Origin of the sequence: Pseudonocardia charpentierae (assembly GCF_031845345.1) — a bacterium.
Lineage (GTDB): Bacteria > Actinomycetota > Actinomycetes > Mycobacteriales > Pseudonocardiaceae > Pseudonocardia > Pseudonocardia charpentierae.
The window spans coordinates 113,779-229,121 of record NZ_JAVREJ010000005.1 but is presented as its reverse complement, the minus strand read 5'-3'; the positions used below and the strand labels follow the sequence as shown (position 1 = coordinate 229,121).

At 73.2% G+C, this 115,343-nt stretch carries 100 protein-coding genes and 2 pseudogenes (1 of these 102 running past the window's edge); 53 read left to right on the top strand and 49 right to left on the bottom strand.

All coding sequences use genetic code 11. The features are described 5' to 3' along the window. Window positions 1-51 precede the first annotated feature (51 nt). Entirely contained in the window at window positions 52-1,965 is a 1,914-nt protein-coding gene (gene asnB, locus RM445_RS10400; protein WP_311555959.1) for an asparagine synthase (glutamine-hydrolyzing), read from the top strand. Window positions 1,966-2,025: 60 nt separating this feature from the next. Further along, the gene (locus RM445_RS10395) at window positions 2,026-2,565 is read left to right on the top strand and encodes a hypothetical protein (protein WP_311555958.1); all 540 of its coding nucleotides are present in this window, start codon (window positions 2,026-2,028) and stop codon (window positions 2,563-2,565) included. Between the two features lie 13 nt (window positions 2,566-2,578). On the opposite strand, the gene RM445_RS10390 is transcribed toward RM445_RS10395, so the two are convergent. Both RM445_RS10390 and RM445_RS10385 read right to left on the bottom strand, forming a co-directional pair. Next, window positions 2,579-3,538, bottom strand: a complete 960-nt coding sequence (locus tag RM445_RS10390; RefSeq protein ID WP_311555957.1) for a carbohydrate kinase family protein — start codon at window positions 3,536-3,538, stop codon at window positions 2,579-2,581. Between the two features lie 101 nt (window positions 3,539-3,639). Beyond that, window positions 3,640-4,032, bottom strand: a complete 393-nt coding sequence (locus tag RM445_RS10385) for a HesB/IscA family protein (RefSeq protein WP_311555956.1) — start codon at window positions 4,030-4,032, stop codon at window positions 3,640-3,642. Window positions 4,033-4,282: 250 nt separating this feature from the next. On the opposite strand from RM445_RS10385, the gene RM445_RS10380 reads away from it, so the two are divergent. From RM445_RS10380 to RM445_RS10365, 4 genes are read left to right on the top strand one after another with little or no spacing between them, the layout of a single operon-like run. Continuing rightward, window positions 4,283-4,945, top strand: coding sequence for a DUF3043 domain-containing protein (locus RM445_RS10380; RefSeq protein ID WP_311555955.1), 663 nt, complete (start codon window positions 4,283-4,285; stop codon window positions 4,943-4,945). Beyond that, window positions 4,945-5,472, top strand: coding sequence for a bifunctional adenosylcobinamide kinase/adenosylcobinamide-phosphate guanylyltransferase (locus RM445_RS10375; RefSeq protein WP_311555954.1), 528 nt, complete (start codon window positions 4,945-4,947; stop codon window positions 5,470-5,472). Before RM445_RS10380 ends, RM445_RS10375 begins: the two co-directional genes overlap by 1 nt. 50 nt (window positions 5,473-5,522) lie before the next feature. Continuing rightward, window positions 5,523-6,596, top strand: coding sequence for a nicotinate-nucleotide--dimethylbenzimidazole phosphoribosyltransferase (gene cobT, locus RM445_RS10370; RefSeq protein ID WP_311555953.1), 1,074 nt, complete (start codon window positions 5,523-5,525; stop codon window positions 6,594-6,596). A gap of 1 nt (window position 6,597) precedes the next feature. After that, window positions 6,598-7,344, top strand: coding sequence for an adenosylcobinamide-GDP ribazoletransferase (locus tag RM445_RS10365; protein WP_311556026.1), 747 nt, complete (start codon window positions 6,598-6,600; stop codon window positions 7,342-7,344). Window positions 7,345-7,347: 3 nt separating this feature from the next. Here RM445_RS10365 and RM445_RS10360 read toward each other — a convergent pair whose 3' ends face one another. From RM445_RS10360 to RM445_RS10350, 3 genes are all read right to left on the bottom strand, one after another. Next, complete coding sequence (locus RM445_RS10360) at window positions 7,348-8,451, bottom strand: branched-chain amino acid aminotransferase (protein ID WP_311555952.1); 1,104 nt, start codon at window positions 8,449-8,451, stop codon at window positions 7,348-7,350. A 67-nt stretch (window positions 8,452-8,518) separates the two neighbouring features. After that, window positions 8,519-9,625: a glycine cleavage system aminomethyltransferase GcvT gene (gene gcvT / locus RM445_RS10355; RefSeq protein ID WP_311555951.1), complete on the bottom strand. Its 1,107-nt coding sequence runs from the start codon at window positions 9,623-9,625 to the stop codon at window positions 8,519-8,521. 11 nt (window positions 9,626-9,636) lie between these two features. Then, window positions 9,637-10,893, bottom strand: coding sequence for an APC family permease (locus RM445_RS10350; RefSeq protein WP_311555950.1), 1,257 nt, complete (start codon window positions 10,891-10,893; stop codon window positions 9,637-9,639). Between the two features lie 63 nt (window positions 10,894-10,956). Between RM445_RS10350 and RM445_RS10345 the strand changes: the two genes are divergently transcribed. Next, window positions 10,957-12,537, top strand: a complete 1,581-nt coding sequence (locus tag RM445_RS10345; protein ID WP_449619176.1) for a leucyl aminopeptidase — start codon at window positions 10,957-10,959, stop codon at window positions 12,535-12,537. 2 nt (window positions 12,538-12,539) lie between these two features. Here RM445_RS10345 and RM445_RS10340 read toward each other — a convergent pair whose 3' ends face one another. Next, entirely contained in the window at window positions 12,540-12,890 is a 351-nt protein-coding gene (locus RM445_RS10340; RefSeq protein WP_311555948.1) for an oxidoreductase, read from the bottom strand. A 189-nt stretch (window positions 12,891-13,079) separates the two neighbouring features. Between RM445_RS10340 and lpdA the strand changes: the two genes are divergently transcribed. The 5 genes from lpdA to lipB all read left to right on the top strand — a co-directional run bounded on the left by lpdA (window position 13,080) and on the right by lipB (window position 20,063). Next, complete coding sequence (gene lpdA / locus RM445_RS10335) at window positions 13,080-14,462, top strand: dihydrolipoyl dehydrogenase (RefSeq protein ID WP_311555947.1); 1,383 nt, start codon at window positions 13,080-13,082, stop codon at window positions 14,460-14,462. Between the two features lie 83 nt (window positions 14,463-14,545). Beyond that, window positions 14,546-16,636 carry a 2-oxoglutarate dehydrogenase, E2 component, dihydrolipoamide succinyltransferase gene (gene sucB, locus RM445_RS10330; RefSeq protein WP_311555946.1) on the top strand — a complete coding sequence of 697 codons (2,091 nt, stop codon included), beginning with the start codon at window positions 14,546-14,548 and terminating at the stop codon, window positions 16,634-16,636. Window positions 16,637-16,860: 224 nt separating this feature from the next. Further along, complete coding sequence (locus tag RM445_RS10325) at window positions 16,861-17,754, top strand: TIGR01777 family oxidoreductase (protein ID WP_311555945.1); 894 nt, start codon at window positions 16,861-16,863, stop codon at window positions 17,752-17,754. A 1-nt stretch (window position 17,755) separates the two neighbouring features. Next, window positions 17,756-18,985, top strand: coding sequence for an NAD(P)/FAD-dependent oxidoreductase (locus RM445_RS10320; protein ID WP_311555944.1), 1,230 nt, complete (start codon window positions 17,756-17,758; stop codon window positions 18,983-18,985). A 328-nt stretch (window positions 18,986-19,313) separates the two neighbouring features. After that, window positions 19,314-20,063, top strand: a complete 750-nt coding sequence (gene lipB, locus RM445_RS10315) for a lipoyl(octanoyl) transferase LipB (protein ID WP_311555943.1) — start codon at window positions 19,314-19,316, stop codon at window positions 20,061-20,063. 4 nt (window positions 20,064-20,067) lie between these two features. Here lipB and RM445_RS10310 read toward each other — a convergent pair whose 3' ends face one another. Further along, on the bottom strand, window positions 20,068-21,000 hold the full coding sequence (locus tag RM445_RS10310) for an LLM class F420-dependent oxidoreductase (RefSeq protein ID WP_311555942.1): 933 nt from the start codon (window positions 20,998-21,000) through the stop codon (window positions 20,068-20,070). Window positions 21,001-21,069: 69 nt separating this feature from the next. On the opposite strand from RM445_RS10310, the gene lipA reads away from it, so the two are divergent. Both lipA and RM445_RS10300 read left to right on the top strand, forming a co-directional pair. Beyond that, window positions 21,070-22,071, top strand: a complete 1,002-nt coding sequence (gene lipA, locus RM445_RS10305; RefSeq protein WP_311555941.1) for a lipoyl synthase — start codon at window positions 21,070-21,072, stop codon at window positions 22,069-22,071. A gap of 75 nt (window positions 22,072-22,146) precedes the next feature. Further along, on the top strand, window positions 22,147-22,881 hold the full coding sequence (locus RM445_RS10300; protein ID WP_311555940.1) for a DUF4191 domain-containing protein: 735 nt from the start codon (window positions 22,147-22,149) through the stop codon (window positions 22,879-22,881). A 6-nt stretch (window positions 22,882-22,887) separates the two neighbouring features. Here RM445_RS10300 and RM445_RS10295 read toward each other — a convergent pair whose 3' ends face one another. After that, window positions 22,888-23,358, bottom strand: a complete 471-nt coding sequence (locus RM445_RS10295; RefSeq protein WP_311555939.1) for an RDD family protein — start codon at window positions 23,356-23,358, stop codon at window positions 22,888-22,890. 131 nt (window positions 23,359-23,489) lie between these two features. Between RM445_RS10295 and glnA (RM445_RS10290) the strand changes: the two genes are divergently transcribed. Then, a complete protein-coding gene (gene glnA / locus RM445_RS10290; protein WP_311556025.1) occupies window positions 23,490-24,914 on the top strand; it encodes a type I glutamate--ammonia ligase in 1,425 nt (474 codons plus the stop codon). Window positions 24,915-24,945: 31 nt separating this feature from the next. Here glnA (RM445_RS10290) and RM445_RS10285 read toward each other — a convergent pair whose 3' ends face one another. After that, complete coding sequence (locus tag RM445_RS10285) at window positions 24,946-26,103, bottom strand: lipid II:glycine glycyltransferase FemX (RefSeq protein WP_311555938.1); 1,158 nt, start codon at window positions 26,101-26,103, stop codon at window positions 24,946-24,948. A gap of 132 nt (window positions 26,104-26,235) precedes the next feature. Between RM445_RS10285 and dacB the strand changes: the two genes are divergently transcribed. The 6 genes from dacB to RM445_RS10255 all read left to right on the top strand — a co-directional run bounded on the left by dacB (window position 26,236) and on the right by RM445_RS10255 (window position 31,204). After that, window positions 26,236-27,900, top strand: coding sequence for a D-alanyl-D-alanine carboxypeptidase/D-alanyl-D-alanine endopeptidase (gene dacB, locus RM445_RS10280; RefSeq protein WP_311555937.1), 1,665 nt, complete (start codon window positions 26,236-26,238; stop codon window positions 27,898-27,900). A gap of 115 nt (window positions 27,901-28,015) precedes the next feature. Beyond that, the gene (locus RM445_RS10275; protein WP_311555936.1) at window positions 28,016-29,014 is read left to right on the top strand and encodes a Ppx/GppA phosphatase family protein; all 999 of its coding nucleotides are present in this window, start codon (window positions 28,016-28,018) and stop codon (window positions 29,012-29,014) included. A gap of 83 nt (window positions 29,015-29,097) precedes the next feature. Further along, entirely contained in the window at window positions 29,098-29,463 is a 366-nt protein-coding gene (locus tag RM445_RS10270; protein ID WP_311555935.1) for a DUF3040 domain-containing protein, read from the top strand. A gap of 46 nt (window positions 29,464-29,509) precedes the next feature. After that, the gene (locus RM445_RS10265) at window positions 29,510-29,764 is read left to right on the top strand and encodes a hypothetical protein (protein ID WP_311555934.1); all 255 of its coding nucleotides are present in this window, start codon (window positions 29,510-29,512) and stop codon (window positions 29,762-29,764) included. Then, window positions 29,761-30,270: a mycothiol transferase gene (locus RM445_RS10260; protein WP_311555933.1), complete on the top strand. Its 510-nt coding sequence runs from the start codon at window positions 29,761-29,763 to the stop codon at window positions 30,268-30,270. Before RM445_RS10265 ends, RM445_RS10260 begins: the two co-directional genes overlap by 4 nt. 73 nt (window positions 30,271-30,343) lie before the next feature. Then, window positions 30,344-31,204 carry an MEDS domain-containing protein gene (locus RM445_RS10255; RefSeq protein ID WP_311555932.1) on the top strand — a complete coding sequence of 287 codons (861 nt, stop codon included), beginning with the start codon at window positions 30,344-30,346 and terminating at the stop codon, window positions 31,202-31,204. Window positions 31,205-31,426: 222 nt separating this feature from the next. Here RM445_RS10255 and RM445_RS10250 read toward each other — a convergent pair whose 3' ends face one another. Then, window positions 31,427-31,852, bottom strand: a complete 426-nt coding sequence (locus RM445_RS10250) for a nitroreductase family deazaflavin-dependent oxidoreductase (RefSeq protein WP_311555931.1) — start codon at window positions 31,850-31,852, stop codon at window positions 31,427-31,429. Next, window positions 31,849-32,577 carry a M50 family metallopeptidase gene (locus tag RM445_RS10245; RefSeq protein ID WP_311555930.1) on the bottom strand — a complete coding sequence of 243 codons (729 nt, stop codon included), beginning with the start codon at window positions 32,575-32,577 and terminating at the stop codon, window positions 31,849-31,851. The genes RM445_RS10250 and RM445_RS10245 overlap by 4 nt, the downstream gene beginning before the upstream one ends. Window positions 32,578-32,617: 40 nt before the next feature. Between RM445_RS10245 and RM445_RS10240 the strand changes: the two genes are divergently transcribed. Together RM445_RS10240 and lat are read left to right on the top strand one after the other, a co-directional pair. Then, window positions 32,618-33,091, top strand: coding sequence for an Lrp/AsnC family transcriptional regulator (locus tag RM445_RS10240; protein WP_311555929.1), 474 nt, complete (start codon window positions 32,618-32,620; stop codon window positions 33,089-33,091). A gap of 57 nt (window positions 33,092-33,148) precedes the next feature. Beyond that, on the top strand, window positions 33,149-34,483 hold the full coding sequence (lat, locus tag RM445_RS10235; protein ID WP_311555928.1) for an L-lysine 6-transaminase: 1,335 nt from the start codon (window positions 33,149-33,151) through the stop codon (window positions 34,481-34,483). 34 nt (window positions 34,484-34,517) lie between these two features. On the opposite strand, the gene RM445_RS10230 is transcribed toward lat, so the two are convergent. The 3 genes from RM445_RS10230 to RM445_RS10220 all read right to left on the bottom strand — a co-directional run bounded on the left by RM445_RS10230 (window position 34,518) and on the right by RM445_RS10220 (window position 39,441). Continuing rightward, window positions 34,518-35,153 carry a LysE family translocator gene (locus tag RM445_RS10230; protein WP_311555927.1) on the bottom strand — a complete coding sequence of 212 codons (636 nt, stop codon included), beginning with the start codon at window positions 35,151-35,153 and terminating at the stop codon, window positions 34,518-34,520. Window positions 35,154-35,355: 202 nt separating this feature from the next. Beyond that, the gene (locus tag RM445_RS10225; RefSeq protein ID WP_311556024.1) at window positions 35,356-38,373 is read right to left on the bottom strand and encodes a bifunctional [glutamine synthetase] adenylyltransferase/[glutamine synthetase]-adenylyl-L-tyrosine phosphorylase; all 3,018 of its coding nucleotides are present in this window, start codon (window positions 38,371-38,373) and stop codon (window positions 35,356-35,358) included. A gap of 153 nt (window positions 38,374-38,526) precedes the next feature. Next, complete coding sequence (locus tag RM445_RS10220) at window positions 38,527-39,441, bottom strand: helix-turn-helix transcriptional regulator (protein WP_311555926.1); 915 nt, start codon at window positions 39,439-39,441, stop codon at window positions 38,527-38,529. A gap of 89 nt (window positions 39,442-39,530) precedes the next feature. Between RM445_RS10220 and RM445_RS10215 the strand changes: the two genes are divergently transcribed. After that, window positions 39,531-40,268: a class I SAM-dependent methyltransferase gene (locus tag RM445_RS10215; protein WP_311555925.1), complete on the top strand. Its 738-nt coding sequence runs from the start codon at window positions 39,531-39,533 to the stop codon at window positions 40,266-40,268. Window positions 40,269-40,278: 10 nt separating this feature from the next. On the opposite strand, the gene RM445_RS10210 is transcribed toward RM445_RS10215, so the two are convergent. From RM445_RS10210 to RM445_RS10195, 4 genes are read right to left on the bottom strand one after another with little or no spacing between them, the layout of a single operon-like run. After that, window positions 40,279-41,640: a glucose-6-phosphate dehydrogenase gene (locus RM445_RS10210; protein ID WP_311555924.1), complete on the bottom strand. Its 1,362-nt coding sequence runs from the start codon at window positions 41,638-41,640 to the stop codon at window positions 40,279-40,281. A gap of 25 nt (window positions 41,641-41,665) precedes the next feature. Continuing rightward, on the bottom strand, window positions 41,666-42,511 hold the full coding sequence (locus RM445_RS10205; protein ID WP_311555923.1) for a DNA-3-methyladenine glycosylase family protein: 846 nt from the start codon (window positions 42,509-42,511) through the stop codon (window positions 41,666-41,668). A 4-nt stretch (window positions 42,512-42,515) separates the two neighbouring features. Beyond that, window positions 42,516-43,859: a type I glutamate--ammonia ligase gene (gene glnA, locus RM445_RS10200; RefSeq protein ID WP_311555922.1), complete on the bottom strand. Its 1,344-nt coding sequence runs from the start codon at window positions 43,857-43,859 to the stop codon at window positions 42,516-42,518. A gap of 57 nt (window positions 43,860-43,916) precedes the next feature. Beyond that, window positions 43,917-45,512, bottom strand: coding sequence for an alpha/beta hydrolase (locus RM445_RS10195; protein ID WP_311555921.1), 1,596 nt, complete (start codon window positions 45,510-45,512; stop codon window positions 43,917-43,919). A 252-nt stretch (window positions 45,513-45,764) separates the two neighbouring features. Between RM445_RS10195 and RM445_RS10190 the strand changes: the two genes are divergently transcribed. Then, on the top strand, window positions 45,765-47,819 hold the full coding sequence (locus RM445_RS10190; protein WP_311555920.1) for an NAD(+) synthase: 2,055 nt from the start codon (window positions 45,765-45,767) through the stop codon (window positions 47,817-47,819). A 119-nt stretch (window positions 47,820-47,938) separates the two neighbouring features. Continuing rightward, window positions 47,939-48,859 (top strand): 3-methyl-2-oxobutanoate hydroxymethyltransferase, encoded by a 921-nt coding sequence (gene panB / locus RM445_RS10185; protein ID WP_311555919.1) that lies wholly within the window; start codon window positions 47,939-47,941, stop codon window positions 48,857-48,859. Between the two features lie 225 nt (window positions 48,860-49,084). Here the strand turns inward: panB and RM445_RS10180 are convergent, their stop codons facing one another. Genes RM445_RS10180 through RM445_RS10165 form a run of 4 tightly spaced genes read right to left on the bottom strand, consistent with a single transcriptional unit; the run spans window position 49,085 to window position 53,179 of the window. Beyond that, window positions 49,085-50,182: a glutamate-cysteine ligase family protein gene (locus tag RM445_RS10180; RefSeq protein ID WP_311555918.1), complete on the bottom strand. Its 1,098-nt coding sequence runs from the start codon at window positions 50,180-50,182 to the stop codon at window positions 49,085-49,087. Next, the gene (locus tag RM445_RS10175) at window positions 50,179-51,609 is read right to left on the bottom strand and encodes an RNB domain-containing ribonuclease (protein ID WP_311555917.1); all 1,431 of its coding nucleotides are present in this window, start codon (window positions 51,607-51,609) and stop codon (window positions 50,179-50,181) included. Before RM445_RS10175 ends, RM445_RS10180 begins: the two co-directional genes overlap by 4 nt. Beyond that, a complete protein-coding gene (locus RM445_RS10170; protein ID WP_311555916.1) occupies window positions 51,600-52,316 on the bottom strand; it encodes a maleylpyruvate isomerase family mycothiol-dependent enzyme in 717 nt (238 codons plus the stop codon). The genes RM445_RS10175 and RM445_RS10170 overlap by 10 nt, the downstream gene beginning before the upstream one ends. Continuing rightward, window positions 52,313-53,179, bottom strand: coding sequence for a fumarylacetoacetate hydrolase family protein (locus RM445_RS10165; protein ID WP_311555915.1), 867 nt, complete (start codon window positions 53,177-53,179; stop codon window positions 52,313-52,315). The genes RM445_RS10170 and RM445_RS10165 overlap by 4 nt, the downstream gene beginning before the upstream one ends. 196 nt (window positions 53,180-53,375) lie before the next feature. Here RM445_RS10165 and RM445_RS10160 point away from each other — a divergent pair, with 196 nt between their 5' ends. Then, window positions 53,376-55,043, top strand: a complete 1,668-nt coding sequence (locus RM445_RS10160; protein WP_397469269.1) for a fumarate hydratase — start codon at window positions 53,376-53,378, stop codon at window positions 55,041-55,043. Between the two features lie 7 nt (window positions 55,044-55,050). Here the strand turns inward: RM445_RS10160 and RM445_RS10155 are convergent, their stop codons facing one another. From RM445_RS10155 to RM445_RS10145, 3 genes are read right to left on the bottom strand one after another with little or no spacing between them, the layout of a single operon-like run. Continuing rightward, window positions 55,051-57,765, bottom strand: coding sequence for a bifunctional acetate--CoA ligase family protein/GNAT family N-acetyltransferase (locus RM445_RS10155; protein WP_311555913.1), 2,715 nt, complete (start codon window positions 57,763-57,765; stop codon window positions 55,051-55,053). Window positions 57,766-57,782: 17 nt separating this feature from the next. Then, window positions 57,783-58,952, bottom strand: coding sequence for an acetoin utilization protein AcuC (locus RM445_RS10150; RefSeq protein ID WP_311555912.1), 1,170 nt, complete (start codon window positions 58,950-58,952; stop codon window positions 57,783-57,785). A 52-nt stretch (window positions 58,953-59,004) separates the two neighbouring features. Then, on the bottom strand, window positions 59,005-59,934 hold the full coding sequence (locus RM445_RS10145) for a sulfurtransferase (protein WP_397469268.1): 930 nt from the start codon (window positions 59,932-59,934) through the stop codon (window positions 59,005-59,007). A gap of 69 nt (window positions 59,935-60,003) precedes the next feature. Between RM445_RS10145 and RM445_RS10140 the strand changes: the two genes are divergently transcribed. Together RM445_RS10140 and galE are read left to right on the top strand one after the other, a co-directional pair. Then, window positions 60,004-60,744, top strand: coding sequence for a metal-dependent transcriptional regulator (locus tag RM445_RS10140; RefSeq protein WP_311555911.1), 741 nt, complete (start codon window positions 60,004-60,006; stop codon window positions 60,742-60,744). Window positions 60,745-60,855: 111 nt separating this feature from the next. Beyond that, on the top strand, window positions 60,856-61,818 hold the full coding sequence (galE, locus tag RM445_RS10135) for a UDP-glucose 4-epimerase GalE (protein ID WP_311555910.1): 963 nt from the start codon (window positions 60,856-60,858) through the stop codon (window positions 61,816-61,818). Window positions 61,819-61,875: 57 nt separating this feature from the next. On the opposite strand, the gene RM445_RS10130 is transcribed toward galE, so the two are convergent. After that, window positions 61,876-63,009: a DUF4192 domain-containing protein gene (locus RM445_RS10130; RefSeq protein WP_311555909.1), complete on the bottom strand. Its 1,134-nt coding sequence runs from the start codon at window positions 63,007-63,009 to the stop codon at window positions 61,876-61,878. A 235-nt stretch (window positions 63,010-63,244) separates the two neighbouring features. Here RM445_RS10130 and sthA point away from each other — a divergent pair, with 235 nt between their 5' ends. Both sthA and RM445_RS10120 read left to right on the top strand, forming a co-directional pair. Further along, window positions 63,245-64,711 carry a Si-specific NAD(P)(+) transhydrogenase gene (gene sthA / locus RM445_RS10125; RefSeq protein WP_311555908.1) on the top strand — a complete coding sequence of 489 codons (1,467 nt, stop codon included), beginning with the start codon at window positions 63,245-63,247 and terminating at the stop codon, window positions 64,709-64,711. A gap of 48 nt (window positions 64,712-64,759) precedes the next feature. After that, window positions 64,760-65,512, top strand: coding sequence for a polysaccharide lyase family 7 protein (locus tag RM445_RS10120; protein WP_311555907.1), 753 nt, complete (start codon window positions 64,760-64,762; stop codon window positions 65,510-65,512). 87 nt (window positions 65,513-65,599) lie between these two features. Here the strand turns inward: RM445_RS10120 and RM445_RS10115 are convergent, their stop codons facing one another. Further along, entirely contained in the window at window positions 65,600-65,857 is a 258-nt protein-coding gene (locus tag RM445_RS10115) for a hypothetical protein (RefSeq protein ID WP_311555906.1), read from the bottom strand. Window positions 65,858-66,028: 171 nt separating this feature from the next. Next, window positions 66,029-66,904 (bottom strand): M23 family metallopeptidase, encoded by an 876-nt coding sequence (locus RM445_RS10110; protein ID WP_311555905.1) that lies wholly within the window; start codon window positions 66,902-66,904, stop codon window positions 66,029-66,031. 417 nt (window positions 66,905-67,321) lie between these two features. Here RM445_RS10110 and RM445_RS10105 point away from each other — a divergent pair, with 417 nt between their 5' ends. Both RM445_RS10105 and RM445_RS10100 read left to right on the top strand, forming a co-directional pair. Next, complete coding sequence (locus RM445_RS10105; protein ID WP_311555904.1) at window positions 67,322-68,809, top strand: phosphatase PAP2 family protein; 1,488 nt, start codon at window positions 67,322-67,324, stop codon at window positions 68,807-68,809. A 9-nt stretch (window positions 68,810-68,818) separates the two neighbouring features. Beyond that, complete coding sequence (locus tag RM445_RS10100) at window positions 68,819-69,883, top strand: CapA family protein (protein WP_311555903.1); 1,065 nt, start codon at window positions 68,819-68,821, stop codon at window positions 69,881-69,883. Window positions 69,884-69,886: 3 nt separating this feature from the next. Here the strand turns inward: RM445_RS10100 and RM445_RS10095 are convergent, their stop codons facing one another. Together RM445_RS10095 and RM445_RS10090 are read right to left on the bottom strand one after the other, a co-directional pair. After that, window positions 69,887-70,831: an NADP-dependent oxidoreductase gene (locus RM445_RS10095; RefSeq protein WP_311555902.1), complete on the bottom strand. Its 945-nt coding sequence runs from the start codon at window positions 70,829-70,831 to the stop codon at window positions 69,887-69,889. 38 nt (window positions 70,832-70,869) lie between these two features. Beyond that, entirely contained in the window at window positions 70,870-71,238 is a 369-nt protein-coding gene (locus RM445_RS10090; protein WP_311555901.1) for a YkvA family protein, read from the bottom strand. A gap of 140 nt (window positions 71,239-71,378) precedes the next feature. Between RM445_RS10090 and RM445_RS10085 the strand changes: the two genes are divergently transcribed. Then, the gene (locus RM445_RS10085; protein ID WP_311555900.1) at window positions 71,379-71,882 is read left to right on the top strand and encodes a hypothetical protein; all 504 of its coding nucleotides are present in this window, start codon (window positions 71,379-71,381) and stop codon (window positions 71,880-71,882) included. 216 nt (window positions 71,883-72,098) lie between these two features. Next, entirely contained in the window at window positions 72,099-72,713 is a 615-nt protein-coding gene (locus RM445_RS10080) for a PadR family transcriptional regulator (protein WP_311555899.1), read from the top strand. Between the two features lie 25 nt (window positions 72,714-72,738). Here RM445_RS10080 and RM445_RS10075 read toward each other — a convergent pair whose 3' ends face one another. From RM445_RS10075 to RM445_RS10065, 3 genes are all read right to left on the bottom strand, one after another. Continuing rightward, complete coding sequence (locus tag RM445_RS10075) at window positions 72,739-73,134, bottom strand: SCO5389 family protein (RefSeq protein ID WP_311555898.1); 396 nt, start codon at window positions 73,132-73,134, stop codon at window positions 72,739-72,741. 31 nt (window positions 73,135-73,165) lie between these two features. Continuing rightward, window positions 73,166-74,116 (bottom strand): ATP-binding protein, encoded by a 951-nt coding sequence (locus RM445_RS10070; RefSeq protein WP_311555897.1) that lies wholly within the window; start codon window positions 74,114-74,116, stop codon window positions 73,166-73,168. 78 nt (window positions 74,117-74,194) lie between these two features. Continuing rightward, the gene (locus RM445_RS10065; protein ID WP_311555896.1) at window positions 74,195-75,517 is read right to left on the bottom strand and encodes an MFS transporter; all 1,323 of its coding nucleotides are present in this window, start codon (window positions 75,515-75,517) and stop codon (window positions 74,195-74,197) included. Between the two features lie 139 nt (window positions 75,518-75,656). Between RM445_RS10065 and RM445_RS10060 the strand changes: the two genes are divergently transcribed. The 4 genes from RM445_RS10060 (at window position 75,657) to RM445_RS10045 (ending at window position 80,990) form a co-directional block, all read left to right on the top strand. Then, window positions 75,657-76,607 carry a proteasome assembly chaperone family protein gene (locus tag RM445_RS10060; RefSeq protein WP_311555895.1) on the top strand — a complete coding sequence of 317 codons (951 nt, stop codon included), beginning with the start codon at window positions 75,657-75,659 and terminating at the stop codon, window positions 76,605-76,607. Between the two features lie 43 nt (window positions 76,608-76,650). Continuing rightward, window positions 76,651-77,244: a DsbA family protein gene (locus RM445_RS10055; protein WP_311555894.1), complete on the top strand. Its 594-nt coding sequence runs from the start codon at window positions 76,651-76,653 to the stop codon at window positions 77,242-77,244. 139 nt (window positions 77,245-77,383) lie between these two features. Next, the gene (locus RM445_RS10050) at window positions 77,384-79,219 is read left to right on the top strand and encodes a BCCT family transporter (RefSeq protein ID WP_311555893.1); all 1,836 of its coding nucleotides are present in this window, start codon (window positions 77,384-77,386) and stop codon (window positions 79,217-79,219) included. Between the two features lie 94 nt (window positions 79,220-79,313). Further along, window positions 79,314-80,990: a hypothetical protein gene (locus tag RM445_RS10045; protein ID WP_311555892.1), complete on the top strand. Its 1,677-nt coding sequence runs from the start codon at window positions 79,314-79,316 to the stop codon at window positions 80,988-80,990. A 157-nt stretch (window positions 80,991-81,147) separates the two neighbouring features. Here the strand turns inward: RM445_RS10045 and pgm are convergent, their stop codons facing one another. Then, window positions 81,148-82,785, bottom strand: a complete 1,638-nt coding sequence (pgm, locus tag RM445_RS10040) for a phosphoglucomutase (alpha-D-glucose-1,6-bisphosphate-dependent) (RefSeq protein WP_311555891.1) — start codon at window positions 82,783-82,785, stop codon at window positions 81,148-81,150. 205 nt (window positions 82,786-82,990) lie between these two features. On the opposite strand from pgm, the gene RM445_RS10035 reads away from it, so the two are divergent. The 4 genes and pseudogenes from RM445_RS10035 (at window position 82,991) to RM445_RS10025 (ending at window position 85,134) form a co-directional block, all read left to right on the top strand. Then, on the top strand, window positions 82,991-83,491 hold the full coding sequence (locus RM445_RS10035; protein WP_311555890.1) for an excalibur calcium-binding domain-containing protein: 501 nt from the start codon (window positions 82,991-82,993) through the stop codon (window positions 83,489-83,491). Window positions 83,492-83,674: 183 nt separating this feature from the next. Continuing rightward, the gene (locus RM445_RS10030) at window positions 83,675-84,169 is read left to right on the top strand and encodes a class F sortase (protein ID WP_311555889.1); all 495 of its coding nucleotides are present in this window, start codon (window positions 83,675-83,677) and stop codon (window positions 84,167-84,169) included. 99 nt (window positions 84,170-84,268) lie between these two features. Beyond that, window positions 84,269-84,400, top strand: a pseudogene (locus RM445_RS32355) (type IV toxin-antitoxin system AbiEi family antitoxin domain-containing protein); the annotation flags it as partial. 371 nt (window positions 84,401-84,771) lie between these two features. Beyond that, window positions 84,772-85,134, top strand: a complete 363-nt coding sequence (locus RM445_RS10025; RefSeq protein WP_311555888.1) for an endonuclease domain-containing protein — start codon at window positions 84,772-84,774, stop codon at window positions 85,132-85,134. 90 nt (window positions 85,135-85,224) lie between these two features. Here RM445_RS10025 and RM445_RS10020 read toward each other — a convergent pair whose 3' ends face one another. Further along, the gene (locus RM445_RS10020; RefSeq protein ID WP_311555887.1) at window positions 85,225-85,614 is read right to left on the bottom strand and encodes a hypothetical protein; all 390 of its coding nucleotides are present in this window, start codon (window positions 85,612-85,614) and stop codon (window positions 85,225-85,227) included. A gap of 205 nt (window positions 85,615-85,819) precedes the next feature. On the opposite strand from RM445_RS10020, the gene recC reads away from it, so the two are divergent. The 3 genes from recC to recD are packed head-to-tail and all read left to right on the top strand — an operon-like array spanning window position 85,820 to window position 94,343. Continuing rightward, window positions 85,820-89,191 carry an exodeoxyribonuclease V subunit gamma gene (gene recC / locus RM445_RS10015; RefSeq protein WP_311555886.1) on the top strand — a complete coding sequence of 1,124 codons (3,372 nt, stop codon included), beginning with the start codon at window positions 85,820-85,822 and terminating at the stop codon, window positions 89,189-89,191. Continuing rightward, window positions 89,188-92,538 carry a UvrD-helicase domain-containing protein gene (locus RM445_RS10010; protein ID WP_311555885.1) on the top strand — a complete coding sequence of 1,117 codons (3,351 nt, stop codon included), beginning with the start codon at window positions 89,188-89,190 and terminating at the stop codon, window positions 92,536-92,538. Before recC ends, RM445_RS10010 begins: the two co-directional genes overlap by 4 nt. Next, window positions 92,535-94,343 carry an exodeoxyribonuclease V subunit alpha gene (gene recD, locus RM445_RS10005; protein WP_311555884.1) on the top strand — a complete coding sequence of 603 codons (1,809 nt, stop codon included), beginning with the start codon at window positions 92,535-92,537 and terminating at the stop codon, window positions 94,341-94,343. The genes RM445_RS10010 and recD overlap by 4 nt, the downstream gene beginning before the upstream one ends. 14 nt (window positions 94,344-94,357) lie before the next feature. Here recD and RM445_RS10000 read toward each other — a convergent pair whose 3' ends face one another. Then, window positions 94,358-95,473, bottom strand: coding sequence for a DNA double-strand break repair nuclease NurA (locus RM445_RS10000; RefSeq protein WP_311555883.1), 1,116 nt, complete (start codon window positions 95,471-95,473; stop codon window positions 94,358-94,360). Between the two features lie 179 nt (window positions 95,474-95,652). Between RM445_RS10000 and RM445_RS09995 the strand changes: the two genes are divergently transcribed. Further along, window positions 95,653-96,447 (top strand): VOC family protein, encoded by a 795-nt coding sequence (locus RM445_RS09995; RefSeq protein WP_311555882.1) that lies wholly within the window; start codon window positions 95,653-95,655, stop codon window positions 96,445-96,447. A 318-nt stretch (window positions 96,448-96,765) separates the two neighbouring features. On the opposite strand, the gene RM445_RS09990 is transcribed toward RM445_RS09995, so the two are convergent. Genes RM445_RS09990 through RM445_RS09980 form a run of 3 tightly spaced genes read right to left on the bottom strand, consistent with a single transcriptional unit; the run spans window position 96,766 to window position 101,811 of the window. Next, on the bottom strand, window positions 96,766-100,149 hold the full coding sequence (locus RM445_RS09990) for an SMC family ATPase (RefSeq protein ID WP_311555881.1): 3,384 nt from the start codon (window positions 100,147-100,149) through the stop codon (window positions 96,766-96,768). Beyond that, a complete protein-coding gene (locus tag RM445_RS09985; protein WP_311555880.1) occupies window positions 100,149-101,318 on the bottom strand; it encodes a metallophosphoesterase family protein in 1,170 nt (389 codons plus the stop codon). Before RM445_RS09985 ends, RM445_RS09990 begins: the two co-directional genes overlap by 1 nt. A 37-nt stretch (window positions 101,319-101,355) precedes the next feature. Further along, window positions 101,356-101,811, bottom strand: coding sequence for a VOC family protein (locus RM445_RS09980; RefSeq protein ID WP_311555879.1), 456 nt, complete (start codon window positions 101,809-101,811; stop codon window positions 101,356-101,358). Window positions 101,812-101,911: 100 nt separating this feature from the next. Here RM445_RS09980 and RM445_RS09975 point away from each other — a divergent pair, with 100 nt between their 5' ends. Then, on the top strand, window positions 101,912-102,562 hold the full coding sequence (locus RM445_RS09975) for a TetR/AcrR family transcriptional regulator (RefSeq protein ID WP_311555878.1): 651 nt from the start codon (window positions 101,912-101,914) through the stop codon (window positions 102,560-102,562). Here RM445_RS09975 and RM445_RS09970 read toward each other — a convergent pair. Continuing rightward, on the bottom strand, window positions 102,559-102,945 hold the full coding sequence (locus RM445_RS09970) for a VOC family protein (RefSeq protein WP_311556022.1): 387 nt from the start codon (window positions 102,943-102,945) through the stop codon (window positions 102,559-102,561). The two genes, RM445_RS09975 and RM445_RS09970, sit on opposite strands and share 4 nt — an antisense overlap. Window positions 102,946-102,958: 13 nt before the next feature. Continuing rightward, complete coding sequence (locus tag RM445_RS09965; RefSeq protein ID WP_311555877.1) at window positions 102,959-103,912, bottom strand: helix-turn-helix transcriptional regulator; 954 nt, start codon at window positions 103,910-103,912, stop codon at window positions 102,959-102,961. A 61-nt stretch (window positions 103,913-103,973) separates the two neighbouring features. Here RM445_RS09965 and RM445_RS09960 point away from each other — a divergent pair, with 61 nt between their 5' ends. Together RM445_RS09960 and RM445_RS09955 are read left to right on the top strand one after the other, a co-directional pair. Beyond that, window positions 103,974-104,537, top strand: coding sequence for a DinB family protein (locus RM445_RS09960; protein ID WP_311555876.1), 564 nt, complete (start codon window positions 103,974-103,976; stop codon window positions 104,535-104,537). A 34-nt stretch (window positions 104,538-104,571) separates the two neighbouring features. Next, window positions 104,572-105,261 carry a hypothetical protein gene (locus RM445_RS09955; RefSeq protein WP_311555875.1) on the top strand — a complete coding sequence of 230 codons (690 nt, stop codon included), beginning with the start codon at window positions 104,572-104,574 and terminating at the stop codon, window positions 105,259-105,261. Here RM445_RS09955 and RM445_RS09950 read toward each other — a convergent pair. The 4 genes from RM445_RS09950 to RM445_RS09935 form a co-directional block, all read right to left on the bottom strand. Continuing rightward, entirely contained in the window at window positions 105,167-106,039 is an 873-nt protein-coding gene (locus RM445_RS09950; protein WP_397469274.1) for an LLM class F420-dependent oxidoreductase, read from the bottom strand. The genes RM445_RS09955 and RM445_RS09950 overlap by 95 nt on opposite strands. A gap of 26 nt (window positions 106,040-106,065) precedes the next feature. Beyond that, on the bottom strand, window positions 106,066-107,820 hold the full coding sequence (locus RM445_RS09945; protein ID WP_311555873.1) for an ATP-binding protein: 1,755 nt from the start codon (window positions 107,818-107,820) through the stop codon (window positions 106,066-106,068). Window positions 107,821-107,912: 92 nt separating this feature from the next. Then, entirely contained in the window at window positions 107,913-108,227 is a 315-nt protein-coding gene (locus RM445_RS09940) for a hypothetical protein (protein ID WP_311555872.1), read from the bottom strand. Between the two features lie 399 nt (window positions 108,228-108,626). After that, window positions 108,627-111,713 (bottom strand): DUF3427 domain-containing protein, encoded by a 3,087-nt coding sequence (locus RM445_RS09935; protein ID WP_311555871.1) that lies wholly within the window; start codon window positions 111,711-111,713, stop codon window positions 108,627-108,629. Between the two features lie 328 nt (window positions 111,714-112,041). Here RM445_RS09935 and RM445_RS09930 point away from each other — a divergent pair. Continuing rightward, window positions 112,042-112,423: pseudogene (locus RM445_RS09930) on the top strand (glycosyltransferase family 2 protein); the annotation flags it as partial. A gap of 31 nt (window positions 112,424-112,454) precedes the next feature. Here the strand turns inward: RM445_RS09930 and RM445_RS09925 are convergent. The 3 genes from RM445_RS09925 to RM445_RS32350 form a co-directional block, all read right to left on the bottom strand. After that, window positions 112,455-112,757: a hypothetical protein gene (locus tag RM445_RS09925; protein WP_311555870.1), complete on the bottom strand. Its 303-nt coding sequence runs from the start codon at window positions 112,755-112,757 to the stop codon at window positions 112,455-112,457. Between the two features lie 83 nt (window positions 112,758-112,840). Further along, on the bottom strand, window positions 112,841-113,533 hold the full coding sequence (locus RM445_RS09920; RefSeq protein ID WP_311555869.1) for a DUF4253 domain-containing protein: 693 nt from the start codon (window positions 113,531-113,533) through the stop codon (window positions 112,841-112,843). A 115-nt stretch (window positions 113,534-113,648) separates the two neighbouring features. Continuing rightward, window positions 113,649-113,804 (bottom strand): DUF4253 domain-containing protein, encoded by a 156-nt coding sequence (locus RM445_RS32350; protein WP_397469267.1) that lies wholly within the window; start codon window positions 113,802-113,804, stop codon window positions 113,649-113,651. A 126-nt stretch (window positions 113,805-113,930) separates the two neighbouring features. Here RM445_RS32350 and RM445_RS09915 point away from each other — a divergent pair, with 126 nt between their 5' ends. Next, window positions 113,931-114,452: a hypothetical protein gene (locus tag RM445_RS09915; RefSeq protein ID WP_311555868.1), complete on the top strand. Its 522-nt coding sequence runs from the start codon at window positions 113,931-113,933 to the stop codon at window positions 114,450-114,452. A 77-nt stretch (window positions 114,453-114,529) separates the two neighbouring features. Further along, window positions 114,530-114,952, top strand: a complete 423-nt coding sequence (locus RM445_RS09910) for a hypothetical protein (protein WP_311555867.1) — start codon at window positions 114,530-114,532, stop codon at window positions 114,950-114,952. 6 nt (window positions 114,953-114,958) lie between these two features. On the opposite strand, the gene RM445_RS09905 is transcribed toward RM445_RS09910, so the two are convergent. Next, window positions 114,959-115,343 carry the final stretch of an FAD-binding oxidoreductase gene (locus RM445_RS09905; protein ID WP_311555866.1) on the bottom strand. Its footprint extends 986 nt past the window's final position, so only the last 385 of its 1,371 coding nucleotides appear in the window; its start codon lies beyond the right edge, outside the window; it ends in the stop codon at window positions 114,959-114,961.

Genomic DNA, 115,343 nt, shown 5'->3' with positions numbered 1-115,343 from the left:
GCCGGGTGCGGCGCGCCGTGCTCTCGGACCCGCTCGGCATACTCGGTAACCGTGTGCGGGCTACTCGGACTGTTGACCTCCGGCGCTGACGCGGAACGTCGGGCGGGTCCCGTCGCGGACGCACTGCGTTGTGCCCGGCATCGCGGCCCCGACGAGAGCGGAACGTGGAACGACGCCGACGTCGTGTTCGGGTTCAACCGGCTGTCGATCATCGACGTCGAGGGCTCGCACCAGCCCCTCACGTACGCCGACGGCCGCTACACAATCGTTTTCAACGGCGAGATCTACAACTACCTCGAGCTGCGGGAAGAGCTGGCCCGCGAGCACGGGGCCACGTTCGCGACCGAGGGCGACACCGAGGCGATCGTCGCGGCCTACCACCACTGGGGCCCGGCGTCGGTGGCCCGCCTGCGCGGGATGTTCGCCTTCCTGATCTGGGACGCCCAGGAGCGGGTGCTGTTCGGCGCCCGCGACCCGTTCGGCATCAAGCCCCTGTTCTTCGCCTCCGGGCCGGGCGGCGTCGCCTTCGGGAGCGAGAAGAAGAGCGTGCTGGAGCTCGCGGGCCCGCTCGGCCTCCCCGACGGCACCACCGGCTGCCTGGACGAGCCCGCCCTGCAGCACTACCTGATCCTGCAGTACGTGCCGGAGCCGGCCACCCTGCACCGTGCCGTGCGCCGGATCGAGTCGGGCTGCACGTTCACCGTCCGTCCCGGCGGCGAGGTGGAGCAGGAGCGCTACTTCACCCCGCGGTTCACCGAGAACGGCCCCACCGGACGGGCCGCCGCCACCGCGGTCGCGGACGTGCTGCGCGACTCGGTGGCCAAGCACATGCGCGCCGACGTCACCGTGGGCGCGTTCCTGTCCGGGGGCATCGACTCGACGGCGATCGCGGCGCTGGCCAAGCAGCACAATCCGGACCTCATCACGTTCACCACGGGCTTCGAACGCGAGGGCTACTCCGAAGTGGACGTCGCCGCCGAGTCGGCCGCGGCGATCGGGGTGCGGCACGTCGTCCGCACCGTCACGCCGGACGAGATGATGGACGTGCTGCCGCTGATCGTCTGGTATCTCGACGACCCGGTGGCCGACCCGGCGCTGGTGCCGCTGTGGTTCATCGCCCGGGAGGCCCGCCGGCACGTGAAGGTGGTGCTCTCAGGGGAGGGCGCCGACGAGCTGTTCGGCGGCTACACGATCTACAAGGAGCCGCTGTCGCTGGCGCCCTTCGAGAAGGTGCCCGGCGCGTTGCGCGGCCTGCTCGGCGAGGCCTCGCGGCACCTTCCGGAGGGCATGCGGGGCAAGGACCTCCTGCGCCGCGGGGCCCTGCCGCTGGAGCAGCGCTACTACGGCAACGCCCGCATCTTCCGCGACGACCAGCTGCAGGGTGTCCTGCGGCGCTACGACCCCCGGCGCGGCCACACCGACATCACCGCGGCGCACTACGCGGAGTCGGCGCAGTGGGACCCGGTGGCGCGGATGCAGCACGTCGACCTGTTCACGTGGCTGCGTGGCGACATCCTCGTCAAGGCCGACAAGATGACCATGGCTAACTCGCTGGAGCTGCGGGTGCCGTTCCTCGACCCCGAGGTGTTCGCCGTGGCGTCGACGCTGCCGCGGTCGGAGAAGGTGGCGGAGGGCACCACGAAGCTGGCACTGCGCCACGCGCTCGACGGCATCATCCCCGCGCACGTGCTGCACCGGCGCAAGCTGGGCTTCCCGGTGCCGATCCGGCACTGGCTGCGCGCCGAGATGTACGAGTGGGCCTGCGGAATCGTCCGCGACTCGCAGGCCGACCACCTCGTCAACCTCGCCGCCGTGGGGCGGATGCTCGACGCGCACCGCGCCGGGCCGGTGGACCACAGCCGCCGGATCTGGACGCTGCTGGTCTTCCTGATCTGGCACGGGATCTTCGTCGAGGACCGGATCCGGCCCGAGGTGCCGGAGCCGGCGTATCCGGTGATGCTCTGACCCGGCGCAGCCGAGGGTAATTCGCTCGTCGCACCCGGCCGGTGCGGCGACCCTCGACCCATGGCCGGCTCGGCACCCGAGATCGACCTCACCGCGTCCGCCCGCTTGTCGGCGCGCGGCTACCGGCTCGTGCAGTGGACGGGAGTCACACCGCCGGAGCACCTCGACGACCTCGCGGTGCTCATCGGCCGCATGTCGACCGACGCTCCGACGGGCGACCTGGCCTTCGAGCCGCAGCGCTGGGACGCCGAACGGGTGCGCGAGCGCGACGCCGTGGCGGTGCGCAACGGCGTTCGCGCCGCCGTCACCGCCGCTCAGGCCACCGACGGCCGGCTCGTCGCCTACACGGAGGCGAGCACCTGCGTGGTGGCGGACGGTTTCTCGAGCCAGGGCGACACGCTGGTGGCCCTGGCGCACCGGGGCCACCGCCTGGGGCTGTGGATCAAGCTCGCGAACCTGGAGCTGCTGCTGCGCGCGCACCCGGAGGTGCGGGCGATCGACACGTTCAACGCCGACGACAACCGGTGGATGGTCGCGATCAACGAGCAGCTGGGTTTCCGGCCCCTGCGCAGGCAGACCGACTGGGAACTGGGTCTGTGACGGCCGGTCCGGTTCAGGCCGGCACGACGGGCGCGATCTCGGCGGCGGCGTCCGGGCCGTAGGCGTCGCCGAGGCGCTCGAGGGCCGACCCCCGGTCCCACGTCCAGTCCTGGGGACCGTCTGACTCGAGAACGAGGGTCGCGATCAACGCGCCGAGCTGCGCCGCACGCTCGAGTGACAGGCCGCCGTCGATGCCCGCGAGGAAGCCCGCACGGAAGCCGTCGCCGACGCCGGTGGGGTCGACCAGCCGGGTCGCGGGCACCACACCGATCTTCAGCGCGGTGCCGTCGCGGCCGACGATCTCGACACCCTTCTCGCTGTGGGTGGTGATCCGGATGTCGATGCGCTGCGCGATGTCCGCCTCGGTCCAGCCCGTCTTCTGCAGCATCAGCTCCCACTCGTAGTCGTTGCTGAGCAGGTAGCGCGCACCGTCGACGAGGCCGCGGATCTGCGGGCCCTCCATCCGGGCCAGCTGCTGCGACGGGTCGGCGGCAAAGGGGATCCCCAGCTCACGGCACTGTTCGGTGTGCCGGAGCATGCCGTCGGGGTCGTTGGCACCGATCAGGACGATGTCGAGGCCACGCGGGGCGAGAGGCGCGAGATCGATCTCCCGGGCGCGCGCCATCGCGCCGGCGTAGAACGACGCGATCTGGCGCATGTCGTCGTCCGTGGTGCACATGAAGCGGGCGGTCTGCACGTCGTCGCAGACCAGCACACCCGAGCAGTCGACCCCGTGGTCGGTCAACCAGGACCGGTACTCGGCGAAGTCGGCGCCCACCGCGCCGACGAGCAGCGGGGAGTGACCGAGCACACCCAGGGCGAAGGCGATGTTGCCGGCCACACCACCGCGCTTGATGACGAGGTGGTCGACCAGGAAGGACAGCGAGACACGGTCGATCTGGTCGGCCAGGAGCTGGTCTGCGAACCGGCCCGGGAAGTGGGTCAGATGGTCGGTCGCGATGGACCCCGTCACGGCGATAGGCACGTTAAGTCAGCCTACCGGGTGATGAACGCCAGCAGACCGCAAAGTGACCGGCCTCGGCCGAGTTGACCGACCGAGGCCGTCGGGACGTCCTAGTTGAACGAGTCGCCGCAGGCGCAGGAGCCACCGGCGTTCGGGTTGTCGATGGTGAAGCCCTGCTTCTCGATGGTGTCGACGAAGTCGATCACCGCACCTTGCAGGTACGGGGCGCTCATCCGGTCGACACCCACACGCAGGCCCTGGAAGTCGCGGAACAGGTCGCCGTCCAGCTCGCGGTCGTCGAAGAACAGCTGGTAGCGAAGGCCCGCGCAACCACCGGGCTGTACGGCGATGCGCAGGTGCATGTCGTCGCGACCCTCCTGCTCGAGCAGGGTGCGTGCCTTGACGGCGGCGGTCTCGGTGAGCTCGACGCCGTGCGTCTCTGCGGGCGCCGCAGTGGCGGGCTCAGCCAACTCTTCGACTGACACGGTGTTCTCGACGGTCATGGCTCTCCCAACTACGCGCGGTCCCCGGTCTGTTCCCGCCCGTGCCGATCGACGGCGGCGGGCCCGGGGTTGCTCACGTCCCATGATAGGCCCGGGCACCGACAGGTCGGCGGGGTAGCGCACTGGTGATGCGGCCCACCGTCGGTCGACGGCTCCGGCGGCGTGCGACCTGCGCCCGTGACCGGACGGAGACCGATTCGTCCCGTCCGGCTCGCCCGTGCGCGTGCTGGCGCCCGTTACCCTGGTGCGCGTGAGTCTGCTGCGCCGCTCCTCGTCCCCCAACGGCTCGTCCAGCGGGGATACCGCCGACACGGCGGTGGCGCCGATCGCGGCGGAATCCGTCCGGGTCGCGGGCGGCACCGCGGGCAAGGGTCGTCCGACGCCGAAGCGCCGCGAGGCCGAGGGACGCCGCCGCGGCCCCGCCCCCGCTCCCCCGAAGACGCAGCGTGAGGCCAGCAAGTTCGCGAAGGCGAACCGGCCGCCCAAGGAGCAGCAGCGCGAGCAGCGTCGTCGCGAGGCGGAGCAACGGCGCGCGGGGATGGCGCGGGGCGACGACAAGTACCTCCCGCCCCGTGACCGCGGCCCCGTGCGGGGCTACATCCGCGACGTCGTCGACTCGCGGCCGCACCTGATCGGCCTGTTCATGCCGCTGGCGCTGGTGGTGGTCGCGTCGGTGCTCGTGCCGTCGCCCGCCGTGCAGCAGTACATGAGCCTCTTCAGCCTCGCGATGCTGATGGTCATGATCGCCGAGGGCGTCTACCTCGGGCTGACCACCACGAGGAAGGCGCGCGAGCGGTTCCCGAACGAAGAGGTGGGCGCACTGGGCACCGGCTGGTACGCGTTCACCCGGGCGAGCCAGCCGCGGAAGCTGCGGATGCCCAAGCCGCGGGTCCAGCGCGGGGCGAACCCGTAGTGGCCGTCCTGGTCCTGGGCGGCACCCGGTCCGGCAAGTCCGGGTACGCCGAGGGCCTGTTGCCCGCCGACGCGCCGGTGCGGTACCTGGCCACGGCGCGGCGGTGGCCCGGCGACACCGAGTGGGACGCGCGGATCGACGCGCACCGCGTACGTCGGCCGCCCGGCTGGACGACGGTGGAGGAGCCGGACGTGCCGGCGCTGCTGCGGGCCGCGGAGCCCGGTGCGCCGCTGCTGGTCGACGACCTCGCGACCTGGTTGACCGGTGTCCTCGACGATGCGCAGGCCTGGGAGCAGCCCACGGTCCCGGCTGTGGTCGGCGAGCGGGTCGCCGCGCTGGTCGACGCGGTCGCGGCGTGCCCCGGTCGGGTGGTTCTGGTCTCGGCCGAGGTCGGGCTCGGGGTCGTGCCCCCGACGCGGGCGGGCCGGCTGTTCCGCGACGAGCTGGGCGCCCTGAACGCCGCGCTGGCAGCGGTGTCCGACGAAGTTCTGCTGCTGGTCGCCGGGTTGGCGCTGCGGCTCAAGTAGCGGCCCCGCCCGGGCGGCGCGCGTACGGCGGTCCGGGCCAGGATGGGCGCGTGCACCTGCCTCCGATCCCCTCCCCCGACGCGGAGGCCCGCCGAGCCGCGATCGCCCGGTACGACGAGCTGGCGGTGCCGGCAGGGGCGTTGGGCCGGCTCGCCGAGCTGGGATGCTGGCTCGCCGCCGCGCAGGACACCTGCCCGCCGCGGCCGGTCGCCCGGCCGCGGGTGGTGCTCGTGGCGGCCGACCACGGCGTCGCCGCCGCCAGCGTCTCGGCCTACCCGTCGTACGTCACCGCGCGCCGCGTCGTCGGCGCCCGCGAGCACACCACCCCCGTCGCGGTCCTCGCGCTCGCCGCCGGGGTGTCGCTGCGGGTCGTCGACGTGGCCGTCGACCACTCCCCGGACGCCCCGGCCCCCGACAGCCCGCTGGCCCCGGATCCCCGCTACCGCGTCGGCGCCGGCACCGGCCGCATCGACCGGACGGACGCGCTCACCGAGGAGGAGACCGAGCGCGCGCTCGCGGTGGGGCGGGCGCTGGTGGACGAGGAGGTCGACGGCGGCGCCGATCTCCTGGTCCCGGGCGCGATCGGGGTCGGCGCCACGACCCCGGCATCCGTCCTCGTCGCGGCGGTCACCGGTGCCGAGCCGGTCGCCGTCGTCGGTCGCGGGAGCGGGATCGACGACGAGACGTGGATGCGTAAGGCCGCGGCGATCCGCGACGCCCTGCGCCGCGCCCGACCGCACGCCCGCGACCCCCTCGCGCTGCTGCGCGTCGCGGGTGGCGCGGACATCGCGGTGCTCACCGGCTTCCTCGTCCAGGCCGCCGTGCGCCGGACGCCGGTGCTGCTCGACGGCCTGGTGCCCGTCACGGCCGCGCTGATCGCCGACGAGTGGGCGCCCGGCGCACGCGACTGGTGGCTGCTCGCCCAGCGGTCCCCCGAGCCGGCGCTGGCCCTCGCGGCCGAGCACCTCGAACTGACACCGGTGCTGGACCTGCAGGTACGCCTCGACGACGGGTCCGGCGCCGTGGCCGCCGTCCCGCTCCTCGCGATGGCGGCACGGCTGCTCGCGGAGACCGGCACCGCAGCCGACACCGGGATCACTCCGATCGCGCACGCGGGGGTGTGACCTGCGCGGGCTGTTCCTGGCGCTGAGCTGGCTCACCGTCCTCCCGGTCCGGGTCGACGGGACGGACGTCGAACGCGCGGCGGCGGGTGCGCTCCGCTGGGCTCCGGTCGTCGGTGCCCTGCTGGGCCTCGCCGCCGCGGGGTTGCTGGTCGGGCTCGCCGCGCTCGGCGTGCCGGCCGCAGGCCTGCTCGTCGTCGGCTTCCTGGTGCTGGCCACCCGCGGCATGCACGTCGACGGGCTGGCTGACACCGTCGACGGCCTGGGCTGCTACGGCCCGCCCGAGCGGGCGCTCGCGGTCATGCGCGACGGCGGAGTGGGCGCGTTCGCCGTCGCCGCCCTCGTGGTCGCGCTCGGGCTGCAGGCTGCGGCGGCGACCGCACTGGCCGCCCACCCCGCGACCGCGCTGCTGGCCCTGCCGCTCGCGGCGGCGACGGGACGGGCCGGGTTCGCCTGGTGCGCGCGCCGCGGCGTACCCGCCGCCCGGCCCGGCGGGCTGGGCGCGACGGTGGCGGGCTCGCAGCCGGTGTGGGTCGCTCCGGTGTGGTGGACGGCGCTGGCCGCGGCCGCCGTCGTCGTCGTCCCCGGGCGCCCGTGGCAGGGCCCGCTCGCCGTCGCCGTCGCGGCGGCGCTGGTGATCGGGCTGTCGGCGCACACCCGCCGCCGGTTCGGCGGGGTCACCGGAGACGTCCTCGGTGCCGCGAACGAGCTCGCGGTCACCGCCGCCCTGGTCGTCGTCGCCGCCGGATAGAGCTCAGGCGGGGACGAGCGTGCGCATCCAGGAATGCGTGTCGGGGGCCTTGCCGCGCTGGATGTCGGTGAGCATGGTGCGCAGCCGCAGGCCGACGGGGCCCGGCTGGCCATCGCCGATCACGACCTCGCCGCCGTGGTGGCGGACCCGGCCGATCGGGGTGACGACCGCGGCAGTGCCGCAGCCGAACACCTCGGTGATCCGGCCGGCGGCCGCGTCGTCGCGCCACTCGTCCCAGGAGATGCGGCGTTCGGTGACCTCGCAGCCCAGTTCCTTGGCCAGCACCAGCAGCGAGTCGCGGGTGATCCCGGCCAGGATGCTGCCGGTCAGCAGGGGGGTCACGACCTCGATCTGGTCGCCGGCGCCGTAGACGAAGAACAGGTTGTTCGAACCCATCTCGTCGATCCAGCGGTGCTCCTCGGCGTCGAGGTAGACCACCTGCGCGCAACCGTGCTCGGCGCCCTGGGCCTGGGGCAGCAGCGAGGCCGCGTAGTTCCCGCCGCACTTGGCGGTGCCGGTCCCGCCGAGCGCGGCGCGGGTGTAGTCGGTGCTCAGCCACACGTCGACGGGCTTGACCCCGCCCGGGAAGTACGGGCCAGCGGGCGAGGCGATCAGGCAGTAGAGGTACTCCGCCGACGGCCGCACTCCCAGCCCGACCTCGGTCGCCACCATGAACGGCCGCAGGTACATCGACTCCTCACCGTGTGCTGGCGGCACCCACTCGCGGTCGACGTCGAGCAGCTCGGCGAGCGAGGCGAGGAAGAGGTCTTCGGGCAGCGGCGCCATCGCCAGGCGCGCCGCCGAGGAACGGAACCGCGCGGCGTTCGCGTCGGGCCGGAACGACGCGATCGAGCCGTCGGGTTGCCGGTAGGCCTTGAGCCCCTCGAAGATCTCCTGGCCGTAGTGCAGCACCATCGAGGCCGGGTCCAGGGCCAGCGGGCCGTACGGCCGCACCGCCGCGTCGTGCCAGCCGCGGTCCGCGGTCCAGCGGATCGTGACCATGTGATCGCTGAAGTACTTGCCGAACCCCGGCGCCGCCACGATCTCCGCCCGCTGGGCGTGCGGCAGGGGTGCGGGGTGGGTGGTGCGGGAGAACTGCGCGCTCATGAGAAGACGGTAGCGCCTCACGCCACACGGAATCGTCGGACGTCCGAGTTAATTGACTCCGACCCGGTCAGCGCACGTGCGAGGGCACGAACGGCGGCTTCACCACCGTGCACGCCAGCGCGCGGCCGCGGACGTCCACCGACACCGTGTCGTCCAGGCCCACGTCCGACGCCGAGTCGATCAAGGCCAGGGCGATACCGGTCTTCAGGGTCGGGGAGAAGGTTCCCGAGGTCGTCACGCCCACCCGCTCCCCCGCGGCGTCGAGCACCGCCATCCCCGCACGGGGTACGCCGCGGCCCGTCGCCCGCAGGCCGCGCAGCCGCCGGGCCGGGCCGGCGTCCTTCTCCGCCACCAGCGCCGCGCGTCCCCAGAACTCCGGCTTCTTCCAGCCCACCGCCCACCCGCTGCCCGCCTGGACGGGCGTGATCTCCCGCGACAGGTCCTGGCCGTGCAGCGGGTAGCCCATCTCCGTGCGGAGCGTGTCGCGGGCCGCCAGCCCGCACGGCCTGCCCTGCAGCGGCGCGGCGGCCGCGAGCAGGGCGTCCCACACGGTGCCCGCCTCGTCCGCCGGGACGAGCAGCTCGTAGCCGTGCTCGCCGGTGTAGCCGGTGCGGCACACCCGGATGCCCGCCACGTCGGCGAACGCCATGTACGCCAGGCCGGCGAGATCCGCCGCCCCCGGCAGCACCGTGACCAGCGCCTCCGCGGCGCGGGGCCCCTGCACGGCGAGCACCGCGAGATCCTCGTGCCGATCGACCACCTCGACCCCGTCCGGCGCCGCGGCGCGCAGCATCGCGGCCACCATCGCCGCGTTCGCCGCATTCGGCACGAGCAGCAGGTCGTCCGGGCTCACGAGGTAGGCGATGAGGTCGTCGACGACGCCGCCGTCGTCCGCGCAGCAGAGCGTGTACTGGGCCTGGCCGGGAGCGATCCGGCCCAGGTCCGCGGTCAGGCAGCGATCGACGAACGCCGCGGCCCCGGGACCGGTCACCGACGCCTTGCCGAGATGGCTCACGTCGAAGATCCCGACCGCTGTACGCACCGCTGTGTGCTCGGCGACGGAGCCGCCCGGGTAGGAGATCGGCATCGACCACCCGCCGAAGCCGCCCATCGTCGCGCCGAGGGCGACGTGCCGGTCGTGCAGGGGGCCGGTGCGCAGGGTCTCGGTCGCCACGAGGGCAGACGCTACCGGTCAGCTCGCGCGCGACGCCGGACGTTCACCGTCGTCAGGACCCACAGCACCACGAGCACCACCACCGTCACCGCGAGCCCGCGGACGGGCAGCAGCAGCGCCAGCAGCACGCACAGCACCGCACCCGTCGCGAAGATCGAGGTCGGCCAGCTGCGCGCCGAAGCGGGCAGCAGCACGGCTGCCATGGCGACGAGCGCGTAGTGCACGAGCAGCGCGCACGACGCCACGGTCAGCGCACCCACCGGGCCGAGCGCCACGACGACGACCACCGCGGCCGCCCCGCCCATCAGGTCCGCCCGCCACAGGCCGCCCCGCCGTCCCGGCGTCCCCAGCACGCGCGGCAGCTCGCCGCGCTGCGCCATCATCGCCGCGGTGCGCGATCCGCCCGCGAGTACCGCGAGCAGCGCCGATCCGCACGCCACCGCCGCGCCCACCCGCACAAGGACGCCCAGCGCCGGTGCCCCGCCGGCGTCGACCAGTGCGGCCAGCGGGGCGGCGGCGGTGGCCACGTCGTCGACCCCGAGCCCGCACAGCAGCGCCGCCGCGACGGCGAGGTGCACGAGCAGCGCCACGCCCAGCGTCAGGCCGATGACCCGCCGCGGCTCGGGCAGCTCGGTCGCGAGCGGGAAGAGCCGGGAGAAGCCGACGAAGGTGAAGAACAACAGCCCCGCGGCCGTGAGCAGACCCGGTGCTCCCGCCGACGCCGGGCCGACCGGCACCACGGCCTGCGCGGCCGCGGAGACGTCGGCAGGGCTCCCACCCACGCCCGCGAGCCCGACGAGCACCGCCACGAAGAGCACGACGCCGACCCCGCCGACCAGCGCCCACGCACTCCGGAGCGTCCATGTCACGCCGGCGACCGCCAGACCCGTCACGACCACCACGAGCCCGACGGCGGCCAGCACCGGCCGGCTCGGCAGGACGTAGCTGCCGAACACCGTCGCCGCCGTGCCCGCCACCGCGGCGCGGCCCACGAGGTAGGCCAGGTTCGCCAGGCGGGTCAGGCCCGCGGGCAACAGCTCCGACCCGCCCACCGCACAGCCCTCGGGGTGGGCACGCGCGATGTCCGAGCCCGCTGCTGCGACGCACAACGCGACGATCCCGGCGACGACCACCGCCACCGGCAGCCACACCCCCGCCGCGGCCGCGGCGGGGCCCCAGACGCCGAACACGCCGGCGCCGAGCATCGCGGCGAGGCCGAGGACGACCGCGTTGGCGGTCCCCGGACGGCGCGTGACGCTCGCAGGCACAGTGTCAAGCGTCGCACCCGGACCTGCCGTGATCAGCCGCACCCCGGTGTCATTAGCATCTCGATGCGGTTTCACCGCCGGAAGGTGCCCGCGCCCGTCCATCCGTCAGGAGCCCACGTGACCGAGCTGCACCTGCTGAGCGGGACGAATGCCGCGATGGCCACCGCGGACGCGGTGGTGGTCGGCGTTCTGCCCGCCCGCGACGACGACACCGAGAACGGGCCCCGGCTCGCCCCGGGCGCGGCCGCCGTCGACGCCGCGTTCGACGGCGGACTCGCGGCGCTGCTGGCCCTCGCCGGCGCGACGGGGCGGGCGGACGAGGTCGTCCGCGTCCCGACCCGCGGCACGATCACCGCACCGCTGCTTGTCGCCGTCGGGGTCGGACCGACCGGCGACGAAGGGCCCACCGCCGAGCAGCTGCGACGGGCGTCGGGCGCCGCAGCCCGGGCGCTGGCCGGCACGGACCATGCGGTGACGACGCTGTCGTGGTCCGCCACAGATGCCCTGGCTGCCGAGGCCGTGACCGCCACCGCCGAAGGCACCCTGCTGGGCGCGTACGCGTTCACCGAGTACAAGAACGCCGGTGGGCGGCCGGCGGTGCGTCGGGTCGACCTCGCCTCCGACGCGGCCGCCGACGATGCGGAGGCCGCGCTGCGCCGGGCGACCGCGGTGGCCACGGCCGTCGCCACCGCCCGGGACCTGGTGAACACCCCACCCAACGATCTGTTCCCCGAGAGCTTCGCCGCGCGGGCCGCGGCGCTGGGCGAGGCGGCCGGGCTCGAGGTCGAGATCCTCGACGACGCGGCGCTCGCGGCAGGCGGGTACGGCGGCATCCTCGGGGTCGGCGCCGGGTCGTCGCGCAAGCCGCGGCTGCTGCGGCTGCGCTGGTCCGGCGGCCCGGCCCCGCGGGCGTCGGTGGCGCTGGTCGGCAAGGGCGTCACGTTCGACACCGGCGGCATCTCGATCAAGCCGGCCCCGCACATGGACCACATGACCTCGGACATGGCCGGTGCCGCCGCGGTGGTGGCGACGACGGTGCTCGCCGCCCGGCTCGAGCTGCCGATCACCGTCACCGCGACGGTGCCGATGGCCGAGAACATGCCGTCGTCGACCGCGTACCGACCCGGCGACGTGCTGCGGATGTACGGCGGCAAGACCGTCGAGGTGCTCAACACGGACGCGGAGGGCCGGCTGATCCTGGCCGACGCGATCGTCCGGGCACTCGAGGACGAGCCCGACTACCTGATCGACACCGCGACGCTCACCGGCGCCCAGCTCGTCGCCCTCGGCACGCGCACGGCGGCCGTGATGGGCAGCGAGGTGTTCCGCGACCGGGTCGCGGTGCTCGGCCGCGGGGTCGGCGAGGACGCGTGGGCCATGCCGTTCCCGGACCACCTCCGCGCAGAGCTCGACTCGCGGGTCGCCGACATCGCCAACGTCACCGGCCACCGCAACGGCGGGATGCTCGCAGCGGGGATCTTCCTGCGCGAGTTCGTGCACGACGGCCTGCCCTGGGCGCACATCGACATCGCGGGTCCGGCGTTCCACACGAGCGGGCCCTACGGCTACACGACGAAGGGCGGCACGGGCGTGCCGGTCCGGACGCTGGCCGCGGTGCTGGCGGACATCGCCGACAACGGGTAGCGCTACGCGCCGAGATCGCGGCGGCGTTCCCGGTCGCGCAGGATCCGCTGCCGGGCGTCGTGGTCGCGCATCCGCTGGGGATAGCCGACGATCTGCACGTCGTACACCGGCATCCGCATCGACCGCGCCAGCTTCCGCGCGCCGGCCGGGCCGGCGATCCGCCTCCGCGTCCACTCGCCGTCCTTCGCGACCAACACGATCGTGTGGTCGGTGACGGCCGTCCGCGGCTCGACGAACGCCTCGACGCCCTCGTGGGCGGCCGCCCACGCGCGCAGGTGCGCTTCGTCGTCGGCCGTCGAGCGGCGCAACGTCCCCGCCCTGTTGCGCCCCCGCAGCCGCGCCCACAACCCCATGCGGCCCCTCCTCCACTCTCGCCTCTCCGCAGGGAGGCTCCCGGGGAACAACGTGCGCGATGCCCGGTTTTCTCCCGGTGAGACCGCACGCCCGTTCGCGGTCGCGGAAGTGACAGGATGGGCTGCGACGACCCGCGCGGCGGTCAGGCGCGGGCTTGGCGATTTCCGAACTCCGAGGGAGATGTCGACGTGCCGGAGCACAACGCGGACCTGGTGATCCTCGGCGGGGGCTCGGGCGGGTACGCCTGCGCTCTCCGGGCGGCGGAGCTCGGGATGTCGGTGGTGCTGGTCGAGAAGGACAAGCTGGGCGGTACCTGCCTGCACTGGGGCTGCATCCCGACGAAGGCCCTGCTGCACGCCGCCGAGGTCGCCGACGCCGCCCGCGAGGGCGACAAGATCGGCGTCAAGAGCTCGCTGGCCGGGATCGACATGGCTGGGGTGAACGCCTACAAGGACGGCGTGGTCGCCAAGCTCTACAAGGGCCTGCAGGGCCTGGTGAAGAGCCGGAAGATCAACTTTGTGGCGGGGACCGGGAAGTTCGTCGCGCCGAACGCCGTCGAGGTGGACGGCGACCGGTACGTCGGCAAGAAGGTCGTCCTCGCCACCGGCAGCTACTCCAAGACGCTCCCGGGCCTCGACGTCGGCGGCCGGATCATCACCAGCAACGAGGCCATCCGGCTCGACTCCGTGCCGCAGCGGATCGTCATCCTGGGCGGCGGCGTGATCGGCGTGGAGTTCGCGTCGGTGTTCAAGAGCTTCGGCTCCGAGGTGACCATCGTCGAGGCGCTGCCGCGGCTCGTCCCGAACGAAGACGAGTTCGCCTCGAAGGCGCTGGAGCGCGCGTTCCGCCGCCGTAAGATCGCCTTCAAGACCGGGGTGCGGTTCACCGGCGCGAAGCAGACCGAGGACAGCGTCACGGTGTCGCTGGAGTCCGGGGAGGACATCGAGGCGGACCTGCTGCTCGTCGCGGTCGGCCGGGGCCCGAACACCGCCGGGCACGGCTACGAGGAGGCCGGCGTGAACATGGAGCGCGGCTTCGTCCTCGCCGACGAGCGGCTCCGCACCAACCTCGACAACGTCTACGCCCTCGGCGACATCGTCCCCGGCCTGCAGCTCGCGCACCGCGGGTTCGCCCAGGGCATCTTCGTCGCCGAGGACATCGCCGGGTTGAACCCGCCGGTGATCGACGAGATGGGTATTCCGCGCGTCACCTACTGCGAGCCCGAGGTCGCCTCGGTCGGGCTGACCGAGGCCCAGGCCAAGGACAAGTTCGGCGAGGTGCAGACGCTGACCTACGACCTCGCCGGCAACGGCAAGTCGCAGATCCTGCAGACCCAGGGTGCGATCAAGCTCGTCAAGCAGGGCGCGAAGGGCACCGCAGGCCCGGTGGTCGGCATCCACATGGTCGGCGCCCGCGTCGGTGAGCTCATCGGGGAGGCCCAGCTGGTCTACAACTGGGACGCCGAGGCGGACGACGTGGCCGCCCTGATCCACGCCCACCCCACCCAGAACGAGGCCTTCGGGGAGGCCCATCTGGCCCTCGCCGGCAAGCCCCTGCATTCTCACAGCTGATCCGCCCCGCCTCCCCCGAACCCGCAGAGCCGCATCCCCAGAGCCGCACCGTCGCCGGCCGAGAACAGGAGCTCCGACCCGCCATGGCCTTCACCGTCCAGATGCCCGCCCTCGGCGAGAGCGTCACCGAGGGCACCGTCACCCGCTGGCTCAAGCAGGAGGGCGACCGGGTCGAGGTCGACGAGCCCCTGCTCGAGGTCTCCACCGACAAGGTCGACACCGAGATCCCGTCCCCCGCCGCAGGGGTTCTGCAGCGGATCGTCGCCGGTGAGGACGAGACCGTCGAGGTCGGCGGCGACCTGGCCGTGATCGGCGACGGCGACGGCGACTCCGGCGGCGGAGCCGACTCCGAGGCCGACTCCGACACCGAGACCGACGACACCGGGACCGACGACACCGGGACCGACGACACCGGGACCGACGACACCGGGACCGACGACACCGAGACCGACGACACCGAGACCGACGACACCGAGACCGACGACACCGGGACCGACGACACCGCGGAGGCCGCGGAAGCGCCGGCCGAGGACGAAGCCGACGCCGAGCCGGGCGGCGGGGACGACGCTCCCCAGTACCCGAACCAGGCCGCCGAGCCCGCGGACGACGCGAAGTCGGACACCGCACAGGACTCGGGCGCGTCCGGGAAGTCGGGCGGCTCGGGCAAGTCCGGCGGGTCGGGAACGCCGGTCACGATGCCCGAGCTGGGCGAGAGCGTCACCGAGGGCACCGTGACCCGGTGGCTCAAGCAGGTCGGCGACACCGTCGAGGTCGACGAGCCCCTGCTCGAGGTCTCCACCGACAAGGTCGACACGGAGATCCCCTCGCCGGTCGCGGGCACCCTGCTGTCGATCACCGCGGACGAAGACGAGACCGTGCAGGTCGGCGCCGAGCTCGCGGTGGTCGGCGATCCCGACCAGGCCGGCGGGGAGCAGTCGGGTGGGGACCAGAGCAGCAGCTCGAACGGGTCAGGGAAGGCACCGACCGACGACGCCCCGGCCGCGGAGCGCGACGCCGAGACACCCGACGACCAGGAGCCCGTGGCCGAGCAGCCCGCTCCCCGCGGTTCGGGCGACGGCGAGGCGACGGCCGAGGCGGAGGAGAGCGCGGAGCGCGACGAGGAGCCGGAGAACCAGCCGAAGCGTCCCTCCGGCGCCGCCGGCTCGGACGAGGGCTCCGCGGACGACGGCGACAGCCGGTCGAGCGCTCCCTACGTGACCCCGCTCGTGCGCAAGCTCGCCTCCGAGAACGACGTCGACCTGTCCACCGTCTCGGGCTCGGGCGTCGGTGGCCGGATCCGCAAGCAGGACGTGCTCGCCGCCGCAGAGAAGGCCGCAGCGCGCAAGCAGGAGCAGGACAAGGAGAAGGAGCAGGCCGCCCGCCCGGCGCCCGCAGCGGCGTCCGACGCCCCGGTCCGCCGTTCGGCGCCCACCCCGGCGAAGGGCGCCCCCGAGCCGGGCAGCACGGTCAAGATGCCGCGGCTGCGCCAGGTGATCGCGCAGCGGATGAGCGAGTCGCTGCGGGTGTCGGCACAGCTGACCACCGTGCAGGAGGTCGACGTCACCCGCATCGCCCGGCTGCGTGCGCGGGCGAAGGCCGAGTTCGAGCGGCGCGAGGGCGTCAAGCTGACCTACCTGCCGTTCTTCGCCAAGGCGACGGTCGAGGCGCTCAAGCAGTACCCGCAGATCAACGCCTCGATCGACCAGGACGGCAAGGAGGTGACCTACCACGGGGCCGTGCACCTGGCCATCGCGGTCGACACCCCGCGCGGGCTGCTCGTGCCGGTGATCCCGAACGCGGACGAGCTGAACATCGCCGGGCTGGCCAAGCACATCGCGGACCTGGCCGCGCGGACCCGCGACAACAAGGTGGGCCCGACGGAGCTGTCCGGCGGCACGTTCACGATCACCAACATCGGCAGCTCGGGCGCGCTGTTCGACACGCCGATCATCAACCAGCCCCAGGTCGCGATCCTCGGTACCGGCGCGATCACCAAGGAGGCCAAGGTGGTGGCCGGCCCGGACGGTGAAGACGTCATCGCGATCCGCTCGGTGTGCTTCCTGCCGCTGACCTACGACCACCGGCTCGTCGACGGCGCGGACGCTGGCCGGTTCGTCACGGCCATCCGTGAGCGGCTGGAAGAGGGCGCGTTCGAGGCCGACCTGGGCCTGTAGGGCGCCTCGTTCGGGGTGCGTGCACGCGAGCTGATCGTCCGGACGGTGACCCGGCCGGACGATCAGCTCACCTGATCGTCCGGCCCGAAAACCGGTGTCACGCGGTCCAATACGCCCCCGACGATCAACTCAGCTGATCGTCGGGCCCGTCCCGTAGGGCGGCCCACGCGGCGGTGCGGGCGCGTCGACTCGCGCGCCCGCACCGGAGCCGACAGGATCGCCGCGTGCGCGTCGTCGTGGCCGGTTCGTCCGGCTTGATCGGAACCGCCCTGGTCGCCCACCTCCGCGCGGGCGGGCACGAGGTGTTGCGCCTGGTCCGGAGGGATCCCGCCGGACCGGACGAGCGTGGCTGGGACCCGCCTGCGGGCCGGATCGACGCGGGCACGTTCGACGGCGTCGACGCGGTGGTCAACCTGGGCGGTGTCGGCATCGCGGACCGGCCGTGGAGCGGCGCCCGCCGCCAGGCCATCCGCGACAGTCGCGTGGTGCCGACCGAGGTGCTGGCCGGGGCGGTCGCCGAGCACGGCGTGCCGGCCTTCCTGAGCGGTTCGGCCACGGGTTACTACGGCAACGCCGGCGGTGTGGCCGTCGACGAGTCGCACCCGTCGGGCTCGGGCTTCCTCGCCGAGATCACGCGGGAGTGGGAGGCGGCGACGCAGCGGGCCCGCGACTCCGGTGCACGGGTCGTGGCCCTGCGTACCGGGCTGGTGATCTCGCCGTCGGGTGGGCTGCTCGGGCCGCTCAAGTTGCTCTTCGGGTTCGCGCTGGGCGGCCGGATCGGCCCCGGGACCCAGTACATGCCGTGGGTCTCGCTCGACGACGAGATCGGTGCCATCGGGTTCCTGGTGGAAACGGCCTCGGTCGACGGGCCGGTGAACCTCGTCGGGCCGACGCCGGTCACGAACGCCGAGTTCACCGCCACGCTGGCGAAGGCGCTGCACCGGCCTTCCGCTTTCGCCGTCCCCGCCGCACTGATCAAGACGGTGGCGGGGTCGATGGGCGAGGAGATGCTGCTCTACGGGCAGCGGGTGGTGCCGGCGAAGCTGGAGGCGGCGGGCTACCGGTTCCGGCACCGGACGCTCGACGAGGCGCTGGCGGCGGCGCTGGACCGGGCCTGAGGTGGCCGCACACGACGTCGTCGTGGTCGGCGCCGGGCTCGCCGGGCTGCGAGCGGCGCAGCTGCTGTCGCGACGAGGCCTCGACGTGGTAGTGCTGGAGGCCGCGGACCGCCCGGGTGGCCGGGTGGCCACGGACGTCGTCGACGGCTTCCGCTGCGACCGCGGCTTTCAGGTGCTGAACACCTCCTACCCCGCCCTGCGTGCCGCGGCCGATCTCGACGCCCTGGACCTGCGGGCCTTTACCCCGGCCGCCGCCGTCCGCGACGCCGACGGCCTGCACGTGTACGGGGACCCGCGGCGGCGGCCCGCGCTGACGCCCCGGATGGCGCTCGACCCTCTTGTTCCGCTGCGCGACAAGGCAGCCCTCGGGGCCTGGACGGCCCGGATCCTGGCCGCGGGACCGCGCCGAGTCGTGGCGCATGGCGGCCGGTCCGCGGCCGCCGACCTCGCCGCCGCCGGTGTGCGGGGCCCGGTGGTCGACCGCGTGCTGCGGCCCTTCCTGTCCGGGGTGCTCGGGGAGGGCGAGCTCGCGACGTCCGCGGCGTACGTCCGGCTGGTGTGGCGGGCGTTCGCGATCGGCACGATCGCGGTGCCGGCCGCGGGCATGGGCGCGATCCCGGCGCAGCTCGCCGCCGGGTTGCCGGACGGAGTGCTGCGGCTCGGGCGTCGCGTCGAAGCCGTCCGTGCCGGGGTCGTCCGGGTGGACGGCGACGAGCTCTCCACACGGGCGGTCGTGGTGGCGACGGACCCGGTGACGGCGTCGTCGCTGCTCCCGGGGGTGGCCGTACCCCGGATGTACGCGCTGACCACGCTCTATTACGTGGCGCCCGCCCCGCCCGCGCACGAGCCGACGCTGCACCTCGACGGCACGGGTGGCCCGCTGGCCAACACGGTGGTGCTGACCGAGGCCGCGCCCGGCTACTCCCCCGACCACAGGGCGCTGGTGTCGTCGTCGTTCCTCGGGGTGGCCGACCGCGTGCCCGAGCCCGTTGTCCGCCGCGAGCTGGGCCGGCTGTACGGCGTGCTGACCGACGGGTGGGAGCACCTGCACACGGCGGAGATCCCCCGCGCCCTGCCCGCCCTCCCGGCGGCGAGCCCGCTACGCCGCGACGTCGCGCTGGGCGATGGCCTGTTCGTGGCGGGCGACCACCGCGACACCCCGTCGCAGCAGGGCGCCCTGGTGAGCGGCCGGCGCGCGGCCCAGGCCGTCTTCGCCCACCTCGGCGTCTGAGCCGTACACGACCGCAGAACTCGCGTGCACGAACGCAAGACTCGCGCACACCCCGCCGCGAGTCTTGCGCCGGTGTACGCGAGTCTTGCGCTGCGGTACGCGAGTCTTGCGTTCCGGTACGGCGGGTTCCGGGGCTGATCAGGGCGCCCGACCTGCAGCCGACCGGCCCCACCGTCGACCGGGCGACGTTCTCCAAGTGGGGCCCGGAACTGGCGGACCGGGTGGGCGCGTCGACGCTCCTGCTCGCCACTGGTGGAGATCGTGACGAGCGCGGACGTCCTGGCCTGACGCACGTGTTCCGCGGGCCGTCACGGCGTAGCGTGATCGCATGGGGTACGACCGCACGGGATCCTGCCGCGCCACCATCGAGCCGTTGCACGTCGAGCAGCTCGGGCTCGTCGACTACCGCACCGCCTGGGACGCGCAGCGCGCCCACGCCGCCGCCCGGCGCGACGGCACCGGCCCGGACGTGCTCATGCTACTGGAGCACCCGCCGGTCTACACCGCGGGAAAGCGGACTCGCCCGGCGGACCGGCCCACGGACGGCACCCCCGTCGTCGACGTCGACCGCGGCGGCCTGATCACCTGGCACGGCCCCGGCCAGCTCGTCGGCTACCCCCTCGTGGCGCTCGCGACCCCGTTGGACGTCCTGGACTACGTGCGTCGCCTCGAGGAGGCGCTGATCGCCGTGGTCACCGGGATGGGCCTGCCGGGCGCCGGTCGGGTGGACGGGCGCACCGGCGTCTGGTTGCCCGCGGACGCCCGTGGACCCGAGCGCAAGGTCGCCGCCATCGGCGTCCGGGTCCAGGGCGGCGTGACGATGCACGGCTTCGCGCTCAACTGCGATCCCGACCTGACCTGGTTCGACCGGATCGTGCCCTGCGGGATCACCGACGCCGGGGTGACGTCGCTGGCCGTCGAGCTGGGCCGGCACGTGGGCGTCGACGAGATGCGCGACGCGACCGCCGCAGCGATCGCGGCGGCCCTCGACGGCGGGTTGCCGGTCGGGGAGCACGTCGTCGCCCGCGCACCGGCCCCGGCCGGCCTCGACCTCCAGCTCCACCCCGCCCTGCAGTAGCCGCCTACGTCAGCTGCGGCGCCACCTCGGCGGCGATCAGCTCGAGGTGGTCGAGGTCGGCCAGGTCGAGGATCTGTAGGTAGAAGCGGCTGAGTCCGGTCCGCTCGCGCCACGTACCGAGCTGGTCGACGACCTGCGCCACGGTGCCCGTGAGGTCGAACGGGTTGAGCTCGTCGACCTTCTTGCCGAGCGCCTCCGCCCGGCGTGCGACCTCGGCGTCGTCGCGACCCACGCACGTCATCTGGGCCACCGAGCGGGCCAAGGTCGCCGGGTCGCGGCCGGCCTCGGCACAGGCGCGGTCGACGCGGGCGAACTGCGCAGCGACCTCGTCGACGGTCGCGAACGGCACGTTGAACTCGGTGGCGAACCGGGCGGCGAGCTCCGGGGTGCGCCGCTTCCCCTTGCCCCCGACGATCACCGGCGGGTGCGGCTGCTGCACCGGCTTCGGCAGCGCGGGCGAGTCGACGACCGTGTAGTGGGTGCCGGTGAACGAGTACCGCTCCCCCGGCGGCGTCGTCCAGAGGCCGGTGAGGATCTCCAGCTGCTCGGCCAGCCGGTCGAAGCGCTCGCTCACGGCCGGGAACGGGATCCCGTACGCCTGGTGCTCGGCCTCGAACCACCCCGTGCCCAGCCCCAGCTCGACCCGTCCGCCCGACATCTGGTCGACCTGCGCCACGGCCACCGCGAGCGGGCCGGGCAGGCGGAAGGTCGCCGACGTGACCAGCGTGCCGAGCCGGATCCGGGACGTCTCCCGGGCCAGCCCGGCGAGCGTCACGTACGAGTCGGTCGGGCCGGGTTCGCCCGGAACTCCCATCGCGAGGAAGTGGTCGGACCGGAAGAAGGCGTCGAAGTCGCACTCCTCGGTCGCCTGCGCCACACGCAGCAGGTCGTCGTAGGTCGCCCCCTGCTGGGGCTCGGTGAAGATCCTGAGGTCCACGGGGCGAGGCTACCGATTCACGATCACACGGACCGCCGGAAACCGACATCACCGCGTAACCTTGTTGCTGTGACGATCGCCCCGGACGGACGAAAGCTGCTTCGCCTCGAGGTGCGCAACAGCGAGACACCCATCGAGCGCAAGCCCGAGTGGATCCGCACCCGCGCCCACACCGGTCCGCAGTACTCCGAGCTCAAGGGGCTCGTGCGCTCGGGCGGCCTGCACACGGTGTGCGAGGAGGCCGGCTGCCCCAACATCTACGAGTGCTGGGAAGACCGCGAGGCCACCTTCCTCATCGGGGGGGACCAGTGCACGCGGCGGTGCGACTTCTGCCAGATCGACACCGGGAAGCCTGCTGATCTGGACCTGGACGAGCCCCGTCGCGTCGCGGAGTCCGTGCAGACGATGGGCCTGCGCTACTCCACGATCACCGGCGTCGCCCGCGACGACCTCCCCGACGGCGGCGCCTGGCTCTACGCCGAGACCGTGCGGCTGATCCACGAGCTCAACCCGGGCACCGGCGTCGAGCTGCTGATCCCGGACTTCAACTCCGACGACGCCCAGCTCGGCGAGGTGTTCGACGCCCGTCCCGAGGTGCTCGCGCACAACCTGGAGACGGTGCCGCGGATCTTCAAGCGCATCCGGCCCGCGTTCCGCTACTCCCGCTCGCTGGAGGTGCTCACGAAGGCCCGTGCGGCGGGGCTCGTCACCAAGAGCAACCTGATCCTGGGCATGGGCGAGACGCCGGACGAGGTCACCGCCGCGCTGCACGACCTGTACGACGCGGGCTGCGAGATCATCACGATCACCCAGTACCTGCGGCCGTCGCTGCGCCACCACCCGGTGGAGCGCTGGGTCAAGCCGCAGGAGTTCGTCGACCACTCGACCACGGCGGAGAAAATCGGGTTCGCCGGGGTGATGGCCGGCCCGCTGGTGCGCTCGTCGTACCGGGCGGGGCGGCTCTACGCCCAGACGGTGGCGCACCGCGGCGAGGAGCTCTCGCCCGCGCTCGCTCACCTCGCGGCCGAGGGTGCCGCCCGGCAGGAGGCGCGCTCGCTGCTCGCCCGGTAGCGGAGCCGACAGCCTCTTCCCGAGCGGACGCGCGACCGGCGTTCCCGGCTTGGCACGGGCCCGTATCCTGGCGGTATGCCCGCCAAGCCCAAGCTCGACAAGGCCGCGAAGAAGGAAGCCCGCCGGGAGAAGCGCGCCGCGTCGAAGGCGCGTCGCCGGCAGATCTGGGAGGCCTTCAAGCTCCAGCGGCGCGAGGACAAGAAGCTCGTCCCGCTGATGGTCGGGGTCTTCCTGCTCGCCGTCCTCGTGGTGTTCGGCATCGGGTTGATCTTCGACGTGCACTGGCTGGTGCTGCCGATCGGCATCGCGCTGGGTGTGCTCGCCGCAGTGAGCATCTTCGGCAGGCGTGTCCAGCGGTCCGTGTACTCCAAGGCCGAGGGCCAGCCGGGCGCCGCGGGCTGGGCGCTGGAGAACATGAAGGGCTCGTGGCGGGTCACCCCGGGCGTCGCGGGCACCACGCACCTCGACGCGGTACACCGCGTCATCGGCCGTCCCGGCGTCATCCTCGTCGCCGAAGGCGCTCCCCACCGCGTCAAGAGCCTGCTCGCCCAGGAGAAGAAGCGCCATGCACGGGTGGTGGGCAAGGCCCCGATCTACGACATCATCGTCGGCAACGACGAGGGCCAGATCCCGCTCGGCAAGCTGCAGCGCCACCTCATGAAGCTGCCCCGCAACATCTCCACCGGAGAGATGGACACGCTCGACGGCCGTCTCGCCGCGCTCGGCTCACGGGCGGCGGCGCTGCCCAAGGGTCCGCTCCCGGCCGGCGCGAAGATGCGGAGCGTCCAGCGCACCGTCCGCCGACGCTGACCGGGCTCAGCCCCGGGTCCGCACCACGATCGTCGAGGCCGCCCGGTCGTGCCAGCCGCGACCGTCGCCGTCGCGGGCCAGTGCGGGCAGGACGAGGGCGAGCAGCGCCGTCCGCAGCACCGCACGCGGGACACCGACCAGCGTCGACCGCAGCGACGCCACCCGCAGGCCCAGCGCGGCCATACCCGGCGTGATCCCGAACGCCGCCACCGCGACGGCCGTGAGCACGAACCACACGGCCATCACCAGCCAGGAGAAGTTCGGCGACGCCAGCGCGTCCGGGCCGGAGAAGATCCCGGCGATGAGGTAGCAGAGCAGCCAGTCGATCGTCAGTGCCCCGAGCCTGCGGCCGAATCCGGCGGCCGATCCGGTGCCCGTCGCCGGTAGGTCGAACCGCTCTCCGGGGTATCCGCCCCCGCCTCCACCGCCGCCCGGGGACGCAGCAGATCCGATCTCCGATTCGCTCCAACGGGCCACGCTTACAGGGTAGAGGCCTGGACTGTGCCGTGATCCCCGTTAACCTGCAGGAAACTGGCGAGTGACGTTCGGGCAACCTGTCGCCCATAGCGTGCCCGTCGACCAGTATCCAGTCGAAGGAGTCCGTGAGCGTGTTCAACAACTCCGAAGAGGTACTCAAGTACATCTCGGACGAGAAGGTCGAGTACGTCGACATCAGGTTCTGCGACCTGCCCGGCGTGATGCAGCACCTCACCGTCCCCGCGGCCGCGTTCGACCAGAGCTTCATCGACAGCGGCATCGCGTTCGACGGCTCGTCGGTCCGCGGTTTCCAGGCCATCAACGAGTCGGACATGGCGCTGTTCCCGGACGCGGCCACCGCGCGTCTCGACCCGTTCCGCAAGCACAAGACGCTCAACATGAACTTCTTCGTGCACGACCCGATCACCGGCGAGCCCTACAGCCGTGACCCGCGGAACGTCGCGCGCAAGGCCGAGCAGTACCTGGCGTCCAGCGGCATCGCCGACACCTGCTACTTCGGCGCCGAGGCGGAGTTCTACATCTTCGACTCCGTGCGCTTCAAGTACGACTCGTACGAGAGCTTCCACCACATCGACTCGGTCGAGGGCTGGTGGAACACCGGCCGCGAGGAGGTCGGCGGCAACCTCGGCTACAAGGTGCCGTTCAAGGGCGGGTACTTCCCCGTGCCGCCGGTCGACCACTACGCCGACCTGCGCGACGACATGGCCACCAACCTGACCAACGCCGGCTTCGAGCTCGAGCGCGGTCACCACGAGGTGGGCACCGCCGGTCAGGCCGAGATCAACTACAGGTTCAACACGCTGCTGCACTCGGCCGACGACATCATGCTGTTCAAGTACATCGTCAAGAACACCGCATGGCACGCCGGCAAGACCGTCACCTTCATGCCGAAGCCGCTGTTCGGCGACAACGGCTCGGGTATGCACGCCCACCAGTCGCTGTGGAAGGACGGGCAGCCGCTGTTCCACGACGAGGCCGGCTACGGCGGCCTGTCGGACATGGCGCGCTACTACATCGGCGGCCTGCTGCACCACGCCCCGAGCCTGCTGGCCTTCACCAACCCGACGGTGAACTCCTACCACCGCCTGGTTCCGGGCTTCGAGGCCCCGGTGAACCTGGTCTACTCGGCCCGCAACCGCTCGGCCTGCATCCGGATCCCGCTGTCGGGCAACAACCCGAAGGCCAAGCGCCTGGAGTTCCGCTGCCCCGACTCATCGGGCAACCCGTACCTGGCCTTCTCGGCGATGATGATGGCCGGCATGGACGGCATCAAGAACAAGATCGAGCCGCCCGCCCCGATCGACAAGGACCTCTACGAGCTGCCGCCCGAGGAGGCCAAGGACATCCCCCAGGTGCCGGCCAGTCTGGAAGCGGTCATCAACCGCCTCGAGGACGACCACGACTACCTGCTCGAGGGCGGCGTGTTCACGCCGGACCTCATCGAGACGTGGATCGACCTCAAGCGTACGAACGAGATCGACCCGCTGCGTCTGCGTCCGCACCCGTACGAGTTCGCGCTGTACTACGACGTGTGATCGGTCCGCCGCCTGACCCGCCGACCCGGGTTCAGGCGGCGGTACCCGGTCGACGCAGGCCCGGTATCCCGCCCACGAGGGTGCGGAGGCCGGGCCTGCGTGCTTCTACCGGTGCCGATCGGCGCCCGGAGACCCGGTGCACGACACCGCGCCACCGTTCCGCCCTGGGCAGGACGAACCGGAGCCCGCGGCCGACGAGCCCGTCGGGCAGCAGGTCGTAGGTCCCGGGGTAGATCACAGGCTCGCCCCCGAACCCGAGCTTGAAGAACGCGACGCCGTGCCGCACCGCGCGGTTCCCGGCGAGGGCGGCGCGTGCCACGTCGAGCGGGATGCCCTCGAAGTCGTAGTAGCGGTAGCCGGCCGTCCGGGCCCAGCTGATCCCGGTCCAGTGCACCAGCTCGTTCGCGCCGGGCGGCGAACCCTCGACCCCGCGCCATCCGCCGATCTTGTAGAGGACACGGTCGCCGAACGCGATGAGCAGAGCAGCCGACAACGGCGTGCCCTCGTGCTCGGCGATCAACAGGCGGGCGTGCCCGGAGTCGCCGAAGGCCGCCCAGAGACGCCGGTAGTACTCGGCGGAGTACGGGGCGAACCCTTGGCGTCGCGCCGTCGCCTCGATGCTGTCCTGCAGGATCGAGAGGTCGTCTCCCGTGCCGGTGCGGACCGTGACCCCTCCCCGGCGCGCCTGGCGGATGCGGCGGCGCGTGGTCGCGTGCAGCGCCCGGAACAGCGCATCCTCGTCCGGGGCCACACCGACGTCCACGACGACGCTCGCCACCGGCGCCGTGTGCAGTCCGCTCGCCACCAGCCCGCGCGACTCCAGCAGTTCGGGCAGGTCCCTGCGGTCGACCGGCGGCTGGACCTTCAGCAGGAGGATCCGCTTCCGCCTCGCGTGGTCGCGCAGCGCATCGAGCACGGCGTCGAGGACCGCGGGATCACGCGAGACCAGAAGGGGGCCACGGGGGACGTAGGCGATCCCGCCGACCAGCGGGAGGCTGCGGGCCAGGAGCTGGCAGCCACCGATGATCCGCCCGCCGTTCCGCACGACGATCCGCGTCGCCCGCCACCCGCCGTCCGCCTTGACGTGTCCCCACCCGCTCGTCTGCAGATGATGCCCGCCCGGCACTGTGGCCACCCAGTCGTCCCACGCCGGGTGAGTCGCTTCCTCATGGACCTCGATGTCACCCATTCATTCCATGCTAGGCCGAGTCGGCCAGGTTCGTACCTTTTGTCCTATTTAGACAGATCCACTTCGTTGGTGCTGATGGCGTAACGTGCGGCCGCCAGCCCGCGACCCCATGATCAAGCTTTCGGACGAACGGTGCGGTCGGACGCGAACTGGCAGGAGGCGGACACGGTGAGTGGCGAGCAGGAGAGCTGGACACGGCGGGCGTTTCTCGTCACCACGGCCACGGTGACGGGAGCAACCGCCCTGGCCGCGTGCACCACGCAGCCCCCCTCGCCGCCGGGGCCGACCCCGCCGCCCACTCCGCCCGGAGCGCCTGCCGCCCCGCCGGCTGCGCTGCCGGACGCGGCGCTGACCGTGATGCAGGGTCCCCGCTATGCATTCAGCCGCTGGTACGTCCACGTGTCGGACCGCGCGACGGGCGCGCCGCTGCAGGAGCTCAACGCCGACCAGCTCGTGTTGCCGGCGTCGACGACCAAGCTCTGGTCCACGGCCGCGGCCCTCGACACGTTCGGGCCCGACTTCCGGTTCGAGACACCGGTGTACCGACGCGGCTCCGTCGAGGGCGACGAACTGCGCGGCGACCTCGTGCTCGTCGCCCGCGGCGACCTCACGATGGGGGGCCGCGACACGCCGCAGGGCACGATCGCCTTCACCCCGCTCGACCACGCGGAGTCCAACGCCCTGCCCGGCGCGACCCTGACCCCGCAGGATCCGCTCGCCGGCCTCGACGACCTCGCCCGGCAGGTCGCGGCCGCGGGCATCCGCCGGGTTACCGGGACGGTCGTCGTCGACGCCCGCATGTTCGACCAGACCCCGAAGGACGACTACATCCTCAGTCCGATCATGGTCAACGACAACCTGGTCGACCTGACGATCACCCCGGGTCCGCCCGGCGGCCCCGCGACCGTGGTGTCCCGGCCGGTCACCGCCGCGTACCAGGTGCGGACCGCGGTCCGCACCGTCGCCGCCGACCAACCGGCGACCGTGTCGGTCACCACGCCCGAGCCGGGCGTGATCGCTGTCGGCGGGGACATCCCGGCGGCCGGCCCGCTGCTCCGGACCTACCAGGTCGCCGACCCCCCAGCGTTCGCCCGCACCTTGTTCGTCGAGGCGCTCGGCCGGGCGGGCGTCACGGTCGCGGCGCCCGCGGCGGGGCCGAACTCCGCCGACACGCTTCCGCCGGTGGGCTCCTACGCCGACGGCGACAGGGTCGCGCTGCACCGGTCGCTGCCCTTCGCCGAGAACATCAAGCTGATCAACAAGGTCAGCATGAACCTCCAGGCGGACACACTGGCCATGCTGATCGCGGCGAAGAACGGTCGACGCACGCTCGACGAGGGCATGGCACTTCTCCAGCCGTTCATCCGCAAGGCCGGCATCGACCCGTCGACCCTCTCGCTCAGCGACGGCCGCGGCAACGAGTACACCGACCTCTTCACGCCACGTACCGTCGCCACCCTGCTGCGCTACATGGCCACCCGCCCCGACTTCCCGACGTACCAGGCCTCGCTGCCGATCTTCGGTGTCGACGGCACCGAGACGAACGTCGTCCCGGCGGGCAGCCCCTCCGCCGGCAAGGTCGCCGCGAAGAGCGGCACGACCGTCGCCGGGGATGCGATGAACCAGCGCGCGTTGGTGATGACCCGGGGCAACGCGGGCTACATGACGTCGAAGAGCGGCCGCGAGACCGTCGTGGCGGCGTACGTCATGCACACGCCGATCGGGGCCGTCGACGAGGTGTTCGGCATCGCCCAGGACGTCGGCGCGGTGGTCGCCGCGCTGTGGGAGGCGACGTGACCGTCGGCCGCACCGCGGAGCCGGACAGCGCGGCGCGGCCGAGCCGTTCGCCCACGGTTCAGGCGCCGTTCGCCTGCGCTGCGTAGCGTCGGCCCTCAAGCCGAAGGGGGCGCTGATGACCGGATCGCGGCGTCTCGGGGTGCTGGACGTGGGTTCCAACACCGTGCATCTGCTCGTCGTCGACGCCCACCGCGGTGCCCGGCCCACGCCCATGGCGTCGGAGAAGACCGAGCTCCGCCTGGCCGAGCGGATCGACGCGTCCGGCCGCCTGACCGACGACGGCGGCGACGCCCTGGTCGCCTCGGTCCGCCGAGCGGCCTCCGCCGCGGCCGCTGCAGGCTGCGTCGAGGTGCTGGCCTTCGCGACGTCGGCGTTGCGCGACGCGACGAACTGCGCCGCCGTGACCGACCGGGTCCGGGCGGCGACCGGGGTCGCGCTGCAGCTCATGCCGGGCGACGACGAGGCTCGCTACACCTTCCTCGCCGCGCGGCGCTGGTGCGGCTGGTCGGCGGGGCGACTGCTGGTGCTCGACATCGGCGGCGGCTCGCTGGAGCTGGCCGTCGGCGCCGACGAGCACCCCGACATCGCGGTGTCGGTCCCGCTGGGCGCCGGCCGGACGACCCGCGAGTGGTTCCGCGACGACCCGCCCCGCCGCCCGGAGATCGCGGCACTGGAGGCCCACGCCGCCGCAGTGCTCGCTCCGGTGGCGCGGACGCTGCGTCGTGCCGGCGCACCCGATCGCACCGTCGGCACGTCCAAGACGTTCCGCTCCCTGGCCCGGCTGATCGGGGACCGGCCTCTTCTCGTCGCCGCCGAGCTGGGCCAGCTCCTCGCCTTCATCACCCGGATGTCGTCGCACGACCTCGCCGAGCTCAAGGGCGTCAGCCCGGGCCGCGCCCACCAGCTCGTCGCCGGGGCGGTCGTCGCTCGGGCGGCGATGCAGGCACTGCGCGTGTCCCACGTGGAGATCTGCCCGTGGGCGCTGCGCGAAGGCGTCATCTTCCGGCGCCTGGACACCCTCGACGGCCGCGAACCCGCCGGACGGGACCATGACGACGACCTGACCGACGCCGGTTGCCCACCGGCCGATTTCCCGTTCACCGCGATCGGCTGAAGGCCGTCGCCCACTCGCGGCCTGGCTGACGACATCTCCCCTGGTGAAGGGTGAAGCATGCCCCTATCGGGTATCACCCTGCCGTGATTCCCGACGACGCCGCGGGCCGCCCTCTCAGCCCGACCGAGCTGGCCACGATCGCCGATCTCGAACGGCAGCTCCTGGTCGACACGCCGATCCCGGATCGGGCCCGCGGCACCGGGAGCTCGCGGCGGCGCGGGTGGCGCCGGTCGGCGAACACCACACCGCTCGCCGCGCTCGTGGTCGCGGGAGTGCTGCTCGTGGTCGTCGCAGGGCTGGCGGGCGCCGGGCTGCTCGGAGCACTCGCCGTGCTGGTGAGCGTCGTCGTCACAGCCTTCGCCTGGCCGCTACTCCCCCGCGGTCTCGGTGGCCCGGTGCGGCCCCGCCGGCTGCCGCGGCGGTTCGTCCGGCTCGGGCGGCCGCGCTGATCCGCTTCCGCTGGCAGCGGTTCGGTCCACATGGCACGGTGGCGCCGTGGCGTGGACGATCGTCGAGATCGAGACAGCAGCTCCCGGATGGCGTACGAGCGGCACCGGCGGCGACGACGGCGCACCCGTGGCGGTGTGGGCGCTGGTCGAGAACGAGGTGGGCGAGCGGTTCGTGCTGGGGCTCGACCCCACCGCCGAGGGCGTAACCGGTCCGGGCGGGCGGCTGATGGACGTGAACCGGTTGATCGCCGAGATCGACGACGGCGAGGGTGGCTACACCTACCGGGCTCCCCTGTCATGAACGCGCTCGGCGTGCTGCGCGACCTCTTCGGCAGGGTGAAGACCGATGTGCACGGCGCAGTCGACGGACTCGACGACGCGGCGTTGGCGCACCGCGTCGGCGGCGACGCGAACTCGATCGCCTGGCTCGTTTGGCACCTGACGCGGGTGCAGGACGACCACGTGGCGGAGGTCGCGGGCACCGAGCAGGTGTGGACGGCGCAGGGCTGGGCCGGACGGTTCGCGCTGCCCTTCGACGTGGAGGCCACCGGCTACGGTCAGGGCGGCGACGAGGTCGGCGCGGTGCGTGTGGGCGCGGACCTCCTGCTGGGCTACTACGACGCCGTCCACGAGCAGACGCTGCAGTACCTGGACCGGATCGGCGAAGACGACCTGGACACGATCGTCGACCGGCGGTGGGATCCGCCGGTCACCCTCGGCGTGCGGCTCATCAGCGTCGCGGACGACGACATCCAGCACGCAGGGCAGGCGGCATTCGTCCGGGGAGTCGTCGAGAGCGGCGGATGAGCTCCGGCGACGGACGGCGGCTTAGCCCGTACGGCCCGCGCGCGCACTGTGATCGTTTGCGTACGATCCCTTCGTGGGCGACACAGGCGGGGGCCACGTCCGGTCGCACGTCCACCTGTGTCAGGTCTTCGACGGATTCCCGGAGTTCCGCACCGCAGCGATCGCGTTCCTGACCGACGGTCTCGCCCGCGGGAACCGTGTCCGTTACCTCGCCGACGGGGATCCGGACGTGCTGCACGCCGAGATCGCGCCGCTGGAGCGCCTGCCGGCCGCACAGCGCACCGGCGCCGTCGAGGTCGTGTCGACCGGCCGGAGTTATGCAGGCCCGACCGCGTGCGTCGACGCGCAGACGCAGGTCGAGGTCTACACGCGCGACACCCGCACGGCGTTGGCCGACGGTTTTACGGGCCTCCGGGTGGCCGCCGACGTCACGATGCTCGTCCGCACAGCCGCGCAACTCGACGCCTTCGCGCGTTACGAACACCAGGTCGACCGGTTCACGGCGCGTGCCCCGTTCTCCGCGATGTGCGGCTACCGACGGTCGGAGCTGGGCGACGAGGCCGTGGCGCAGCTTGCCTGCCTGCATCCCGGGGGGAGCGCGGCGCATGCGCCGTTCCGGATGCACGCCACCCCCGGTGCGGACGTCGCGCTGTCCGGCGAACTCGACCTCACCACCGTCGATCTGTTCGCCGCCACCGTGGACCGCGTCGGCCTGGCCGAGGGGGCGGAGGAGGTCGTGGTCGACGCGACGGGCCTCGACTTCGCCGACCACCGGAACCTGCTCGTGCTCGAGCGGATGGCCGACCGGTACGGACGGTCCGTGGTGCTGCGCACCTCGCGGCGGTGGCCGGCCCGGCTCGTCGCGGCGCTCGGCCTGAACCGGGTGCGGGTGGAGCACCACGCCGCGTCACCCCTCGCTGTGCACGCTTCGTGATCGAAGCACCACTCCCGGCCACGAATGTGACTGTCGATCAGGCGCTGAGCGTTGACAACGACAACTCCGAGTTGCTTAGCTCTTAGCAGGTGTTCCGCATCACATCCCGGCCAGTCCTGGTCCCGGATGTGGTTCAGCGTGCTCGGCCGTTCTGGGAGTGGACGGGGCCGAGATCGATGGGTCCGGTCGGGTGGACACGCGCCCCCGACCGGACCCGCCCGCCTATGCCACCCGCTGCAGTGCGATCACGGGGATCACCCGACTGGTCTTCTCCTGGTACTCCGCGAAGCCCGGGGCCGCCGCCATGATCTCGACCCACTTCTCGTCGCGAGCGCTGTCGACCAGCTCCTGCGCCTCGACCGCGACCTTGTCGGTGCCCACCTCGACCTCGACGCGCGAACGGGCCTTGATGTTGTGGTACCAGTCGGGGTTCTTCGGCGCCCCCGCGGCGGACGCGACGATCACCATCCGGTCGCCGTCGGGGAAGTAGACCAGCGGCGTCACGCGTTCGGTACCCGACCGCGCCCCGACGTGGTGCAGGAGAAGCATCGTGGCGCCCTCGAACGGACCGCCGACCTTGCCCCCGTTCGCCCGGAACTCCGCGATGATCTGCTTGTTCCAGTCGTTCACGCCGTCCAGTTCAGTCACGCGATTCCTCTCACCAACACCCATGCGCCCGTGATCACGGCCACCACCGCAGCGAACCAGAACAGGGCCGCCCACATTCCGCCGGGCACGCCGGTGAGCCGCGCGAGCGCGTCGGCGTCCGACTCGTCGCCGAAGCGCGGAACCCCGCGCCGACGGCCACGTTGCAGCTCGCGCACCGATCGCAGCGCGCCGAACAGCAGGAACCACGCCATGGCCGCCGCGAAGGCTCCCTGCAGCGTGGCGTCGCCCCACCAGGCCACGGCCCCGACGACGCCACCGGTGACGAGCACCGACACCACCCCGTACGCGTTGCGCACCTGCAGGAGCGTCGCGACCAGCAGGACGACGACCAGCCACAGCGACGCCGCCGCCCGATCCGTGGCGACGAGCAGGGCACCGACCATCCCCAGGACGGCGGGCGCCGGGTAGCCGGCGAGGAAGGTCAGCACCAGCCCGAAGCCGCCGGCGCGTCCCCGCGACGTCGTCACGCCCGACGTGTCGGCGTGCAACCGGATGCCCGTCAGGCCGCGCCCGGCGAGTACCGCGACGAGCGCGTGCCCACCTTCGTGCGCGATCGTCACCACGCCGCGGGCCACCCGCCACGACGCGGTCCACCCCACCACGAGGAGCGCGAGAACCGCGGCGGCGAGTACCTCGGGGCGGTCGCGGCCGGTGGCGAGCGCAGAGTTCAACACGGCGTCCAGCACGTCGTCGAGTCCGGTCACGGGTCCAGTCTGCCCATGCGGGCATGGCTACCCTCCACGCGTGACCCACGAGCTCGACGACGACACCGACCGGCTGCTGGTCCGCCTGCTGGCCGGCGACGGTCGGGCGACGCTCGCGACACTCGCGGCGGAGGCGGGCCTGTCGGTGTCGGCGGTGCAGGCGCGGGTGCGGCGGCTCGAGTCACGGGGGGTCATCACGGGATATGCGGCGGCGGTCGATCACGAGGCGCTGGGGCTGCCGCTGGCGGCCTTCGTCGCGATCACCCCCCTCGACCCGGCCCAGCCCGACGACGCACCCCAGCGCCTGAGCGGGCTCGACGCGATCGAGGCCTGCTACTCGGTCGCCGGGGCGGAGCACTACCTGCTGCTCGTCCGGGCCGCCTCGCCGCGCGCACTGGAGGGCGTGCTGCAGGAGATCCGCGCGCGGGCGAACGTCGCCACCCGGACGACCATCGTGCTGCAGACGTTCTTCGAGCGGCGGCCTCCGGCGGGCGGATCACTCAAGTCGCCCTGACCGGATTTTCTCCGGCGAATGCTCAAATCTGCCGGATTATTGTTGTACGATCCGCCGATGACCGTCACTGTCGAGCGCGCCGCCGCCGCGGCGGACGTCCACGCCCGCCTGGCCCGGCACCTGCTCGTCGACGGGTTCGATCTCGTATTGGACCTCGACCGGTCGCACGGCTCGTGGCTGGTCGACGCCCGCGACGGTCGTGAGTACCTCGACCTGTTCACGTTCTTCGCCTCGTCCGCGCTGGGCATGAACCATCCTGCGCTCTCAGGTGACCCGGTCTTCCGCGCCGAGCTGCTGGCGGCCGCGCTCAGCAAGCCGAGCAACTCCGACGTCTACACGGTCGCGATGGCCCGGTTCGTCGACACGTTCGCCCGCGTGCTCGGCGACCCCGCACTGCCGCACCTGTTCTTCGTCGAGGGCGGCGCACCCGCCGTCGAGAACGCCCTGAAGGTCGCCTTCGACTGGAAGTCGCGGTGGAACGAGGCGCACGGTTTCGATCCCGCGCTCGGCACCCGGGTGCTCCACCTGCGCGAGGCGTTCCACGGTCGGACCGGCTACACGATGTCGCTGACCAACACCGAGCCGGTCAAGATCGCCCGCTATCCGAAATTCGACTGGCCGCGGATCGACAACCCCTACGTCCGCGCGGGCACCTCGGCGGCGCAGCAGCGCGACCGGGAACGGGCCGCCCTCGCGCAGGCGCAGGAGGCCCTCGCCGCCCACCCGCACGACGTCGCCTGCGTGATCGTCGAGCCGATCCAGGGCGAGGGCGGCGACCACCACTTCCGGCCCGCGTTCCTGCAGGCGCTGCAGCGGCTGTGCCACGCGCACGACGCGCTGTTCGTCGTCGACGAGGTGCAGACCGGCTGCGGGCTGACCGGCACCGTCTGGGCCTACCAGCAGCTCGGGCTGACCCCGGACGTCGTCGCCTTCGGCAAGAAGACGCAGGTCTGCGGGGTGATGGCGGGCGGCCGGGTGGACGAGGTGCCCGACAACGTCTTCGCCGTCAGCTCGCGGATCAACTCGACCTGGGGCGGCGGGCTCACCGATATGGTGCGGGCGCGGCGCATCCTGGAGGTCGTGGAGGCCGACGGGCTCGTCCCGCGCGCGGCGGCCCTCGGGCGTCGGCTGCTCGCCCTGCTGCGCAACCTCGCCGAGCACCATCCCGGCGTGACCGACCCGCGCGGGCGCGGGCTGATGTGCGCGGTGAGCCTGGAGACCCGGGAGCTGCGCGACCACGTCGTCGAGCGGCTGCGGGTGGACGAACGCGTGCTCGTGCTGGGTTGCGGCACGCGCAGCCTGCGGTTCCGGCCGGCGCTGACGGTCACCGGGCAGGAGTTGGCCGCGGGTGTCGCAGCCCTGGACCGGGTGCTCACCGACCTGGAGCGGTGAGCGCACTCGGCTTGACCGTGCGGCTGCTCGCGCCTCAGTCGCGGCGGCCGGTGAGGGCCAGGGTCGTCCCGAGCCCGATCATCATCAGCCCGCCGGCACCGCCCACCCGGCGCAGGCGCGCGGGCGAGGTCGCGAACCAGTCGCGTGCCGAGCCCGCAGCGAGGCCCCAGACGCTGTCGAGCGTCGCGGCGATCACGGTGAACAGCAGCCCGAGCACGAGCATCTGCGTGGCCGGACTCCCCGCGCCGGGGTCGGTGAACTGCGGCAGCAGGGCCACGAACAGCACGAGCACCTTCGGGTTCGTCGCACCGACGAGCACGCCCTGCCAGAAGACGCGGCGGCCGGGTGGGGCACCGGCCCCACCGAGCGCGACGGCGAGGTCTCCGCGGTGCCGCCAGGTCTGTACGCCGAGGTAGACGAGGTAGGCCGCCCCGAGGAACTTGAGCACGGCGAAGAAGGCGGCCGAGGCCGCGGCGACGGCCCCGATCCCCAGCGCGACGGCGAGGACGATCAGCACGACGCCGGTCGTGTTGCCGGCGACGCTGGTGAGCGCCGCGCGGCGGCCGTGCGCGAGGGCGCGGCCGACGATGAACAGCACGCTCGGGCCGGGGACCGCGACGAGCAGGACGCCGGCGAGCCCGAAGGCGAGGAGGTGCTCGAGGGAAGGCACCGCGCCACGGTAGCCCGACGCACCGGCCGACTCACCCGGATTCGGTTCGCTGATCGTCCGGGCCCAAATCGGGCCCACCAGGGCGAAATGCGTGCCGCACGATCAACCCGGCTGATCGTCCGGGCCCAAAACGGGCTCACCAGGGCGAAATCCGTGCCGCACGATCAACCCGGCTGATCGTGCGGCAAGAACGCACACCGGCTCACCACCCGTAGAACACCCGCTCCACCACCGCGCGGGCGCGGCGGGTGGCACGGCGATAGTCGTCGAGGAACACCCCCGGGTCGCCGTCGGGCGGGTAGCCCATCGCCGTCGCCACCGCGGCCAGCTCGCGGCCCGAGCGCGGCAGCTGGTCGCCGGGCTTGCCGCGCACCAGCATGATCGCGTTGCGCGCGCGGGTGGCCATCATCCAGCCCGCGGCCAGCTCCTCGGCGTCGTCGTGGGTGATCAGGTCCGCCTCGGCCGCCTCGCGCAGGCCCTCCAGCGTCGCGGTGGTGCGCATCTCCGGGATGTCGCCCGCGTGCTGCAACTGCAGCAGCTGCACGGTCCACTCGACGTCCGCGAGCCCGCCGTGGCCAAGCTTGGTGTGCGTGGCCCGATCGGCACCGCGGGGCAGCCGCTCGGCGTCGACCCGCGCCTTGATCCGCCGGATCTCGGTGACGGAGGTGGGGCTCAGGCCGTCGTCCGGGTACCGGATCGGGTCGACGAGCTCGATGAAGCGGCGGCCGAGGTCCATGTCGCCCGCGACGGGGCGGGCCCGCAGCAGCGCCTGGGTCTCCCAGGCCTCGGACCAGCGTGCGTAGTACTCCCGGTACGACGTCAGCGTGCGGACCAGGGGGCCGGACCGCCCCTCCGGCCGCAGATCCGCGTCGATCACCAGCGCGGGATCCGGGCTCGCGCTGCCGAGCTGGCGGCGGACGGTCTCGACCACGGTCGTCGCGAACTTGGCGGCCTCGTGGTCCGAGGCACCGTCGAGAGGCTCGCAGACGAACAGGACGTCGGCGTCGCTGCCGTACCCCAGCTCGCTGCCACCCAGCCTGCCCATGGCGATCACGGTGAGCCGGGCCGGGGGCGTCGCACCGCCGAGCGCCCGCAACGCGGACGCGAGCACACCCTGCAGCACCGCGGCCCACACCGCCGACAGCCCGCTGCAGACCTGCTCGACGTCCATCTTGCCGAGGAGATCCGCGCACGCGATCCGCAGCATCTCGTGCCGCCGGGCCGAGCGGGCGGTCGTCGCGGCGGCATGCGGGTCGGGCTGGCGGCCGACGGCCGTGCGCAGCGTCGCCGCCGCATTGGCCGGGTCCCGGATCAGTTCGTCGCGCTGACCCGTGACCGGCGCGGCGAGCAGCCGCAGCACCTCGGGAGCGCGCACGAGCAAATCCGGGACCAGCGCGGACGTCCCCAGCAACCGCATGAGCCGCTCCGCTACCAGCCCCTCGTCGCGCAACAGGCGCAGGTACCAGGGAGTGGTGGCGAGGGCCTCGGAGACGCGGCGGTAGGCCAGCAACCCGCGGTCCGGATCCGGGGTGCGGGCGAGCTCGTCGAGCAGCACCGGCAGCAGCGCCTTCTGGATCGACGCCGCGCGCGACACCCCGCCGGTGAGCGCGCGGAGGTGGTGCAGCGCGCCCTCCGGCGACACCCAGCCCAGCGCCCCGAGCCGGACGGTAGCGGCCTCCGCGGAGAGGCCCGCGGCGGACACGCGCGACGCCGCGTCGAGCAGCGGCCGGTAGAACAGCTTCTCGTGCAGCCGGCGCACCCGCCGGGAGTTGCGGCGCCACTCCTCCAGCAGCACACCTACCGCGTCGTGGCGCCCGTCGGCCCGGAGCTTGGCCGAGCGGGCCAGCCAGCGCAGGGCGTCCGTGTCGTCCTCGGCGGGCAGCAGGTGGGTCCGACGCATCCGGTGCAGCTGCAGCCGGTGCTCGAGCAGGCGCAGGAAGCGGTACGACGCGGCGAGGTTGGCACCGTCGTCACGCCCGACGTAGCCGCCGCTCGCGAGCGCGGCCAGCGCGTCGAGGGTCGTCGGCGACCGCAGAGCGGGATCGGCGCGGCCGTGCACGAGCTGGAGCAGCTGCACGGCGAACTCGACGTCGCGCAGTCCGCCCCGGCCGAGCTTGAGCTCGCGGTCGGCGTGATCGGGACGAACGTGCTCCTCGACGCGGCGGCGCATCGCTTGGACGTCCGCGACGAAGTCGGGGCGGCCCGCGGCGGTCCACACCATCGGCGCGACCGCCTCGGCGTAGGCCTTGCCCAACTCGGGGTCGCCGGCCACCGGCCGGGCCTTCAGCAGTGCCTGGAACTCCCACGTCTTGGCCCACCGCTTGTAGTAGGCGACGTGCCCGTCAAGGGTGCGGACCAGCGCGCCCTGCCGGCCCTCGGGCCGCAGGTTCGCGTCGACGGGGAAGCACGCCTCCCCCGCGATGCGCATCATCCGGCTCGCCAGCCGGGTGGTGCCGGCGTCGGCGGGTTCGGCGACGAAGACGACGTCGACGTCGCTGACATAGTTCAGCTCCGCGCCGCCGGTCTTGCCCATGGCGATCACGGCGAGCCGGCCCGGGTCCGCCGCGCCGTCGGCCTCGGCCAGCGCCACCGCGAGCGCCGCGCGCAGGGCTGCGGTGGCGAGGTCCGCGAGCTGTGCCGCGACGTCCTCGAGCGGAAGGATCGGCAACGACGGCTCGCTGACGGCGGCGAGATCGGCGGCGGCCAGCGCGAGCATGTCGTCGCGGTACGCGGTCCGCAGGGCGTGGACCGCCTCGCTGTCGGTCACGGCCGCGGCGGCACCTCCTTCGGCGCCCGCGAGCGGGGCGGCGGGATCCGCGCCGACCGCCGCGAGGAGCGTGGCGGTGCGGGTGGCGACGTCGGTGCACGGGTCCGGGGCGGCGGCGGTGAGCCTGCGCCAGCGGTCCGGGTGGGTGACGAGGTGGTCGCCGAGGGCGGTGGAACCGCCGAGCAGGGCGAACAGGCGCCCGCGGAGTACGACGTCGCGGCGCAATGCGGCATCGCAGTTCTTCCACGTGCGCGCGTCCGCCCCGGCGAGGCGGTCCACCGCGCGCAGGGCGAGGTTCGGGTCGGGGCTGCGCGCCAGCGCCCACATGACGTTCTCGGCACCGGGTGCGGGCTTGTCGTCGGCCCACCAGCCCAACGTCGTGAGGATCTCCTCGGCACGCGGGCCGGTCAGCCCGAGCCGGGCGAGCGCGTTGGCGCGGCGGCCCGACGACACCCGCCCCGGCGGCGCTCCCGGGCTCCCGGCTCCCGACGCCACGTTGCGCTCCCCCGCCACCACAGCCCGATCCTGCCAGCCGGAGAGCGGGCGCCGCGACGGTCACCCGGGCACGAAGCGGAGTTCGCCCCCGGCACACGAAGTCGAGCACGGTCAGCACGCCGGTGTGGCGCCCGTCGGCCGACCGGCCCGGCGCCACGCGCCCGGCGTCACGCCGTGCGCGGTGCGGAAGCGGCGGACGAAGTAGCCCGCCTCGCGGTAGCCCACCCGGGGTGCGATCTCGGTGACCGTGAGGCCGGTGTCGGCGAGCAGCCGCCGGGCCTCCCGCATCCGCCGCTCGGTGATCCACTGCTGCACCGTGCGGCCGGTGCGCCTGCCGATCGCCGTGGTGAGGTGCCCCGGCGTGAGCCCCACAGCGCCGGCGATGTCGCGCAGCGAGATCGGCTCGTGGAAACGGTCGTCGATCAGATCGAGCACCGCGGCGAGCAGCGGCTCGACCTCCGGCGCGGCCGGGCCGCCCGACTGCAGGCGGCCGAGCCGCACGAGCAGCAGCGCGAGATGGGCACGGGCGGCGTCGGCGTAGCCGTCGCGCCGGTTGCGCAGTTCCGCGTCGAGGTCGGTGAGGTGGGCGAGCCAGGCCGCGCGGTCAGCCGGAGGGACGTGCAGGCACTGCCCGCCGCTGCGTGGGCTGCCGACGAACGGCGACAGCAGCGGATGGGTGCGCCAGGAGACCAGGGAGGCCGGGGCGGCGGGGTCGACGGCGTCGGCCGGGAAGAACACGACCCACATCCGGACCGTCTCACTGCCGGACGACCGGGCCGGCGTGACGACGACCCCGGGCGCCACGACGAACGCGTCGCCGGTGGTCAGCAGCCGGTCCCGGCCGTCCACCCGGAGGACGTGGTCGCCCTCCTCGAGGTAAAGGAGCACCAGGAAGTCGTGGGCATGGCTGCCGGACACGGGCACGGGCAGGGGGTCGTGCGGGTGCTTCCAACGGTGCACGGAGATCGCGGGCAGCCCTGCGGTCCGCGGGTAGCCGATGAGCGGGACATCGGCAGATCGTCCCATCACGGGCACGGTTCGTTCCTTGTCGCACCTCGCTGCCGCAGGCATGCTCGAATCATCACCCGAACTTCGTATCACAAGGAGGAGGCTCCGTGGCCGACGTCGAGGAGCGCGAGTACCTGCCCGCGATGGGGCGTCAGGCGTTGACACCGCTCTACGACCCGCTCACCCGGCTGTTGGGCGTGCGCGATGCGCACTGGCGCCTGGTCGCCCAGGCCGGCATCGAGCCCGGCGCCACCGTCCTGGAGATCGGCTGCGGCACCGGCAACGTGCTGCTGCTCGCGGCCCACGCCGTGCCCGGCGCGACGCTCATCGGTCTGGACCCGGACCCGGCTGTGCTGGCCGCCGCCGGTCGGAAGGCGCGGCGGGCGGGGGTGACGCTCCGGCTCGACCACGGCTACGCCGACCGGCTCCCCTACCCCGACGCCAGCGTGGACCGCGTGCTGTCGTCGTTCATGCTCCACCACCTGCCGAAGGACCAGCAGCGCGAGGCGCTGCGGGAGGTGCACCGCGTGCTCGCGCCGGGCGGCCGCCTGCACCTGCTCGACCTCGACGGCAGCGCGCCGTCGCGGGCGGGCCGGCTGCTGCGCGTCGCGCACGTCCACCGCGACGAGCCGCACGGGCACCAGCACGGGCAGGGCCACGGAAAGGGACACGGAAAGGGACACGGAAAGGGACACGGACACGGCGACCGACCGGGCCCGCACGCGCACGCCGACCCCGACACTGCACTCGCCGCGCTCCGGGAGGCCGGCCTGACCGAGGCGGCTGTGGTCGCCCACGGCGCCATGCCGATGGGCGGATACAGCTACTACCGGGCGACCCGCTGACGGCGTGCCGCTACTGCAGGTGCCACCCACCGGGGCCGGCGAGTGACGTCGCCGCCTCCGGCCCCCAGGAACCCTGCGGGTAGCCCTGCACATCCGGCCGATTCTCCAGCAGCGGAGCGAGCACGCGCCACGTCGCCCGGAGCCCGTCGCTGGAGGTGAACAGCGAGCGGTCGCCGACGAGGACGTCGCGGAGCAGGGTGGCGTACGCCGGGAGGTCCGGACCGTCGCCGTCGGCCAGCGGCAGCGGGGCCGCCCTGGTGGTGAACGCGAGGTCCGGGCCCGGCTTCTTCGTCACCACCGAGATGTCGAGCTCCCCCGAGCCTTTCAACGACAGGCTGATCGCAGTCGGCGGCACGTCGTCGACCGGGCCGGCGGCCGGCGGCTCGAGCACGAGCGTCACCCGCTGCTCGGAGACGGCGAGACGCTTGCCGGTGCGCAGCAGGAACGGCACGCCGCGCCAACGATCCGTGTCGACCCACATCCGCGCCGCGATGAACGTGTCGGTGTCGGAGTCGTCGGCGATGCCCTCGACGTCGCGGTAGCCGTCGTACTGGCCGAGGACGACCTCGTCGGGGTCCAGCGGGCGGAAGCAGGCGATCACCGACTCGCGGGCCTCGAGCAGGTCGCCGGCCCCCAGCGACGGCGGCGGCTCCATGGCGATCTCGGCGGCCACCTGGAACAGGTGCGTGACGACCATGTCCAGCGTGGCGCCGGTCGCGTCGTAGAACCCGGCACGGTCGTCGATGTCGAGGGTCTCGGGCACGTCGATCTGCACCTGCCGGACGCCGCGGTTGCACCAGACGTCGCCGATGATCGCGTTCGTGAACCGCAGGACGTGCAGGTTCTGCGTCGCCTCCTTCCCGAGGAAGTGGTCGAGGCGGTAGACCTGCTCCTCGTCGAGGACGCCGTGGACCACCTGCTCGAGGTGGTCGAAGGCCGACGGGCTCGTGCCGTAGGGCTTCTCGAACACCACCCGCCCGCCCTTCGCGAGGCCGTGGGCGTCGAGCGCCTGCACGTAGGGCTCGAACGTCGTGGGCGGCAGGGCGATGTAGTGCACGAGCAGCGCGTCTTCGCCCACCTGCTCGCGCGCCCGCGCGACGGTGGCAGGCAGGTCGCCGGGGTCGTCGACGGAGAAGCCGTTGCCGGCGAACATCAGATGGCCGTCGACCGCCGCGTAGGCCTTGTCGTCGTCCAGGACGTCACGGACGTGGTCGGCGAACCAGGCGTCGTCCTCGTCCTTGCGGCCGTTGCCGATGAGCACCCACTGCTCGGGCATCAGGTCGTTCACGGCGAGGGCGGCGAAGGCCGGCAGCACCATCCGCCGGGCGAGGTCACCGGTCGCACCGAACAGCACGAAGATCGTCGGCGGCATGCCCCGACCCTACGCGGAGCGCAGATCAGCCGCCGATCTCGTGCGTGCGCTGCTCGCGCAGGGCGCGCAGGTGCACCGCGGCCCAGGTGCGGAACGGCCGCCAGCCCTCGGAGACCTCGGCGACCGGGCGCCCGTAGCGCTCGGTGACCTCGTCGTCGAGCCGGCGTTCGTGGGTCGGCAGGCCATTCGGGGCGTTGGCGCCACGGAGGACCGCCAGCTCCGCGGCGAACGGCCCGAGACCCTTGACCTCCTGGACGGTCGCGACGGCCTCCTCGGGCTCGACGGCCCGGAGTGCTGCGCCGTCGAGCCGTCCGTCGAGCGCGGCCTCGGCGACGGCGCGCAGGTACTCGGCCTTGCGCCCGGGCAGGTCGAGGTCGAGGGTCCGCAGCGCGTCCGGGGCCGGGAACGCGCCGTCGTCGCCGTGGCGGCGGACGAGGGTGTCGCGCAGGTGGGCGGCCTGGACGATGCGCAGGCGCTGGGACAGCACCGCCCAGGCGGCCGCCTCGTACGGCGAGTGGAACCCGCAGGGACGCAGCCCGGGAAGCCGCTCCTGGGCGTCGGCGATCACGGGATCGCGGCGGCCGACGTCGGGCCAGCCGCGGGCGTCGACGTCGAGCGAGAGGAACCGGCAGGTCTGCGTCGCCGCCGCGTCGAGGTCGCCGTCGCCGGTGACGACGAACCGCGCCTCGTCCCCCTGCTGGACGACCTCGACCGCGGCGCGGCTCCAGTCGCGCTCGACGCGGAACACCGTCCGCAGGGCGTCCCCGTCCGCCGCGGCCAGCGCGGACGGGGTGAAGCCCTCCCAGAACACCCTGCTCGTGGCGAGCGACCACGGCCCGCGAACCGCGACCGTGGTCTCGTGACGGCCCACGTCTCTAGAGGACCGGCAGGTACGTCGCCAGCTCGTAGGGCGTGACGTGGCGGCGGTACGCGTCCCACTCCGCGCGCTTGTTGCGCAGGAAGAAGTCGAACACGTGCTCGCCGAGGATCTCCGCCACCAGCTCGGAGTGCTCCATCGCCACCAGCGCCTCGTGCAGGTTCTGCGGCAGCGACTCGTAGCCCATCGCGCGGCGTTCGGTCTCGGTCAGCGACCAGACGTCGTCCTCGGTCGGAGGGGCGAGCTCGTAGCCCTTCTGGACGCCCTGCAGCCCGGCACCGAGGATCACGGCGTACGCCAGGTACGGGTTGCAGGCGCTGTCCAGGCTCCGGATCTCCACCCGGCGCGTCGAGGACTTGCCCGGCGAGTACATCGGCACCCGGACCAGGGCAGAGCGGTTGGCGTGCCCCCAGCAGATGTTCGTCGGCGCCTCGCCGCCCACGATCAGCCGCTTGTAGGAGTTCGCCCACTGGTTGGTGACCGCGGCGATCTCCCTGGCGTGCCGCAGCACGCCGGCCACGAAGGCCTTCCCGGTCTCCGACAGCTCGTAGGGGTCGTCGGGGTCGTGGAAGGCGTTGCGGTCACCCTCGAACAGGGAGAAGTGGGTGTGCATCGCCGAGCCCGGGTGCTCGGTGAACGGCTTGGGCATGAACGACGCACTCACGCCCTGCGTGATCGCGACCTCCTTGACCACGTACCGGAAGGTCATGATGTTGTCGGCCATGGTCAGCGCGTCGGCGTAGCGCAGGTCGATCTCCTGCTGGCCGGGGCCGCCCTCGTGGTGGCTGAACTCGACGGAGATGCCCATCGACTCCAGCGTCTCGATGGCGTTGCGCCGGAAGTGCGGGGCGACGTCGTGGCTGGACTGGTCGAAGTAGCCGCCGCGGTCTGCCGGCTCGGGCGGCAGGCCGTCGCCCTTGAGATGGCGCAGCAGGTAGAACTCGATCTCGGGGTGGACGTAGCAGGTGAAGCCGGCCTCGCCGGCCTTGCTCAGCGCGCGCCGCAGCACGTGGCGGGGGTCGGCCCACGACGGCGACCCGTCGGGCATGGCGATGTCGCAGAACATGCGGGCGGAGTAGTGGTCGCCGGTCTCGGTCGACCAGGGCAGCACCTGGAACGTCGACGGGTCGGGCCGGGCGACCATGTCCGACTCGTAGACGCGGGCGAAGCCCTCGATCGCCGACCCGTCGAAGCCGATGCCTTCGGCGAAGGCCCCTTCGAGCTCCGCGGGCGCCACCGCCACGGACTTGAGGTAGCCGAGCACGTCGGTGAACCACAGCCGCACGAAGCGGATGTCGCGTTCCTCGAGCGTGCGCAGCACGAACTCCTGCTGGCGATCCATGGCCGCGAGCCTAGGAAGGCCGTGTTACGAACTTGTTTCGTCGAGGATCGGACCAGGTCAGGGCGCGAGTCGGCAGGCGGTCCCGCTCGCCGGGACGGTCAGGTCGACCAGGTAGGCCGACACCGCGTCGTCGACGCACGCGCTCCCGGACAGCACTGCGCCGTGCTGCTCGCCCTCGACCCGCAGCAGGGTGCCGCCCAGCGCCTTGGCGAGGTCGACGCCCGCCGCGTAGGGCGTGGCCGGGTCGCCCGTCGTCGAGACGACCACCGTCGGCGGCAGCCCCGCGACGTTCGGCGTGTGCGGGGTGCTGGTCGGCGGGACCGGCCAGAACGCGCACTTGTCGCGAGCGGCGACGACCCCGCGCCCGGCGTCGCGGTACGGCGCTGCGGCCAGCTCCCGGGCCGCGCCGTCCGCGATCGCGGCGGGATCGGTGATCCGCTGCTCGTCGACGCAGCTGATCACGTCGAACGCCTCGATCGCGTTGCCGTAGCTGCCGTCGGCGCGCCGGTCCAGGTAGAGGTCGGCGAGCAGCATCAGGATGGTGCCGTCCCCCTTGGCCAGCGCGGAGATGCCCTGGGCCAGCGCAGGCCACGCCGACGACACGTACAGCGCCTGCGTGACGCCGGTGATCGCGTCCGGGTAGGTGAGCTTGCGCGGACCGACGGCCAGCGGCCGGTCGACGAGCGGGCGGGTGATCGCCTGGAAGGCGGCGGTCGCCTTGGCCGGGTCCGCACCGAGCGGGCAGTCGCCCTGCTTGGCGCACTCGGCGGCGAAGGCGTCGAACGCCTGCTGGAACCCCGCGGCCTGGGCGACGGACCGCTCGACGGTGGTCTGGCTCGGGTCCAGCGCGCCGTCGAGCACCAGCGCGCGGACGTTCTGCGGGAAGTCCTCGGCGTAGGTCGACCCGAGCCGGGTGCCGTAGGAGTAGCCGAGGTAGGTGAGCTTCTGGTCGCCCACGGCGGCGCGCAGGACGTCGAGGTCACGGGCGGCGTCACGGGTGCCGACGTTGGCGAGGACGGCGGCGCCGACCCGGTCCGTGCAGCGCTGCGCGTACTGGCGGTTCTCCTCCTCGGTCTGCGCGACGCCGGCCGGGGAGGGGTCGACGTCGAGGTCGCCGCGCTCGACCTCCCACTCGGCGTCGGTCAGGCAGTCGATCGTGGGCGTGCTGGCGCCGACACCCCGGGGGTCGAGGCCGACGACGTCGAACCGCTTCGTCAACGGCCCCTCGGCACCCTCGCCGCTGCCGAACAGCGACGGCACGGCACTCATGCCCGACGCGCCCGGGCCTCCCGGGTTGACCACGAGCGACCCGATCTTGTCGCCGGTGGCCTTGAGCCGCAGCACGCCGAGCTGGGCGGTGGGCCTCGCCGGGTCGGCGTAGTCGAGCGGAACCTCGAGCCGGGTGCAGTCGTAGCGCTTCTCGGCGAAGGCGGCCTTGTCGTCGGGGCCGGCGAACGAGGCGCAGGGCCCCCAGGTGAGCTTCTGCGTGTAGAAGCGCGTCAGCCCGGCGGGAACCGCGTCGACGCTCGCCGGGGCGGGCGCCGCGCTCGCGTCCGCCGCCACCGGCACCGCGGGGGCGGGCGAACTGCAGGCGGTCAGGACCGTCAGCGCCGCGGCGAGGAGCACAAGAGCGGTCGGACGACTGCGGCGCACAGCGCCAGCATGCCAGCGCACCGGCGCCCGCCGTCGGGCGCGCTGCGGCACCCGTACCCGCGAGTCGGCACGTTGTGCTGCGCAAATGCATCATCCGGGGCCGCGCGACGTGTGCCGAAACGTGACCTTCGCGCTTCCGGACCAAGGCGGTGGGTACTCCCCCGATCGCCGCTTCCGCAGGACCGCGGGGCCGCCCTCGGGCAGACTCCGGTCCGCTCCGCCCACCGACCAGAAGGGACCGCGGTCTCGACCATGCCCGACAGCCCGGACTTCCGTTCGCCCTACCGGCACGGCTTCGTGCGCGTCGCCGCCGCCACCCTGCGCACCGTCATCGGCGACCCCGCCGCGAACGCGGCGTCCGTGCTCGCCACGGCACGGGAATGTGCCGACGAGGGCGTCGGGCTGGTCGTCTACCCGGAGCTGACGCTCACCGGTTACTCGATCGAGGACATCCTCCTGCAGGACACCCTGCTCGACGCGTCCGAGGCGGCACTCGCCGAGGTCGTCGCCGGCTCCGCGGACCTGCTGCCGGTGCTCGTCGTCGGCCTGCCGGTCCGCGGCCGCAACCGGATCCACAACGTCGCCGCCGTCGTGCACCGCGGCCGGCTGCTCGGCGTCGCACCCAAGTCGTACCTGCCGAACTACCGCGAGTTCTACGAGCGCCGCCAGATCGGGCCGGGCGACGACCTGCGGGGCACGATCCGCCTGGCCGGAGCGGAGGTACCGTTCGGGCCGGACCTGCTCTTCACCGCCGAGGACGTGCCGTCGTTCGTCCTGCACGTGGAGATCTGCGAGGACATGTGGGTGCCGGTGCCGCCGAGCGCCACGGCGGCGCTGGCCGGGGCGACGGTGCTCGCGAACCTCTCGGGCAGCCCGATCACCATCGGGCGGGCGGAGTCGCGCTGCCTGCTGGCGCGGTCGGCGTCGGCGCGGTGCCTGGCGGCGTACGTCTACTCCGCCGCGGGCGAGGGCGAGTCGTCAACCGACCTGGCGTGGGACGGCCAGACGATGATCTGGGAGAACGGCAAGCTGCTCGCCGACACCGAGCGGTTCCCGAAGGGCCCGCGGCACAGCGTCGCGGACGTCGACCTCGACATGCTGCGCGCCGAGCGGCTGCGGATGGGCACGTTCGACGACAACCGGCGCGCCTTCACCGAGCGCACCGACCGGTTCCGGACCGTCGAGTTCCGTCTCGACCCGCCGGGCGGCGACCTCGGACTGCGCCGCAGCCTCGAACGGTTCCCGTTCGTGCCGTCCGACCCGGCGCGACTGGAGCAGGACTGCTACGAGGGCTACAGCATCCAGGTCTCGGGCCTGGAGCAGCGGATGCGGGCGATCGGGCAGCCCAAGCTGGTCATCGGCGTCTCCGGCGGCCTCGACTCGACGCACGCGCTGATCGTCGCCGCGCGGGCGATGGACCGGGAGGACCGCCCCCGCAGCGACATCATCGGGCTGACGCTGCCCGGGTTCGCCACGGGGACGCGGACCAAGGGCAACGCGCTGCGGTTGATGCAGGCCCTCGGGATCACCTACGAGGAACTCGACATCACCGAGACCGCGCGGCTGATGCTGAAGAACCTCGGCCACCCGTTCTCGTCGGGTGAGCCGGTCTACGACGTCACGTTCGAGAACGTGCAGGCCGGGCTGCGCACCGATTACCTGTTCCGCGCGGCGAACCAGCGCGGCGGCATCGTCCTGGGCACCGGCGACCTCTCCGAGCTGGCGCTGGGCTGGTGCACCTACGGCGTGGGCGACCAGATGTCGCACTACAACGTCAACGGCGGGGTGCCCAAGACCCTGATCCAGCACCTGATCCGCTGGGTGGCCGGCACCAAGCAGTTCGACAACGAGGTCAACGAGGTCCTCCTCGACGTCCTCGACACCGAGATCACGCCCGAGCTGGTGCCGTCCGGCGAGGACGAGGAGGTGCAGAGCAGCGAGGCGAAGGTCGGCCCCTACTCGCTGCAGGACTTCACGCTGTTCCACGTGCTGCGCTACGGCTTCCGGCCGAGCAAGATCGCGTTCCTCGCGTGGCACGCCTGGCACGACCCGGAGGTCGGCGGCTGGCCGCCGGGTTTCCCGGTCGACGAGCGGCCTTCGTACACGCTCGCGGAGATCAAGCACTGGCTCGCGGTCTTCGCGCAGCGGTTCTACGAGTTCAGCCAGTTCAAGCGCTCGGCACTGCCGAACGGGCCCAAGGTCAGCCACGGCGGCTCGCTCTCGCCGCGCGGCGACTGGCGGGCCCCGTCGGATCTGCCTGCCCGGATCTGGCTGGAGGAGATCCGTACCCAGGTGCCCGACGCGTAATCGCGTCGTGACGTCCGTCCCAGGAGGCCGCGATCCGGGGGCCTCGGGTGTCACGCTTTTGCTGTCACCACCTGACGACCCGGGGACCCGACGAGGGCCTCGAGGGAGGACGGACAACGATGTCTGACGGAAGCTTCCACGCGCCCGCGACCGCTGATCGAGCACCTGCCGACGAGGTTGCGCCGCCGTACCGTTCCGGGGCTCCTGCCCCCGTGACGACCGGCAGGCCCCCGACCACGAAGACACGGCGCACCCGGATCCACCATCTGCGCGAGCTCAAGGAGCGCGGCGAGCGCTGGCCGATGCTCACCGCGTACGACGTCTACACCGCCGAGATCTTCGACGATGCCGGGATCCCGGTGCTGCTCGTCGGCGACTCGGCAGCCAACAACGTCTACGGGTACGCCAACACCCTGCCCGTGACGGTCGACGAGATGATGCCGCTGGTCAAGGCCGTGGTGCGCGGGACGAAGAACGCGCTCGTCGTCGCGGACCTGCCCTTCGGCAGCTACCAGATCGGCCCCGAGCAGGCGCTGACCACCGCCATCCGGTTCATGAAGGAGGGCGGGGCGCACGCCGTCAAGGTGGAGGGCGGGGCCCGGTTCGTGCCGCAGGTCGACGCCCTGGCCGGATCGGGGATCCCGGTGATGGCGCACCTCGGGTTCACGCCGCAGAGCGAGCACGCGCTCGGCGGGTTCCGGATCCAGGGCCGCGGCGACGCCGGTGAGCGGCTGATCGAAGACGCGCTGGCGCTGCAGGCGGCGGGGGCGTTCGCGGTCGTGCTGGAGATGGTGCCCGCGGACGTCGCCAAGCGCTTGACGGCCGAGCTCGTCATCCCGACGGTCGGCATCGGCGCCGGTCCCGACTGCGACGCGCAGGTGCTCGTCTGGTCCGACATGGCCGGCATGAATCGGGGCCGCAAGCCGCGGTTCGTCAAGCCGTACGCGGACGTGGGCTCGATCCTCTTCGACGCGGCCCGCCAGTACGCGGCCGAGGTGCGCGGCGGGGAGTACCCGGACACCGAGCACTCCTACAGCTGAGCCCGCCGTATCTCGCCGGACCCGGGCGCGGCATCGTGTCGCGCCCGGGTTCCGCGCGAGTCGGTACGTTCAGCAGTCCGAATGTGGCGTTCCACCAGTGCCCGCAACCTGACATTCGCGCTGACGAACGTGCCGACTCGCGCTGACGAACGTGCCGACTCGCGCTGACGAACGTGCCGACTCGCGCTGACGAACGTGCCGACTCGCGGGATACGGGCGGCGCGGTCAGGGGCGGCGGAGGCCGGCGACGGTGTCGCCGGCGTCGTAGCGGGCGAGCATCGCGCGGGCCGGGGACTCGTTGCGGTCGAAGCGGGCGCGCAGGGAGTCGATGCGCGCGGAGTCGGCCGGGCGGCCAGCGAGGGCCGTGGCCGCGGCGTCGAGGGCCTGCTCCGCGCCCGCTCTCAGCGCGGGGTCGCCGTAGCCGACCCGGGCCGCATGCCGGTGCAGCGCCGTGTCCGGGGTCGTCCGGCGCTGCGACAGGGTCGTGTCCAGCACGAGCCCCGTCAGCAGGCTGAGCAGCTCACCGTAGAGCGCGGCATCCAGGCAGGAGTCGAACGCCTTGAACTCCAGGCGGCCCACCTCCGGCGGCAGCCGCGCGCGCTGAGTCAGCGACGGCTCGGCAGGCACCTGCGGCACCCCGTCGGCCAGGAACGCCAGGGCGGCGGGGCGGGCTCCGGTGCGCAGAGCGGTGCGGGCCGACAGCCCACCCCACGGGCCGCCGTCGCGGAACGGCGAGGAGAACGACAGCGGCACCAGGTACGGGCTCAGCGCCGTGAGCTTGCGCGCGGCGTCGACCAGCTCGTCCGGCGTCGACCCCGCCCACGACAGGTTGAGGTCGGGCCCGTAGGTGACCATGTGCAGGTGCGCCGTGCGTTCCTCGGGCGTGACCCGCCGGTGCCTCCGCTCCCAGGCGTTGAACGCCGGCTCGACGACGTACTCCGAGTGCACCGGGTTGAACCCGATCGCCGTGACACCGAGGCCCCGCGCGGCTGCGGCCATGTCGAGCCGCTGCTGGTCGGCACGGAGGGCGGCCACGGCCGCCTCCACCGAGGGGTGGATCCGCGTCCGGATCTCCAGACCCTTCGGGACGCACCACAGCAGGGCGCCGTGCTCGTCGAAACGCTCGTAGCCCTCGACGTACCAGCGCTTGCGCTTGATGCCGGCGTCGCCGACGCGCAGGTCCGCCAGGTCGGCCGGGTCCTCGGGCAGCGCGTCGACGATGTCCTGCAGCTCGTCGAAAGTGGTGTTGGTGAAGTCGGCGAACGACCCGTCGGGACGCAGCAACGCGCACTCGTGCTCGATCCCGTACCGGAACCGCGTCACCGGCCTGCGTTGAAGGCGATGCGCCCCGTGACCGGGTCGGCCTCCTCCAGCCGCACCCGGGCCGTCTCCCCCGGCCGCCGCACGCCGGCGCAGCGGGCGATCACGGGCGGGTCGAGCACGTAGACCTCGCCGGCACCGTTGTCGGTCGCCGCACGGAGCACCACGGCGTCGAAGTCCGACCCGACGCGGTCCACCAGGAGAGCGGCCTCGGTCCGATCGACGCACGCCCGGGTGACCGCATTGGCCACGGCGTCGGATGCGGCCATCGTCTCGGGCAGGCCGGGCAGGGCGGCGCGCAGCCAGTCGGGCACCGCCGTCCCGGCCGTGAGGGCCAGGCACAGCTCCGTTCCGAACCGGTCGACCAGCCTCCGCAACGGCGCGGTGACGTGCGCGTACGGCCCGCCGATCCCCGCATGTCCCGCATCGGCGGGCGGCGGGGCGCCGGCGGCGGTGTCGAAGGCGGTGTAGCCGGCGCCCCGGAGCAACGACGTCGCGGCCCGGCGCAGGGCCAGGGCGGCGGGCGTGTCGCGGGGCAGCCCGGACAGCAGCTCGGCGGCCGTCGCGCCCGTGGGCCAGTCGATGCCCAGGCCCCGTGCCACCGCGCGCAACGCCGTCACGGAGTCGGGCTCCGCGGCGGGCAGGGTGCGCAGCACGCCGATCCCCGCGTCGAGCATGATCCGCGCCGCGGAGATGCCCGTGAGGAGCGAGATCTCGGCGTTCCAGTCCTCGACGGGAGTGCGGCGCCGGACCTGGACGGTCCACCCGCCGTCTGTCGTTCCACCCGTGTCGGCTGCGCGCACGACCTCCTGCTCCGGCAGCTCCAGCTCGATCGCCCCGCGGCGGACCGCAAGCGCGCGGCGCAGCGCCCCGACCTCGGGGAGGGCCGCGATCGCCGGGTGGATCTCCCCGGCTTCGACGGCGGCCTGCACGCTGGCGTAGTCGAGCCGGGCCCGCGACCGGACCACCGCCCGGCGCACGTCGACGGACACCGGCTCGCCCTCGCCGTCGAGATCGATCCGCCACAGCACGGCCGCGCGCGGGCCGTCCGGCAACAGGCTGGCGGCGTCTTCGGACAGCACGGGCGGATGCAGCGGAACGGCGCCGTCGGGCAGGTACACCGTCTGCCCGCGACGGCGCACCTCGGTGTCCAGCGCCGCGCCCGGCATGACGACGGCGCCGAGGTCGGCGATGGCGTAGTACACACGGAAGCCGGCGCCGGAGCGGACCACCCCGAGCGCCTGGTCGAGGTCCTTGGACCCGGGCGGGTCGATCGTCACCAGCTCGACGTCCGTGGCGTCGAGACGATCAGGGCCCGCGACGGGGCGGACGGCAGCTGCGGCAGCCGCCTCGGCGAGCACGGCGGGCGGGAATCCGTCGGGCAGGCCGAACTCGGCACGCACCGCCGTGAAGTCCGGGATCACAGCCATGACGGTAGCGCCGGCGGCCGCTTCCCCTCGGCGGTACGCAGATCGCGGCCCTTCGAGCGGCCGAGCAGCCAGGCCGCGAGCTCCGCCGCGGGCCCGCGGACCTCGAGCGGGTCGGGCCCCTCCCCCACGGTCCACGTCCGCGACTCGTCGGAGGGCGCGAGGATCAGCCGAGGGAAGTCCGGGCGCGCCCCCAACGTGCCCGCGGCGTCGGTGAGCAGCTCGCGCAGCATCGGGCGGGGCAGGTCGGCGAACGAGGCGCCGGCGTCGAGATCGATGGCGTGGATCCACACCTCGCGCGCCCGCAGCCACAGCAGGTCGGCGGCCAGGATCCGGCGCCCGCGGAACTCGACGCGCGCCGACCACGCCTCCTCCGGCATCTTCCGCACGGCGGCCGCGAGCCGGTCCGACGACGCGAGGAGGTCGGCGCGGATCTCGGCGGGAGGGCGCTTGGCGCCGGCCTCGATGTCCGCGTTGCGCTGCTCCATGCTCGCGTAAGCCGGGGTCGGGACCCCGGTGCGTGCCCAGGTGAGCAGGTTGATCAGCGCGTCCGCGTTGCGGGCGACGTGGGTGAGCAGGTGGGCTCGGGTCCAGTCGGGCAGCGACGACGGCTTGGCGAAGGCGTCGTCGCCCATCCTCGTCATCATCCCGCGCAGATGCGCGGCGCCGTCGGCCGCCCAGGGCAGCGCCTGCTCGACGGTGGGTGTCACGGTCGTGTCCCCGCAGCTGCGTCCGCAGGAAGGTCCCGAGCTCCCTCCGCCCGGCAGACGTTGCGGCAGCTGCCGATCCCGGCGATCTCGGTGACCACCTGCTCGCCGTCGGCGAGGTAGCGGCGCGGGTTGCGCGCGTGGCCGACCCCGCCGGGGGTGCCGGTGGCGATGACGTCGCCGGGCCGGAGCGTGAGGATCGTGGACAGGTAGACGACGAGGTCCAGAACGCCGAAGACGAGCTGGCCGGTGTCCGAGCGCTGGTAGGTCTCCCCGTCGATCACCGTGCTGATCTCCCAGGGGCCGTCGGCGAGCTCGTCCGGGGTGACCAGGTGCGGCCCGAGCGGTGTCGTCCGCTCGAAGGTCTTGCCCTGCAGGAACTGGGAGGTGCGCATCTGCCAGTCGCGGACGCTGACGTCGTTCATCACCGTGTAGCCAGCGATCGCGGCCTCGGCCTGCTCGCGGCTGGCGTGCCGGACCGGCTTGCCGATCACGATCGTCAGCTCGGCCTCGTAGTCGACCGACTGCGACACCGCGGGCAGGACGATGTCGTCGTAGGCGCCGATCAGTGCCGGCGCGAACTTGCCGAAGATCGTCGGGTAGGCCGGGGGCTCGTTGCCCATCTCGGCGATGTGGTCGGCGTAGTTCTGGCCGACGCACATGATCTTCTCGGGCGCCGGGACCAGCGGGGCGTAGTCCAGCCCGTCGACGGCGTGGACGGGTCCGGCGGCGGCTGCGGCGTGCGCAGCCCAGTCCGGGCGATCCAGCAGCGCGCGGAGGTCCGCGTCGCCGGTCTCGACGGCCTGGGTCCCGTCGATGCGGACGGCGCGGGTGCCGGTCGCGGTGCGGATCGTCGCGAGCCTCACCGGACACCACCCGCAAGGGTGGATGCGCAGACGGTCGGCGGCGGTGGCACGGTCACGTCCCGCAGTCTGCCTCCGTCCGGGCGGGTCGCGTCCACCGGGCACCGCTGGCCGGAAGAATCAGATGTCGGGAAGCCGGTGTGCACGGGCATCCGGTGACCCCGGTCATCACGGCGCTGACCAGCGGCTCCGTATCGTCTTGTCGGTGCCCTTCTCCCACACCGACGTGCTGCCCCTGGGCGACGACACCACCACCGAATACCGCTGCCTCGACCTCCGGCCCGGCGAGCTCGTCGACGTCCCCGCACTCGGCCGCGCGTTCCTGCAGGTCCCGCCGGAGACGCTGACCGCGCTGGTGCGCACGGCCGTCGACGACATCTCCCACATGCTCCGGCCTTCGCACCTCGCGCAACTGCGGGCGATCATCGACGACCCCGAGGCGTCGTCCAACGACCGCTTCGTCGCGACGGACCTGCTCCGCAACGCCTGCGTCTCCGCGGGCGGCGTGCTGCCGATGTGCCAGGACACGGGCACGGCCATCGTCGTCGGCAAGCGCACCGAGACCGTGCTGACCGGTGGGAGCGACGAGGAGGCGATCTCCCGGGGGATCTTCGAGGCCTACGAGCAGCTGAACCTGCGCTACTCCCAGATGGCCCCCACGTCGTTCTGGGACGAGCGCAACACCGGCTCGAACCTGCCTGCACAGGTCGAGCTGTACAGCGTGCCGGGCGACAGCCCCCGCTACGAGCTGCTGGTGATGGCGAAGGGCGGCGGCTCGGCCAACAAGACCTTCCTCTACCAGGAGACGAAGGCGCTGCTGAACCCGAAGCGGCTGGCCGCGTTCCTCGACGAGAAGCTGCGCTCGCTGGGCACCGCGGCCTGCCCGCCCTACCACCTGGCGATCGTCGTGGGCGGGATGTCGGCGGAGTTCACGCTGAAGGTCGCGAAGCTCGCCTCGGCGCGCTACCTCGACACCCTGCCGACGTCGGGCTCCGCGCTCGGGCACGCGTTCCGTGACCGCGACCTCGAGGAGCAGGTGCTGGAGCTGACGCGCGGCTTCGGCATCGGCGCGCAGTTCGGCGGCAAGTACTTCTGCCACGACGTCCGGGTGATCCGCCTGCCCCGGCACGGGGCGTCGCTCCCGGTCGGGATCGCGGTGTCGTGCTCGGCGGACCGGCAGGCCAAGGCGAAGATCACGCCTGACGGCGTGTTCCTGGAGCAGCTCGAGCGCGACCCGGCACGGTTCCTGCCCGACGTCACGGACGAGCAACTCGACGAGGCGGGCGACGCCGTCCGCATCGACCTGAACCGGCCGATGGCCGAGATCCGCGCCCAGCTCTCCGCGCTGCCGGTCAAGACCCGCGTCGCGCTGACCGGCCCTCTGGTGGTGGCCCGCGACATCGCCCACGCCAAGATCGCGGAGCGGCTGGAGGCGGGCGAGGCGATGCCGGCCTACCTGCGCGACCACCCCGTGTACTACGCGGGCCCGGCGAAGACGCCGGACGGCTACGCGTCGGGCTCGTTCGGGCCGACGACGGCCGGGCGGATGGACTCCTACGTGGAGCAGTTCCAGGCCGCGGGCGGCTCGTTGGTGATGCTGGCGAAGGGCAACCGCAGCACGCAGGTCACCACCTCGTGCGCCACCCACGGCGGCTTCTACCTCGGGTCGATCGGTGGTCCGGCGGCACGCCTGGCCCAGGACTGCATCCGCTCGGTGGAGGTGCTGGAGTACCCCGAGCTGGGCATGGAGGCGATCTGGAAGATCGAGGTAGAGGACTTCCCCGCGTTCGTCGTGGTCGACGACAAGGGCAACGACTTCTTCGCGGAGACCCTGACGCCGACGCTGCAGCTGGGCTTCCGCAGGTGAGGTCGCGTCACTGAAGCCGCCGGGGGCCCGCCCCCTCCCGCGTGGGGGGCGGGCCGAGCACGATCCGCGCGCCGGACACCGCGACGCCGTCGGGCCCCGCGAGCACCGGGTCGAGGATCAACGACCGGACCTCCGGCAGGTCTTCGGCCAGCCGGTTGAGCCGCAGCGCGATGTCCTCGAGGGCGTCCAGTGCGGCCGGGGGCTCGCCGCGGTAGCCGGACAGCAGCGGTGCGGCCCGGGGTTCGCGGATCAGCTCGGCGGCGTCGACCGTGGACAGCGGCAGCGGCCGGTAGGCGCGGTCGCCCAGCAGCTCGGTGGCCATGCCCGAGAGCCCGAAGGACAGCAGGGCGCCGAACGACGGGTCGTCGAGCAGGGCGAAGACGCACGCCGTGCCCGGCGGGGCCATCTTCTGCACGAACACCTCGTCGCGCCCGGACGCGCGGGTGAGGTCGGCGTACGCCTGCCGGGCTCCCTGGTGTGTGACGATCGTCAGCCGCACTCCCGCCCCGTCGACCCGGTGCCGCCACCGCTCACCGGTCGCCTTGACCGCCACCGGGAACCCGAGCTCGCTCGCCACGGCGACGGTCTCGGCGGCACTGCGGGCGCGCCGGAACGGCAGCATCTCGATTCCGTAGCAGCGCAGCAGCGCGACGCGCTCCTCGTCGCCGAGCACGTCGCCGGCAGCCCGGTCGCCCTCGCTCAGGTGCCGCTCGACGAGTGCCCGCGCGCTCTGCACGTCGATCCCGGCCGGCCGGATCATCTCGCCGGGTGGCGCCGTCCGCCAGCGCGCGTACCGCACGGCCCGCCCGAGCGCGGCGACGGCGCGCTCCGGCGTGGGGTAGCTGGGCACCGATCCGCGGTCCGGAACGCCGTCGGGCCCCGGGACCGCGAGCTCGGCGAGCATGCCCTGGGTGGCGAGGAAGGTGCTGACCACCGGCTTGTCCAGCCCGGCGACCGCCTCGCGGACGGCCGCGGCGTGCGCGGTGCCCGACATCGCGAGCGGCGGGACGAACACGACCACGAGCGCATCGACGTCGCGCGACCGGCCGGCTTCGCGGACGGCCGATGCGAGGTCCGCGGGGCCGACCGTGGTGCCGGCGTCGACCGGATCGCCCGCGAGCTCGAGGCCCTCGCCGTGCAGGGCGTCGACGACCAGCAGGTTCAGCGCGGTGGAGTTGCCGACCACGGCGACCCGGCCGCCCGCCGGCAGCGGTTGGTGGGCCAGCACCTGGGCGGTGTCGAACATCTGCGTGACGTTCGCGACCCGGATCACGCCCGAGTGCTCGAACAGGGCCTGCACCCGGGTCTCGTCCGCAGGCGACCCGGTGGACGCGAGCGACTCCGGGGTCGTCGCCGTCCCGGTCCACCGGCCGCTCTTCACCGCGATGATCGGCTTGGTGCGGGCGAGCCGGCGGGCCAGCCGGGCGAACTTCCGCGGGTTGCCGAACGACTCGAGGTAGAGCAGCACGACGTCCGTGGCGGCGTCGGTCTGCCAGTACTGCAGCACGTCGTTGCCCGACAGGTCGGCGCGGTTGCCCGCCGAGACGAACGTCGACAGGCCCAGCCCGCGCTCGGCGGCCGCCGCCAGCAGGGTGACCCCGAGCGCGCCGGACTGGCTGAAGAACCCGACCCGGCCCGCCGCGGGCATCATCGGTGCGAGCGTGGCGTTGAGCCGCACCTCTTGATCCGTGTTCGCGACGCCCAGCGCGTTCGGCCCGACCACGCGCATCCCGTGGGCCCGGGCCTCCTCGGCGAGCCGACGTTGGGCGCTCACGCCGTCCGGCCCGGCGTCGGCGAACCCCGCGCTGACCACGACGAGCGCCTTGACGCCCTTGGCCAGGCAGGAGTCCATGACCTCGCTCATCCCGGCCGCCGGCACGGCGACCACCGCGAGGTCGACGTCGTCGGGGATGTCGGTGACGGCCGGGTAGGCCCGCACCCCGCGCACCGAGCGGGCCTCGGGGTTGACCGGGTAGACGGGCCCGGCGAAGTTGCCGCGCAGCAGGTTCAGCAGCACGGCGTGGCCGACCTTCGTGGGGTCGGTGGAGGCGCCGATCACGGCCACCGAACGCGGGTGCAGCACGTTGTGCACGCTGCGGGCCTCGGCGCGCTGCTCGCGGGAGTCGCGGACCTCCATCGAGCGCTCGGTCGGGTCGATGTCGAACTCCAGGTGCAGCACGCCGTCGGCGAACTCGCGGCTGACCTGGTAGCCCGCGTCGCGGAACACCCGCACCATCTGGTTGTTCTGGGCCAGTACCTCGGCCTCGAAGCGCCGCACGCCGCGCTCCCGGGCCGCAGCCGTGAGGTGCTCGAGCAGGATCGAGCCGAGCCCGCGGCTCTGGTGGTCGTCGCGGACGACGAAGGCCACCTCCGCCGGGCCGACCACCTCCTTGCCGTCCGGCCCGAGCGTGCCCTCGTAGCGGCCGACGGCGATGATCTCGCTGCCGAGCAGGACGACGAGCGCCACCCGCGCGTGGTGGTCGACGACGGTGAACCGTTCCAGGTCACGCGGGGAGATGTACGGGTACGGCCCGAAGTAGCGCAGGTAGCGGGTGCGCTCGGAGAGCCGGGAGTGGAAGTCCACGACCGCGTCGGCGTCGCCGGGCAGCATCGGGCGCAGGTGCACCACCCCGCCGTCCGAGGCCACGACGTCCGCCTCCCAGTGCCGGGGGTAGGCCGGCTCCGGCGGGGCGGACGCCTCCGTTGCGAGCGCCTCGTCCATCGGCGTGCTCCTCCTGCTCAGTCGCGGGGGTCGTGCGGGTCCAGGCCGTGCAGCGGGAACACTGCGCGCCGAGTGTCGAGCACCGCGGCGTCGACCCGGTCCGCTCCTTCGGTCCAGGGCTCGTGGGCCACGTCGACCCCGTCCGACATATCCGTCGGCAGGGGTCGCCCGGTGAGGCGCGCGGCGTAGCCGGTCCACCCGGCAGGCACCGGCCTCCGCGGGTCGACGTCGCGGTCGAGCACTGTGGCGAGCAGGTGGGTCCACGACCGCGGAACGACCCGGTACAGCCCGTACCCGCCCCCGCCGAGAGCAAGCCACCTGCCCCCGGCCGTGCGCTCGGCCAGCTCGCGCAGCTCCCGGTAGATCGTGCGGTGTCCGTCGACGGAGAGCTGCAGGTGGGCCAGCGGGTCTTCGGCGTGGGTGTCCGCGCCGCACTGGGTGACCAGCAGTTGTGGCCGGAACGACTCGAGCAGCGACGGCACCACGGCGTGGAAGGCACGCAGCCAGCCGGCGTCGGCGGTTCCGGGCGGCAGCGCCACGTTCACCGCCGATCCCGCGGCGTCGCCCTCGCCGTACTCGGCAGGCCAGCCGGTGCCCGGCCAGAGGGTCAGCGGGTGCTGGTGCAGCGAGATCGTCAGCACGCGGGGGTCGTCGTAGAAGGCCGCCTGCACCCCGTCGCCGTGGTGGACGTCGACGTCGACGTAGGCGATGCGCTCGAAGCCATGGTCGAGCAGCCACGAGATGGCCAGAGAGCAGTCGTTGTAGACGCAGAAGCCCGAGGCGTGGTCCCGCATCGCGTGGTGCAGCCCGCCGGCGATGTTCACCGCCCGGTCGGCCCGGCCCTCGGCGATCTCCCGGGCGGCACGCAGCGAGCCGCCGCAGACCAGGCAGCTGGCCTCGTGCATCCCGTCGAAGATCGGGTTGTCGTCCGTGCCGAGCCCGTGCGCCGGGTCGTCGCCCTGCTGCGGTGCCGCTCGGACGGCCTCCAGGTACGCCGGCGCGTGCACCCGCTGCAGCTCGACGTCGGGTGCAGGGTCCGGCTCGAGGAGATCCACCCCCTCCAGGACGCCGAGCTCGCGGGCGAGCCGCATCGTCAGGTCGAGGCGGACCGGGTTGAGCGGGTGGTCGGGGCTGAGACGGTAGGTGAGGAACTCCGGTGTCCACACCACCGCGGCTCGCGGGCTCATGGCGAGCAACCTAGGCGATCCGCGGGCTGCCCGGGACCGGTCGAACGGCCGCTCATGGCTCGGCTCCGGTCGCGACGGGCCGGTGCGGGTCGGCGGACCACTCCGACCAGGAACCCGGGTACAGCGCAGCGGGCCGCGCAGCCGGGCGGAGTCCGGAGTACTCCAGGGCCAGGACGACTGCGGCGGCGTTGACCCCGGAGCCGCAGTAGGCACCGACCTCCGCGGAGCCGTTGTCCCGGTCCGTACGTCCGTCGACGGGAGCGACGCCCCGTGCCTCGTAGTGCCGGGCGAGCGCCGTCGGAGGCAGCCACCGCCCGTCGGGACCGAGGTGTTCGGTGGCCGGCGCGTTCCGCGCTCCGGGGATGTGCCCGGCCCGGGCGTCGACCGGCTCGGTCTCGCCGCGGTAGCGGGCGCCCGCCCGCGCGTCGAGGAGCACACCGTGGCGTGCCAGCTCCGCCGCGGCGTCCGCGCCGACGACCGGCATCCCGCCGGGGTGCACCACGACGTCGCCCGGCGCGGGCCGGCTCGGCGTCGCGGTGACCGGGAGGCCCTCGGCGGTCCACGCCCGGAACCCGCCGTCGAGCACGGCGACCCCGTCCGCGGGCAGGCCCGCCCAGCGCAGGAGCCACCAGGCCCGGGCGGCGACCGCACCGGTGTCGTCGTCGTACGCGACCACCCGGGACTCCTGCGACACCCCGGCCCGGCGCAGAACCGCCTGCAGCGCGCCGGCATCGGGAAGCGGGTGGCGCCCTCCGGGGCCGGGAGGCGCGGCGAGTTCGGTGTCGAGGTCGACGAACACGGCACCCGGCACGTGCCCGGCCTCGTGGTCCGCGCGCCCGGCCGGCCCGCCGAGGCGCCACCGGACGTCGAGCACCACCGGTGCCACACCGCCGCCCGCTGCGCTCCTCAGCAGGGCGGCCAGGTGGGCGGGCTCCAGTAACGGAGCCGTGAACTGCGGGGTCGGGGAGGTCACGCCTGTCATCCTGCCCTTCAGGGGCGACGGCGCCGGGCGGATCGTCCGGATACGATGGGGGAAACGAAGGGGCCGGTTGTGAACGAGCTCATCGATACCACCGAGATGTACCTCCGGACGATCTACGAACTCGAGGAGGAGGGCGTCGTGCCTCTGCGGGCACGGATCGCCGAGCGCCTCGGGCAGAGCGGGCCCACGGTGAGTCAGACCGTGGCCCGGATGGAGCGCGACGGGCTCGTCGTCGTCGGCGGCGACCGGCACCTCGAGCTCACGGCCGTGGGCCGCGGGCGCGCCGTGGCCGTGATGCGCAAGCACCGGCTGGCCGAGCGCCTCCTCGTCGATGTGATCGGCCTGGAGTGGGAGTACGTGCACTCCGAAGCGTGCCGCTGGGAGCACGTGATGAGCGAGGCCGTCGAGCGCAAGCTCGTCGCGCTGCTCGACAACCCGACGGTGTCGCCGTACGGCAACCCCATCCCCGGGCTGGACGAGCTGGAACGCTCGACGAACGGTGCGGACGTCGTCGAGGGTGAGGCCGCGGCCATCTCCGTCCCGGCCGCCTTTGAGGCCGGGCTGCAGCGGCTCGACGAGCTCGCCCGTCGCGGGGGCGGCCTCGTGGAGGTGCGGCGCATCGCCGAGCACGTCCAGGTGGACGCCGAGCTGATGGTCGAGCTGAAGAGCGCGGGTATCGTGCCCGGCCACGACGTCCGGGTCGGCGTGATCTCCCGGTTCGGCGAGGCCGTCCCGGTGAGCACGGACGACAGCGCGTCGACGACGGTCGCCCCGAACGTCGCGCACGCGGTGCTCGTCCGGGCCCGCTGAGGGCACATCCCCCGATCGGGAAATCGGCGTCGGCGTGAGACCGTGGGCGGGCGGCGCCGGGCCGGACGACGGCACGGGCCGAGCTGATCGACCCGTCCGAGGAGGATGTCCGTGAAGCTGCTCGTCACCGGCGGCGCCGGCTACGTCGGCAGTGTCAACGCCGCTCACCTGGTCGCTGCCGGCCACGAGGTGGTCGTGCTCGACGACCTGTCGACCGGTCACCGTGACGCGGTGCCGACCGAGGCCCGGTTCGTCGAGGCCGACCTCGCCACGGCGGCGGACGAGGTGCTCGCCGAGGGTTTCGACGGCGTGCTGCACTTCGCGGCCAAGTCCCTCGTCGGGGAGAGCGTGCAGCGGCCTGAGCTGTACTGGCGGGGCAACGTCGTAACCGCCATCGGGCTGCTCGACGCGATGCTCCACCACGGCACGCCGCGGCTGGTGTTCTCCTCCACGGCGGCGACCTACGGCGAGCCCGAGCAGGTGCCGATCCGCGAAGACGCACCGACGCGCCCGACGAACCCCTACGGGGCGAGCAAGCTCGCGATCGACCACGCGATCGGCTCGTACGCGCGGGCACACGGGCTGGCCGCCACGAGCCTGCGGTACTTCAACGTGGCCGGTGCGCACGGCCGGTTCGGCGAGCGCCACGCGGTGGAGACCCATCTCATCCCTCTCGTCCTGCAGGTGGCGTCCGGGCAGCGGGAGAGCGCCCAGATCTTCGGCGACGACTGGCCCACCCCGGACGGGACCTGCGTCCGCGACTACATCCACGTCGACGACCTCGCCGCCGCCCACCTGCTCGCGCTGGCCCACGCGGTGCCCGGCGAACACGCGATCTACAACCTCGGCAGCGGCAGCGGATTCTCGGTCCGCGAGGTGGTGGAGGCTTGCCGGACCGTGACCGGGCACCCCATCCCGGCCAACGTCGCCCCCCGCCGGGCCGGCGACCCCGCCGTGCTCGTGGCCTCCAGCGCGGCGGCGAGCGAGGCCCTCGGTTGGCGCCCGGAGAAGACGGACCTGCTGACGATCGTCTCCGACGCGTGGCGGTTCGCGCAGGGGCGTCTGCCGGTCTGACTACCGGCTCAACGCGGGGCCGGCACCGCCCGGACCCTGCTCCGGCCACCACCCGGCTCACCGACGCGACCGTCGCCTGCCGCGCCCTACCACGCGCGTCACCGGCATGGCCGGTGGCTCGGGAGCCGACAGGCACTCGCGGACCCGTTCCGGCGGGATGCCCGCCGCCCACACCGCGCGCAGGAGCCGGGTGAGCCGGTGCCCGGGCCATGCCTGCTCGGCCCGGTCCAGCGCGATGCCCGCCAGTGCACCGTCGCCGCGCAGCTGCGCGCACGCCGCGAGCAGCACGGCGGGCTCGGCGGCCTCCGGGTCGGGCGTCTCGCGGGTGAGCGCCGCCCACAGATGCTCCGCTCCGTCGACGTCCGACGCGGCGCAGCGGGCGAGTGCGGCGTCGCGCACCTCCACGTCGGACAGCGCGAGGGCGAGCGCCACCACCCGCCCGTCGTCGAGGTGCAGCCGCCCTGCTGCGGCCTCGTCGAGCGCGTGTCCCGTCGGCACCGGGTCGCCGGGCCCGTCGGTCGGGTCGTCGGCGAGCCCGAGCTTGACGCGCGGATCGGCGGGGTCGAGCGCCGCGTCGACGGCGCGGGTGAGCATCCGCGCCCGACGGCGCAGACGGCCGGGCGTCGTCGGCGCGACGAGCTTCTCCAGATCCGCACGGTCGGCGAGCGCCACGAGCCCCGCGGCGACGGCGGTGGCGGCGAACGGGGTGGTGTCGGGGTCGGGAACGGCCCCGCGGCAACCGCACGTGTCGTAGCAGGCCCAGGCCGCTCCGGCACCGGTTCCCGCCGCCCACGTCCGCGACTGCACGGTCACCCCGCAGGCCACCAGCGCCTCCTCCGCGACCGCGGCCAGGTCGTTCGACGGGAGCGCCCCGCCGAAGGGCACGCCGCCCGCCGCGACCGGATCACCGCCGACCACGACCACCGCGACCCCGGCCGGCGCCACGCGCAGGACATTCGCCGCCAGCGCCCGGCACACGGCGGGTGCGTCGTCGGCCGGGGGCAGGTCGACGCGTTGCGTCAGCTCGATCCGGCGCCCCGAGCTGCCGCCGAACGCGATGAACAGCAGTGAGTCACATGGATGGAACCCGATGAGGTAGGGCAGGGCGGCGAGCAGCTCGTCCGGGTTGCGCAGCCGGGTGACCAGCGTGGTGGGCGGGGTGGCCGGAGCAGGCGAGCCGGGAGGTGTCATGCGGCGAGGCTGACGACAGCCGGGGCCTGCCCGCCAGCTCTGCTCCGAACGGCTGTGGACAACCCGGGCGAATCACGGCGTCGATCACGGGGACGGGGCCGTCTGTGGACAACTGTGTCTCGGCCCACGCACATATCGTCGCCCAGTGTTAACGTCGCCTGGCTGCCAAGGCGTCATCGGAGTCGCAAGTCTGGGGGCTGACGTGCAGATACGCAGGCGTGAAAGGGACGACTCCGTGTACGACTACGACCTGTTGGTGATCGGGTCAGGACCGGGCGGCCAGAAGGCCGCCATCGCCGCCGCGAAGCTGGGCAAACGCGTGGCGGTCGCCGAGCGGCGCGACATGATGGGCGGGGTCTGTGTCAACACCGGCACGATCCCGTCGAAGACGCTCCGCGAAGCCGTCCTGTACCTGACCGGCTTCTCGCAACGCGACATGTACGGCGCCAGCTACCGGGTGAAGTCCGACATCACGATCGGCGACCTGCTGGCCCGCACCGCGCACGTCGTCGGGCGCGAGGTGGAGGTCATCCGCCACCAGCTGCTGCGCAACCACGTCGACATCCTCGGCGGCACGGCGCACTTCGACGATCCGCACACCGTCACCGTGCACGGTGCCGCCCGCGGTGACCACAACACCGTCACCGCCGAGAACATCGTCATCGCCACGGGCACCCGGCCGAACCGGCCCTCGCAGGTCGAGTTCGACGACGAGCGCGTGCTCGACTCGGACAGCGTGCTCCAGATCAAGCAGGTGCCCAATTCCATGGTCGTGGTCGGCGCCGGCGTGATCGGCATCGAGTACGCCTCGATGTTCGCGGCGCTCGGCACCCGCGTGACGGTGGTGGAGAAGCGCCCCTCGATGCTCGACTTCTGCGACCCCGAGGTCGTGGAGTCGCTCAAGTTCCACCTCCGCGACCAGGCGGTGACCTTCCGCTTCGGCGAGGAGGTCGAGAAGGTCGAGATCACTCCCCGCGGCACGGTCACGAGCCTGGTCAGCGGCAAGCGGATCGCCGCGGACATGGTCATGTACTCCGCGGGCCGGGGCGGTGTCACGGAGGAGCTGCAGCTGGAGAAGGCCGGCCTGTCCACCGACGACCGGGGCCGGATCAAGGTCGACGACCACTACCGGACCGAGGTCGAGCACATCTACGCGGTCGGCGACGTGATCGGCTTCCCCGCGCTCGCCGCCACGAGCATGGACCAGGGGCGGCTCGCCGCCTACCACGCCTTCGGGGAGCCCGCGCGCGAGCTGCAGAGCCTGCAGCCGATCGGCATCTACACGATCCCGGAGATCTCCTACTGCGGGAAGACCGAGCAGGAGCTCACGAAGGAGGCCGTGCCGTACGAGGTCGGGATGTCGCGTTACCGCGAGCTCGCCCGCGGCGCGATCATCGGCGACTCCTACGGCATGCTCAAACTGCTGGTCTCCACCGAGGACCGGACGTTGCTGGGCGTGCACGTGTTCGGCACGAACGCGACGGACCTCGTGCACATCGGCCAGGCGATCATGGGTTGCGGCGGCACCGTGAACTATCTGGTCGACACGGTGCTCAACTATCCGACGCTGTCCGAGGCGTACAAGGTGGCGGCGCTCGACGCCACCAACAAGATCCGCGCGGTGAACATGTTCGCCAACGGGTCGTCCGACGAGTCGCCTACGCCGGACGACCCGCCCGCGCCGACCTCGCCCATCGACTGAGGGACGCGGGTGCACCCCGACACCGCGGCCGCGAGGCCGAGGCGGGGCGTGCCCGGCGACCTCATCGACCTCACCCGTTGGTACCTCACACTGCCGATCAAGGACCCCACCGGCAGGGACAGGTCCGGGCCGTGGGACGTCCACCAACCCGGCCTGCGGCACTTCAGCTGCGCGTACTTCCGGTTGTCCTCGGTCGAGGCGGTGCCGGCGGTCGAGTACATCGCCCCGGTTGACGGCGTCACCACGTCCGGGTCGGGGGCCACCCGGTCCGAGCTGCGGGAGATGAGAAACGGCACCGTCAAGGCCTCCTGGGCCTTCGACGACGGCGAGCGGCACGTCCTGACCACCACTCTCACCTGCGACGGCACCGGCATCGCCGACGGCCGCCAGGAGGTCATCGTCGGGCAGATCCACGGGCCCGGTGGCACCCCGCCGATCATCATCTGCGTCAACCACAAGCGCGGAGGGGCGCTGGAGCTCTTCAAGCAGGGCCCGCGGCAGGGTGACCTGCTCACCGGACTGACGCCGGACACCACGTTCACGTACCGGATCGAGTCGCCCGGCGATGGCCGGTTGAGGGTCTACGCCTGCCTCGGCGACGTGGAAGAGCTCCCCGCCGTGCCTCAGTTCGACTTCCCGTCCTCGGCCTTCACCGAGACATCCGGCCTGTACTTCAAGGCGGGGGCCTACAACAAGACCGAGACCGATGCGGGTGCCTCAGGCGCCGCCGTGGTCCGCCAGTACCGCTGCGACCTGGTCTCGGGCTCGTGGTTCGACCGGTTCGGGCACGCCCGGCCGTGAGGATCAGGCGTGCCGCGGCCTGGTGCTAGTTCCCGTTCGGGAAACAGTTCGGGAGTTCGGTGCTGCCGACGGAGATCGAGTCCTTGCTCACGAACGCGGTGTTGCCGTCCGGCTTCGCGGTCTTGCCTCGTCGCCGCGATCGGTGAAGCAGAGCGCTGTGACCTGCTGGTCGGGAACCAGGCCGGTGTAGACCGCCGCGGAGTCCTTGGTCGGCCACAGGTAGCCCGTGGTGGGCTGGGTGATGATCGCCGTGGACGCCGTCTCGGCGGCCGCGGGCCCCGCGAGGGCCACGAGTCCCGCCACAGCGACTGCGGCTCCGGCAGCACCGGCAATGAGCTTGCGCATGGATTTTGTCCGTCCATCCTGGTGAGGTCGGCCCCGGTGTTCCGGCGCCTGGAACCACCGTGCCGGGGGACGGAGGCATGCGGCACCGCGCGATCGACCGGTCCGGCGGGGGACCGTGGCGTCGGGCCATCGGAGGACGACCACCGGCCGTGGCGCCCGGCCGGGGTGGAACTAGTAGCCGACCCCGTGCCCGTCGAGCCAGGGGCGCGGGTTGACGGCCGTGCCGGCCGGGGTCTGCACCTCCATGTGCAGGTGCGGCCCGGTCGAGCGGCCACGGTTGCCCACCTCGGCGATCTCCTCGCCTGCGGTCACCTTCTCGCCCACCTGCACGAGGGACCGGTTGACGTGCCCGTAGGTGGTGACGGTTCCGTCGTCGTGCCGCACCCGGACCCACAACCCGAACCCGCTCGCCGGACCTGAGGCGATCACCTCGCCGGCCACTGGGGCGTGGATGGGGGTGCCGACGGGCGCGGCGATGTCGATGCCGTTGTGGCTCTTGCCCCAGCGCGCGCCGAATCCGGAGCTGACCCGGCCGGCGACCATCTGCACTCCGCCGGTGGCGAGGTCGGCCACGCGCGCGGCCGGCCCGTCGACCGGGACCGCCGGAACGTCCGTGGGCGCGTCGGCCGCGGTGGCGCGCGCACGGAGCTGTGCCGCCTTGACCAGTTCCGACACACCGGCGACCGCCGGCCCGGCATCAGGAGCCATCGTGACCGGCAGGCTGACCAGCGGCGCGACCACCACCGGCTCGGCCGCTGCCGAGGAGTCGGTCGCGGGAGCGGTGCCGACAAGTTCCTGCACGCTGAGCTTGAGCATGTTCGCGCCGTCGGCCGCGACGGGGAGGGTCTGGGAGAAAGCGGCCTGGCCTGCTGCGGCGAGCGCACCACCGGCAAGAACGGCGGCGATCACTCGAGGCGCGACGACCGCGCTCATGGGAGCGGAGGCGGTGACGTAGCCGGCACCACCTGCTCCCGCTGCCGCCGCGACGGGCGGCAGCGGGAGCCTCAGGTGTGTGCGCCGGCCCTGGGGGGAGCGGTGCCGTGCCACTACCTTTCCTTCCGGATCCACGGGGCCCGGCCGGACGTCCCTCGGGGGTGGGTCGGACCGCATCGGGGGGTTGCGGTCCGTGTCCGGTCTGTGATCGAGCCGTGATCGATCCGGCGACAACGTTAACCGGTTGCGCGCCTCGAGGAACCTCTGGTTGCTCGGACTGAGACGGCCGGACGGAACGGCGCGGCGAACGGCAGACGCGGCGTGTCGAGCGGAAACGCCGAGGTCGTGAACCGTTCGTCGCGTCGGTGAGCCCGAGCAGTGCGGTTGCTGCAGAGGGCACCGAACCGCCTTCTGCGGGTCCACCTCGTCCGACACCGCTCGTCACGCGGGGTAACACACGTCCGGACCGGGAACCCCGTCTTCTGCGCAACCGTTCCCGGTGCGCCGTCGTCGCCCGTGGAGGAACCGACAATGTCGTCAAGCCCTGCACCCCCCGGTGCTCCACGGTCCGCTCCCCCGCCGCCGGGACCCGCGCTCCCGCCCGCCGAGGTCGGCGGCTTCGCCAGACGCAGCGCGCTGGGCTTCATGGCGGTGGTCTTCGGGGCCCTGTTGCTCGCCCTGGCGGTGCAGATCGCCGCCGAGCCGGTGCTGCGCCTCGACCGGGACGTCGCCGGCAGCCTCAACACCGTCGTCGCGCCGCGGCCGTGGCTCGTCACCGTTCTCCAGGTGCTCACCGCACCCGGCGCGGCGGTCACGGCCTGGATCATCCTCTCGACGCTGACGGTCACGCTCGTGATCCGGCGCCGGTACCGCCTCGGGGTGTACGTGGCCGTCACCGGGCTGGGCACGGCGGTGCTCAGTCCGCTGATCAAGCAGCTGGTGGACCGGCTGCGACCGATCGTGGAGATGCCCGTGGCCACCGCAGGCGGGCCCTCCTTTCCCAGTGGCCACACGCTGGCGGTCACGGTCTGGGTCGGCGTGGTGCTGCTCGTGCTGCTGCCCGTCCTCCCGCCGCAATGCCGGCGGGTGGCGGTGGCCGTCGGGGTGGCGCTCGTCGTCGTCGTCGGACTGACCCGGATCGCGCTGGGTGTCCACTTCGTCTCCGACGTGCTGGCCGGCTGGCTCGTCGGCACCGCGTGGCTGCTGGTGACCGCGACTGCGTTCCGCGCCTGGCGACGGCACGAGGGCCTGGCCGTCCCGCCGACCGTCGACGGGCTCGCCCCGGAGATCGCCCACGACCTGGACCACGTCCCCGGGCACCGGACCGAGCACCCGTGGACGACCGTGGCCCAGCTGCTCGTCAGCGCAGTGCTGCTGCTCGGGGCAGTGGTCGGGGTCGGCCTGCTGATCGTGCACGTCGCCGCGGGCACTGCCGTCGAGCGGGCGGACGTCGGGGCCGTCCAATGGCTCGCCGACCACCGGGTGCCGTGGCTGGACGCCGCCTCCGCCCCGCTCGCCGAACTCGGCAACACCAAGGTGATCATCGTCGGCGGCCTCGTCGCGGCCGCGCTCGCCTACGTCATCACCCGCCGGTGGCGCCCCTCGCTGGTCATCGCCGCGGTTCTGGTCGGTGAGGTGCTGATCTTCCTCGCCGCCACGGCGGTGGTCGGGCGGTCCCGGCCGCCGGTCGCCCATCTCGACACCGTCCTGCCGCCGACGTCGAGCTTTCCCTCCGGGCACACCGCGGCCGCAAGCTGCCTCTACGGCGCGATCGCCGCGCTCGTACTGCGCGGCACGAGCGCATGGTGGCGGTGGGTCGTCCTCGCGGTCGCGATCGTCGTGGTGGTCGGGGTCGCGTTCGCGCGCATGTACCGGGGGGCGCACCACCCGACGGACGTGCTCGCCAGCCTGGCGTTCGCGGTGCCGTGGCTCCTCGTGACGTTACGGCTGGTCGGAGACCGGGTGGAGGCACCCGCGCGCCCGGCGCGGCGCGCGGAACCTGTCGGGGGCACCCGCTAGCGTCGGTGCATGTCGGCTGGCGGCGTTCGACCGCTCCTCCACCTCGGGCGGCTCGCGCCGGTCGCGGTCGTCACCATCGCGCTGGCCCTCGTGGCGGCCTGCGGTGCGCCTGCGGCGCAGCCGCCACCCGGGCCGGCCGGTGCGTCCGACGAACCGACGTCGTCCGCCACCGCGTCGCCCGCCGCCCTCAGCGCCTCCCCCCGCGGCACGCTGGTGGTCCACGGCACCGGCGACGTCAATCTCGACCCCTCGTACATCCCGGCCTTGCGTACTCGGGGTTACGAACACGCGTGGACGGGGCTCGGAGGGCTGTTCACCGACGACGACCTGACGGTCGTCAACATGGAATGCCCCGTCTCGGACCGCGGCACAATCGTGCCGAAGGAGTTCAACTTCCGGTGCGATCCCGCCGCCCTGCCGGCCGCCCAGGCCGCCGGGGTGGACGTGGCGAACCTGGCCAACAACCACAGCGGCGACTTCGGCCCGGATGCTCTGCTCGACTCGCTGGGGCGGCTGCGCAGCGCCGGCATCGCGCCCGTCGGGGTCGGGGAGAACCTGCGGGCCGCGTCGACACCGGCCGTCGTCGAGCGCGACGGGTGGCGCATCGCGGTGCTCGGGTTCGGCGGGGTCGTGCCCGCTGCCGACTGGCTCGCGGGGCCGAGCCGCCCGGGCATGGCCAGCGGCGACGACACCGCTGCGATGGTGGCAGCCGTCCGCGCGGCGGGCGAGGTGGCCGACCTGGTCTTCGTCACCGTCCACTGGGGCGTCGAGCTCGACACGCGGCCGCGGGCGGACGACGTGGCGCGGGCGCACGCGTTGATCGACGCCGGGGCGGACGGCGTCTTCGGCCATCACTCGCACCGGCTGCAGCCCCTCGACTCCTACCGCGGCCGGCCGATCGCCTGGGGGCTGGGCAACTTCGTGTGGCCCAGCCTTTCGGAGGCCGGCTCGCGCTCGGCGGTCGCCGAGTTCGTGGTGACGCCCGACGGCGCGGTGACCGGCTGCCTGCTCCCGGTCCGGATCACCTCGCCGGGCCACCCCGAGCTGGTCGGTGCGCGATCGTGCCCGGCGTAGGGGTCACACCACGAGCACGATCTTGCCGGTGGTCCGCCCCGCCTCACCGAAGCGGTGGGCGTCCGCCGCCTCGGCCAGCGGGAACGTCCGGTCGACGAGCACCTGCAGCGCGCCCGCCTCGACGAGCGCGGCCAGCTCCTCCAAGCCGTCGCCGTCGGGCTCGACCATCATGCCGACGGCGTGCAGGCCTCGCGCCTTCGCGGCCTCGACGGCCACAGCGGCCGCCGCCGACGGCAGGCTGATCTGGATCCCGTCCGGGTGCAGCACGTCCAACGAGCGTTCCGCGACGTCGCCGCCGATGAGGTCGTAGATCACGTCGACCGGCTCGACGACGTCCTCGAACTTCTGGCTGCGGTAGTCGACGGCCTCGTCGACGCCCAGCTCGGCGAGCAGGTCGTGCTTGGCCGCTGACGCCGTGCCGATCACGTGGGCGCCGTGGGCCTTCGCGATCTGGACGGCGAGGTGGCCCACTCCCCCGGCGGCGGCGTGGATCAAGACGCGCTGCCCCGGCTGCACCCGGGCGATGTCGACGAGGCACTGCCAGGCGGTCAGACCGGCCAGGGACAACCCTGCCGCCTGCTCGACCGACAAGGCATCGGGGCGACGGGCGAAGTGCCGCGACGGCGCGGTGACGAACTCCGCGTACGCCGCGGCGGGCCGCGGGAACCATGGCATGCCGAACACCGGATCGCCGACGGCGAAGCGGGTCACGCCGGGCCCGACGGCGTCGACGATGCCGGTGACGTCCCAGCCGACGGTGAGCGGCAGACCGAACTGCACCGCTGCACCCTTGCCCCCGCGGGTCTTCCAGTCGACGGGGTTGACCCCGGCCGCCTCGACCCGCACCCGCACCTCGGTGGCCACCGGCTCCGGGACCGGCCGGCTCTCGACCTCGAGTACCTCGGGACCACCGAATTCGTGCTGCACGATCGCGCGCATGGAATCCATGCGGTGGTCCTACCATGCGCCGCCGCCGCGGAGCCGGATCAGGCCCTGACGCCGCCCTCCACGATCACCGGGCGGGAGCGCTCCCAGTTCAGGTACCGGTCGGTCTCGGCGAGGAAGGAGCCGGCGAGCCAGAGCGCCACAACGCCGTCGTCGGCCAGACCCAGCAGCGGCACGACCGCCTCCGGGACGAGGTCCAGCGGGGAGAGGAGATAGGCCAGGCCGAGGGCGAGCAGCGCCAACCGCCCGCGTCCCAGCGCGGCGTACCGTCCGGACACCGCCTCGCCCACCATCCGAGGCACGGCGCTCAGCCGCTCCCCCAACGCCGGTGCGCCGGGCTGCTGCCCGCGCACCACTGCACGCCAGAGCACGGTCAACGCCGCGAGCCGCCGGGGTCGGTATGTCGCCATGTCCTGCTCAACGTCCGAATTCGGGCGCGCTGTTCCCGAGGTCGTCCCGGGACGAACCGGTCCGGAGCCACCGATACGCTGGCACGCCTCGGGGAGTTCGTCGTCCCCGTTCCGGTCGTCCGGCTGTCACGGGAGCTCCGATGGGCCGCACGTCCCGCCGCCGCACCGCGCCGACACCGATGATGGCGGTCGTCGCGGCGGCGCTCCTGCTCGCCGGCTGCGGCGGGTCGCTCGCCGACGCCGACAGCCCCGCACCGGCACGTCGCGACCGCACGCCTCCCGGCGACTTCTGCGGCGCGGTAATCGCCGGGACCCGGGCCGCCCAGCCGCTGGCCGCCCTGCTCAACCGTGGCGGCACGGTCCCGCGCGCCGAGCTCGACAGCGCCGCAGAGGCTGTCCGCAGCGCCTACGCGGACATGGTCGCCACCGCACCGGGCGAGATCCGCGCGGACGTCGAGCGGTCGGTCGCCGCCGTGGACCTGCAGCTCGACGCGCTGGAGGCGGCGAAGGGCGACACCGCGGCGATCGCCCGCGATGCAGGGTTGCGCGACAAACTCACGTCGCCGGAGTACACAGCTGCGGCGGACCGCGTCCGCTCCTACGTCGGCGAGCACTGCGGCATCACCTCCCGCGGGCCGGGCTGACAACCTCCCGCTCGAAGAAGGGGTTGCATCGACTGCTATCGCGATATATCGTGATGGCACGCGATGGAACTCGGAGATTCCGAGTCGCGAACATCAAGGAGAACCACCATGAGCAGCATGAATCCCCCGTGGGAAGCCGGCTGGCCCGGTCGCACCGGTCACCCGCACCGCCGTCACCGTCGGCCAGGCCCGGGCGCCGGTCCTGCCGAGGCACACATGGGTCCGCCTCCGGAACCACCGGAGGATCCCGCCGAGGAGATGGGTCGCGGCCGTGGCCGCGGAGGCCCGTTCCGGCGTCGCATGGCCGGCGGCTTCGGCCCCGGCGGTCCGGGTTTCGGCCCGGGCGGCCCGCCCCGCGGATTCCCCGGACGCGGCGGGCGCCGCGGACGACGCACCCCGCGCGGTGACGTGCGTAGCGCCGTCCTCGCTCTGGTCGCGGAGCAGCCGCGGCACGGCTACGAGATCATCCAGGAGATCGGCGAGCGGAGCGGCGGCGTCTGGCGCCCCAGCCCGGGGTCGATCTACCCGACGGTCTCGCAGCTCGAGGACGAGGGCCTGGTCCGCATCGAGAAGGTGGAGGGCCGCAGGGTCATCCACCTCACCGAGGCGGGCACCCGGCACGTCGAGGAGCACCGCGCCGAGCTCGACGCGGTGTGGGAGGCGGTGGGCCGCGACGTCGACGACGACGCGGCCGCGCTGTGGGAGCAGCTCTCGCAGCTGCACGCCGCCGCCCACCAGGTGATGTCGGCGGGCACCTCCGAGCAGATCGCCGCGGCAGGTGGCGCGCTGGCGGAGGCCCGCAAGACGATCTACCGGCTGCTGGCTGAGTAGATCCCGCCCGATGCCTGGCGCCCGCTCAGCAGTCGCGCAGCTCCGGCGTCTGGTTGAGTACCTGGCCGCGCGGCGACACGAACTCCCGGTAGACCGGCGAGTCGACGGCCGCCGGAGCGAACGCCGCGACGCGGTGGCAGTTCTGGAAGGCGAGCACGACCCCGAAGTGACGCTCCAGCGCGCCGCGGATCGCGTTGCTCGCCAGCGCCCGCAGCAGCTCGCCGCGCTCACGCTCCGACGGAGGCGGCACCTCGTGCTGCCCGAACGGGGCGCCCGGGTGGGCGCTCAGGTCGTCCGCGGCCGCGCCGACGACCTTCCAGGCATAGGGCAGCGAGTCGCGGACGACGGCGACGAAGCGGGCGTCGTCGAGCTCGCCGCGCGCTGCGGCGTCGAGGACGGGAGTGGGGACGTCGAGGGACACGGATTCCTCCAGAGGGTCGAACGAACTTCGATCAGGACCGGACGAGCGCGCCCGGTACGAACTCGGGGTCGACCTGCGCGGCGAGGTCGGTACCGGTGGCGCGGTCGCCCCACGACGTGGCGTTGCGCAGGTGGAAGTCGACCGTCGCGCGGTGGTACGCGGCCCAGTCGCGCTCGCAGGCGTCGAGTGCCGCCAGGACGGACCCGAGAACGGCGAGGTTCTCCGGCTCGAGCCGCGCGACGGGTGCGACGGCACCGCGTTCGGCCGCGCGCACCCACGGCGACGGCGTGAGACACCCCAGCAGCGCGTCGCCGACCTCCGCCTGCAGGTACGCCAGGTCGTCGGCGTCGGCGACCTTGTTGCCCAGCACCCGCAGCGCCACACCGTGGCCCGCCGCGTGGGCGGCGTACTGCCGGTACACGCCGACGCCGCGCCGTGTCGGCTCGCTGACCAGCACCGTCAGGTCGAACCGGGTGAACAGGCCCGACGCGAAGGCGTCGGCCCCGGCGGTCATGTCGACCACGACGTACTCGCCGGGCCCGTCGACGAGGTGGTTGAGCCACAGCTCCACCGCACCGGTCTTCGCGTGATAGCAGGAGACGCCGATGTCGGCCTCGTCGAACTCGCCCGTGACGAGGTGGCCCACGCCCTCGGCGGTTGTCGCGGAGTACCGGCGCAGCAGTTCGCCTGTCGGGTCGAGGTCGAGCAGTCGTGAACCGCGTCCGGGCGGCGTCGTCTTGATCATGGCGGCGGCCGACGCGACGCGCGGGTTGTCGGCCCGCAGGTGGTCCTTGAGCCACGCCAGGTCGGCGCCGAGCGGGCGCGGGCGGGGCCCGTCGTGCCCCAGGGCGGCTGCCAGGTGCTGGTTGATGTCGGCGTCGACGGCGACGACGGGCCGCCCGTGCGCGGCGAGGTAGCGGCTGAACGCCGCCGCCGTCGTGGTCTTGCCGCTGCCACCCTTGCCGACGAACGCGATGCGCACAGCCGTCCTCCCGTTGTCGTTCCCTGTTGATGAAAACGATAACGGTTGTCACTTATGAGTGATCGACTCGGGGTGCCGTCACGGCCGGCGGCGGCTCCGCCATTCCGCCAGCAGGGCCCGCAGAGGCAGGACCACGACGCCCTCGTCCGCCAGCTTCCGCCGCGCGAGCCGGCGCGTCGAGAGGACCGCCACCACCGCGAAGGCCCACACCACGTACTGCACCGTCCACGCCACCCGGAACGCCTCCGGCGTGTAGCCCCCTGCCCGGCCGAGCACCACGCCGATCGCCCAGGCGACGAGCAACGACGCCACGAACCCGCCGACGTTGACGATGCCCACCGCCGCGCCCTGCCGGGAGCGCGGGTTGAAGGTGCGCGCGTAGTCGAAGCCGATCATCGAGCCGGGGCCACCGGTGCCGATCACGATCACGAGCAGCACCAGCAACCAGCGCGGCGCCGGCGGCGCCACCAGCAGCACCGCGGACCACACCAGCGCGTGTGCGCCGATCACGCTCAACACCAGGTACGAACGGCGCATCGGATGGCGGGCGGCGAACTCGCCGAACATCGGGCCGGCGATGATGCCCACGACCACGAGCAGCGTCAGCAGGGCACTCGCCTGCCCGGTGGTCATCCCCTGCCCCGCCACCAGGTACGGCACACCCCAGAGCAGGCCGAACACCGTGCCGCAGAACTGCGTGCCCGTGTGGGTCCAGAGCCCGAGCCGGGTGCCCGGCTCGAACCACGACGTCCGCAGCCCGCCCAGCACCTCCCGCGGCGGCGCCGCCGGGGGCGGCGGCGGGGCACCCGGCGGCCGGTCGCGCACCAGCACCAGCACCGCGAGCCCGACGAACACCCCCAGCCCGGCCGCGCAGAGGAACGCAGGGGTCCACCCCGGGCCGTGCAGCAGCGCGGCGAGCGGCACCGCAGACAGCACCTGCCCGAGCTGCCCCACGAGGCCCGTCAGCTGCGTCATCACCGGGACGCGCCGCGGCGGGAACCAGGCGGTGACGACCGAGAGCACGCTGATGAACGTCAGCGCGTCGCCCGTGCCGATCAGCACCCGCGCGGCCACGGCGAGGGGCAGCGTGCTCGCCAGCGCGAGCACGAGCTGGCCCGCGGCCATCGTCAACGCACCCACGGCGACCAGCGTCCGGCCGCCGAACCGGTCGAGCAGCAGACCGACGGGCACCTGCAGGGCCGCGTAGACCAGCAGCTGCAGCACCACGAAACCGGACAGCGCAGCGGGGCCCGCCTGGAAGCGCTGCGCGGCGTCCAGCCCGGCCACACCGAACGACGTCCGGTGCATCACCCCGACGATGTAGGCCGCGAGCGCGACCGACCAGACGACCCAGATCCGGCTCGTCGTCGTCGACCCGGCCGACGACCTCGTCTCTGTCAACGGTGACCTCACACAACCCACGGACGTCCATGGTGGGTCATGTGCGTGCCTATCGGGGATGCTGTGCGGGCGGACTCACGTTCCCGGGACGGTCGGGGCGGCAGACGGGCGGCCCGCGCCGCCGAGCGGAGGTGTGAGCGTGCTGGATCCCGCAGGGCTGTACCGGTTGGAGCCGGACGCCCCGGAGCTGGCCGATCCTGTGCTGGTGATGGTGCTCGACGGGTTCGTCGACGCAGGCGCGGCGGCCCGGCTGGCGGCCGACTCGATGCTCGCGTCGGGGTCCGGGCAGCGGGTGGTGCGCTTCGACGTCGACCAGCTCGTCGACTACCGCTCCCGGCGTCCCCCGCTGCGCTTCGAGACCGACCACTGGGAGCACTACACGGCGCCTGAACTGGACGTCGTCGCGCTGACCGACTCCGAGGGCACCGGCTACCTGCTGCTGACCGGGCCGGAGCCGGACACGCAGTGGGAGCGGTTCGCGGCCGCCGTCGAGGAGCTCGTCCGGACGCTGGACATCCGGCTCGTGGTGAACCTGACGGGGATCCCGATGGCCGTGCCGCACACCCGCCCCATCGGGGTGACGGTGCACGGCACCCGGCCGGAGCTGACGGAGGGCCACGAGGCGCTGTTCGCCACCGCCGAGGTGCCCGGCAGCGCGGTGGCGCTCGTCGAGTACCGGCTCGGCCAGGCAGGGCACGCGGCGATGGGCTTCGCGGTGCACGTGCCGCACTACCTGGCGCGCGCCGAATACCCGCAGGCCGCCCGCGTGCTGGTCGACCACCTGGCGGTCGCGACGGGCCTCTACCTACCCACCGCGTCGTTGACGGCCGCCGCCGAGCGGGCCGAGCGCGAGATCGCCGAGCAGGTCGAGGGCTCGGAGGAGGTCGCGCAGGTGGTGGCCGCCCTGGAGCGCCAGTACGACACCGTGATCTCCGAGGGGGACGAGCGGTCGTCGCCGATGGGTGGGGAGCTGCCCACCGCGGACGAGCTCGGCGCGGAGGTGGAGCGGTTCCTGGCCGGGCACGACGACGCCGACGACGACCGGGACCCGGACCGCCGGGACGATCCGGGCTCCGAACCACCCCGCTGAGCCGCGGGGCTCTCCACCAACTGCTCCCCGTCCGGAGGTCGCCATGCCCGCCACTCCCGTCGAGTTCTTCTTCGACCCGAACTGCCCGTTCACCTGGCGCACCTCCTGCTGGATCACCGAGGTCGCCGACGCCGGTGCCGCCACGGTCACCTGGCGGTTGATGAGCCTCGGCGTGCTGAACGAGGGCAAGGAGATCCCCGAGAAGCACCGGGAGGGCGTCCGCCAGGGCGGCCGGGTACTGCGCGCGCTCGCCGCCGCGCAGGCCGAGGGCGGGAGCGACGCGGTCGCGCGCCTTTACACCGCGCTCGGCACCCGCCGGCACGAGAAGGGCGAGGCGAGTGACGACGCGTCGATCGCGGCGGCGGTCGCCGAGGCGGGGCTGCCGGAGTCGGTGGCGGCGGCCGTCGACGACGAGTCGCTCGACGCCGCGGTGCGGGCCGAGCACGAGGCGTCCCAGGCCGCGGTCGGCGACACCGTCGGCAGCCCGGTCGTCGCGCTCGAGGGTCGCGGCTTCTTCGGACCGGTCGTCGTCCCCGCCCCGACCGGCGACCAGGCGATGCAACTGTTCGAGGCGGTCCGCCTCATCGCCGGGGTGCCGGCGTTCAGCGAGCTGAAGACGGCGCGCAACCCCTTCTAGGTGCGCAGAAATCTTGTAACGGTCGGATTCCGTCTATAAGTGCCTGTTGACCTCTTCTCGACCGACGGCGCACTGTGCTGCACACGACGTAAGCCGCAACGGGAGGGGGGCAAGGCCCGGCAGTCGAGGGCCGCCGACCATGACGCTGGAGCAGGGCAAGACCCACATTTCGGCCGATCCCGTCCCCGAGGCGGCCCCGACGGACCCGACTCCCACCCCCGAAGACCATCACCCGGTGCTGGACCGCTGGGTCTTCGGGATCGCCGCCGCGATCATCCTGGCGTTCATCGTCTGGGGCGTGGCGGGCACCGACTCGCTCAGCGCCGTCGCCACGGCGGTGCTAGGCGGCGTGATCACCGCAGGCGGCTGGGCGTTCGTGCTCGCGGCGAGCGGGTTCGTGATCTTCGCGCTGTGGCTGGCGGTGAGTCGCTACGGGCGGATCCCGCTCGGCCGCGACGACGAGGCGCCGGAATTCCGCACCGTCTCCTGGATCGCGATGATGTTCAGCGCCGGCATGGGCATCGGGCTCATGTTCTACGGCGTGGCCGAGCCGCTGTCGCACTTCACCTCGCCACCGCCGGGCACCGTCGCGCCGAACTCCACCGAGGCCCTCGACACCGCGATGGCCACCACTCTCTTCCACTGGACGCTGCACCCGTGGGCGATCTACGCGGTCGTGGGGCTCGCCATCGCCTACAGCACCTTCCGCCGGGGCCGCCCGCAGCTGATCAGCTCGGCCTTCATCCCACTGTTCGGCCGCAAGCGCGCCGAGGGCGCGTTCGGGCGCGCCGTCGACATCCTCGCGATCTTCGCGACGCTCTTCGGCTCCGCCGCCTCCCTCGGGCTCGGTGCCCTGCAGATCGGCGGCGGACTCACCGCCGGCGGCTTCATGGACAACGTCGGCACCACCCTGCTGGTCACGATCATCGTGGTGCTGACGATCTGCTTCATCCTCTCCGCGGTGTCCGGCGTCTCCAAGGGCATCCAGTGGCTGTCGAACATCAACATGGTGCTGGCCGGGATTCTCGCCCTGGTCGTCTTCATCGGCGGCCCGACCATCCTGATCCTCAACCTGCTGCCCACCGCGATCGGCGACTACTTCGGCAATCTCGCACAGATGGCCGCCCGCACCGCGGCCACCGGCGGCGACGAGACCGCGACCTGGCTGGCCGGCTGGACGATCTTCTACTGGGCGTGGTGGATCTCCTGGACGCCGTTCGTCGGCATGTTCATCGCACGCATCAGCCGCGGGCGCACCATCCGCCAGTTCATCTCGGGCGTCATCCTGATCCCGAGCGCCGTCAGCCTGCTGTGGTTCGCGATCTTCGGCGGGACCGCGATCCAGCTGCAGCGCACCGGCACGGATCTCGCGTCCCGGCCGACCGAGGGACAGCTGTTCGGCCTGCTCGACACGATGCCGCTCGGCGCCGTCCTCGGCGTGATCGCGATGCTGCTCGTCGCGATCTTCTTCGTCTCCGGCGCGGACGCGGCGTCGATCGTCATGGGCACGCTCTCGCAGCGCGGCACGATCCACCCCACCCGCAGCGTCGTGATCTTCTGGGGAGCGGTGATGGGCGCGATCGCGGCCATCATGCTGATCGTCGGGGGCGGCGAGGGTGACGCGCTGTCCGGCATCCAGAACATCACGATCATCATGGCCGCACCGTTCGCACTGGTCATGGTGCTCATGTGCGTGGCACTGGCGCGGGACCTGCGCAGCGATCCACTGGTCCGGCGCGGGCTGCGCTCGACCAAGGCCATCGAGCAGGCGATCGAGTTCGGCCAACGGGCCTACGGCGACTCGTTCTTCGTGCCGGTCAAGCCGCACCCGATCACGCGGCCGGTGAGCGTCGAGACCCACGCCGAGCACGGGCGGCACGCCGTGCACGGCGCGGACGGGAACGGGGCCCACGGGAACGGCACGGCGCACCCGGTCGACGTCCCGGCGCAGCACACGGGCGCCACCGACAAATAGGGAGGCGGGCCCGGTCGGGTTCGCCCACGTCGCGGCGGTCTCGACCGGGTGACCCCGGTGTGCCCGGCACCGCAGTATCTGATGGAGTGGCCTGGTGCGCCTCGTCTTCGGTCCCGACGACCATGAGGGGTACCTGGCCGCCCGCGAGCGCCTCCAGTCCCTCGTGGTCGCGTGGGCCCGGCGTCGCAGCATCCCGGTCCATCCCGCGCTGGTCGCAGCCGCGCTCGACCACCGCCACGGCGTCGACGGGCGCCTGGGCCGGTGGACGCGGGCGCACGTCGCGGACGCGCTGGCCGTCTGGTTCCCGCGGACCGTCGCCCTGCTCGACGACGACCGTGAGGCGGTGCCGGTCGCACTGCACGCACTGATCGGCTTCCTTGCCGAGCGCGACTGGCTCGATCCTGGGTCCGCGGCCCCCGCCCAGCTGCACGCCCAGATCGACGACAGCACACCCGCCCTGCACGACGCACTGGCCGACGAGCGCAACCGTGACCTCGGCACGTTCTGGGCCGTCCAGCTGCGCCGCCACGGCGTCCCTGCCGCGGACCCGGCGGCCGTCGCCCGCTTCCTCGAGCAGGTGCGCCGCGGCGAGGTCGACGTGGACCGCGACGCCCTCGCCGAGGTGACGCGCCGCGACAGCGGAGATCCGGAGCCCGACACCGGTCCCCCGACCCCGGACCTGGCCCCCGCGCTGCTGCCGGGCGCCGCGGCACTGCTCGCGTCCGCAGAGACCGCAGAGGCCGTGGTGCGGTTGCGGACCGTCACCCGCTGGGTGCGCACCGGTCGGCCGCTCACCGCCGACGGCCGGTTACTGCTGGCGGACGCCCGCGCCCTGGCGGCCACGCTCGACGTCGACGCCTTCTCCCGCGACCACGCACGCACCGCCGACGACCTGCCGGAGACCAGCCTGCTCGTCGCGTGGGCGCGGCAGGCGCGGCTGCTGCGGGTCGTCAAGGGCCGGCTGGTGCCGGTCAAGAGCGCCACGACACTGCTCGGCAGGCCGATCGAGCTGTGGCAGCGGGCGTTCGTCGCGCTGGGCACGCTCGGCGAGCACTTCGGGGGCAGCAACGTGTTCGGGGCGCCGTCGCTGTTCGGGATGTCGCTGGGCGAGGCGCTGCCGATGCTCATGCTGGACCTCTACGCCGCCGGCGGGGATCCGGTCCCGGTCGAGCTGTTCCACCGCCGGGTCCGCGACGCGGTCAACGCGCGGTTCGGCTGCGTCGTCGACGACCTCGCAGGCGACGTCGAGCAGCGGCTGTGGCGCCGCGACGTCACCGCGGTGGTCGACGCCCTGGAGCTGCTCGGAGCCGTGCACCTCACCGAGAGCCACGACCACGCCATGCTGACCGAGCTCGCCGGTCGTGACGACCCCGACCCCACACTGGTCGCGCTCACCCCGATCGGCCTCTGGGGCGTCCGCGAGATGCTGGTCGAGCAGGGGGTGCCCGCGCCGCTCGTGGGCGAGCTCGCCGACGAAGACGTCGAGTACGTCTGCACGCGGCTGGCCGGGGTGCGCCGGGAGGTCGCCGAGGCCGAGCTGACCGTGTGGGTCGCCGCCCGCAGCCCCCGCGCCGCGGCGGACGAGCTGGCGCGGCTGCTGCGCCGGACGGACGAGCCTGCACACCGCGAGCTGGCGCTCTTCGCGCTGCGTCGCAGCGGGGAACGTCGGGACAGTGCCCGGCTCCGGGACGGGGGGCGGCCACTCGTCACCAGCCGGGGGCCTCGCACCGGCCCGCTCGCGATCCGGGCACGAAACGCAGCGGGCCGGTGAGGCTTGGGTGAGCGTTGCCACGAGACCCGGGCACGAGTACCGCGGCAACGCTCCCTCAATGGTGACGGGCACCGCACCAGGGTTCCAGCGGCATCGTCACTTCTGACGATGCCGCCCTTCCGCCCACGGCCGCTGGGCCGGTCGGCCGCCCTCGGCGTCAGCCGTTGAGCGCTGCCGACACGACCTCCCGGGCCTCCTCCTGGATCCGCGCCAGGTGCTCCGGCCCCCGGAAGCTCTCGGCGTAGACCTTGTAGACGTCTTCGGTTCCCGAGGGCCGTGCGGCGAACCAGCCGCCGTCGGTCACCACCTTCAGCCCGCCGATCGCCGCGCCGTTGCCCGGGGCCTCGGTGAGCCGCTGGGTGATCGGGTCGCCGGCGAGCTCGGTCGCCGTGACGTCGTCCGCGGCGAGCTTGCCGAGCTTCGCCTTGTCGTCCTTGCTGCAGGCCACGTCGATCCGGGCGTACACGGGCTCACCGAAGCGGGCGGTCAGCTCCCGGTAGCGCTCGCTGGGCGTCTGCCCGGTGACCGCCAGGATCTCCGAGGCGAGCAGACAGAGGATGAGACCGTCCTTGTCGGTGGTCCACACCGTGCCGTCGCTGCGCAGGAACGACGCGCCCGCGCTCTCCTCGCCCCCGAACGCGATCGAGCTGTCGATGAGGCCCGGCACGAACCACTTGAACCCGACGGGGGTCTCGACAAGCCGCCTGCCCAGGTCGTGCGCGACGAAGTCGATCATTGACGAGCTGACGGCCGTCTTGCCGATGCCGGTGTCCTGCGGCCAGTCCGGGCGATTGGCGTAGAGGTAGCCGATGGCCACGGCCAGATAGTGGTTCGGGTTCATCAGACCGGCGTCCGCGGTGACGATGCCGTGCCGGTCGGCGTCGGCGTCGTTGCCGGTGGCGATCTGGTACTCGTTGCGCCGCTGCACCAGCGAGGCCATCGCGTACGGCGACGAGCAGTCCATGCGGATCTTGCCGTCCCAGTCGAGCGTCATGAACCCGAACTGCGGGTCGACGTTCGGGTTGACGACGGTGAGGTCGAGCCCGTGCCGCTCGGCGATCGCGCCCCAGTACGCGACGCTGGCACCGCCCATCGGGTCGGCCCCGATCCGGATCCCCGCGTCCCGGATCGCCGCCATGTTCACGACCGACGGCAGGTCGTCGACGTACCGGCCGAGGAAGTCGTACTTCTCGAGATCGCCGCGCACGGAGTCGAGCGAGCGGCGCCGCACCCCGTCCAGCTTCGCGGCGAGCAGTTCGTTGGCCCGGTTCGCGATCCACTTGGTGGCGTCGGTGTCGGCGGGGCCGCCGTTCGGCGGGTTGTACTTGAAGCCGCCGTCCTGCGGCGGGTTGTGCGACGGCGTGATGACGACGCCGTCCGCGAGTCCGGCGGCACGGCTGTGGTTGTGGGCGAGGATCGCGTGCGACACCGCGGGCGTGGGCGTGAAGCCGCCCGCGCTGTCGACGAGCACCGTGACGTCGTTCGCGACCAGGACCTCCACGCAGGTCTCCCAGGCCGGCCCGGAGAGCGCATGGGTGTCGGCGCCGACGAACAGCGGCCCGTCCGTGCCCTCCCGCGTGCGGTACTCGACGATGGCCTGCGTGGTGGCGGCGATGTGGTCGTCGTTGAACGAGGTGTTCAGCGAGGTGCCCCGGTGACCGGAGGTGCCGAACGCGACCGCCTGCAGCGGGTTCGACGGGTCGGGATGCCCGTCGTGGTAGGCCCGGAGGAGCTTCTCGACGTCGACGAGGTCCGCCGCCGTCGCAGGGGTGCCGGCTCGGGAATCGGTCGACATCGTCTCGTCTCCTCGGCTCGGGGCTGGTGGTGATCGCACCCGCGGGTGCTGCGGAACACCCTGCCACCCGGCACCGACATTGCGCAGTGTCGAGCCGGTAGCACACGGTCCCCGGCTCGATCGGGGGATGCCGGACGTCCCGAGATGGGGTGGATTGGAGCCGCCGGGCGTGCGCGCAGGGTGAGCTGACCGCTACCAACACTCCATGTACCTGCGCACCGTTCTCGCCGCCGCGGTTCTCGCCACCGTCGCCACCTTCCCGCTCGCCGGCGTCGCGTCGGCGCAACCCCAGCCGACCGACCGCGACTGCCGCGACTTCGCGAGCCAGGCCGCGGCGCAGTCGGCACTGCGGTCGCACTCCGGCGATCCGCAGCGGCTCGACGCCAACCACAACGGGGTGGCCTGCGAGGACTACTTCCGCATGGGCCAGGTCGATCCGGAGGTCCCGCCGCCGCCTGCAGCACCCGTCCAGCCGGTGGCGGACACCGAGCCGGATCCCGGCGTCATCGACCCCCCGGCGGCAGCAGCGCCCGACGCACCGGTGCGCACCGTGCCCGAGCACCAGATCCTCGTGAAGCCGGTAGGTGCGGCGGACACCGGCGACGGCTCGGCCGCGCCGACCGACCCGGTGCCGGTGGTCCTGCTCCTCGGCGGCCTCGGCGCGGCGGTTGCCCTCGGCGTTCGCCGGTGGCCCGCTCGACGCTGACGCGTGCCCGACTCCACGACCCTCCGCCCGGTCCCGCGCCGGGCGGAGGTAGTCAGTCCTCTTTCACCGACCGTCGCCCGCCTGACCGGTGCGGTCGTCCTCGGTGTGTGCGTCCTGCTCGCCTGCTGCAGCGGCGGCGCACCTCCCCCCGTCGCCGGCCCTCCCCCCGCCGCACCGGTGCAGGTGACGTCGACTCCGGCCCTGGCCGCGGCCCCGCCGGTACGTATCCAGATCCCGGCGATCGAGGTCGACTCGGCCCTGATCGGGCTGGGCCTGCAGGCCGACGGGACGCTGCAGGTCCCGGCCGACGGTTCCGTGGCCGGGTGGTTCACCGGCGCCCCGACGCCGGGCGAGCACGGCCCCGCGGTGATCGCCGCGCACGTCGACTGGAACCACGCCCCGGGCGTCTTCTTCCGCCTGCGCGACCTCGACCGGGGCGACGAGATGGCGGTCGACCGGGCCGACGGGAGCACGGCGCGGTTCGTCGTGCTCGCGGTGGAGCGGTACCCGAAGGACGCGTTCCCGACCGAGCGCGTCTACGGCGACATCGACCACGCCGGCCTGCGCCTGATCACCTGCGGGGGCTCGTTCGACCGCGCGGCGCGCAGTTACCGCGACAACGTGGTGGTCTACGCCGGCCTCGTCGGCTCGACCATGATCGGCGAACCGGAGACCTGAGACCCGTATTCGGGTCCTCTGTCCCCGGTTCGCCGATCAAGGGCACGGGATTCCCGAATCGGCCCCGCCGGCGACCCTCGTTCACCGATCCTCTCCCCCATGTCCCTCGACCATCTCCTGCGTCGTCAGGGTGGCGTGGTCACCCTGACGCAGGCTGTCGAGCTGGGGATGGCGAAGCAGACCGTCCATCGCCGGGCGCGCGACGGAGCCTGGGAACGGCTGCACCCCGGCGTCTACCTCGTGGGCGGCCACCGGCTCACCGACGAGGTGCGCGTGCGGGCGGCGTGGCTGTGGGCGGGCGGCGAGGCCGCGGTGTCGGGCCCGGCGGCGGCCCACTGGCACGGCATGCTCGAGCGGGCGCCGGCGGAGATCGGGCTGACGGTGCCGCGCCGATGCAAGCCGCGGAACCGCCCGGGTGTCCGGACGAGACAACGCGACCTCGAGCGCGCCGACGTGATGTCCAGGCGCGGCCTCCGGCTCACCGCCCCGCCGCTCACCGTCCTCGAGACGGCGCTCGTCCTACCCGGCGGGTCGGCGTTCCTCGACCGCGCACTGCAGCGTCATGTCCGCTTCCCGCAGGTGTACCGGGCCTACTGCCGCACATGGGCAGGACGGGATCTTCCGCCGCCGGGCGGCTGCTCATCGCTGCGGCGGACCGCGCCGACTCGGCTGCGGAGCGGCTCCTCGTGCGGATCCTGCGCGAAGCGGGGATCACCGGCTGGGTGCTGGGCCACCCCTTCGGCCCGTGGCGGGTGGACCTCGCGTTCGTCCGCGAGAAGGTGGCCGTCGAGGTGGACGGCTGGGCGTGGCACGTCGATGCCGAGAGGTTCCGCAACGACCGCCGCAAGCAGAACGCGCTCGTCCGGGACGGGTGGGATCCGCTCCGGTTCACCTGGCACGACCTCGACGGCCGGCCGGACGAGGTCGTCGCCGAGGTCCACGCGACGCGTGCGGCAGCGGCCTGATCGAGCCCGGTTCTTGATCGACGATCGGGGGACCAGGGACCCGCATACGGATCTCATGTCCCCGATCCGACGATCAAGCGCCGAACGGGGTCAGGCGGGGCGGCGCTGCTGCGGGATGCGCTCGTGCAGGGGACGGGCGGTGTCCGTCGTCAGGTGGAAGTGGCCGTGCCGGGAGCGCGCGCAGAGGTAGGAGCGCAGGCGACGGGCGCCCAGGCTCTCCAGCTCCTGGGCCGCGGCCTCGGCGGCCTCGCGGGTCGGGTAGATGACCTTGCCGTCGGTGCCCGAGCCTGCCGGCAGGTGCGCGGCGCCGGACTGCTCGGCCCGGGTCGGCGAGCAGAAGGTCGGACGGCCGCGGCCGGTCAGGCGGGCGTGGCGCAGCACGACGTCGCCACGGCGCTCGTCCTTGATCCGGTACGACATCTGCTCGGGCACCCTGATCACGGCCTCGAACTCGGTCGGACCGTTGGATCCCTGTGCCATGTCGTCCCCCTCACGCTCGGTGCTTGCCTTCGTCTACCCGGTGATCGCCCGGAACCCATCATCCCGTTATCCGTTCGGCCCCATGATCGCTCGATCGTGTAGGAACCCCGCCACTCGTCACTGCACGTGGTCGGCCGGTTGTGGACAACTGCGCGACGCACCGCCCGGCACCTCGCGGAGGCGTCGGTGCCAGGCCTTAGGTTGCGTGGCGTGGAACCCCCGATCCGACGCCGCGTGGAAGACCCCGTTCGCCGCAGCGCGGAACCCCGCCGCGCCGGGATCCGTCGGTAACCCCGTGCTGCACCTGCACCGGGCCGAGCGCTCGGACACCCTCGCCGACGCCCTGGCCGACGTCCTCGCCGAGCCGCCGGCCGACCCGTTCACCGCGGAGGTCGTCGCGGTGCCTGCCCGCGGCATGGAGCGCTGGCTGGCACACCGCCTGGCCCACCGGCTCGGCACCGCGGCGGGACGCGGCGACGGGGTGTGCGCGCACGTCGTCTTCCCCTCCCCCGGCGACGTCGTCGCGGCCGCGCTGGACGGCTCCAGCGGCGTCGCGACCGACGACGACCCGTGGCAGCCGGCGCGCGCGGTGTGGCCGCTCATGGAGGTCGTCGATTCCTGCACGGGCCGCCCGTGGTGTGCCCCGCTGGCCGCCCACCTGGATCGGGCGCGCAGCCGGTTCGCCGTGATCGCGCATCTCGCGGGCCTGTTCGCCGCCTACGCCACGCACCGCACCGAGCTGCTCGACGCCTGGCGCGCCGGCGACGACACGGGGGTGCCCGACGACCTGCGCTGGCAGCCCGAGCTGTGGCGGGCGCTGCGGGCGCGGATCGACGCCCCGGACCCGGCGGAACGGCTCGCCACCGCGGTCGCCGGGCTCGAACGCGACCCCGCGCTCGCCGCCCTGCCGGAGCGGCTGTCGCTGTTCGGCCCCACCCGCCTGCCCCAGGACCACCTCGTCGTGCTCGCCGCGCTGGCCCGGCACCGCGACGTGCACCTGTGGCTGCCGCACCCCTCCCCCGTCCTGTGGCAGCGGGTCGCCCAGGTCGCCGAGGGCGTACCCGCCCGCCGCGCCGACCCGACGGCCGAGCTCCCCCGCCACCCGCTGCTCTCCGCACTCGGCCGCGACGTCCGGGAGCTGCAGCTGCGCCTGGCCGGTGTCGCGGCGACGGACACCGCCCATCCGGCGCCGGACGGTCCCCCGGCGACGTTGCTCCAGCGTCTGCAACGCGACGTCCGCGACGACCGGGCTCCGGCCAACGACCACGTGCTCGCCGCCGACGACCGGTCGGTCCAGGTGCACGCCTGCCACGGCCCGCACCGGCAGGTCGAGGTCCTCCGCGAGATCGTGCTCGGCCTGCTCGCCGACGACCCGACGCTGGAACCGCGCCACATCCTCATCGCCTGCCCGGACGTCGAGACCTTCGCCCCGCTCGTGTCCGCGGCCTTCGGGCTCGACCCCGAGGGCGTGCCCGAACGCCGCGGTCATCCGGGCCACCGGCTCGCGGTCCGGCTCGCCGATCGTGCGCTACGACAGGTGAACCCCCTGCTCGACGTCGTGGGCCGCCTGCTGGAGCTGGCCGACGCCCGGCTGACCGCCTCCGAGGTGCTCGACCTGCTCGCCACGGCCCCCGTCCGCCGGCGCTTCGGCCTCGACGGCGACGACCTCGACCGGTTGCGCGACCTCGTCACCCGGGCCGGCGTGCGGTGGGGGCTGTCCGCCGCGCACCGCAGCCCGTACCGGCTCGAGAAGTTCCCGCAGAACACCTGGGCGGCGGGGCTGGACCGGCTGCTGCTCGGCGTCGCGATGGAGGGCGGGAGCTGGCTCGGCACCGCGCTTCCGCTCGACGACGTCGAGTCGGGCGACGTCGACCGGCTGGGCCGTCTCGCCGAGTTCGTCGACCGGCTCTCCGCGGCGCTGGCCGACCTGTCCGGCGAGCGCCCGCTCACCGCGTGGATCAGCGGGCTGACGGACGCCCTGGACGCGCTGACCGCGACCACCCCGGCCGACGCCTGGCAGACGGGCCAGGCGCGCGCCGAGCTCGCGGATGCGGCACGGGCCGCCGGTCCCCATGCGGCGGACGTGCCGCTCGCGCTCACCGACGTGCGGGGCCTCCTGGCCGAGCGGCTCCGCGGGCGTCCGGGGCGGGCGAACTTCCGCACGGGCACCCTCACCGTCGCGACGATGGTGCCGATGCGGTCGGTGCCGCACCGGGTGATCTGCCTGCTCGGTCTCGACGACGGCACGTTCCCCCGAGCCGGGGTGGACGACGGCGACGACGTCCTGGCCCGCGACCCCCGCGTCGGCGAGCGCGATCCGCGCAGTGAAGACCGCCAGCTGCTCCTCGACGCGGTGTGCGCCGCGACGGAGCACCTCGTCGTCCTCTACTCCGGAGCGGACGCGCGGACGGGCGCGCGCCGCCCGCCCGCGGTGCCGCTGGGCGAGCTGCTGGACGCCGTCGCCGCCACCGCCGGTCGGCCTGCGCTGGACCGCATCGTCGTTCGGCACCCCCTCCAGCCCTTCGACGCCCGCAACTTCACCGCACACGCACTCGGGGCGCGAGGGCCGTTCAGCTTCGACCGCACCGAGCTCGACGGGTGTCTGGCCGCCGCGCGAGCCAAGGCGCCGCCCCCGCCGTTCCTCCCGGGTCCGCTGCCTGCGGCGCCGACGGACACCGTCGCGCTCGACGACCTCGTCACGTTCGTCGAACACCCCGTGAAGCAGTTCCTGCGCCAGCGGGTGGGGTTGCCGATCAGCGACATGGACGACGATCCCGCGGATGCGCTGCCCGTCGCGCTGGACGCCCTGCAGCGCTGGGCCGTCGGCGACCGGCTCCTGCGCGACCGGCTGGCCGGCCTGGACCTCGCACACTGCCGCGCCGCCGAGTGGCGGCGGGGCGAGCTGCCGCCGGGAGAGCTCGGGAACGCCGTGCTCGCGGAGGTGCTCGACGACGTCGAGGAGCTGGTGGCGGCGAGCGCCAGGTTCGTCACGGGTGTGCCGGAGTCGCGCGACGTCGACGTGCCGCTCCCGGACGGCACCCGCGTGGTCGGCACCGTCGGCGGCGTGCAGGGTGACGCGGCGGTGCGCGTCGAGTTCTCCAAGCTCGCCGCGAAGCAGCGGGTCCGGGCATGGGTGCGGCTGGTCGCGCTCACGGCCGCGCAGCCGGACCGCCGCTGGCGGACGGTGACGGTGGGGCGGGGTGCCCGCGGCGGGGTCACGGTCGCCACCGCCGGGCCGCTCGACGCCGCCCGGGCGCGAGGCGTGCTCGCGGATCTGGTGGCGCTGCACCGCGAGGGGCTACGCGAGCCGCTGCCGCTGCCGACGGTCGCCGCGCAGGTCTACGCCCGCACGCGCATCGGGAGCGGCAGTGCGGACGACGCGCTGGCCGAGGCGCTGCGCGGCTGGTGTGAAGGCCGGTTCCCGGAGCGCGACGACGCGGTCTACGCCCGCGTGTTCGGCGCCGGAGCCGGGCGCGAGGTGCTCACGACGCCGGGCACCGGGAGCGAGCCGACCCGGTTCGGCGACCTCGCACTACGGGTGTGGCGCCCCCTGCTCGCCGCGGAGGTGCTGCGATGACCGCTGTTCTCACCCGTCCTGTCGCCTTCGACGTCTGCGGGGACCTGCCCACCGGCACCACCGTGCTCGAGGCGAGCGCCGGCACCGGCAAGACGTTCACCATCGCCGCGCTCGCGGCTCGGTACGTCGCCGAAGGCCACGCCCGGCTGCCGGAGCTGCTGCTCGTCACCTTCGGCCGCGAGGCCACCCAGGAGCTGCGCGAGCGGGTCCGCGAGCGGCTGCTGATCGCCGAGCGCGCGCTGCGCGACCCCGCGGCGGCGCGGGCGGGGGCCGACTCGGTGTCGGCGCTGCTCGCGAACGTCCCGGACGACGAGGCCGCCCTGCGCCGGCGCCGGCTCACCGCCGCGCTCGCCGAGTTCGACGCCGCGACCATCGCGACCACGCACCAGTTCTGCGGGCAGATGCTGACCGCCCTCGGGATCGCGGGCGACACCGCCGACGCGGTGTTCGTCGAGTCGGTGGACGACCTGGTGGTCGAGGTCGTCGACGACTTCTACGTCCGCAAGTTCGCCGCCCCGGGCGCCGGTACCCCCGCATTCGAACGGTCCGAGGCCCTGCGGCTGGCCCGCCGCGCGGTCGGCGACCCGCAGGCCCGGCTGGAGCCTGCCGGCGCGACCGGAACCGCTGCGACGCGGCACGCCTTCGCGACGGCGGTGCGCGGCGAGGTCGAGCGCCGCAAGCGGGTGCGCGGCCTGCACACCTACGACGACCTGGTCACCCGGCTGCACGACGCGCTGGCCGACCCCGTCCGCGGGGGCGCCGCCCGGCTGCGGGCCCGGTACCGGGTGGTGCTGGTCGACGAGTTCCAGGACACCGACCCGCTGCAGTGGGGCATCCTGCGGCATTTCGCCGGACACGTGCCGCTGGTCCTGATCGGCGACCCGAAGCAGGCGATCTACGCGTTCCGGGGAGCGGACGTCTTCAGCTACCTGGACGCCGTCGGGCACGCCGACGCCCATGCCACGCTCGCCCGCAACTGGCGCAGCGACGCCGGCGTGCTGCGCGGGTTGGGCACGGTGTTCGGCGGCGCCGCGTTGGGCGACCCGCGGATCGTCGTGCGCGACGTGGAGTCGGCCCACCCGGTGCCGCGGCTGGCCCGAGCGCCGGTCGACGAGCCGGTGCGGGTGCGCGTGCTGGCCCGCGACGGGCTGCCCTGCAGTGGCCGCGGTCTCGCGCTCACCGCGGACGCACGCAAGGAGGTCGCCCGCGACGCCGCGGCGGACATCGCCGCCCTGCTCGCCTCCGGAGCGACGGTGACGGGCGCCGCGCTGCGGCCCGGCGACGTCGCCGTGCTGGTGCGCACGAACGACCAGGGCACCGTGATGCGCGACGCCCTCGCGGCCGTGGACGTCCCGGCCGTGCTGTCGGGCACCGCGAGCGTATTCGGCACCCCGGCGGCGCGCGAGTGGTTGACGCTGCTGCACGCGTTGGAGCAGCCGCGGCCGATCCGCATCCGCGACGCGGCGTTGACCTGCTTCCTCGGCCGGACCGTTCCCGAGCTGTGCGGGCCCGACTCCGACGCGCTGCTCGACGAGCTGGGTGCGACCCTGCGCCGCTGGGCGGCTGTGCTGCACGGCAAGGGGGTGGCGGCGCTGCTGGAGGCGGTCACCACCGGGACCGGCCTGCCCGGGCGCCTGCTCGGCGTCACGGACGGCGAGCGACGGCTGACCGACGTCCGGCACATCGGGCAGGCGCTGCACGCCGCGGCGGTCGACGCGCACCTCGGCCCGGCGGCTCTGGTGGAGTGGCTGCGCCACCGCATCGACGAGGCTGCAGCGGACGTCGGACTCGAACGCAGCAGGCGGCTCGACTCCGACGCGGCCGCGGTCCAGATCATCACCGTGCACCGCAGCAAGGGGCTGGAGTTCCCCGTGGTGTACGTGCCGTTCGGCTGGGACCGGTACGTCCCGCGCGAGCCGGACGTGCCCCTGCTGCACGACGACGCCGGCGTGCGTGTGCTCGACGTCGGCGGGACGGGCGGGCCGCGGTGGCCCGAGCACTGCGCACGCCACGAGGCCGAGGAGGCGGGCGAGGATCTGCGGCTGCTGTACGTGGCGCTGACCCGCGCCCGGTGCCAGGTGGTGACGTGGTGGGTGCCGGCGACGACGGCTGCCCAGTCGCCGCTGCACCGGCTGCTGTTCGGACGGCGCGGCCCAGGCGCGACGCCACCCGCGTCGTCCCCGGTCCCGAACGACGCCGCGGCGCTGACGGCGCTCAGCGTGCTCGCGGGTCCGGATCTCGCGGTGGAACAGGTCCGCGACCGTCCACCGGCGTCCTTCACGGCGGGTCCGGAGCACGCGGAGGCGCTCACCGCGGCCCCGTTCACCCGCACGTTGGACCTGGCGTGGCGGCGGACGTCCTACAGCGCGCTGACGGCGGCGGCCCACGGTGCCCCGCATCCCGCCGGGGTGCTGACGGAACCCGACGTCCGGGAGAAGGACGACGAGGGTCCGGAGCCGACGGACGACGACGGGCCGGCGTCGGTCTCACCGACCAGGGCCGCCGATCCGGCGCTCGCCGTGCCCTCCCCCATGGCCGACCTCCCCGTCGGCACCGGGTTCGGCACGCTGGTCCACGCGGTATTCGAGGCCGCCGACCTCACGGCACCGGACCTGCGCGCCGAGCTGCTCCGCTGCGTCCACGCCGAGTTGGACCGCCACCCCACCCCGGCGGTCGATCCCGACGCGCTGGCCACCGCGCTCGTGCCCGTCGCCCGCACACCGCTCGGTCCGCTCGCCGACGGCCGCTGCCTGGCGGATCTCGCGCCGTCGGACCGGCTCGCGGAGCTCGACTTCGAGCTGCCGCTGGCAGGCGGCGACACCCCGGTCGCGGACGTGCGCCTGGGCGATCTCGTCCCGTTGCTGCAGCGTCACCTCGGGGCCGCCGACCCGCTCGCCGCCTACCCGGGCCGGCTCGCCCCGCTGGCGACACAGCCGTTGCGGGGCTATCTCACGGGCAGCATCGACGCCGTCCTCCGCCTGTCGGGCCCCCGGTTCGCCGTCGTCGACTACAAGACGAACTGGCTCGGCCCGATCGGCCCGGACGGCCCGGAGCCCCTGACCGCCGCGCACTACACCCCGGAGCGGCTCGCCGGGGCGATGATCGACGCGCAGTACCCGCTGCAGGCGCTGCTCTACTCCGCGGCGCTGCACCGGTTCCTGCGGTGGCGGCTGCGCGACTACGACCCGGAGCGCCACCTCGGAGGCGTCCTCTACCTGTACCTGCGTGGCATGTGCGGTCCGGACGCGCCGGTGGTCGACGGCGTGCCGTGCGGCGTCTTCTCGTGGCAGCCCCCCGCGGCGCTGGTCGTCGAGCTGTCCGACCTGCTCGACGGAGGTGTCCGGTGACCGGCCCGGTACTGCTCGACGACCCGCACGATGCCCGCGCGGCCCGCTCGGCAGCCGGGGTGCTGGCGGCGTTCAACGCGGCAGGGGTGCTCGAGCCCGCCGACGTGCACGTCGCCACCCGCGTCGCCCGGCTGGGCGGGGAGTCCGCCGACGACGTGGTGCTCGCGCTGGCGCTGACCGTGCGCGGGATCCGGCTCGGGTCGGTGTGCGTCGACCTCGCGGCGGTGCGCGGCACGGTGCTGGGTGCGGGCGACGAGCCCGTCGACGTCTCCGACCTGCCCTGGCCCGACCCCGCGGCGTGGACGGCGGCGTGCGTCGCGAGCCCGCTCGTCGCGGACGGGCCGGACGCACCGGACGGGCGGCCGCTGCGGTTGGTCGACGGGCTGCTGTACCTGGAGCGGTACTGGCGGCAGGAGGAGGTGGTCCGCACCGAGCTGACCGCCCGCGCGGACACCCCGGCGACCGTCGACCTCGACCGGTTGCGTACCGGGCTGCACCGGCTGTTCGCCGACCGCGACCCTCGGGAGGAGCGGCAACGGCTCGCGGCGGCGGTGGCAGCGCTGCGCCCGGTCACGGTGCTCGCCGGCGGTCCGGGCACCGGCAAGACGACCACCGTGGCGAAGATCCTCGCGCTGCTGCGCGACCGCCCCGGCGCCCCACCGCGGATCGCGCTCGCGGCGCCGACGGGGAAGGCGGCGGCGCGACTGCAGGAGGCCGTGCGGGAGGCGGGCGTCGACGACGTCCCGACGGCGTCCACCCTGCACCGCCTGCTCGGCTGGCAGCCGGGACGGAGCCGGTTCCGCCACGACCGGTACGACCGGCTGCCCTTCGACGTGATCGTCGTCGACGAGACGTCGATGGTGTCGCTGACGATGATGGCCCGGCTGCTCGACGCGGTGCGCCCCGACGCCCGCCTCGTGCTCGTCGGTGACCCGGACCAGCTCGCGTCGGTCGAGGCCGGCGCCGTCCTCGGCGACCTCGCCCGCGCCCCGGGCCGGCCCGAACCGCACCTCGACGCCGCGCTGACGGCGCTGGACCTGCCGGCAGGAGTGGTCAACGGCGTGGTCACGCTGGATCACGTCTGGCGGTTCCGAGGGACCGTCGCGGCGTTCGCCCGCGCGGTACAGGCCGGCGACGCGGACGCGGCGGTCGACCTGCTGCGCGGCGGCACGGACGACCTCGAGTTCGTCGAGACCGAGTCCGCGGCGGCGCCGGACGCGGTGCGCGCCGACGTCGTCGACGCCGGGATTGCCCTGGCCGCGGCGGCGCGGCACACGGACGTGCCCGCGGCGCTCGCGGCGCTGGAGCGCCACCGCGTGCTGTGCGGGCACCGGCGGGGCCCGTACGGCGTGGCCCGGTGGAGCCGGGAGATCGAGCGGTGGCTGGGCGATGCGCTACCGGAACTGGCCGAGCACGACGAGTGGTATCCCGGGCGGCCCGTGCTCGTGACGGCGAACGACTACGACACCGGGCTCTACAACGGCGACACCGGCGTGGTCGTCGCCACCCCGGACGGCCCGCGCGTGGCCTTCCCGGGCCGCTCGCTGCTCGCCCCGTCCCGGCTCGCGGAGGTGGCGACCGTGCACGCGATGACAGTGCACCGCGGGCAGGGCAGCCAGTTCGCCCGGGTCACGGTCGTCCTGCCGCCTGCCGAGTCACCGCTGCTCACCCGCGAGCTGCTCTACACCGCGGTGACGCGGGCGCGCACCTTCGTGCGGGTGGTCGGGTCGGAGGCGGCGGTGCGGGCGGCGGTGGGCCGACCGGTGAGCCGGGCCAGCGGTCTGCGCCATCGGCTCTCGGGCTGAGGGCCGCGCCGAGCTCAGCTCGCCCGCGTCGACAGAGCAGCGAACGTGGCCGTCTCCCGCGCCGGCAACGGCACCGCAGCCGCAGCCGCAGCCGCATCCATCGGGCGGCCCGCCGCCGCATCCATCGGGCGGCCCGCCGCCGCATCCATCGGGCGGCCCGCCGCCGCGCGCAGCGCCCGGTACAGCACGCCCGCGTCGCCGAGCCGCCGACGCAGGGCCCGCTCCAGGCCGGCGATCGGGTACAGGTTCTGCGGGGCGCGGGAGTCCTTGTATCCGGCGGAGGCGTACCGGGCCAGCGTCACCTGGGTGCGCCCGGCGAGCGCAGCCGCTGACGCGACGGAGAGCTCGGCGGTGCACTCCAGCCGCACGACTCCTGCCCACGGCGCCCCCGCCTCGCAGGGCAGACGCAGGTACCAGGTGTAGCGGCTCCACCCCCCGGTCGAGGTGAGGCGGAACATCGGCGTGCGCTGGCCGGGGCCGAGCCGGGCGACCACCGCGTTCAGCTCGGGATCCAGGTAGGCCGTGTGGTGGGTCTTGATGTAGCCGACCGCGCGGGCGAGCCGGTCGCGGCCGCGCAACGGGCCGTCGACGACGAGCAGATCGTCGTCCACCCCGAGCCGCTCGCGCGCCTGCCCGGCCGCCGCGACCTCGACCTCGTTGAGCAGACCCTGCACCCGCTGGCTCAGCGCCTGCGCGGGCGGCTGATTCGCCTTCGCCGAGATGACGTCCACCGTGTAGCGCCCGGCAGCGGTGACGACGTCGACCGCATGCTCGGCGGTGGTGATGAGCCCGCGCCGGACCTCCGACGCCGCCAGGTGCGCGCCGTCGGTGGGGCAACAGCAGATGACGCCCGCGGCGTACGACGCGCACAGCGCGGGCAGTGCCTCCGGCGCCTCGGCCCCGCCGTTCACCCACACCTGCGCGTCCACCCGGCGGACCCCGTCGACGAACAGCGTCGCGGCCGGGGGCGACACCCCGGACGGCGCGTCGATCGGGGCCCACTGGTCGACAGCCAGCTCGACGCCGGGATCGACCTCCTGGCGCGACTGGCCCTCTGCCGCGTCGAGGCTGACGCCGTAGGACGGATCCCACGGGTCGACCGAGAAACGCATGCCCGGATGCACGGTCACAGCCCTCCTCGCCGGTCCGGCGTCTGCCAGGGCGATCTTCCTCTGACGGGCGGACGATAACCCGCTCCCGCCACGTCGTGGGCGGGACGCGCGGGAACATCCGTTCGGATGGCGCTTTCTGTCGGTGGGCGGTGGGACGCTCGCGTCCCACCAACCGCCCCCTCTCGAGGAGACCCCCGATGTCCACTCGCACCGAGCCGTGGCCCGCAGGGACGCCCTGCTGGGTCGATCTCTCCGTCCCGGACGTCCAGGGCGCCGTCGCCTTCTACGCGGCCGTGATCGGCTGGACGTTCGTCGACTCCGGCCCGGACTACGGCAACTACCAGATCGGCCAGATGGACGGGCGGGCCGCCGCCGGCATCGGTCCGGTCATGCAGGAGGGCCAGCCGTCGGCCTGGACGGTGTACCTGGCCAGTGACGACGTCGACGCCACGGCGACGCTGATCGGCGAGCACGGCGGTTCGATCTACGCCGGCCCCATGGACATCCCGGGCAGCGGGCGGATGCTCATCGCCGCCGACCCGACGGGTGGCGTCTTCGGCGTGTGGCAGCAGACCGGCATGATCGGCACAGCGGTGCTGGACGAGCCCGGCGCCTTCACCTGGGACGACGCCCGCCTCCACGACGTCGAGGCCGGGAAGCGCTTCTACGCCGACGTGTTCGGGTTCCGGTACTCGCCGCTCGGGCCGGAAGCCGGCGAGACGGCGGACTACGAGGTCTTCAGCATCCGCGACGGGCGCCCGGCAGGCGGTATCGGCGGGATGATGGGCGCGCCCCCCGGAACGCCGTCGCACTGGCTCGCCTACTTCACCGTGGCGGACGTCGACGCGTCGTTCGACGCGGTCGGCGACGGCGGCGGCAGCGTGCTCATGTCACCGGAAGACACGCCCTTCGGCCGGATCGGGGTGGTGCGGGATCCGTTCGGGGCGACGTTCGGGTTGCACGGCGCCCCGGCGGGCGGCTCGGAGAACTGAGCGCCACGTTTTATGGTTCCCGGGACCGGGGTCGCACACCGGTCCCGGGAACCAGTGCCGCTGCTGCTCCCCACAGCAGCGGTATCGGCGCCTCGATGAGGGCCGTGGTTCACGGTCAGCGAGGAGGCCCGGCGGTCACGTCCAGCAGCGGTTCCGGAGCAGGACGGAACACGGCGGGAGCGAGGACGTCAGCACGGGTACTCCTTCCAGAAGAGTCACCTGTCGGTCGCGACCCGGCCACCCAGCGTTAGAACTCCGGCGTGCAGTTACTCAGAAATGATGAGTGCTCACACTATGGAGTGGCGGGCGGAGTCCGGATCAACCTTCCCGCTCGATTCGCGCTGAGCGCTGATCGCGGCGCACCGCGAACCGCACCGGCACCCGCTCGGCCAGACTCGGCACGTGGGTGATGACTCCGACCATCCGGTCGCCGCGGCCCGCGAGGTTTTCCAGCGTGCTCGCCACCACGTCGAGGTTCGCCTCGTCCAGCGTCCCGAACCCCTCGTCCAGGAAGATCGAGTCGAGCCGCGCGGCACCCTCGGCGGCGAGCGTCGATATCTGCGCGGAGAGCGCGAGCGCCAACGCCAGGCTGGCCTGGAACGTCTCGCCACCTGACAACGTCTTGACCGGCCGCCGTGCGTCCGCGTCGGCATGGTCGACGACAAGGAACTCGCCCTCCTCGTGGGTGAGCTCGAACTGGCCTCCCGAGAGCTCGGCGAGCCCGGCGGAGGCGTCGGCGACGAGGGTGTCGAGCGCGGAGGCGACCAGCCACCGCGGAAACCGGTCGGAGCGCAGCAGGCCGCCCAGCATCCGGGCCACCTGCTGCGCCTCGTCGGCTTCGGCCCGTGCGGTCCGCTTGCCGGCTGCCTCGGCCCGTCGCTCGACCAGCCGCTCGCGGACGGCCTTCGCGTGGGCGAGCGCCGCGGCGACGGCCGCCACGGCGGCCTCGGCCGTCACCACGGTGCCGCCGGCACCGTCGACAGCCACGCCGTCGGCGGCCAGCGCCGCCTCGAGCCGTGCGTGGACGGCTGCCCGCCGGCTCCGCGCGGCGTCTGCCGCCGCCCGAGCAACGGGAAGCCGTTCCGCCCGATCCGCGGACTCCCGTGCGGCCCAGGTGGTGAGCGCCGACCATGCCGCGGCGAGATCGTCGCCGGCGGCCGCCGGGGCGCCCAGTGCCACCAGCGGATCGCGCGCGCCGCGCAGCGAGTCCCACCCGGCGGTGACCTCGCGCCGGACGGCCTCGGCGGCGCCGTCCGCCGCCGCGCGTGCCGTGCGGGCGTCACGCAGGGCGGCGTCCGCCGACCGGGCAGACGCCTCGAGGTCGTCCAACCGGGCCAGGTCCGCATCGACCTGATCGGCCGGCGGTGCGTCGGCGAGCGCCACACGCAGCGTGGACACGCGCTCGTCGAGTACCTCGACCCGCCCGCGGGCCTGCTGCTCGGCACGGGCGGCCGCGGTCGCGTCGCGCCTCCGGGCGGCGAGCTCACCACCGGCGGCATCCGCGGCACGGGCCGCCTCCTCGGCCGCCGTAGCGGCAGCAGCCTCCGCCCGCTCGGCCGACGGAAGCGCCACCTCGCGTTCGGCCAGCGCCCCGCCGACCCATTCCAGCAGCGACGACCACCCGGCGACCGGGTCGTCCGCCGCGCCGGGCGCGCCCAGCGGGACCAGCGGGTCGCGCGCGACGCGGAGCGCGCCCGCCGCCGCGGCGAGGTCGCGCTGGATCGTCTCGACACGCGACGCGGCCTCGTCGCGCGCCCGGCGCGCCGTCCTTGCTCGGGAGTCGGCCTCGCCCGCCGCGGCGGCGACCGCGTCCAGCTCCGCCAGCACGGCGTCGACGGCAGCTCCGCTGTCGAGCTGCATCGGGCCGTTCCGCGTGGCGCCACCAGGGCCCGCCTGCATCCACGAGCCGTCGAACGCCCGGCCCGCCGCTGCCACCGCCGCCTGCAGCCGCGTGACCTCCGCCGTCAGCTGATCCCGATCCGTTGCCGCCTGCCGCTCCGCGGCGACCGCATCCGCCTCCCGGGCGAGAGCGTCTTCCAACCCGGCCTGGGCCGCGGCGACGGCGCTCTCCAGCGCCGCTACATCGACCCCGGCCAGCGGGGCCGGCAGCGCAGCCACCTCCTGCGTGCACACCGGGCACGGCTCCCCCACGACCAGCGACGGCCGGAGCGCGGCGGCGAGGTCGCCACGCACGGCGGCGTCGCGGCAACCGAGAGCGGCGGCGAGCGCCGCGCGGGTCTCGATCACGGCGGCGGCCGCGGCGGACCGCGCATCCGCGGCCTCTTGGTGCCGGGCCACGACCTCGGGCTCGGTGGTCGCCGCGGAAGCGAGGGCGACGTGGTCACGCCGGGCCTGCTCGAGAGGCGCCCGCTCCGGCGCGGCGGCAAGCCGCTTGCGTGCAGCCGCGTCCGCGCTCTCGGCCGCGTCGAGCCGCCCTCGAGCAGCGTCGAGCGCAGCGACGGCCTCGGCCCGCCGGCGCTCCGCGACATCCAGCCCCACGGGCGCGCGCACGGCGACCAGCAGGGCGCGCTCCTCCGCGACGCGTGCGGCGACGCTTCTCGCCGCACCGAGCGCGCCGAGCGCGGAGTCGCGGGCCGCCACAGCCGCGGTGGCTGTCTCCTCGGCTTCCCCCACCTGCCACGCGGCCTTCTCCTCCGCTGCGCGGGCCGCCTCCAGCGCCTCGACGACAGCGGGCCGGGCAGCGAGAGCAGCGGCGAGGTCGGTGTACTCACGCCGGGCCCGGTCCAGCGGACGACGGTCGGGCGCATCCGCGAGGAGCTTGCGTGCGGCATCGTCGGCGGCCTCGGCGTCCGAGAACCGGGCGCGCGCAGTGCGGACGCGTTCCTCGGCGTCGCGACGGCGGCGATCGAGCGCCTCCAGCCCGTTCGGTTGCACCAGCGCACCCAGGCGGGCGTGCTCGGCCTCCAGCGTCGCGACGTCGTCGTCCGCCCGGGCGACCGCCTCCGCCGCCGTCGACACCTCCGGGAGCAGCAACGAGATCCGCTCCGCCAGCGCTTCGAGCCCGACCACTCGCTCGTCGGCCTCGCCGACGGCCTCGTCCGTCGCGTCGGCGTAGGCGCCCAACTGCTCGGTCAGCAGCGCCGCCCGGTCGGCCGCCGCCGACGCCTCCCGGTTGGCTTCGCGGGCGATGCGCTCGTAGATCCCGAGTCCGAGCAGGCGGGTGAGGATGGCCTGCCGGTCGCCCGGCTTGGCGTGCAGGAAGTCCGCGAAGTCGCCCTGGGGCAGCACCACGCAGGAGGTGAAGTGCTCGAAGGACAGCCCGAGCAGCTGCTCGACGGCCTTCGTCACACCGGAGTCGGCCGCGAGGACCTCCGTGTCGCCGTCGACTCCGTCCACACCGTCGTGGTCGAGGAGCTGCTCCAGCCGGGCGTTCTTGACGTTGACCCCGCCCCGCGCGGAGCGGCGCAGCTCCCGCACGGCGACGAACCGGTGGTCGCGGACGTCGAACACCAGCCGCACGACACCGCGGTTCACGCTCGGCGCGAGGCCCAACGCCACGGCTCGCCGGTCGTCCCAGCGGGGCACCGTGCCGTACAGCGCGAACGTCAGCGCGTCGATCACCGTCGACTTCCCGGCGCCCGTCGGGCCGACCAGCGCGAAGTACTCCGCGCCGGTGAAGTCGACGACGGCGCGCTCGCGGAACGCCGCGAACCCCTCCATCTCCAGCCGCACCGGCCGCATCAGATGCCCTCCTCGACCGTGCTGACCCGGTCGTGCAGCCGGGCGAACAGCTCCTCGACGCGCCGGTCGTCGACCGACCGCGCGCCCAGGAACTCGTGGAACAGCTCGCCCGGGCTGCGGTCCGCGCCGGTGCCGCCGCTGGGCCGGGAGGACCCGACCGGCGCAGCGAACTCCGGGTCGATCCGTACCTCCAGCGCGTTCGGCAGCAGGTCGGTCACCTCCTCGCGCATCCCGGCCCGGGCGCGTTCCCGCACCCAGACGCGCAGCAGGTCGTCGCCGACCACGTCGCGCATGCCGGCCAGCTCGGCCACCGTGCCGTGGACCGTCCGGAGCCGCCGCCCCGCCGTGATCGGGATGTCCGTGACCCGGGCCGGCGTGGTGGGTGTGGCCTCGATCAGCAGCACGACGTTCGTGTTGTCCTGCTCGCCGAAGTCGACGGCCAGCGGCGCACCGGAGTAGTGGACCGGCACCGGCGCGGCAAGCGACTGACGCCGGTGCAGATGGCCCAGCGCGACGTAGTGGGCGTCCATCGGGAAGATCGCCGCGGGCACCGAGTACTCGAAGATCGACTGTGCGGCCCGCTCGCCGCCACCGAATTTGCCGCCGAGCACGGTCAGGTGCGCCATCACGAGGTTCACCGCGTCCGTCCGGAAACCGTCGGTGAGCGCCTGCACCAGCGAGCGCACCTGCTGGTCGTACGTGCCGGTGTTCTCCGCCGGGGACTGCGCCACCAGCTCGGCGGCCCGCACGGCGTAGCGCTGCGACAGGAATGGCAGCACCGCGACCGTCGCCCGCTCGCCACTGCGCGCGGCGAACTCGACGACGCCGCCGGCCTCGGCCGTGCGCACCGATCCCACCAGCGTCACGCCCGCGGCTCCGGCGAACGGCCGGTACGCATCGAGCGTGGCCGCGTGGTCGTGGTTCCCCGCGATCACGACGACCTGCGCTCCTGTGGCGGCCAGGGCCATCAACGTGCGGACGACGAGACGCTGTGCGGCAGCACTGGGAGCAGCGCTGTCGTAGAGGTCGCCGGCCACGAGAACGGCGTCGACCTCCTGCTCACGGGTGATGCGCACGATCTCGCGCAGCACCTGTTCCTGCTCGTCGAGGCGGCCGACACCCTTGAGTGACTTGCCGACGTGCCAGTCGGCCGTGTGGAGAAGGCGCACGGACGACACCGTAGGGGCCGCCCCCGACAGTTCCGGCTCAGCCTCCTGCCGGGCGCCCGAAGCTCGGCCTCCCGGAGTTGTCGATGTCGCCGCGGTCCCGGCTGTAGAGGTGGATCTCGAGACCGTCGGGGTCGTGGAACAGCACCATCCACCCGATGGTCGCCTCCACGATCTGGTTGGCGACGCCCAGCTCGTCGAGGTGCGCGGCCCAGGCGTGCACCGCCTCCCGGTCGTCGACGGCGAAGATCACGGGGTCGAACCCCGACAGCCCGGCGATGTCGGGCCGCTCGCGCAGGGCGACCCCGGTCTCGCCGAGGCCGGGCGCGGTGTAGGCCACGCCGCGCACCACGCCGTCGTCGTCGGGGAACTCGTAGAACAGGTTCAGGCCGAACACCTGCTCGTACCACGTGCGGCTCGCCGCGAGGTCCCGCACGGGGAACTTCACGCCGAAGATCCCGGCGAGTCGCGGTGCGGCGCGTTCGGCAGCTGTCATGGCGGTCTCCGCCCCGGGTTAGACTTGGATGTTCTTCAATTCGTTGGAGTTTAATTCCAACAGAAGTGACGCACGACGTCAACGGACTTCGAGGAGGACCGTGGCCGAAGCACGCCGGTACTCGACGGTCCTGCGCGCCGAGCAGACCGCGCTGACGCGCCGTCGCATCCTCGCGGCCGCGAGCCGGCTGTTTCTCGAGCGGGGCTACCTCGGCACCACGCTCAGTGCGGTCGCCCAGGTCGCCGGGGTCAGCGTGCAGACCGTCTACAACGTGGTCGGCGGCAAGGCCGTGCTGCTCAAAGCCGTCTACGACGTCACGCTCGCCGGCGACGACGAACCGGTGCCGTTGAGAGAGCGCCCCGAGTTCCGCGCCGTCGCCGAGGCGGCCACCGGCCGCGAGTGCCTGGCGGGCTACTCGGCCGTCGGACGGATGCTCAGCGAGCGCCTGTTCCCACTGGTGAACGTGCTGCTCGCCCAGGCCGCCGCCGGCGATACCGACCTTGCCGCGTTCGTCGCGACCATCGAAGGGGAACGCGCGACCGGCACGCGCAATGTCGCCACGTTCGTCGCCGAGCGTTTCGGGCTCCGCGCCGGACTGGACGTCGACGCCGCCGCAGACGTGCTCTGGGCCCTGACCTCACCCGACCTGGCCGACCGCCTCGTCGTGCGCCGCGGTTGGGGCTGGGACCGCTTCGAGCGGTGGCTGGGCACCGCCATGGCGGACGCCCTGCTGGGACCGGACGCCGACTAGAGCTCGGCGTGGTCGATGACGCAGAACTCGTTGCCGTCGGGGTCGCGGAGCACGACGAAGTCGGGGTCTTCCGGGTAGGGCCAGTCGGTGACGCGGCTGGCGTCCAGTCCGACCAGTCGTTCCACGTGCCGGTCCTGCTCGCTGGTGTAGAGGTCGACGTGCACCCGCACGGGCTCGCGCGACGGTGCGTCCGAGAGCTGCAGTGAGACAGGAAGGCGCGCCCCATCGGGATGCACCAGCATGACGAACCGCGGGTCCATCTCCGCCTCGCGCTGCCGGTAACCCAGCGCGGCACACCAGAAGTCGACGGCGCGGCGCATGTCCTGCACGTTGACCACAACCGTCGCCAGGTGCAGGTCACCCGGATCGTCACTCGCCTGCATCACGCCGCGGAGGCTAACCCGTCGACCGGACGAACCGCTGTCCCCATGCCCGCAGGTGCGGCCCCAGTTCCTCCGGGGCCACGACGGTGAAGTCCGCGCCCACGGCTCCGACGGCCAGTGCGGCCCAGTCCAGCGAGTCCGTGCTCATCCGCATGCGGCAGCCGTCGCCGGCCTCCTCGACGCTCACCCACCGCCCGACCCGCGCCCGCACCACGTCGGCCGGCGCGTCGAACAGCACCTCCACGTCGTAGGAGGTCGGAAGGTTGCGGAGGCCCGAGCGGACGAATGCCGCCGCGTCGTCGGCAGGCAGGTCGCGGGGGCGGAACCGCGCACCCGTCCGCTGTGGAGCGTCGAGCCGGTCGAGGCGGAAGCTCCGCCAGTCGTGACGGTGCAGGTCGTAGGCGACGAGGTACCAGCGGCGACCGAGCGGGACGAGCCGGAAGGGCTCCACGAGGCGGTTCGACCGGGCCCCGTCGGCGGCGGCGTAGCCGAACTCCAACCGCTCGGTGTCGCGGCAGGCCTGCGCGACGGTGGTGAGCAGACCCGGATCCACCGCCGGTCCGCCGCCGGCGAAGGTCGCCGGGACCGTCACCATCCGCAGCGCCTCGACCCGTCGCCGCAGGCGTGGCGGCATCACCGGCACCACCTTGGCCAGCGCGCGGACCGACGCCTCCGCCACCCCGGTCACACCGCCCTGCGCCGCGGCCTGCAGACCGACCGCCAGGGCGACGGCCTCCTCGTCGTCGAGCACGAGCGGGGGCATCGCCGCCCCGGCGGCCAACTGGTAGCCGCCGTCCACGCCGCGATTCGCCTCGACGGGATAGCCCAGCTCGCGCAGCCGGTCGACGTCGCGCCGCAGCGTCCGCACGGACACCTCCAGCCGGTCGGCCAACTCGGACCCCGGCCAGTAGCGATGGGTCTGCAGCAGGGACAGCAGGCGCAGGGTGCGCGAGCTCGTGTTGGCCATGTTTTCCAGTGTCGTCCTATTGAGGTCAGAAAGTGACACCAGTGGGTCATAGTCTTCTCCCATGACGACATCCGAGACCGCCGCCGCCTCCGCCTCCTTCTCTGCGGGACAGGGCACCTCCGGTGAGCGGGCCGACATCCTGGAGACCCTGCGGACGCACCGGTACTTCCTGCGTCACACCGCCGAGGGCCTGACCGACGAGCAGGCCCGGCTGTCCCCGACGGCCAGCGAGCTCACCGTCGGCGGGCTGATCAAGCACGTCTCCGCGATCGAGGCCGGGTGGGCCGACTTCGCGGAGCGTGGCACCGAGGCCATGCCGTCGATCGAGGGCGAGATCAGCCCGGAGGTGCTCGAGAAGTTCCAGAACGAGTTCCGGCTGCTGCCCGACGAGACCCTGGCCGACGTGCTGGCCGCCTACGAGAAGGTCGCCGCGCGCACCGACGCTCTCGTCGAGTCGCTCGACCTCGACACGGCGTACCCGCTGCCGCCGGCGCCGTGGTTCGCGCCGGGCGCGACCCGCTCGGTGCGCCGGGTGTTCCTGCACATCGTCGCCGAGACGGCCCAGCACTCCGGGCACGCCGACATCCTCCGCGAGACGATCGACGGCCAGAAGACGATGGGCTGAGCCCGTCCACCGGGGGTGCCACCACACCCCCGGTGTGGCCAACCCCCTGGAGCATCCCTCCCGCGGCCCCGCAGGCTGGGAGCCGGGGTTGCCGTCCGTCCGGGCCGGCGATCCCCGGGAGGGACCGTCCATGGACCAGGCGACGACGTTCTACCAGGTGCTGACGACCGCGAGCTTCACGCTGCTCGGCATCTGGGTCGGTGTCATGCAGTTCGCGCACGGTGGTTGGCGTACTGATCCGGCCCGGCACGCGACGACGCTGCACGTCACGCTGAAGTTCTTCCTCCCCGGCGTGGTCGGGCTGGCCTCCCTGCTCGGCTCGGCCGGCAACGGCGGCCTCGTGTGGCGTGTGACGTTCATGCTCGGCGGACTGGCCGGAGCTGCCGAGTCGGTGCACTTCCTCCTGCGCGGCGCCGCGCGTCCTGCAGCGATCCGTCGGCTCGCCCTGGTCGACCCCCTGCTGTACCTGGCGATGGTTGTCGTCGCGTTCGTGCCCGCCGGCGCGCTGGCCGTCACCCCACTGCAGGCCGAAGGGATGGCGACGGGCCTGGTGTTCGTGACCGGCCTCATAGGCGTCTGGATCGCCTTGTCCGAGCAGGCAGCCGCGGACGATCCGGCACCGGTACAGGTCAGAACCTCGCGGCCTCCGGAACGACCCGTTCACCCAGGATCTCCAGCGGCGTTATCGCCTCGACGCCCGGCACCCAGCCGTGCGCTTCGGTGAACCCCAGTGCGGCGAACCCGCGCAGCTGCTCCAGCAACTGGTCGACGTTCTCCCCGTCCTTCCCGGGGTCGATGCCGACCATGACCGTCTTCTCGATCTCGTCGTAGTCGCGCCCGACGTCCGCGCAGTGCTGCCGCAGGACGTCCAGCTTGCGCTCGATGTCGTCGCCGCCGAACAGGTTGCACGCCTGGGCGTACTGCGCCACCAGGCGCAGCGTCTTCTTCTCGCCCCCGCCACCGATGAGGATCGGCGGGTGCGGCCGGCGCAGCGGCTGCGGCGAGTTCAAGGTCCGGCCCAGCTGGTAGTGCCTGCCCTCGAACGGCGCGTCGTCGTCGCTCCACATCTGCAGGCAGATGCGCAGCGTCTCCTCCAACCGCTCGAAGCGCTCGGCCGTCGACGGGAAGAAGAGGCCGAGCCCGTCGGACTCCTCGCCGTTCCACGCCGCGCCGATGCCCAGCCACGCCCGGCCGTTCGACAGCACGTCCAGGGTACTGATGATCTTGGCGAGCAGGCCGGGGTCGCGGTAACTGACTGCCGTCACCCAGGCGAGCAGCTCGACCCGGGACGTCCGGGCCGCCAGGTAGCCCAGCGTCGTGTAGGCCTCGAGCATCGGCTCCTCGGGCGGGCCGAGCGGGCCTATCTGCCAGACGTGGTCCATGACGCTGACCCGGGCCATCCCGATGTCCTCGGCAGTGGTGACGACCCGGGTGAGCTGCTCGGCGATCGCGCCCGGCCCGCCGGGCCAGGTGAAGTTCGCGACGTGCAGGCCGATCTCCATCAGTACCTCTTCCACTCCGTCGAGGATCAGAACGGGATGTCGTCGTCGACCGCAGGCAGGCGGGCGAACGGATCGCGTGAGGCACCGTTGCGCGCCCCGGCGACGACCGGCGGAGCGCCCGTCTCGGACTCCCGGGTCGCCCACGCGGGGAACGGGAACTCCACAGCCAGCGGCACCGGGATCTCGGGCTGGGACACGAACATCGTGCCCGGTTTGGCCAGCACCGCCCGCGCCCGCTGCGAGGGAGGCAGGAACCCGTACTCGGGCCTTCCGGCCTCTGCCGGATCGAGCCGGCCGACCACCTTGACCGACGAGTTGGAGACGATCCGCCGCTCCACCTCACTGGCTGTCTGCTGGGCGCCGATGAGGATGATGCCCAGCGACCGGCCGCGTTCGGCGATGTCGAGCAGCACCTCCTTGATCGGGCTGCTGCCCTCCCGCGGGGCGTACTTGTTCAGCTCGTCGAGCATCGTGAACAGGAGCCCGCCCGCGCCCGCGGCCTCCTTGCGCGCGGTCTCCGCTGCGAGCACGACACCGACGACGAACCGCTGCGCCCGCTCGGGCAGGTTGTGCAGGTCGACCACCGTGAGCTGCTGACCCTCGGTGGTCACCAGCCGCCGACCGGACGAGGGCAGATCGCCGCGGACGACCGAACGCAGCGGCTTGAGGCTGGAGCGCAGCCGGCGCAGGAAGGCGTTGACCGTCCCCGTGCCCGTCACCGGGCCCGCCCAGTTGCGCCGGGCGTCCTCGTCGGTCAGCCGGTCGGACAGGAACTCGATCAGGTCGTCGTAGGTCCGCAGCAGCCGACCCTCGACCGTCACCGCACCGTCGTGGCCGGTCGCGACCGCCTCCCGCCGCAGCCGGGCCGCGACCTGGTGGATGACCATCGTGTACTGGTTGCGCTCGTCCTCGGCGTCCGCGAAGACGTACGGCAGCAGCTCTCCGGAGCAGAACTCGGCGAGCGTCCACCAGAAGGCGCTCACGCCACTGGTGCGGCCGACGACGTGTGGCCGGCCGGTGAGGTCGTCCGGCGTGGGCGGGGCGAAGAAGCCGACGGAGGCGAACGGCCTGGCCTCGAGTCCGAGCGTCGCGTAGGCGGCGCGCAGGTCGTCACCATCCCCGCTGTCCAGCTTGCGGTTGGCGTGGTCGAGGAACAGCAGGTCTTCGCCCTTGACGCTGAAGATCAGCGCCTTCGCGTTCAGCGCGTTCTTCAGCGCGCCGCCGGTGAAGATCGAGTACAGCAGGAACAGGGCGAAACTGGTCTTCGTGGCGACCCCGGAGATACCGCTGATCGAGACGTGCCCGCCGCGGGTGCCGTCGAGGAACTCGAGGTTCAGGTAGATCGGGTCGCCGTCGCGGCCGAGACCGGCGGCGACCTTGTGTTCCATCTGGTCGAAGTAGAGAGCCTTCGCCCGCTCCTCGCCGGTGGCCCGGTAGGCGAACGCCCCGGGCCACGGCGGCACGTAGACCTCGGGGTCCACCCGCGTGGTGGTGACCTCGGCGATCTCCTGCACCTGGGCGGGCAGCACGCCGTCGGCGATGAGGAAGACGTCGGAGCCGTAGGTAGCGCCCTCGTGCCGGGCGCGGACCTCGGTGACGACGCCCGCGGTGGCCACCGGCTCGCGGCCGGGGACGGCGCGGACGGTGACCACCACGTCGTCGAGCTGCAGATACGCGTCCTGGTCGAGCGCCACGCTGAACAGCAGCGGGGTGGAGTCTTCGGTGCCGACTACCCGCCCGACCGGCGGACCGCTCGTCGTCTTCTCCGGCCCAGATGGCACCAGCGCTGCTCTCCTCGAGATCGGGCCCGGTCACGTCCTCAGCGACCGGGCCCGACACTATCCACGTGCACCGACAGTTCGTTGTCGGGTCGCTATCGCCGGGCGAGTGCCGGCTGCGTCGCCGCGACGCGCTGGCGGCCGATCTCCGGGATCCGCACCGCGAGCTGGTGCGACAGGATCTGCCAGAACCGCTCCTCGGGGTTGCCCGCGCGCCAGGCGTCGGCCAGCCGGGAGGTCGCCTCGGGGTCGACCGTCCGCCGCGGACGCAGCCGCAACCTGCACTTCCCTCGAACCTCGCGGTCCAGAGCCTTCCACGCCTCCTCGGCGGTGGAGTACACGCCGACGTCCGCCGCCCCGTACTCGTCACCCAAGATCAGGGTGTACGCACTGACCACATCTCTGGCCACGTACCGGATCCTCCTCGTGACACCGACTGGTGTGACCCCGCTACCTCTCCTGATCGCTGTCTTGTCCATCGCGGACGGCGCCGTCGCCGTCACACTTCCCACCCGTCTGCATCGTCGGAGCGCGGGTGGGGCCGCGGGGTGGCCGCGGGGTGGCCGCAACTGTAGGGCCACGAAAGGGTGATCCCGGGCCGTCGGAGCTCCACCGGGGCGTCTCGTCGACGGACGGGCAGCGCGCTGCGCCGTCGGGTCGAGAGGCGGTGCGCACCGGGTGTGGTCGGGCGGTGACGGCCATCCGGCGCAGAATCGCGCCGACACGTCACCCGAGCAGGGTCGACTTTTACTCTCCCGATCACCTGGTGGCCCCGTCAAACTCCGACGGTGTCGCGCTGCGCACACCGATCAGGCTGCGACCACCCGCGCTGCCAGGAACGTCTCCGCCGGCATCGGCCGACGTAGTCGCCAGGTGATGGCGATGGGCCGCTCGCCACGGTGTTCCACGTGGTCGCACAGTCCGAGCAGGAGGAACGGCACGCCGTCGCCGAGGTCGTCGCGGGGCGCCTCGCGCACGAACAGCGCGACGTGAGTGCCCTGCTCACGGTGGTTCACGTACCGCTGCCCCACCGCGGAGGCGAGCGTGGTGGCGTTCTGCGACTCCCAGTGGAACAGCTCGGGGCTCAGAGCGAAGTCTCGGTACATCGTCGTCGGCGAGAAGTCGCGTTCGGTCTTCCGCAGGTTGACCAGAAGTGCGTCGGTACGCATCTCCTCCGCCCACGCGACGCCGGAGGCATGGCCGTGTGCCTTCCGCGACATCGAGGCCCAGTCCAATGCGGCGAGGATCTCTTCACGCCGGTAGTGGGCGTGGCTGTAGAGCGGCGCGTCGTTCAGCGCGCCGCCGAGGGGTTCCGGAACGTGCCGGGAGGCGTCGACCGCGAGCGTCGCGAGCTCCCGGATCTCCGCGCACACCGCAGGATGGCGCCGCAGCGCGGCCAGTCCCGCCGCATAGGAGGCGTGTCCGCCCCTGTCGGGCCAGAGCAGGAAGAACAGCATGCGGGCGAAGCAACGCTCACGGGCGGTCAGCGCCTCGTAGGACGGACCCGCGGGGTCGGCGAGCCGCACGTACGCCTCCGCGCGCTCAGAGTCGTCCACCCGGACGAAGGCCGACATCCGGCTCAGAAGCCACTTCTCGTCCGGTCCCGCGGGCAAGGTCGGCAGGTCGGCGTCCCGGCGCAGTCCGGTCCACGACCGGCGTTGGGCGTAGACGTCGACGAGGTCGCGACCGGACTCACGCAGGTAGTCGGCGAGCTGCAGGTCGCCATGCGACCGGACGTCGGCGATCAGGGCACGAGCACCGGGCTTCAACTGCTGCCGCACGTTCTCCAGGACGATGGTCCGGGCGACGCGGTCGAGCACGAGCTGCGACCCTGAAGGCAGGAACGGGAAGCCGTGCTCCAGGTCGTCCATCAGGGCGCGCCGGCTTCCGCCGGTCAACGCCCGGTAGCGGACGTCGAACCGGAACTCGCGGCGGTGCTGACCGATGAAGTCCAGCGCGGTGAGCACGGCCTTGCCGGGTGCCCGTCGCAGGCCACGGCCGAGTTGCTGGAGGAAGATCGTCGCGCTCTGCGTGGGTCGCAGGAACAGAACGGTGTCGACCTGCGGCAGATCGAGGCCCTCGTTGAACAGGTCGGCCGCGAACAGGCAGTTGACCTCCAGTGCCCGCAGGCGCCTCAGTGCCTCAGCGCGATCGGCCGCGGGCGTACCTCCCGACACCGCAAGGCTCGGAATCCCGGCCCGGTCGAACACGTCGGCCATGTACTCCGCGTGCGCCACCGACACGCAGAACCCCAGCGCCCGCATCCGCCGGACGTCGGTGACCTTGTCGACCGTCTCGTGGATGACCTTGCGGGCCCGTGCGTCGTTGCCCGTGTAGATGTTGTCGAGCGCGCCGGTGTCGTAGCTTCCGCGCTTCCACTCGACACCGCTCAGGTCGACGTCGTCGTGAACGCCGAAGTAGTGGAAGGGCACCAGCAGGTCGGCGCTGAGTGCGTCCCACAGCCGCAGCTCGTACGCGCTGCGCCCGTCGAAGTGCTCCCGGACGTCGACGCCGTCGGTCCGCTCCGGCGTGGCGGTCAGACCAAGCAGTTCGCGGGGGGCCAGGTGGTCCAGCAGGCGGCGGTAGGTCGGGGCCTCGGCGTGGTGGAACTCGTCGATCACCACGACGTCGAAGTGGTCGCTCGGGATCTTCTCCACGCCGTAGGCTGCCAGCGACTGCACGCTGGCGAAGACGTGCTGCCAAAGCTCCGGACGGTTGCCGCCGACGAACTCCTCGCCGAACGTGCCGTCGCCCAGCACCTCGCGGTAGGTGCGCCGCGACTGCTCGAGGATCTCCTGGCGGTGCGCGACGAACAGCAGTCGATCGCGCGGCAGGGTCTTGCGCAGGCGCTCATGGTCCAGGGCGGCGACGACCGTCTTTCCAGTGCCGGTCGCCGCCACGACCAGATTGCGGTGGCGTCCGTGAACGGTGCGTTCCGACTCGAGGGCCTCGAGGATCTGGATCTGGTGCGGGTACGGGCGCACCTCCAAGCCTGACAGCTGCGGGGCCGCCGACCCGAACCGGTCGCGGCCGAGCGTCTCGCGCAGCCGTCGGACGTCTCCGATGTCGTCAGGGTCGTAGGGCACGAACGCCGGGTCCGCCCAGTAGCTGTCGAACGTCCCGGCGAACTTGCGCACCAGCTCCGGGGTGGCCACCGACGAGAGCCGCACGTTCCATTCCAGGCCGTCGACCAGCGCGGAACGGGAGAGATTGCTGCTCCCCACGAAGGCGGTGTCGAAGCCGGAGTTGCGCCGCACGAGCCACGCCTTGGCGTGCAGCCGGGTGGTCGCACTCTCGTAGCTGATCCGCACCTCGGCGCCGAACCGACGCGCCAGTTCATCGACCGCCCGCTGCTCGGTCGCGCCGACGTAGGTCGTCGTGATGACCCGGAACGGGACGCCACGCTCCTTCAACAACGACAGCGGCTCCTCCAGAACCCGGATGCCGGGCCACCGCACGAAGGCACACAGCAGGTCGACCTGGTCCGCCGAGGCGAGCTCAGCACGCAACTCGGCGCCGAGCGAGGGTTCCTCCGGAGCGTTCGTCAGCAGCGCGGCCGACGAGAGCGGCGTGATCGGTCGCTGAAGGCGATGTACACCCGGTGCAGCCTCCCGGGTGAGGACGACGAGCTGCTGGGCGGCGTCGGGCAGCAGCTCCCCGTGTGCGGACACCCGCTCGAGCAGGTCGTTGACCAGGGCGAGCCGACGACCCGGGTCGCGCTCTTCGGTCAGCGCCCGTGTGACGGCCTCGGCCACGTGCCGCCCGAGGACGTGTGGGACGTCGGCCGGATCCACCGGCTCGCACCGTGGCGTGAGGCCGGTGAGCTCGGCGAGGACTGCGTCGAGGCGCAGTGTCCGGAGGGTCTCGTAGACACCCTCGGGCAGCGGCTGGGTCACGCAGGGGCCTTCCGGTCGGAAATGGGGGCGCCACTGTGGCATGCGGCGCGGACGGTTCCCGACGAGAGGTCCCCCATGATCGACGTCCGGGCGCCGAAAGCTTCACCGCTGCAGCTCCAGCCGCCCAATCGCCGATCACAGGAAGGGCACAGCGCCACCACACGGCCGCGACAGACCGAGGGCCGAATCTTCGAGGAATGACCGCGCTGACCCTCACTCGCCAGGCCTCGACCGCTCCCCTCCCGCTGCCGGCGCGGGCACCGGTCGACGTTCGCACCCACGAGGCCGTGCTCGACGTCGTGATCCCCGTCTACAACGAGGAGACCCGGGAGCCCGGGTCGTCCGCGGACCCCAGCGGGAGTTCATCTCCTGCTGCTACAACCTCATCCTCCGCACGGTGCTGCAGGTGCGGTTCAGCGACGCGCAGTGCGGCTTCAAGGCCGTCCGCCGCGACGCCGCGGAGCAGCTCCTCCCGCTGGTCGAGGACACCGGCTGGTTCTTCGACACGGAGCTGCTGGTGCTGGCCGAGCGGGCGAGGCTACGGATCCACCGAGATCCCCGTCGACTGGGTGGACGACCCGGACAGCCGCGTCGACATCGTCGCCACCGCGGTCGCCGACCTCAAGGGTGTCGCCCGTGTGCTCGGCGGCCTGGCCAGCGGCCGCATCCCGGTCGACCGCATTCGCGCAGGCCTCGGCCGCGTCCCACTCGCCGCCTGAGCAGACTCAGGTCGGCACCATGTCAGACGGGGACGCCGTCGTCGTAGACCGACTCGCGCGAGACGTGGCTCAGCTCTTCGACCACCGCCAGGAGGTAGCGATCGAGCCGCTCCTGGACGCGCTCCAGCGAGTCGAGCTCGCAGGCGAGGTCCAGAGCGGAACCACCCCGACCGTCCAGGGCACCGCGCAGCGCCTGCTTGACCTCCATGATCCGTGTGCAACACGATCCGACGGCCTCGACGTGCGCGTCCAGCCGGCCTCGTTGATCCGGGCCGATCGACTCGGGCACGGCGGCGACAAGACCTTGCAGACGATGTGGGTTCACGAGACCTCCTGTGATCCACGTCATGTGACGGCTGGCACACGTCACGGTAGTAGCAGCCCGCGCACACGGCAAAGCCCAGCCGGTCAGCCCCACCAGAAACTCCACCGCGTGCTCCCGCGGAGCAGGTTGGCGTAGTCCCGGAGTGTGCCCGGGTTGCCCCGGTAGGTGTCGTCGCAGAACGCGTAGTGCTCGGCGGCGATCGGCAGGCACTCCGTCGGCTCCCACGGCGGCGCGGCCACCGAGAGTTCGAGGCTGGCATGCCCCAGACCGACCAGGGTCGCGCCGAACCTGTCCTCCCAGCTGCGCAGGACCGCGGACACCGCCACGACGTCGTGCGGTGAGCCGGCCATACCTGTCCACCCGACGGCCACCGGTACGTCCGCCGCTCGCGCCACGGGAACGAGGGCGAGCAGAGGATCACCCGCAAGCGGTGCCTCGTCGACCGCCACCTCGACGATCTCCGTCCGGCTCAGCAGCTGCAGGCCCGGCGCCGCCGCGGCCAACCCGGGGAACGACGAGCCGAACGGTGCCAGGCAGCTCGTGTGGAACACACAGCCACCCGGATACCCCTCGGCGAGCACCGCCGCGGCGTCGCGTCGATCCAGCTCGGTAAGCGCCGGCGCCGGATCCCAGCCCGATCGGAGCGAAACCAGCGCATGGCCCAGCAGGAGGACGGGACAACGCTTCGTCGACGGCGCCTCGAGCAGGAGGCGACGGTAGGACTCGAGGTGCGGAAGTGGTGCCCGGCTGACCTGCAGGATGCCGTGCGTGCGCATAGGAGGCAGGGGGTGGAGAGTTGTCATGGCGCATTGGACGGATTCCGGGCGGCCGTGGTTCCGGTCCGCCACAGGCGTTTGCGATCGCAAAGGCAACGAAGCGCGGCACCATTGCTCAGTCCCACCAGAAGCTCCACTGTCGCGCCCCGCGGAGCCTCCGCGCGTACTGACTTAGAGTCACCGACCCGGAGACACAGGAGTTCCTCGAACAGATGTGCCGATGAGCCCTTCCGGTCGTGCGAACCGGACTACTCGACGGGCGTCGCGCCAACGTCGTGGGAACGGCCTCCAGCGTTTCCGCATGTCACTGAAATTGGTGAACCTACGACCAAACCCGTGATGACAGTGCGTCGAACGCCGACGTACCCAGCGTTAGCACGCTGCATCTGGGGGAAGCATGAGCGCTCTGTTGCCGTCGCAGGACCGCCGTCCGACCGAGGCGCCCGTCCTCGTGATCCCGGCGCAGCGCAGCGCACCCCCACCGCAGACGCCCGCACCTGCGGTGATGCCCCGCCCGCGGCCGGCGGCCGTGTGGGGCGTCGTCGCCGGTATGGCGGCCGGAGCCGCCGTGACCCTGACCGCCGCAGCGATCGCCACTGCGCCGGCGGTCGTCCCCGCCCCGACGGTCACCGCGCGACACACGCCCGAGCCGCGCGTCGCCCTCGGCGGCACCGTGTCCGTTCCCGGCCGCGTGCTCACCGCCTTCGGCGACGGGAGCTGGCAGGTCGGGGTGGACGTCGCTCCCGGCACGTACACGACGGTCGGCGGCCTGGAGTGCCGGCACGCCCTCCGCGAAGCCGTGACCGGCGGCGACATCGCGGAGAGCGCGGTCGAGCCGGACCCGGCCACCGTCGTGCTGACCGACGACAGCGGCTACTTCGAGACGTCGGGCTGCGCCACCTGGAGGCGGACGTCCTGAACGGCCGTGGCACAGAACGAGTCGACACCTACAGGTTGAGGCCGCACGACCACCGACAGTTGCGGGAGGATGCGGCCGTGGACGACATCGAGACGTGGACGGCCGACGAGTGTGCCGCGGCTTGGGGGGTGAAGACGTTGACCTTCATGGGTTACGTCTCGCGCGACCAGGCCCCGGCGCCACTGACCGAGCGGGACCGCCACGGACGGCGTCTCTGGAGCGCGGACGAGGTGCGCCGGTTCCCGCGCCCCGGCCCCGGGCGGTCCAGGGCCGGGGCAGGTCCGGACGCCGAGGTTCTGCTCGCGCAGATGCGCGAGGTCGCCGAGCAGATGGAGGAGCTGCGGCTACGCCAGCGGGAGCTGCTGGCCACGGGCGCGGACCGGGAGCTGGAGATCGCAGCGATGGCGAAGGCGCTCGGGATCTCCCGGCAGACCGCGTACAGCTGGCTGCGGGTGCCGGAGTCGACCGGAGCGGCCGACCGGGAGTCCACGCGTCCCTGAAGACCGTCAGCGTGCGGGCGACCGGCGGGCGAGGGCGAGGTTGGTCGCGAACGTGCCGGCCGGGTCGTGGCGGACCACGATCTCCTCGAGCCGCTCGCGGTCGGGACCGTTCCACGGGTCGCCGTCAGCAGGGAAGTTGACCAGCGCACCCGAGGTCCACGGCTCGACGGCCGCAGCAAGGCCCTTCAGCGCGCCCGGCACGCCACCGGCCGACGGGCCGGCCAGCACTCCGATCGCGACCAGCGAGAACGCGGCGTCGCGGCCGACGACGGCGTTCGGCACCTGCGGCGCGCGGGCGATCGCCCCACCGAGCAGCCGCAGCTCGACGATCGCGAGCGGCGAACCGGCCTCGGGGCCGGACACCCCGAGCAGCGCATCCACCGCCTCGGCG

Coding starts and splice junctions, on each gene's coding strand:
- RM445_RS10395 (WP_311555958.1), top strand. CDS start 2,026: ATGGCCGGCTCGGCACCCGAGATCGACCTCACCGCGTCCGCCCGCTTG.
- RM445_RS10385 (WP_311555956.1), bottom strand. CDS start 4,032: ATGACCGTCGAGAACACCGTGTCAGTCGAAGAGTTGGCTGAGCCCGCC.
- RM445_RS10360 (WP_311555952.1), bottom strand. CDS start 8,451: ATGAGCGCGCAGTTCTCCCGCACCACCCACCCCGCACCCCTGCCGCAC.
- RM445_RS10345 (WP_449619176.1), top strand. CDS start 10,957: ATGCGGTTTCACCGCCGGAAGGTGCCCGCGCCCGTCCATCCGTCAGGA.
- RM445_RS10340 (WP_311555948.1), bottom strand. CDS start 12,890: ATGGGGTTGTGGGCGCGGCTGCGGGGGCGCAACAGGGCGGGGACGTTG.
- sucB (WP_311555946.1), top strand. CDS start 14,546: ATGGCCTTCACCGTCCAGATGCCCGCCCTCGGCGAGAGCGTCACCGAG.
- lipB (WP_311555943.1), top strand. CDS start 19,314: ATGGGGTACGACCGCACGGGATCCTGCCGCGCCACCATCGAGCCGTTG.
- RM445_RS10300 (WP_311555940.1), top strand. CDS start 22,147: ATGCCCGCCAAGCCCAAGCTCGACAAGGCCGCGAAGAAGGAAGCCCGC.
- RM445_RS10285 (WP_311555938.1), bottom strand. CDS start 26,103: ATGGGTGACATCGAGGTCCATGAGGAAGCGACTCACCCGGCGTGGGAC.
- RM445_RS10275 (WP_311555936.1), top strand. CDS start 28,016: ATGACCGGATCGCGGCGTCTCGGGGTGCTGGACGTGGGTTCCAACACC.
- RM445_RS10260 (WP_311555933.1), top strand. CDS start 29,761: ATGAACGCGCTCGGCGTGCTGCGCGACCTCTTCGGCAGGGTGAAGACC.
- lat (WP_311555928.1), top strand. CDS start 33,149: ATGACCGTCACTGTCGAGCGCGCCGCCGCCGCGGCGGACGTCCACGCC.
- RM445_RS10220 (WP_311555926.1), bottom strand. CDS start 39,441: ATGGGACGATCTGCCGATGTCCCGCTCATCGGCTACCCGCGGACCGCA.
- RM445_RS10210 (WP_311555924.1), bottom strand. CDS start 41,640: ATGCCGCCGACGATCTTCGTGCTGTTCGGTGCGACCGGTGACCTCGCC.
- glnA (WP_311555922.1), bottom strand. CDS start 43,859: ATGGATCGCCAGCAGGAGTTCGTGCTGCGCACGCTCGAGGAACGCGAC.
- RM445_RS10190 (WP_311555920.1), top strand. CDS start 45,765: ATGCCCGACAGCCCGGACTTCCGTTCGCCCTACCGGCACGGCTTCGTG.
- panB (WP_311555919.1), top strand. CDS start 47,939: ATGTCTGACGGAAGCTTCCACGCGCCCGCGACCGCTGATCGAGCACCT.
- RM445_RS10175 (WP_311555917.1), bottom strand. CDS start 51,609: ATGGCTGTGATCCCGGACTTCACGGCGGTGCGTGCCGAGTTCGGCCTG.
- RM445_RS10155 (WP_311555913.1), bottom strand. CDS start 57,765: ATGGACGAGGCGCTCGCAACGGAGGCGTCCGCCCCGCCGGAGCCGGCC.
- RM445_RS10150 (WP_311555912.1), bottom strand. CDS start 58,952: ATGAGCCCGCGAGCCGCGGTGGTGTGGACACCGGAGTTCCTCACCTAC.
- RM445_RS10145 (WP_397469268.1), bottom strand. CDS start 59,934: ATGACAGGCGTGACCTCCCCGACCCCGCAGTTCACGGCTCCGTTACTG.
- RM445_RS10130 (WP_311555909.1), bottom strand. CDS start 63,009: ATGACACCTCCCGGCTCGCCTGCTCCGGCCACCCCGCCCACCACGCTG.
- RM445_RS10115 (WP_311555906.1), bottom strand. CDS start 65,857: ATGCGCAAGCTCATTGCCGGTGCTGCCGGAGCCGCAGTCGCTGTGGCG.
- RM445_RS10105 (WP_311555904.1), top strand. CDS start 67,322: ATGTCGTCAAGCCCTGCACCCCCCGGTGCTCCACGGTCCGCTCCCCCG.
- RM445_RS10100 (WP_311555903.1), top strand. CDS start 68,819: ATGTCGGCTGGCGGCGTTCGACCGCTCCTCCACCTCGGGCGGCTCGCG.
- RM445_RS10095 (WP_311555902.1), bottom strand. CDS start 70,831: ATGGATTCCATGCGCGCGATCGTGCAGCACGAATTCGGTGGTCCCGAG.
- RM445_RS10090 (WP_311555901.1), bottom strand. CDS start 71,238: ATGGCGACATACCGACCCCGGCGGCTCGCGGCGTTGACCGTGCTCTGG.
- RM445_RS10085 (WP_311555900.1), top strand. CDS start 71,379: ATGGGCCGCACGTCCCGCCGCCGCACCGCGCCGACACCGATGATGGCG.
- RM445_RS10080 (WP_311555899.1), top strand. CDS start 72,099: ATGGGTCCGCCTCCGGAACCACCGGAGGATCCCGCCGAGGAGATGGGT.
- RM445_RS10055 (WP_311555894.1), top strand. CDS start 76,651: ATGCCCGCCACTCCCGTCGAGTTCTTCTTCGACCCGAACTGCCCGTTC.
- RM445_RS10050 (WP_311555893.1), top strand. CDS start 77,384: ATGACGCTGGAGCAGGGCAAGACCCACATTTCGGCCGATCCCGTCCCC.
- pgm (WP_311555891.1), bottom strand. CDS start 82,785: ATGTCGACCGATTCCCGAGCCGGCACCCCTGCGACGGCGGCGGACCTC.
- RM445_RS10035 (WP_311555890.1), top strand. CDS start 82,991: ATGTACCTGCGCACCGTTCTCGCCGCCGCGGTTCTCGCCACCGTCGCC.
- RM445_RS10025 (WP_311555888.1), top strand. CDS start 84,772: ATGGGCAGGACGGGATCTTCCGCCGCCGGGCGGCTGCTCATCGCTGCG.
- RM445_RS10020 (WP_311555887.1), bottom strand. CDS start 85,614: ATGGCACAGGGATCCAACGGTCCGACCGAGTTCGAGGCCGTGATCAGG.
- RM445_RS10010 (WP_311555885.1), top strand. CDS start 89,188: ATGACCGCTGTTCTCACCCGTCCTGTCGCCTTCGACGTCTGCGGGGAC.
- RM445_RS09995 (WP_311555882.1), top strand. CDS start 95,653: ATGTCCACTCGCACCGAGCCGTGGCCCGCAGGGACGCCCTGCTGGGTC.
- RM445_RS09990 (WP_311555881.1), bottom strand. CDS start 100,149: ATGCGGCCGGTGCGGCTGGAGATGGAGGGGTTCGCGGCGTTCCGCGAG.
- RM445_RS09980 (WP_311555879.1), bottom strand. CDS start 101,811: ATGACAGCTGCCGAACGCGCCGCACCGCGACTCGCCGGGATCTTCGGC.
- RM445_RS09970 (WP_311556022.1), bottom strand. CDS start 102,945: ATGCAGGCGAGTGACGATCCGGGTGACCTGCACCTGGCGACGGTTGTG.
- RM445_RS09965 (WP_311555877.1), bottom strand. CDS start 103,912: ATGGCCAACACGAGCTCGCGCACCCTGCGCCTGCTGTCCCTGCTGCAG.
- RM445_RS09960 (WP_311555876.1), top strand. CDS start 103,974: ATGACGACATCCGAGACCGCCGCCGCCTCCGCCTCCTTCTCTGCGGGA.
- RM445_RS09950 (WP_397469274.1), bottom strand. CDS start 106,039: ATGGAGATCGGCCTGCACGTCGCGAACTTCACCTGGCCCGGCGGGCCG.
- RM445_RS09920 (WP_311555869.1), bottom strand. CDS start 113,533: ATGCGCACGCACGGCATCCTGCAGGTCAGCCGGGCACCACTTCCGCAC.
- RM445_RS09915 (WP_311555868.1), top strand. CDS start 113,931: ATGAGCGCTCTGTTGCCGTCGCAGGACCGCCGTCCGACCGAGGCGCCC.